Annotated in this window: 81 protein-coding genes; 26 read left to right on the top strand and 55 right to left on the bottom strand. The window is 71.6% G+C overall.

What is annotated here, in order from left to right:
- Window positions 1-284: 284 nt before the first annotated feature.
- The gene (locus tag ACZ5PB_RS16080; RefSeq protein ID WP_468691529.1) at window positions 285-1,073 is read right to left on the bottom strand and encodes a S1 family peptidase; all 789 of its coding nucleotides are present in this window, start codon (window positions 1,071-1,073) and stop codon (window positions 285-287) included.
- 219 nt (window positions 1,074-1,292) lie between these two features.
- On the opposite strand from ACZ5PB_RS16080, the gene ACZ5PB_RS16075 reads away from it, so the two are divergent.
- Both ACZ5PB_RS16075 and ACZ5PB_RS16070 read left to right on the top strand, forming a co-directional pair.
- Window positions 1,293-2,228, top strand: a complete 936-nt coding sequence (locus ACZ5PB_RS16075; protein WP_468691528.1) for a hypothetical protein — start codon at window positions 1,293-1,295, stop codon at window positions 2,226-2,228.
- A 95-nt stretch (window positions 2,229-2,323) separates the two neighbouring features.
- Window positions 2,324-4,159, top strand: a complete 1,836-nt coding sequence (locus tag ACZ5PB_RS16070; RefSeq protein WP_468691527.1) for an ankyrin repeat domain-containing protein — start codon at window positions 2,324-2,326, stop codon at window positions 4,157-4,159.
- On the opposite strand, the gene ACZ5PB_RS16065 is transcribed toward ACZ5PB_RS16070, so the two are convergent.
- The 5 genes from ACZ5PB_RS16065 to hsaA all read right to left on the bottom strand — a co-directional run bounded on the left by ACZ5PB_RS16065 (window position 4,119) and on the right by hsaA (window position 9,328).
- Window positions 4,119-5,843, bottom strand: coding sequence for an FAD-dependent oxidoreductase (locus ACZ5PB_RS16065; protein ID WP_468691525.1), 1,725 nt, complete (start codon window positions 5,841-5,843; stop codon window positions 4,119-4,121). The genes ACZ5PB_RS16070 and ACZ5PB_RS16065 overlap by 41 nt on opposite strands.
- On the bottom strand, window positions 5,840-6,328 hold the full coding sequence (locus ACZ5PB_RS16060; RefSeq protein ID WP_468691523.1) for a flavin reductase family protein: 489 nt from the start codon (window positions 6,326-6,328) through the stop codon (window positions 5,840-5,842). The genes ACZ5PB_RS16065 and ACZ5PB_RS16060 overlap by 4 nt, the downstream gene beginning before the upstream one ends.
- Window positions 6,316-7,224 carry a VOC family protein gene (locus ACZ5PB_RS16055; protein ID WP_468691521.1) on the bottom strand — a complete coding sequence of 303 codons (909 nt, stop codon included), beginning with the start codon at window positions 7,222-7,224 and terminating at the stop codon, window positions 6,316-6,318. The genes ACZ5PB_RS16060 and ACZ5PB_RS16055 overlap by 13 nt, the downstream gene beginning before the upstream one ends.
- A gap of 68 nt (window positions 7,225-7,292) precedes the next feature.
- Window positions 7,293-8,150: a 4,5:9,10-diseco-3-hydroxy-5,9,17-trioxoandrosta-1(10),2-diene-4-oate hydrolase gene (gene hsaD, locus ACZ5PB_RS16050; protein ID WP_468691519.1), complete on the bottom strand. Its 858-nt coding sequence runs from the start codon at window positions 8,148-8,150 to the stop codon at window positions 7,293-7,295.
- Entirely contained in the window at window positions 8,147-9,328 is a 1,182-nt protein-coding gene (gene hsaA, locus ACZ5PB_RS16045) for a 3-hydroxy-9,10-secoandrosta-1,3,5(10)-triene-9,17-dione monooxygenase oxygenase subunit (RefSeq protein ID WP_468691518.1), read from the bottom strand. Before hsaA ends, hsaD begins: the two co-directional genes overlap by 4 nt.
- Window positions 9,329-9,625: 297 nt before the next feature.
- Here hsaA and ACZ5PB_RS16040 point away from each other — a divergent pair, with 297 nt between their 5' ends.
- Window positions 9,626-10,570, top strand: coding sequence for an IclR family transcriptional regulator (locus tag ACZ5PB_RS16040; protein WP_468691516.1), 945 nt, complete (start codon window positions 9,626-9,628; stop codon window positions 10,568-10,570).
- 36 nt (window positions 10,571-10,606) lie between these two features.
- On the opposite strand, the gene ACZ5PB_RS16035 is transcribed toward ACZ5PB_RS16040, so the two are convergent.
- The 7 genes from ACZ5PB_RS16035 to ACZ5PB_RS16005 all read right to left on the bottom strand — a co-directional run bounded on the left by ACZ5PB_RS16035 (window position 10,607) and on the right by ACZ5PB_RS16005 (window position 16,273).
- Window positions 10,607-11,047 (bottom strand): ribonuclease domain-containing protein, encoded by a 441-nt coding sequence (locus ACZ5PB_RS16035; RefSeq protein WP_468691515.1) that lies wholly within the window; start codon window positions 11,045-11,047, stop codon window positions 10,607-10,609.
- A 78-nt stretch (window positions 11,048-11,125) separates the two neighbouring features.
- The gene (locus ACZ5PB_RS16030; RefSeq protein ID WP_468691512.1) at window positions 11,126-12,124 is read right to left on the bottom strand and encodes a 2Fe-2S iron-sulfur cluster-binding protein; all 999 of its coding nucleotides are present in this window, start codon (window positions 12,122-12,124) and stop codon (window positions 11,126-11,128) included.
- Window positions 12,121-12,363 (bottom strand): hypothetical protein, encoded by a 243-nt coding sequence (locus tag ACZ5PB_RS16025; RefSeq protein WP_468691510.1) that lies wholly within the window; start codon window positions 12,361-12,363, stop codon window positions 12,121-12,123. Before ACZ5PB_RS16025 ends, ACZ5PB_RS16030 begins: the two co-directional genes overlap by 4 nt.
- Entirely contained in the window at window positions 12,360-13,511 is a 1,152-nt protein-coding gene (locus ACZ5PB_RS16020) for a Rieske 2Fe-2S domain-containing protein (protein WP_468691508.1), read from the bottom strand. The genes ACZ5PB_RS16025 and ACZ5PB_RS16020 overlap by 4 nt, the downstream gene beginning before the upstream one ends.
- Before the next feature lie 17 nt (window positions 13,512-13,528).
- Entirely contained in the window at window positions 13,529-14,587 is a 1,059-nt protein-coding gene (gene dmpG / locus ACZ5PB_RS16015) for a 4-hydroxy-2-oxovalerate aldolase (RefSeq protein WP_468691505.1), read from the bottom strand.
- A complete protein-coding gene (locus ACZ5PB_RS16010) occupies window positions 14,584-15,483 on the bottom strand; it encodes an acetaldehyde dehydrogenase (acetylating) (RefSeq protein ID WP_468691503.1) in 900 nt (299 codons plus the stop codon). The genes dmpG and ACZ5PB_RS16010 overlap by 4 nt, the downstream gene beginning before the upstream one ends.
- 7 nt (window positions 15,484-15,490) lie before the next feature.
- Window positions 15,491-16,273 carry a 2-keto-4-pentenoate hydratase gene (locus tag ACZ5PB_RS16005; protein ID WP_468691502.1) on the bottom strand — a complete coding sequence of 261 codons (783 nt, stop codon included), beginning with the start codon at window positions 16,271-16,273 and terminating at the stop codon, window positions 15,491-15,493.
- 226 nt (window positions 16,274-16,499) lie between these two features.
- Between ACZ5PB_RS16005 and ACZ5PB_RS16000 the strand changes: the two genes are divergently transcribed.
- Window positions 16,500-17,201, top strand: coding sequence for a DUF6585 family protein (locus ACZ5PB_RS16000; RefSeq protein WP_468691500.1), 702 nt, complete (start codon window positions 16,500-16,502; stop codon window positions 17,199-17,201).
- A gap of 103 nt (window positions 17,202-17,304) precedes the next feature.
- Here the strand turns inward: ACZ5PB_RS16000 and ACZ5PB_RS15995 are convergent, their stop codons facing one another.
- Both ACZ5PB_RS15995 and ACZ5PB_RS15990 read right to left on the bottom strand, forming a co-directional pair.
- A complete protein-coding gene (locus ACZ5PB_RS15995; protein ID WP_468691498.1) occupies window positions 17,305-18,213 on the bottom strand; it encodes an SDR family oxidoreductase in 909 nt (302 codons plus the stop codon).
- A gap of 1 nt (window position 18,214) precedes the next feature.
- Complete coding sequence (locus ACZ5PB_RS15990; protein ID WP_468691497.1) at window positions 18,215-18,985, bottom strand: SDR family oxidoreductase; 771 nt, start codon at window positions 18,983-18,985, stop codon at window positions 18,215-18,217.
- A gap of 67 nt (window positions 18,986-19,052) precedes the next feature.
- On the opposite strand from ACZ5PB_RS15990, the gene ACZ5PB_RS15985 reads away from it, so the two are divergent.
- Genes ACZ5PB_RS15985 through ACZ5PB_RS15965 form a run of 5 tightly spaced genes read left to right on the top strand, consistent with a single transcriptional unit; the run spans window position 19,053 to window position 23,537 of the window.
- The gene (locus ACZ5PB_RS15985; RefSeq protein ID WP_468691495.1) at window positions 19,053-19,844 is read left to right on the top strand and encodes an enoyl-CoA hydratase family protein; all 792 of its coding nucleotides are present in this window, start codon (window positions 19,053-19,055) and stop codon (window positions 19,842-19,844) included.
- Window positions 19,841-20,692: a CoA transferase subunit A gene (locus ACZ5PB_RS15980; protein ID WP_468691494.1), complete on the top strand. Its 852-nt coding sequence runs from the start codon at window positions 19,841-19,843 to the stop codon at window positions 20,690-20,692. The genes ACZ5PB_RS15985 and ACZ5PB_RS15980 overlap by 4 nt, the downstream gene beginning before the upstream one ends.
- On the top strand, window positions 20,689-21,438 hold the full coding sequence (locus tag ACZ5PB_RS15975) for a CoA-transferase subunit beta (protein WP_468691493.1): 750 nt from the start codon (window positions 20,689-20,691) through the stop codon (window positions 21,436-21,438). The genes ACZ5PB_RS15980 and ACZ5PB_RS15975 overlap by 4 nt, the downstream gene beginning before the upstream one ends.
- A gap of 26 nt (window positions 21,439-21,464) precedes the next feature.
- On the top strand, window positions 21,465-22,535 hold the full coding sequence (locus tag ACZ5PB_RS15970; protein WP_468691576.1) for an NAD(P)H-dependent flavin oxidoreductase: 1,071 nt from the start codon (window positions 21,465-21,467) through the stop codon (window positions 22,533-22,535).
- 57 nt (window positions 22,536-22,592) lie between these two features.
- On the top strand, window positions 22,593-23,537 hold the full coding sequence (locus tag ACZ5PB_RS15965; protein WP_468691492.1) for a tyrosine-protein phosphatase: 945 nt from the start codon (window positions 22,593-22,595) through the stop codon (window positions 23,535-23,537).
- A gap of 82 nt (window positions 23,538-23,619) precedes the next feature.
- Here the strand turns inward: ACZ5PB_RS15965 and ACZ5PB_RS15960 are convergent, their stop codons facing one another.
- The 6 genes from ACZ5PB_RS15960 to ACZ5PB_RS15935 form a co-directional block, all read right to left on the bottom strand.
- On the bottom strand, window positions 23,620-25,347 hold the full coding sequence (locus ACZ5PB_RS15960; protein WP_468691490.1) for a DEAD/DEAH box helicase: 1,728 nt from the start codon (window positions 25,345-25,347) through the stop codon (window positions 23,620-23,622).
- 128 nt (window positions 25,348-25,475) lie between these two features.
- Window positions 25,476-25,679 (bottom strand): cold-shock protein, encoded by a 204-nt coding sequence (locus ACZ5PB_RS15955; RefSeq protein WP_003969786.1) that lies wholly within the window; start codon window positions 25,677-25,679, stop codon window positions 25,476-25,478.
- Window positions 25,680-25,940: 261 nt separating this feature from the next.
- Entirely contained in the window at window positions 25,941-27,098 is a 1,158-nt protein-coding gene (locus ACZ5PB_RS15950; RefSeq protein WP_468691489.1) for an acetyl-CoA C-acetyltransferase, read from the bottom strand.
- Between the two features lie 35 nt (window positions 27,099-27,133).
- Window positions 27,134-27,748 (bottom strand): TetR/AcrR family transcriptional regulator, encoded by a 615-nt coding sequence (locus ACZ5PB_RS15945; protein WP_468691488.1) that lies wholly within the window; start codon window positions 27,746-27,748, stop codon window positions 27,134-27,136.
- 21 nt (window positions 27,749-27,769) lie between these two features.
- Window positions 27,770-28,561, bottom strand: a complete 792-nt coding sequence (locus ACZ5PB_RS15940; RefSeq protein WP_468691486.1) for an SDR family oxidoreductase — start codon at window positions 28,559-28,561, stop codon at window positions 27,770-27,772.
- Window positions 28,558-29,721, bottom strand: coding sequence for an acyl-CoA dehydrogenase family protein (locus ACZ5PB_RS15935; protein ID WP_468691484.1), 1,164 nt, complete (start codon window positions 29,719-29,721; stop codon window positions 28,558-28,560). The genes ACZ5PB_RS15940 and ACZ5PB_RS15935 overlap by 4 nt, the downstream gene beginning before the upstream one ends.
- Before the next feature lie 49 nt (window positions 29,722-29,770).
- On the opposite strand from ACZ5PB_RS15935, the gene ACZ5PB_RS15930 reads away from it, so the two are divergent.
- From ACZ5PB_RS15930 to ACZ5PB_RS15915, 4 genes are all read left to right on the top strand, one after another.
- On the top strand, window positions 29,771-30,649 hold the full coding sequence (locus ACZ5PB_RS15930) for an enoyl-CoA hydratase (protein ID WP_468691482.1): 879 nt from the start codon (window positions 29,771-29,773) through the stop codon (window positions 30,647-30,649).
- Between the two features lie 5 nt (window positions 30,650-30,654).
- Window positions 30,655-31,800: an acyl-CoA dehydrogenase family protein gene (locus tag ACZ5PB_RS15925; protein WP_468691480.1), complete on the top strand. Its 1,146-nt coding sequence runs from the start codon at window positions 30,655-30,657 to the stop codon at window positions 31,798-31,800.
- Entirely contained in the window at window positions 31,800-32,741 is a 942-nt protein-coding gene (locus ACZ5PB_RS15920) for an acyl-CoA dehydrogenase family protein (RefSeq protein WP_468691478.1), read from the top strand. The genes ACZ5PB_RS15925 and ACZ5PB_RS15920 overlap by 1 nt, the downstream gene beginning before the upstream one ends.
- A 259-nt stretch (window positions 32,742-33,000) precedes the next feature.
- The gene (locus ACZ5PB_RS15915) at window positions 33,001-33,231 is read left to right on the top strand and encodes a hypothetical protein (RefSeq protein ID WP_468691476.1); all 231 of its coding nucleotides are present in this window, start codon (window positions 33,001-33,003) and stop codon (window positions 33,229-33,231) included.
- Between the two features lie 33 nt (window positions 33,232-33,264).
- Here ACZ5PB_RS15915 and ACZ5PB_RS15910 read toward each other — a convergent pair whose 3' ends face one another.
- From ACZ5PB_RS15910 to ACZ5PB_RS15895, 4 genes are all read right to left on the bottom strand, one after another.
- On the bottom strand, window positions 33,265-33,831 hold the full coding sequence (locus tag ACZ5PB_RS15910; RefSeq protein ID WP_468691475.1) for a HutD/Ves family protein: 567 nt from the start codon (window positions 33,829-33,831) through the stop codon (window positions 33,265-33,267).
- Window positions 33,828-34,544, bottom strand: a complete 717-nt coding sequence (locus tag ACZ5PB_RS15905) for a vWA domain-containing protein (RefSeq protein WP_468691473.1) — start codon at window positions 34,542-34,544, stop codon at window positions 33,828-33,830. The genes ACZ5PB_RS15910 and ACZ5PB_RS15905 overlap by 4 nt, the downstream gene beginning before the upstream one ends.
- Window positions 34,545-34,605: 61 nt before the next feature.
- Window positions 34,606-35,721, bottom strand: a complete 1,116-nt coding sequence (locus tag ACZ5PB_RS15900; RefSeq protein ID WP_468691470.1) for an acyl-CoA dehydrogenase family protein — start codon at window positions 35,719-35,721, stop codon at window positions 34,606-34,608.
- Window positions 35,718-37,364 carry a FadD3 family acyl-CoA ligase gene (locus ACZ5PB_RS15895; protein ID WP_468691469.1) on the bottom strand — a complete coding sequence of 549 codons (1,647 nt, stop codon included), beginning with the start codon at window positions 37,362-37,364 and terminating at the stop codon, window positions 35,718-35,720. The genes ACZ5PB_RS15900 and ACZ5PB_RS15895 overlap by 4 nt, the downstream gene beginning before the upstream one ends.
- Before the next feature lie 139 nt (window positions 37,365-37,503).
- Here ACZ5PB_RS15895 and ACZ5PB_RS15890 point away from each other — a divergent pair, with 139 nt between their 5' ends.
- Window positions 37,504-38,022, top strand: coding sequence for a flavin reductase family protein (locus ACZ5PB_RS15890; RefSeq protein WP_468691467.1), 519 nt, complete (start codon window positions 37,504-37,506; stop codon window positions 38,020-38,022).
- Between the two features lie 84 nt (window positions 38,023-38,106).
- Here ACZ5PB_RS15890 and ACZ5PB_RS15885 read toward each other — a convergent pair whose 3' ends face one another.
- Window positions 38,107-38,706, bottom strand: a complete 600-nt coding sequence (locus tag ACZ5PB_RS15885) for a helix-turn-helix transcriptional regulator (RefSeq protein ID WP_468691575.1) — start codon at window positions 38,704-38,706, stop codon at window positions 38,107-38,109.
- A 154-nt stretch (window positions 38,707-38,860) separates the two neighbouring features.
- Between ACZ5PB_RS15885 and ACZ5PB_RS15880 the strand changes: the two genes are divergently transcribed.
- From ACZ5PB_RS15880 to ACZ5PB_RS15865, 4 genes are all read left to right on the top strand, one after another.
- Window positions 38,861-39,994 carry an LLM class flavin-dependent oxidoreductase gene (locus ACZ5PB_RS15880; protein WP_468691465.1) on the top strand — a complete coding sequence of 378 codons (1,134 nt, stop codon included), beginning with the start codon at window positions 38,861-38,863 and terminating at the stop codon, window positions 39,992-39,994.
- A gap of 5 nt (window positions 39,995-39,999) precedes the next feature.
- Window positions 40,000-40,719: a glucose 1-dehydrogenase gene (locus tag ACZ5PB_RS15875; RefSeq protein ID WP_468691574.1), complete on the top strand. Its 720-nt coding sequence runs from the start codon at window positions 40,000-40,002 to the stop codon at window positions 40,717-40,719.
- Complete coding sequence (locus ACZ5PB_RS15870) at window positions 40,716-41,642, top strand: alpha/beta hydrolase (protein ID WP_468691463.1); 927 nt, start codon at window positions 40,716-40,718, stop codon at window positions 41,640-41,642. Before ACZ5PB_RS15875 ends, ACZ5PB_RS15870 begins: the two co-directional genes overlap by 4 nt.
- A 144-nt stretch (window positions 41,643-41,786) precedes the next feature.
- Entirely contained in the window at window positions 41,787-43,400 is a 1,614-nt protein-coding gene (locus ACZ5PB_RS15865) for an MFS transporter (protein ID WP_468691461.1), read from the top strand.
- Here ACZ5PB_RS15865 and ACZ5PB_RS15860 read toward each other — a convergent pair.
- Window positions 43,333-49,197 (bottom strand): WD40 domain-containing protein, encoded by a 5,865-nt coding sequence (locus tag ACZ5PB_RS15860; protein WP_468691459.1) that lies wholly within the window; start codon window positions 49,195-49,197, stop codon window positions 43,333-43,335. The two genes, ACZ5PB_RS15865 and ACZ5PB_RS15860, sit on opposite strands and share 68 nt — an antisense overlap.
- A gap of 79 nt (window positions 49,198-49,276) precedes the next feature.
- On the opposite strand from ACZ5PB_RS15860, the gene ACZ5PB_RS15855 reads away from it, so the two are divergent.
- Complete coding sequence (locus tag ACZ5PB_RS15855; protein WP_468691457.1) at window positions 49,277-50,476, top strand: SLC13 family permease; 1,200 nt, start codon at window positions 49,277-49,279, stop codon at window positions 50,474-50,476.
- A gap of 13 nt (window positions 50,477-50,489) precedes the next feature.
- On the opposite strand, the gene ACZ5PB_RS15850 is transcribed toward ACZ5PB_RS15855, so the two are convergent.
- The 6 genes from ACZ5PB_RS15850 to ACZ5PB_RS15825 form a co-directional block, all read right to left on the bottom strand.
- Entirely contained in the window at window positions 50,490-51,314 is an 825-nt protein-coding gene (locus ACZ5PB_RS15850) for an inositol monophosphatase family protein (protein ID WP_468691455.1), read from the bottom strand.
- Window positions 51,307-52,002, bottom strand: coding sequence for a hypothetical protein (locus ACZ5PB_RS15845; protein ID WP_468691453.1), 696 nt, complete (start codon window positions 52,000-52,002; stop codon window positions 51,307-51,309). Before ACZ5PB_RS15845 ends, ACZ5PB_RS15850 begins: the two co-directional genes overlap by 8 nt.
- A gap of 4 nt (window positions 52,003-52,006) precedes the next feature.
- Window positions 52,007-52,960: a hypothetical protein gene (locus ACZ5PB_RS15840; RefSeq protein ID WP_468691451.1), complete on the bottom strand. Its 954-nt coding sequence runs from the start codon at window positions 52,958-52,960 to the stop codon at window positions 52,007-52,009.
- A 380-nt stretch (window positions 52,961-53,340) separates the two neighbouring features.
- Window positions 53,341-54,801: a glutamate synthase subunit beta gene (locus ACZ5PB_RS15835; RefSeq protein ID WP_468691450.1), complete on the bottom strand. Its 1,461-nt coding sequence runs from the start codon at window positions 54,799-54,801 to the stop codon at window positions 53,341-53,343.
- On the bottom strand, window positions 54,794-59,362 hold the full coding sequence (gltB, locus tag ACZ5PB_RS15830) for a glutamate synthase large subunit (protein WP_468691447.1): 4,569 nt from the start codon (window positions 59,360-59,362) through the stop codon (window positions 54,794-54,796). Before gltB ends, ACZ5PB_RS15835 begins: the two co-directional genes overlap by 8 nt.
- A gap of 504 nt (window positions 59,363-59,866) precedes the next feature.
- The gene (locus ACZ5PB_RS15825) at window positions 59,867-60,598 is read right to left on the bottom strand and encodes a VIT1/CCC1 transporter family protein (protein WP_468691445.1); all 732 of its coding nucleotides are present in this window, start codon (window positions 60,596-60,598) and stop codon (window positions 59,867-59,869) included.
- A gap of 268 nt (window positions 60,599-60,866) precedes the next feature.
- On the opposite strand from ACZ5PB_RS15825, the gene rbsK reads away from it, so the two are divergent.
- Complete coding sequence (gene rbsK, locus ACZ5PB_RS15820; protein WP_468691443.1) at window positions 60,867-61,760, top strand: ribokinase; 894 nt, start codon at window positions 60,867-60,869, stop codon at window positions 61,758-61,760.
- A gap of 66 nt (window positions 61,761-61,826) precedes the next feature.
- Here rbsK and lgt read toward each other — a convergent pair whose 3' ends face one another.
- From lgt to hisI, 11 genes are all read right to left on the bottom strand, one after another.
- Complete coding sequence (lgt, locus tag ACZ5PB_RS15815; RefSeq protein ID WP_468691440.1) at window positions 61,827-62,783, bottom strand: prolipoprotein diacylglyceryl transferase; 957 nt, start codon at window positions 62,781-62,783, stop codon at window positions 61,827-61,829.
- Window positions 62,784-63,324: 541 nt separating this feature from the next.
- Window positions 63,325-64,197: a DsbA family protein gene (locus ACZ5PB_RS15810; RefSeq protein ID WP_468691439.1), complete on the bottom strand. Its 873-nt coding sequence runs from the start codon at window positions 64,195-64,197 to the stop codon at window positions 63,325-63,327.
- Window positions 64,198-64,323: 126 nt separating this feature from the next.
- Window positions 64,324-65,139, bottom strand: coding sequence for a tryptophan synthase subunit alpha (gene trpA, locus ACZ5PB_RS15805; RefSeq protein WP_468691437.1), 816 nt, complete (start codon window positions 65,137-65,139; stop codon window positions 64,324-64,326).
- Window positions 65,136-66,380: a tryptophan synthase subunit beta gene (gene trpB, locus ACZ5PB_RS15800; protein WP_468691436.1), complete on the bottom strand. Its 1,245-nt coding sequence runs from the start codon at window positions 66,378-66,380 to the stop codon at window positions 65,136-65,138. The genes trpA and trpB overlap by 4 nt, the downstream gene beginning before the upstream one ends.
- A 111-nt stretch (window positions 66,381-66,491) precedes the next feature.
- Window positions 66,492-66,632 (bottom strand): tryptophan biosynthesis modulator TrpM, encoded by a 141-nt coding sequence (gene trpM, locus ACZ5PB_RS15795; protein ID WP_398415682.1) that lies wholly within the window; start codon window positions 66,630-66,632, stop codon window positions 66,492-66,494.
- Between the two features lie 9 nt (window positions 66,633-66,641).
- On the bottom strand, window positions 66,642-67,451 hold the full coding sequence (gene trpC, locus ACZ5PB_RS15790) for an indole-3-glycerol phosphate synthase TrpC (protein ID WP_468691433.1): 810 nt from the start codon (window positions 67,449-67,451) through the stop codon (window positions 66,642-66,644).
- Window positions 67,452-67,567: 116 nt separating this feature from the next.
- On the bottom strand, window positions 67,568-68,050 hold the full coding sequence (locus ACZ5PB_RS15785) for a DUF2752 domain-containing protein (protein WP_468691430.1): 483 nt from the start codon (window positions 68,048-68,050) through the stop codon (window positions 67,568-67,570).
- 119 nt (window positions 68,051-68,169) lie between these two features.
- Window positions 68,170-68,427, bottom strand: a complete 258-nt coding sequence (locus ACZ5PB_RS15780) for an HGxxPAAW family protein (RefSeq protein ID WP_468691427.1) — start codon at window positions 68,425-68,427, stop codon at window positions 68,170-68,172.
- Between the two features lie 86 nt (window positions 68,428-68,513).
- The gene (locus ACZ5PB_RS15775) at window positions 68,514-69,263 is read right to left on the bottom strand and encodes a TIGR02234 family membrane protein (protein ID WP_468691425.1); all 750 of its coding nucleotides are present in this window, start codon (window positions 69,261-69,263) and stop codon (window positions 68,514-68,516) included.
- 14 nt (window positions 69,264-69,277) lie between these two features.
- Window positions 69,278-70,774, bottom strand: coding sequence for an anthranilate synthase component I (locus tag ACZ5PB_RS15770; protein WP_468691424.1), 1,497 nt, complete (start codon window positions 70,772-70,774; stop codon window positions 69,278-69,280).
- A gap of 11 nt (window positions 70,775-70,785) precedes the next feature.
- Complete coding sequence (gene hisI / locus ACZ5PB_RS15765; protein WP_468691422.1) at window positions 70,786-71,166, bottom strand: phosphoribosyl-AMP cyclohydrolase; 381 nt, start codon at window positions 71,164-71,166, stop codon at window positions 70,786-70,788.
- Between the two features lie 83 nt (window positions 71,167-71,249).
- Here hisI and ACZ5PB_RS15760 point away from each other — a divergent pair, with 83 nt between their 5' ends.
- Entirely contained in the window at window positions 71,250-71,882 is a 633-nt protein-coding gene (locus ACZ5PB_RS15760) for a TIGR03085 family metal-binding protein (RefSeq protein WP_468691421.1), read from the top strand.
- A 189-nt stretch (window positions 71,883-72,071) separates the two neighbouring features.
- Here the strand turns inward: ACZ5PB_RS15760 and ACZ5PB_RS15755 are convergent, their stop codons facing one another.
- From ACZ5PB_RS15755 to hisD, 11 genes are all read right to left on the bottom strand, one after another.
- Window positions 72,072-73,391 (bottom strand): MFS transporter, encoded by a 1,320-nt coding sequence (locus tag ACZ5PB_RS15755; protein ID WP_468691419.1) that lies wholly within the window; start codon window positions 73,389-73,391, stop codon window positions 72,072-72,074.
- 74 nt (window positions 73,392-73,465) lie between these two features.
- Window positions 73,466-74,071: a helix-turn-helix domain-containing protein gene (locus ACZ5PB_RS15750; RefSeq protein ID WP_468691416.1), complete on the bottom strand. Its 606-nt coding sequence runs from the start codon at window positions 74,069-74,071 to the stop codon at window positions 73,466-73,468.
- Window positions 74,072-74,193: 122 nt separating this feature from the next.
- Entirely contained in the window at window positions 74,194-75,438 is a 1,245-nt protein-coding gene (locus ACZ5PB_RS15745; protein ID WP_468691414.1) for a cytochrome P450 family protein, read from the bottom strand.
- Between the two features lie 120 nt (window positions 75,439-75,558).
- Window positions 75,559-76,314, bottom strand: a complete 756-nt coding sequence (gene hisF / locus ACZ5PB_RS15740) for an imidazole glycerol phosphate synthase subunit HisF (RefSeq protein ID WP_468691413.1) — start codon at window positions 76,312-76,314, stop codon at window positions 75,559-75,561.
- The gene (locus tag ACZ5PB_RS15735) at window positions 76,311-76,712 is read right to left on the bottom strand and encodes a RidA family protein (RefSeq protein ID WP_468691412.1); all 402 of its coding nucleotides are present in this window, start codon (window positions 76,710-76,712) and stop codon (window positions 76,311-76,313) included. The genes hisF and ACZ5PB_RS15735 overlap by 4 nt, the downstream gene beginning before the upstream one ends.
- A complete protein-coding gene (priA, locus tag ACZ5PB_RS15730) occupies window positions 76,709-77,434 on the bottom strand; it encodes a bifunctional 1-(5-phosphoribosyl)-5-((5-phosphoribosylamino)methylideneamino)imidazole-4-carboxamide isomerase/phosphoribosylanthranilate isomerase PriA (protein ID WP_468691410.1) in 726 nt (241 codons plus the stop codon). The genes ACZ5PB_RS15735 and priA overlap by 4 nt, the downstream gene beginning before the upstream one ends.
- Entirely contained in the window at window positions 77,434-78,075 is a 642-nt protein-coding gene (gene hisH / locus ACZ5PB_RS15725) for an imidazole glycerol phosphate synthase subunit HisH (protein ID WP_468691409.1), read from the bottom strand. The genes priA and hisH overlap by 1 nt, the downstream gene beginning before the upstream one ends.
- Complete coding sequence (locus ACZ5PB_RS15720) at window positions 78,072-78,239, bottom strand: hypothetical protein (protein ID WP_399442023.1); 168 nt, start codon at window positions 78,237-78,239, stop codon at window positions 78,072-78,074. The genes hisH and ACZ5PB_RS15720 overlap by 4 nt, the downstream gene beginning before the upstream one ends.
- 4 nt (window positions 78,240-78,243) lie before the next feature.
- Window positions 78,244-78,837 carry an imidazoleglycerol-phosphate dehydratase HisB gene (hisB, locus tag ACZ5PB_RS15715; protein WP_401748250.1) on the bottom strand — a complete coding sequence of 198 codons (594 nt, stop codon included), beginning with the start codon at window positions 78,835-78,837 and terminating at the stop codon, window positions 78,244-78,246.
- A complete protein-coding gene (locus tag ACZ5PB_RS15710; protein ID WP_468691408.1) occupies window positions 78,834-79,940 on the bottom strand; it encodes a histidinol-phosphate transaminase in 1,107 nt (368 codons plus the stop codon). Before ACZ5PB_RS15710 ends, hisB begins: the two co-directional genes overlap by 4 nt.
- Window positions 79,937-81,259: a histidinol dehydrogenase gene (gene hisD, locus ACZ5PB_RS15705; RefSeq protein WP_468691407.1), complete on the bottom strand. Its 1,323-nt coding sequence runs from the start codon at window positions 81,257-81,259 to the stop codon at window positions 79,937-79,939. Before hisD ends, ACZ5PB_RS15710 begins: the two co-directional genes overlap by 4 nt.
- Window positions 81,260-81,405: 146 nt before the next feature.
- On the opposite strand from hisD, the gene ACZ5PB_RS15700 reads away from it, so the two are divergent.
- From ACZ5PB_RS15700 to ACZ5PB_RS15680, 5 genes are all read left to right on the top strand, one after another.
- Window positions 81,406-83,013, top strand: coding sequence for an oxidoreductase (locus tag ACZ5PB_RS15700; protein ID WP_468691406.1), 1,608 nt, complete (start codon window positions 81,406-81,408; stop codon window positions 83,011-83,013).
- A gap of 177 nt (window positions 83,014-83,190) precedes the next feature.
- Window positions 83,191-84,255: a hypothetical protein gene (locus ACZ5PB_RS15695; protein WP_468691405.1), complete on the top strand. Its 1,065-nt coding sequence runs from the start codon at window positions 83,191-83,193 to the stop codon at window positions 84,253-84,255.
- A gap of 5 nt (window positions 84,256-84,260) precedes the next feature.
- On the top strand, window positions 84,261-85,073 hold the full coding sequence (locus tag ACZ5PB_RS15690; RefSeq protein WP_468691404.1) for an LON peptidase substrate-binding domain-containing protein: 813 nt from the start codon (window positions 84,261-84,263) through the stop codon (window positions 85,071-85,073).
- 17 nt (window positions 85,074-85,090) lie between these two features.
- Window positions 85,091-85,591 (top strand): Cys-tRNA(Pro) deacylase, encoded by a 501-nt coding sequence (gene ybaK / locus ACZ5PB_RS15685; RefSeq protein WP_468691403.1) that lies wholly within the window; start codon window positions 85,091-85,093, stop codon window positions 85,589-85,591.
- A gap of 65 nt (window positions 85,592-85,656) precedes the next feature.
- On the top strand, window positions 85,657-85,731 hold the full coding sequence (locus tag ACZ5PB_RS15680) for a hypothetical protein (protein WP_468691572.1): 75 nt from the start codon (window positions 85,657-85,659) through the stop codon (window positions 85,729-85,731).
- Window positions 85,732-85,908: the final 177 nt, after the last annotated feature.

The raw sequence follows: 85,908 nt of genomic DNA, 5'->3' as shown, positions 1-85,908 counted from the left end.
GGGGCGCGGGGAACTGCGCGAGCAACCACACTCGACCCGCACGTACAAACCCCTGGCCCCGCGGAGCGGTTTAGGGAAGGGGCGGGGAGGGGCACTGGCCCGCCGCAGGCGCGACACCGCCCGACGCCTCGGGTGCCACGCGGCGGCAGCCGCAAATTGAGCACAGCGGGGAGGGGCACAGCCCACCGCTTCGAGCGCCACACGGCCGCAGCCGCAAATCCGGCGCAGCAGGAAGGGGCGGGAAGGGGAGTCCGCCCTTCCCGCCCCTCACAAAAGCCTTGGTGTTACAGCCCCGCCGCCGCCTGCGCAATCGCCGAAGCGAAGGTCGAGACCTCGGTGTACACGCCCGGGTAGTTCGGCCTGGCGCAGCCGTTGCCCCAGCTCACGATGCCGACCTGGATCCACGCGCCCGCATTGTCCTTGCGGAACATCGGGCCGCCCGAGTCACCCTGGCAGGTGTCCACCCCGCCCTGCGGGAGTCCGGCGCAGATCTCCTCGCCGGGGATGAGGTCGGAGTACGACGCCTTGCACGAGGCGTCGGAGACGAACGGCACCTGCGCCTTGAGGAGGTAGCGCTGCTGGGGGCCGCCCTCCCTCGCCGCGCCCCAGCCGGCCACGGTGAAGGTGCCGGAGTTGTACTGGGTGCCGGTGGCGATCTTCAGCGTGGGCAGGTTGATCGGCTTGGCAAGCTTGATGAGGGCCCAGTCCTTGCCGCTGCCGTTGTAGCCGGGGGCCTGGAGAACCTTGGTGGACTTGACCTTGATGGCGCTGGAGCTCTGGAGGTCCACGACACCCGCGGTGGCGGTGATGCTGGTGTTGTTGCCGGAGCCGTCCACGCAGTGCGCGGCGGTCAGCACGATGTCCTTGGCGTAGAGCGCGCCGCCACAGCCCATGGAGAGGCGGACCATGAACGGGAACTCGCCCTGGGCGGCGCGCGTTCCTCCTACGACGGGTGCGGTGCCCGAGGGGGCGGGGGTGTTCGCGGTGGCCCCGCCGGGCTGGAGGCTGACGGCGGCGAGAGCGACGGCGCCTATGACGGCGCATCTCTTGATGGCACGGAGTACGTTCTTCAACGGAGTGCCTTTCGTGGGGGGTGGAAAGGGTCGCGCGCCGGACACGAGCACACACAGCAGGACCACAGAACGCACACCGGCACCACGCTGGCATGAGCCCGTCAACGCGCTGTTGGATTATGTGGAGTTGATCGTCCGGCCGACAAGGGCTCCTTTTCGGCCAGCTCCGCACGAGGTTTGAGAGGGGGGTACGCGCATGAAGCGGGTACACGCACGGGCGTGAGCAGTGGGAGTGGAAGTGGAAGTGGAAGTGGAAGTGGAAGCGCCATTGAGCACGGCTTCCCGCACCTGGCCACGGTCCGTTCGGCACTGACCGCGCTCTACCGGCGGATCGGCGAGGACGGGGTGCGCGGCTACGCGCCCAGCGTCTTCCCCGTCGACGTGGCGTTCTCCGACCAGGACGACCCGCACCTGGGCGCGCAGTACGTGGCGCGGGCGCTGGTCTCGCACCTCCGGCTGCCCGATGCCCGGATGATCGTCAGCTACCGCGAGATGGAGCACGCGGCCGGTGTCGAGCTGACGGCGGGCCCCGAGTACTTCATCGAGCTGAACGAGCGCTTCCTGCACCACCGCAAGGACATCGGTGCCGCCCTGGCCCACGAGATCACCCACGTCCTGCTGCACCGCCTCGGCCTCTCCTTCCCCGGCACCCGCGACAACGAGATCCTGACCGACACGGTGACCACCTATCTCGGCGCGGGCTGGCTGCTGCTCGACGCGTACCGGGAGGACCGGTCGTCGAGCCAGAAGCTGGGCTACCTCACCCCGGAGGAGTTCGGGTACGTGCTGGCCAAGCGCGCGCTGCTGCTCGGCGAGGACCCGTCCCCCTGGTTCACCAGCGCGGAGGCGTACACCGCGTACACGAAGGGGCTGGCGCAGGCCCGCCGCGACGAGCAGCAGCCCCCGCTGGCGGCGGCCGGCCGGCTCGCCAGGCACCGCTACGGCAAGGACCGCAGGAACGCGCTGGAGCACGGGGGTTCGGGGGTGGCGGGCCCGTTGGCCTCGTACGCCTTCGAGGGGCGGGTGGGCCAAGGGCCGGGGCTGCGGGTCTCGTTCCCGTGCCCGACCTGTCACCAGCGGATCCGGGTGCCGGTGCGCGGGGAGCTGCGGGCGCGCTGCGGGCTGTGCCGGACGGTGCTGGAGTGCGATGCCTGAGCGGCACCTGAACGGCACCTGAGCAACACCCGTCCGTCTGGCCCGTGTAGCCCCTGACCTGTGGTGATGTCAGTCGGTCCGCGTAGGGTCGAAGGATGGACCACAAGCCGACAGCGGGCCTGCGGGACCTGTTCGAGGCTGTGCACGGTGACGAGGACGACGCTGTTGTACGGCTGCTTCGGGCGGGCGCCCCTGCCGAGGCCACCGATGAGGAAGGCACCACCGTGCTGTACGCGGCGGTGCTGGGCGCCCGGGCGGGCGCGGTCCGTCTGCTGCTCGCGGCGGGCGCCGACCCGGACCGCCCGAGCGGACCCGGCGACGGCGGCGCGGGCGGCGGCGCGGGGGGTGCGGGCGGGGATCTGCCGCTCTGTGCGGCAGCCGTCGGCGGGCACACCGAGGTGGCGCGGGCGCTGCTCGCGGCCGGTGCCCGGCCGGACCTCCGGGAGGCGTACGGGTTCACGGCCCTGGTGTGGGCTGCCGGGCGCGGGCACGCCGGGGTGGCCGAGGCGCTGCTGGAGCACGGCGCGGATCCGGACCTGCCGGGTCCGTCCGGCGAGCCGCCGCTGGTGCTGGCCGCACGGCGGGGCTCCCCCGCGACCGTACGGGTGCTGCTGCGGCATCGGGCGTCGGCCCGGGAGGCGGCGCTGGCGGAGGCCCGACAGTGGCTGGAAAGCGATACCGAGCAGTCGTTGCGCGAGGGTCTGAAACACACGTACGGGGTGCGTCCCGGGGACGAGTTCGCGGTGCGCCGAATAGCCGAGGAGGGCGGTACGACGGTGGTCGCCGAACTGCTGCGCGACGGCGTCGCGGCGGCCGCGGCCGAGCAGCAGACGGGGCATGCGGCCGTGGTCACACGCCTGGAGTGCGTGCTCGGCATCGAGACGAGCGTCGCCGAACTGGCCGCCCGCGCGGTGCGGTCGGGGTCACCGGTGAGCAACGACTGGCGGGAGTCGGTGGCGGTGCTCTGGCAGCGGAGCGAGGGGGACGCCGGGGCGCGGCGGGCGGTTGAGGCGGGGTGCGAGGCGTGGTGTGCGGATAGCTCCACGGCTCTGCACCAAACCTTCGCAGCGGATGTGATGGCCCGGGCGGTGCCGTCCCGCGTCGCGGTGCCGCTGCTGCGGGAGTTGGCGGCCCTGCCGGGCCCCGCGCACCTGACGCGTTCCGCGGTACGGGCGCTGGGAAGGCACGCGGACCCGGTGGCGCTGCCGGAGGTGCTGGCTCAGGTGGCGCACGAGGACGCGGGGGTACGGGAGCGGGTGGCAGAGGCACTGGGACGGCTGGCCGCTACCGCCACCACACGCACACCGGAGACGGAAGCCCCGACAGCCAACCCACAACCACCCGCCACTCAGCTCACTCACACCACACCCTCCGACACCGCCCCCTTCGGCTCCACACCCCCCGACGCCTCACCCCTCGGCTCCGTATCCTCCGACACTGCCCCCTTCGACGCCTCGCCCTCCGACGCCGCACCCCTCAACGCCTCACCTCCCGACGCTGCACCCTTCGGCCCCACGCCCCCCGACGCCTCACCCCCCACCCCCGCCCGCGTCGACGCCGCCCTCATCGCGCTCGTCCGCGACACCGACCCCTCCGTCCGTCACGCCGCCGTCGTCGCGCTCGCGCGCTCCGGCAGTGACACCCGTTCCGTGCGTGACGTGCTGGCCGGGCAGTGCGGGGCCGGCCCCGCGAGCCCCACCAACCCCGCGGACCCCGCCAATGCCACGACCCCCGCCTCCCCCGCCTACGCCGAAGCGGCCCGGGGGCTGGCTGTGCGCCAGGATCCCCGGGCTGCCGGGGCGCTGCTGCGGGTGCTGGCCGACGGGCCTCCCGAGGGGCCCGGCCGGGCCGTCGCCGTACAGGCACTCGCCTATCTGGCCGACGACGGGGTCAGGCGCCGGCTGGAGTCGACCTTGCCGCGATGTCGTTGACCGCCGCCCAGCTGAACGCCATCGCGGGGCCGATGGTGGCGCCCGGTCCCGGGTAGGTATCGCCCATCACCGCGGCCGAGCAGTTCCCGGAGGCGTACAGGCCCTCGATGGCCGTGCCGTCCTCGCGCAGGACGCGCGCGTCGGCGTCCGTGACCAGGCCGCCCTTGGTGCCGATGTCGCCGGGGTGGACGGGGATCGCGTAGTACGGGCCCTTCTCCAGGGGGGCGAGGTTGGGGTTGGGGAGGGTGGGGTCGCCGTAGTAGCGGTCGTAGACGCTGTCGCCCCGGCCGAAGTCCTCATCCTTGCCGTTGTCGGCCATCTTGTTGAAGCGGCGTACGGCGGCGGGCAGTTCGGGTGCCTTGATCAGGGTGGCGAGCTGCTCGATGGTGGCGGCCTGCTTCAGGAAGCCGGTCTCGGTCCAGGACTTGGGGAAGGGCTGGCCCGGGAAGAGCCCCGCGAAGAGGTAGCGGGACTTGGAGCGGGCGTCGAGGATCAGCCAGGACGGGACGGTGGTGGCGTCGTCACGGTCGGCCTCGTACATGGCGTCGACGAACTGGTGGTACGGAGCCGCCTCGTTGGCGTACCGCTCCCCCGCCGCGTTGACGATCACCATGCCGGGGATGCCCCGGTCGGCGACCAGGAAGAAGCCCTTCTCGCCGGGCGGGCAGACCGAAGGCGCGCCCCACACCTTGTCGAGCAGGTCGGTGGCCGCGCCCAGTTCCTCGCCGAGCAGCAGCGCGTCGCCGGTCTGGCCCTCTGAGGCGTGCGTCCAGGCGGTGGAGGTGGGGGCGGGGAGGTGCTTCTCACGGAGTTCCTGGTGGTGCGAGAAGCCGCCGGAGCCCAGCACGACCCCGCCCTTGGCGCGGACGGTGACCTCCTTGCCGTTCCGGGTGACGCGGATGCCGGTGACCCTGCCCCCGCCGGGTTCCTGGACGAATCCGGTGAGCGGCGCCGACAGCCACAGCTCGGCGCCCTGCTTCTCCAGCGACAGCCGCAGCCTGGCGATCAGCGCCTCGCCGAGCGAGAGCAGCTTCTTGCCGGTGACCAGGGCCTTCACCGCGCGTGCGCCGACCCGTAGCGAGGCCTTCCGGCCGGCCCAGGTGCGGCCGATCATGTTCACGTAACGGAAGTCGTACGAGGTGATGGTGAGGCCGTACGTGGGCAGGCCCGCGCGGCGCATGTCCCCGGCGAGCGGGCCGAGGGCCTTGAGGTCGGCGATGCACGGTTCGATGGAGCGGCCCTGTGCCATGCCGCCCATGGCCTCGGGGAAGTAGTCCGAGTAGCCGGGGGTGTACATGAAGCGGACGTCGGTGCGCTCGTGGAACTCCTTGACCATGGCGGGCCCGTGGTCGAGGTAGGCCTCCTTGCGGGCTGCCGGGACGCGGTCGCCGACGGTGGCGTCCAGGTAGGCGCGGGCCTTGTCGCGGGTGTCGCCGAGCGAGGCGTCGTCGAGGTGGAAGTTGGTGGGCACCCATATCGCGCCGCCGGACAGGGCTGTGGAGCCGCCGTACTTGTCCGTCTTCTCCACCACGAGTGCGCTCAGGCCACGCAGCCGGGCGGTGAGGGCCGCTGCCATGCCCGCAGCGCCGGAGCCGACCACGACGACGTCGTAGGTGTGGTCCCAGACCGGGGACGAGTCCGGGGACACGTCCGGGGTGGCGTCCGGGGATTGTGGTGCCGTCATGTGAACACTCCGGTGGCGTAGTCGCTGCGGAAGTAGAGCAGGGGTGATCCGTCCTCGCGCGCGGCCAGGTCCAGTACGCGGGCGGTGATCACGTAATGATCACCTGCCTCGTGCACGGCGTACAGCTCACAATCGACCGTGGCCAGCGCGTTGTTGATCAGTACCGCGTCGTTTTCGGTGCGCTTCCAGTCCACTTCTGCGAATTTGTCCGCGCCCTTGCGGCCGAGTGCGGCGCAGGTGTCCGCCTGGTCGTCGGCGAGGATGCTGACGCCGAAGCGGCCCGCCCGCTCCACCTCGGGCCAGCTGCTGGAGCTCCTGCCGACGCAGAGCAGGACCAGCGGCGGGTCCAGGGAGAGCGAGGCGAAGGACTGGCAGGCCAGTCCGACCGGGCCGCCGTCCTGGTCGAGGGCGGCGACGACGGTGATGCCGCTGGCGAAGCGGCCCAGGACGTCCCGGAACTTCTCCGGGCCGCTCAGCCGTTCCACTGGTGGCCCCAGAAGCTGTCCGAGGTCATTTCCTTGGCGACCCAGTCGGCGGGCTCGACGATCAGGCCGTCCCAGCCGTACTCGACCTGGAAGCCGCCGGGCGCCTGGGCGTAGAAGGACACCATGTGGTCGTTGGAGTGGCGGCCGAGGGTGGAGGCGATCGGCACGCCCGCCTTCTGCATGCGGTCCAGGCAGTAGCCGACGTCGTCGAGGGTCTCCAGCTCGACCATGAAGTGCACGATGCCGGGCGGCAGCGCGCCGGGGTACAGGCCGAGGCTGTGGTGGCGGCGGTTGGGGCTGAGGAAGTGCATCGTGTAGAAGTCCTCGCCCGGCTTGCCGGTCGGGACGGCCACGGGCGGCAGCTTCATCGAGTCGCGCAGCTGGAAGCCGAGTACGTTCTCGTAGAAGTCGAGGGTCTCCTCGGTGTCCGGTGCGGGGACGACGACGTGGCCCAGGCCCAGGTTGCCCGCGGCGGGGGTCGAGGTGACGAACCGGTTGCCGTACGGGGTGCCCAGCGGGCTGTGGTCCTGGGCCTGGCCCCAGAAGATCTCCAGCGGGTTGCCGCTGGGGTCCTGGAGGTGGATGAGGCCCTGGACGCGGCGCTCGGCGAGGGTGGCGGCGTCGGCCTGCTTGACGACGACGCCGGCCGCTTCGAGTGCGGCGGTGGTGTCGGCCAGGGCGGCCCTGCCCGCGACCTCGAAGCCGGCGGCGAGGAGCCGGTCGGACTCTCCTGCGACGATCTGGATGCGGTACGCCCGGTCGTCGATCCGCAGGTTCAGCTGCTGCTCGGTGGAGCCTTCGGCCTGGACCATGCCGAGGATGTCCAGGGTGTAGGTGCGCCACTCGTCCAGCTTGGTGGTTTCGAGGCGCAGGTAGCCAAGTGCACGGATGTCCATGGGAGTTCGCGGCCCTTCGAGGCGTCGGTGTGAGGGAGGGGCGAGGGGCGGGGCGTGGGGGTGGGGCGTTACTGCGAGAAGAAGTCGATCGCCAGGCGGTTGAACTCGTCCGCCTTCTCCCGCTGTGCCCAGTGCCCGCAGTGCGGGAAGACGTGCAGCCGGGCGTCCGGGATCGCCTTGAGGGCGACGAACGCCCCGTCGAGCGGGTTGACCCGGTCCTCGCGGCCCCAGGTGAGCAGCGTCGGCTGGGTGATCCGGTGGGCCTCGCGCCAGAGCATGGTGTCCTCGGGCCACTTGGCGAACGAGGCGCCCATCCGGGCGTTGCCGAGGGCCGCTTCGGGGTCGGTGGCCCGGGCGAAGCGTTCGTCGATCAGCTCGTCGGTGACGATCGCCGGGTCGTACGCGAGCGTGGTGAGGAAGGTCTTCATCTGCTCGCGGGTGGGCGCCGTGGCGGAGCTGAACTCGAAGAGCCGCTTGATGCCCTCGGTGGGGTCGGCGTGGAAGAGGTTGAACGAGACCCCGCCGGGGCCCATCAGGAGCAGCTTGGCGACCTTCTCCGGGTGGTCGAGCGCCATCCGGGTGGAGGTGCCGCCGCCGAGCGAGTTGCCGATGAAGTGGGCGCGGGCGATGCCGAGTTCGTCCATCAGCGCGGCCACGGCGTCGGCCGCGTACGAGAAGAAGTCCTTGTCGAGCTCCGGCTTGCCGGACCTGCCGTAGCAGGGCTGGTCGACGAGGAGGGTACGGAAGTGCCCGGCGAAGACGGGCAGGTTGGCGCCGAAGTTGGACCATCCACAGGCGCCGGGGCCGCCGCCGTGCAGCATGATCACGACGGGGGCTTCCGCCGGGCCCGCCTCGTGGTAGTGGAGGGTGAGGCCGGCGGCCTCGGCGGTACGTGAAGTGCTCTCGTACGTCATCGGGTTGCTCACAGCATCGTGTCCTGGATGTCGAGGCCGAGGGCGCCCTGGCCGAAGAGGACGAGTGCCCGCTCGGGGTCGTTGGCGGCGTGGCCCCGGCCGGTGTGGGCGTCGCGCCAGGCGCGCTGGACGACGTTGGCCGCCTTGTTGCGCATGGCGGAGCCGCCCGCGTTCTCCATCAGGAGGTCGACGGCGGCCACGGCGCGCTCGGTGGCGAGGACCTGGTCGCGGCGGGCCCGGGTGCGCAGGGCGGTGGGGAGTTCCTCGCCGCGCTCGGCGAGCTCGTACAACTCGGTGATGTTGCGCACCAGTTGGAGCCAGGCGGCGTCGATGTCGCTGGCGGCGCGGGCGATCCGCACCTGGGCGAAGGGGTCCTCGGAGACCTGCTGGCCGTAGGACATCCGGAAGCGCTCGCGGGTGGCGGCGACGTAGGCCTCGTAGGCGCCCTCGGCGATGCCGACGATGGGGGTGGAGATGGTGGTGGTGAAGACCGAGGCGTACGGGAGCCGGTAGAGCGGCTCCGGGTTGACCTCCTGGCCGGGGGTCCTGAGGGCGGTGACCGGGCCGAAGCTCAGCGCGCGGTGCTCGGGGACGAACACGTCCTCGCAGACGATGTCGTTGGAGCCCGAGCCGCGCAGACCGACGGTGTCCCAGACGTCGTTGACGGTGAACTCGGTGCGCGGCACCAGGAAGGTGCGCATGTCGAGCGGCCGGCCGTCGGCGTCGGTGATCATGCCGCCGAGCAGGGCCCAGTCGGCGTGGTCGCAGCCGGAGGAGAAGTGCCAGGTGCCGGTGATCCGGAAGCCGCCGTCGACGGGGGTGACCTTGCAGGTCGGGGCGTACGAGGAACAGATGCGGGTGCTCGGGTCCTCGCCCCACACCTCGTCCTGGGCGCGTACGTCGTAGAGGGCGACGTGCCAGGGGTGGACGCCGACGACGGAGGAGACCCAGCCGGTGGAGCCGCATGCCTTGGCGATCTCCTTGACGGCGGTGTAGAAGGCGGCGGGGTGCGCGGCGAGACCGCCGTACCGCTTGGGCTGGAGGAGCCGGAAGAAGCCGGTGGCCTCCAGTTCCTTGATGCTGGCCTCGGGGACCTTCCGCTGAGCCTCGGCCTCGGCGGCGCGCTCGCGCAGCGCGGGGGCCAGGGCGCGGACCGCTGCGAGGACTTCGAGGACTTCTTCGTCACCCATGCGTGTCGCCTCTCGGGATGTACGGCTGTAGGTACGGCTGTGTGATGCGCGGCTCTGCGTGTGGTGGCAGGAAGGTACGCCCGGGCCGTTCGGGCACGAAATGCTGGATTCCCACTGAGCGGGAAGGGCCGCCCGCGTTCGTCTCGCTATGCCGAAACGAAATACCTCAGTACGACCCCTTCCCCCCGTACCGACCCCCGTGACAAGGTCACCCCAAGGCCGCCAGCACGTCCGCAATGTCGCGGATGCGCACCCGCACACAGGGGTTCCTCCATGACTGATCTCATGCCTGATCCCATGCCTGGGCAGACCGCGCTCGCGGAGATGATTACACGTGACAGTTCAGGGCCTGCCGAGAGCGGTCCCGGTCCTGATCCGGCTCCGCTCTCGCTCCTCGAAAAGGCCGCCGAGGTGCTGGGCGCCTTCGACGGCCCCGAGCCCCGCCTGTCCCTGACCGAGGTGGTCCGCCGCTCGGGCATCCCCCGCTCCTCCGCGCACCGCATCCTCGACCAACTGGTCGGCCTGCGCTGGCTGGACCGCGAGGGCCGGGACTACCGGATGGGCATGCGGATGCTGGAGCTGGGCGCGCTCGCGTCGCACCACAACCGGCTGCGCCGCGCCGCCCTCCCGCTGCTGCACGCGCTGCACGAGCAGACCGGCCACCTGGTGCACCTCGCCGTCCCTGACGGCACCGAGGTGGTCTACCTGGAGCGGATCGGCGGCCTCGACGACCGCAGCGTGCCGTCCCGGGTGGGCGGCAGGATGCCCGCGTACTGCACGGGGGCCGGCAAGGCGCTCCTCGCGTTCGGCGAACCGGACGCCGCCGAGCGGGTCATCGCGGCCGGTCTGCGCCCGCGCACCCCCTCCACCCTGGTCCGCCCGGTGTCGCTGCGCTCGGAACTGGCCGCCGTCCGCGACCGGGGCATCGCCTTCGACCGCGAGGAGAGCTTCCGGGGCGTGGTCTGCGTGGCGGCACCGCTGCGCGGCGCGGGCCGCGCCATCGGCGCGATCTCCCTGTCCTGCAAGGGCGGTGGCACCGCCCGGCGCGAACTGGAACGCCTCGCACCCGCCGTTCTCGCCTGCTCGCGCGCGGTCTGGCGCGAGCTGTACGGCGTGGGCCGCGCCGCCCGCACCCGTAACGCGGCAGCCACCCCACCTGCGCCCGTCGCGCAGCAGCCCCGGATGTCGGAGCAGGCGATGGACAACATGATGGGGTGGCTGGGCCGCAGCGAGTGGATGTGAGCGTGGGGCCGACCGCGGGGACCCCGGACTACCCGCTCAGCAGCCGTACTTGACCAGGTCGAACGACTTGTAGTGGTCGGCGGTGTAGTAGTCCTCCTGCGCCTTTTCGCCGGTCACGATCCGCTTGGCGCCGCGCGTGGGCGCACCCGGGGTGACGACGGTGTACTCGTGGTAGTAGCCGTTGGTCTGGCTCGGCAGGATGCCCTCGCGGTTCTTGAAGACGGTCCCGTCCTGTTCGTACGGGTAGGGGCCGCCCTTCTCGATGAGGTCCAGGGTGTCGTGCGCCTGGGCCGACAGCTTGGAGTAGCAGATCTCACCGACGGCGGCGAGCTGCGCGCCGAGCTGCCCGGCGGACAGGGTTACGGGCGCGTACGAGGCGGGGGCGGCGGCCGGTGCGGCCACCGCTCCACCGGCCAGCAGCGCGGACGAGAGAGCGACGACGGAGCCGAGTACGGCGATTCGTGGGGGGATTCGCATGGCCCCATTGATGCGCGTAGAACGGACCGGGGTCAACGCCAACTACCGCGAATTCCCCGGACGTTCACCTCCTCCACCTCACTCGTAGGTGATCTTCACCCGCTCGCTGAGCGGCACCGTCTGACAGGCCAGCACGTACCCGTCGGCGAGGTCCTCCTCGTCGAGGACGTCGTTGCGCAGCATCTTCACCTCACCCGAGACCACCCGGCAGCAGCAGGCGCTGCACGCGCCCTCCCGGCAGGAGTACGGCGCGTCGACCCCGGCCGCGAGGAGGGTGTCGAGCAGCGGTGTCCCCGCCGCCCAGCCGACCTCGTGGGACTCCCCGTCGAGTTCGACCACGGCGGTGTGCGCGGTGCCGGCGCCCGGGGCCGGGGCGGTGGCCGCCGGTGCGCGGTCGAAGACGTCGTCGGCGAGCGAGAAGTACTTCTCGCGGGTGACCGTCCGCGCCCCGGCCGCCCGCAGGGCCTCTTCCGCCGAGTCCATCAGCGGTTTCGGCCCGCACAGATAGGCGTCCCGGCCCGCGTACGGGGCGAGTGCCGCGCCGAGCATCCGCGCGGTGGGCAGCCCCTGGAGGGACTCCAGCCAGTGCACGACGGCGAGCCGGCCGGGGTGGGCCTCGGCCAGCCCCCACAGTTCGTCGCGGAAGATGACCGCGCTCTGCTCGCGGTTGGCGTAGAGCAGCACGACCCGTCCCTGCCCGGCCGCGAGCACCGACTTGAGGATCGACAGCACCGGGGTGATGCCGCTGCCGCCTGCCACCAGGACCACGTCGCGGTCCAGGTCGCGCGGGGTGAAGGTACCGGCCGGGACGAGCACCTCCAGTTCGTCACCGGCCGCCACCTCGTCGCAGACCCAGCCGGAGCCGCGTCCGCCGGCCACCCTCTTGACGGTGATCTTCATGGGCTCCCCGGTGTGCGGGGAGCTGGCGAGGGAGTAGCACCGGGCAGCCCCGCCGGGTATGCGCAGGGTGAGGAACTGCCCTGGCTTGTAAGGGAGTTCGGCGTCGAGCACCAGTGAGACGGCGTCGTCCGTCTCCCGTACGACCTCGGCGACCCGCACCTTCACGGACGCACTCACGGGCCACCCGCCCCGGAACCCACCTCAAGGAGCCCGTCCGCGACCGCCGCGTCGATGCTGGCCCGCAGTTCGGCGCAGGACCGCACCCGGGCGCTGAGCTCCCCGGCCGCGACCTTCTCGCCGATCCGGGGGCACACGTCGGCGGCCTCGCCGGTCCACTGGATCTGGGTGTGGGCGGGGCTGAACTTCTCGCACAGGACCTGGTTGCCGCAGGCCCGGCACTCGACGGCCCGCATCACGAACCGGACCGGCGGGCGGCGATGTTCGCCTCAGCCTCGGCCCGCCAGGCCTCGTTCGCCCGGGTGGTGTCGATCTCGAACTCGAAGCGCCGCACCATCTCGTCCTTGACGTCGGCGATGTCGACGTAGAACTGCTCGTACCAGCGCCGCAGTTGGTAGACCGGGCCGTCCTCCTCGGTCAGCAGCGGGTTGTCGATCCGGGTCTTGTTCTTCCAGATCTCGACGTCCTGCTCGAAGCCGACGGCGAGCCCCTCGGAGGTCGCCTGCGCGGCCTGGGCCGCCTGCTCGTCGGTCATGCCGGGAAGCTTCCTGACGATCGCCCCGTACATCAGCATGAAGCTGTTCTCGTCGATCGGGTAGTGGCAGTTGATCAGGACGGACTCCATTTCGAGCCCGCCGCCGACGTCCGCCCACAGCTTGTCGATCATGTACGAGGGGCCGTAGTACGAGGCGTCTGAGCGCAGTCCGCCGGAGGCCGACAGGGTGCCCAGGTCGATGTCGGGGCGCGGCGAGGACTCCATGTACTGGGTGGCCACGTGCCCGTCGAAGACGTTCTTGAAGTACTCGGGGAACGCGTAGTGCACGTAGTAGAAGTGCGCCATGTCGACGACGTTGTCCACGATCTCGCGGCAGTTGGAGTTGTCGACGCGCAGGAAGTTCCAGGACCAGTCGCTCCACTCGCCCGCTTCGGGGCCGTGGACGCCCTCGATCTCGGGGATGGTGACGTCGGCGGGCGGCCTGTTGCCCTCCGGGTCGTTCCAGACGTAGAGCTGCTTGTTGCGCTCCAGGGTGGTCCAGGCGCGGGTCTTGGCGCGCGGGGGGACGCGGCGGGCGTACGGGATGCCCGCGCACTTGCCGTCGCCGGCCCAGCGCCAGTCGTGGAAGGGGCAGGCGACGGCGTCGCCCTTGACGGTGCCGTGGGCCAGGTTGCCGCCCATGTGCGGGCAGTAGGCGTTGAGCACGTGGAGCTGCTGGTCGTCCTCGCCCTGGAAGACGACCAGTTTGGTGCCGAAGGCCTGGATCTCGTGCGGCTTGCCGTCCTTGAAGCTCTCGGCGAGTCCGAGGCAGTGCCAGCCCCGGGCGAACCGGGTGGGCGGTGCGGCGGCCCGGATGACGCGGACGTCCTCGTCCACCTGCTGAACAGACATGATTCTTCCCCCTGTTGCTACTTGGCGCGCGTGCGGGGACGCGTCGGGTCGGATTCTGCGGCAAGCTCCACCGCGATGTCGATCAGTTGGTCCTCCTGGCCGCCGACGAGTCGCCGCTCCCCCGCGCGCAGCAGGATCTCGGCGCCGGAGACGCCGTAGCGCCCGGCCTGCCGGTAGGCGTGCTTGAGGAAGCTGGAGTAGACCCCGGCGTGGCCCATCAGCAGGCTCATCCGGTCGAGCAGGCACTCGTCGTCCATGACGGGCCGCAGCACGTCCTCGGCCGCGTCGATGATCTTCAGTACGTCGATGCCGGTACGGATGCCCATCTTCTGGCAGACGGCGGCGAACGCCTCGACGGGGGTGTTCCCCGCGCCGGCGCCGAGCCGCCGCGTGGACCCGTCGATCTGGAGGGCCCCGGCGCACACGGCGGCGACCGAATTGCCCACGCCTAGCCCGAGGTTCTCGTGGCCGTGGAACCCGACCTGGGCGTCCGCCCCGAGCTCGGCGACCAGTGCGGCCACCCGGTCGGTCACGTCGTCCATGACCATGGCGCCCGCCGAGTCGACGACGTACACGCACTGGCAGCCCGCATCGGCCATGATCCGGGCCTGCTCGGCCAGATTCTCGGGGCTCGTCGAGTGGGCCATCATCAGGAAGCCCACGGTCTCCAGGCCCCTCTCCCGTGCCAGCCCGAAGTGCTGGACGGAGATGTCGGCCTCGGTGCAGTGGGTGGCGATGCGGCAGATGTCGGCGCCGTTGCCGTGGGCGGCCCGGATGTCGTCCTTGACGCCGAGCCCCGGCAGCATCAGGAAGGCGATCCTCGCCTGCCGCGCGGTGTCGACGGCGATCTTGATGAGCTCCTGCTCGGGGGTCCTGGAGAACCCGTAGTTGAACGAGGACCCGCCGAGCCCGTCGCCGTGGGTGACCTCGATGACGGGCACCCCGGCGCCGTCCAGCGCGCCGACGATGTTCCGTACGTCCTCACCGGTGAACTGGTGGCGCTTGGCGTGCGAGCCGTCGCGCAGCGAGGAGTCGGTGACGCGGATGTCGAGCGTCCCGGAGTACGTCGTGCTCATGCGCGCATTCCCTTCGCGAACTCCTCGCCGACCTTGGTGGCGGCGGCGGTCATGATGTCGAGGTTTCCGGCGTACGGCGGCAGGAAGTCGCCCGCGCCCTCCACCTCCAGGAAGATCGCCACCCGGGCCATCCCCCCGTTCATCGCGGACGGTTCGTCGAACTGCGGTTCCGTGCGCAGCCGGTAGCCGGGGACGTACGTCGCGACGTCCTGGGCCACCTGCTTGACGGAGGCGATGACCGCCTCCCGGTCGGCGTCCTCGGGGATCGCGCAGAACACGGTGTCGCGCATGATGACCGGAGGCTCGGCCGGGTTGAGGATGATGATCGCCTTGCCGCGCCCGGCTCCGCCGATCTCCTCGATGCCCCGCGAGGTGGTCCGGGTGAACTCGTCGATGTTGGCGCGGGTGCCCGGCCCCGCGGACACCGACGCGACGGACGCCACGATCTCCGCGTACGGCACGGGCACGACCCGGGAGACGGCGTACACCATCGGGATCGTCGCCTGGCCACCGCAGGTGATCATGTTGACGTTGTCCTGGTCGAGATGGGCGGTGAGGTTGGCGGGCGGCACGACGGCGGGCCCGACAGCCGCCGGTGTGAGGTCGACGGCCTTGATGCCCAGTTCCCGGTAGCGCGGGGCGTTGGCCCGGTGGACCTGGGCGGAGGTCGCCTCGAAGACGATGTCCGGCTTCTCGCGGAGCCCGAGCAGCCAGTCCACCCCCTCGTGGCTGGCCTCGACGCCCAGCTTCCGTGCCCTGGCGAGGCCTTCGCTGGCCGGGTCGACACCGATCATCCAGCGCGGCTCGATGTGGGCGGAGCGCTGGAGCTTGTGGAGGAGGTCGGTTCCGATGTTGCCGGAGCCGACGATGGCGGCGGTCGCCTTCGTGACAGTCATGGGTACCTCAGCAGAAGGAGAGAGAGACGGAGCCGAGCCCGGCGAAGTCGGCGGTGTACGTGTGCCCGGCGGCCACGTCGATGGCCCGGGTGCAGGATCCGGGCAGCACCAGGTGCCCCTTCTTCAGGGGCACCCCGAAACGTGCGACGGTCCGCGCGAGCCAGGCGACGGCCTCGGCGGGGTCGCCGAGAACGGCGTCCCCCCGCCCCTCGGCGAGCAGTGCGCCGCCACTGGACAACCGGGCCTCGACGGCGCGCAGGTCGAGGTCCTTGGGGTCGCGCCCTTCCCCCGTCACATATCCGGCGGAGGAGGCGTTGTCGGCGATGGTGTCGGCGATGCCGATCCGCCAGTCCCGTACCCGGCTGTCGATCAACTCCAGTGCGGGTACGACGAGTTCGGTGGCGGCCAGCACGTCGGCGACCGTGCACCCCTCCCCCGGCAGGTCGTCGCCGAGCACGAACCCGATCTCGACCTCGACGCGGGGCGCGCAGTACTTCGCTGCGGACACGGGACGGTCGGCGGGCAGCGCCATGTCGTCGAGCAGGTGCCCGTAGTCGGGCTCGTCGACTCCCATCATGCGCTGCATGACGAGCGAGGAGAGCCCGACCTTGTGCCCGGTGACGACGGCACCGGCGGCGGTGCGGTGGGCGATGTTGAGGAGCTGGATCTCGTACGCGTCCTCGGCGTCGATACCGGGAAACGTCTCGCTCAGCGGCGACACGGGCTGCCGCCCGTACTCGGCGGAGCGCAGCAGCTCCGCGGCCTCCAGCCTCCGGCGGTCGTCGAGCATGGGGGCGGTCCTCCAGGGCGGTGGGGCGGTGCGTTCCGGCGAGGCTAAGGGCAACCGGCGACCGCCCGGGAGGGCCAGTTCCCACTGACCGGGAAAGCCCCGGCCGCCTCCCCGCCGCGGGACCTTCGCCGAATCGACGCCCCGCGCACGGCCGCTGAATTACCTTTCCGTGTACATGAGTGGGAGGTGCACCGGGACCTCCACCACCCCAGGGGGAACCGACCGCATGGCACAGCAGCCCGATCTCACCGAACCGCCGACCGCTTCGGCCGCCGCCCTCGCCGCACAGGAGGGCCTGGGCCAGTGGGCGGGCTGGACGTTCGTCCCGTACGGGGGACTGAGGTACCGGAAGTGGAAGGACTGCCGCCTCTACCTCTACGCGGGCGGGGTCGTCATCACCGACACCCGGGCCGGCTCCGAGCTGACGCGCAACTGGGCGGACACCCGTGTCCTGGTGTACCGCCGTACGCTCAACGGCGGCCTGACGGACTCCAGTTACACCCTGATAGACCCGGCGGGCGTGGGGGTCAGCATAGGTCCCGGCGGCCGCACCTTCCACGGGGGCGACAAGCGGATGCACGGCATCACCGAGGTGGTGAACGGGCCCCCGTTCCTCTACCCGGGAGACTGGGGCAACTACATCCAGGACGGCATCACGAAGACGCAGCTTCCGTCCGTCCTGGCGCGGATCGAACGCGGCGAGAGCGTGCGGTTCGGGGCGTACACGGTGGACCGGCACGGCGTGACGGGCAAGAAGCGCACAGCCGCGTGGACGGAGATCGCCAACTACGAGACGGACGAGGCCAGGCTGCATCTCCACAACGCGCGGAACCGCTCGGTCGGCGACGCGGCGAACACGTACGACATCACCAACCTCCACCTGTTCCTGAACGTGGTGCAGCGGCTCAAGCGGGGGCTCGCGCAGTAGTGGCCGCCTGAATCGCGGCCACTACTGCGGGACGGGACCGCCGCCCGCCGACGGCTCGGCGTGCACGGCTCGGCGTGCTCCGTCGCCGTCGTCCCGAGAGGCTCTACCGCGCCCCGTACACCGGCTGCGGCCGTTCCGCCTCGGCGAGCAGCTTCGACGCCGTCTCCCCCGCCTCCGCCGGAGTCCACCGTGCGCCCTTGTCCGCCGTCGGGCCCGGGCGCCAGCCCTCCATCACGGTGATCCGGCCCGCCTCGGCCTCGAAGACCCGGCCCGAGACCCCCTCCGATGCGTCCGACCCCAGCCACACCACGAGGGGCGAGACGTTCTCCGGGGCCATCGCGTCCCACCGCCCCTCCCCCGGCACCGCCATCGTCTCCGCGAACGTCTCCTCCGTCATACGGGTGCGCGCCGCCGGCGCGAGCGCGTTCACCTGGACTCCGTACCGGCCCATCTCGGCGGAGGCCACCAGTGTCAGACCGACGATCCCGGCCTTGGCGGCGGAGTAGTTCCCCTGCCCGACACTGCCCAACAGACCTGCTCCGGAACTGGTGTTGACGACCCGGGCCGCCCGCTGCCGCCCGGCCTTCGCCTCCGCCCGCCACCACTGTGCGGCGTGCTTCAGGGGGAGGAAGTGGCCCTTGAGGTGGACGCGCATGACCGCGTCCCAGTCGTCCTCGTCCAGGTTCACCAGCATCCGGTCGCGCAGGAATCCCGCGTTGTTGACCAGGGTGTCGATCCCGCCGAAGGTCTCCACGGCGGTGGCGATCAGCGAGGCCGCACCCTCCGAAGTGGCGATGTCGCCGCCGTGTGCGACCGCTTCCCCGCCTCCCGCGCGGATCTCCGCGACGACCTCGTCGGCGGGGCTCCGCGAGGCCCCCGCCCCGTCCGCGCCCACCCCCAGGTCGTTGACGACGACCTTGGCACCCTCGGCGGCGAAGGCGAGCGCGTGCGCACGGCCCAGCCCCCGTCCCGCACCGGTCACGACCACCACACGTCCCTCAGCGATACCCATGTCAGCTCTCCTCGGATTTGTTCACCGTTGCGGCGTCCAGAAAGGCGGGGCGTTCGCCGCCCCCGTGCACGAGCAGCGACGCCCCGTTGACGTACGCCGCCTTCGGCGAGGCCAGGAAGACCGCCGCGTCACCGATGTCGGAGGGTTCGGCCAGCCGGCCCGCCGGAATGGTCCGGGCGACCGCCGCGATGCCGTCCTCGTCGCCGTAGTGCAGATGCGACAGCTCGGTCCGCACCATCCCGAGGATCAACGTGTTGACCCTCACCTCGGGCGCCCACTCCACCGCCATCGACCGCGTCAGGTTCTCCAGTCCCGCCTTCGCCGCCCCGTACGCGGCCGTCCCCGGCGAGGGGCGCGTACCGCTCACGCTGCCGATCATCACGATCGACCCGCGCGCCTGCTTCAGGTGCGGATACGCGGCCAGTGAGGCGTTCATCGGCGCGACGAGGTTCAGTTCGACCACGCGCGCGTGGCGGTCGGGACCGCCCTCCTCCAGGAGCCGGTACGGAGTGCCTCCGGCGTTGTTGACCAGGACGTCCAGGCGTCCGTACGACTCCACCACGCCCGCGAGGAGCGCCTCGACCGCATCCGCCGCGCGCAGGTCGACGGGCCGGAACTCGGCCTTGCGGCCCGCCGCTTCGACCGGCTCCTCCGGTGGGCGCCGCGCGCACACCACGACCTCCGCCCCCGCCGACAGAAACGCCCGCGCGATACCCGCGCCGACCCCCCGGGTGCCACCTGTGACGACGGCAACCCTCCCGTCGAGTTCCATTCGCTGCTACCTTCCTGACACAACACGCACCTAACAAATGTTTGGTGGAAAGGTAGCTGATCCGCTGATGGGTGTCTCCACCTCAGCCCTCGACCCCTCTGATTCCCACTGGGGCATCGCCGTCGTCACCGTCGACTTCCCGCCGGTCAACGCACTGCCCGTCCAGGGCTGGTACGACCTGGCCGACGCGGTCCGCGCCGCGGGACGCGACCCCGACGTACGCTGCGTCGTCCTCACCACACCGCCCGGCTCCCGGGGCTTCAACGCGGGCGTCGACATCAAGGAGATGCAGCGCGAGACCGACTCCGGTGGCGGCCACCAGGCCCTGATCGGGGCAAACAGCGGCTGCGCGGAGGCCTTCGCCGCCGTGTACGAGTGCGAGGTGCCGGTGATCGCGGCGGTCGCCGGGTTCTGCCTGGGCGGCGGCATCGGCCTGGTCGGCAACGCGGACGCCATCGTCGCCTCCGACGACGCCACCTTCGGCCTGCCCGAGCTGGACCGGGGTGCCCTGGGCGCCGCCACCCACCTTTCGCGCCTCGTCCCGCAGCACCTGATGCGCGCCCTGTACTACACCTCGCGCACCGCCACCGCGCAGGAGCTGCACCACCACGGGTCGGTGTGGAGGGTCGTACCGCGCGATCAACTCCACGACACCGCCCTTGAGTTGGCCCGGGAGATCGCCCTCAAGGACGGCTATCTCATCCGCCTCGCGAAGGCCGCCATCAACGGCATCGACCCCGTGGACGTACGCCGCAGCTACCGCTTCGAGCAGGGCTTCACCTTCGAGGCCAACCTCAACGGCACCGCCGACCGGGTCCGCGACACCTTCGGCAAGGACAGCAAGGAGTCCCCGCAGTGACCGACAAGACGATGACCCCCGACGAGGTCGTCTCCCGCCTCCGCAGCGGCATGACGATCGGCATCGGCGGCTGGGGGTCGCGCCGCAAACCGATGGCCCTGGTGCGCGCGATCCTGCGCAGCGACCTCACCGACCTCACCGTCGTCTCGTACGGCGGCCCCGACGTCGGCCTCCTCGCCGCCGCCGGGAAGCTCCGCAAGCTGGTCACGGCGTTCGTCACGCTCGACTCGATCGCCCTGGAGCCGCACTTCCGCACCGCCCGCCAGAACGGCGCCCTCGAACTGACGGAGGTCGACGAGGCGATGTTCATGTGGGGCCTGCACGCCGCCGCGAACCGGCTGCCGTTCCTGCCGGTGCGGGCCGGCATCGGCTCCGACGTCATGCGGGTCAACCCCGAGCTGCGTACGGTCACTTCGCCGTACGAGGACGGCGAGACCTTCGTCGCGATGCCCGCCCTGCGGCTGGACGCCGCCCTGGTCCACATGAACCGCGCCGACCGCCTCGGCAACGGCCAGTACCTGGGCCCCGACCCCTACTTCGACGACCTCTTCTGCGAGGCCGCCGACGACGCCTACGTCTCCTGCGAGCGGATCGTCGACACGGCGGACCTGACGAAGGAGGCCGCCCCGCAGTCCCTCCTCCTCAAGCGGACCTCCGTGACCGGGGTCGTCGAGACGCCGAACGGGGCCCACTTCACCACCTGCGCCCCCGACTACGGCCGCGACGAACCGTTCCAGAAGCTGTACGCGACCACCCCCTGGCCCGAGTTCGCCGCCCGCTTCCTCTCCGGCGAGGACGAGTCGGCGTACCAGACCGCGGTGAAGACCTGGCACGAGGAGCAGAAGTGAGTACGCAAACCCCGACCGACGTCTCCCGCGCCGAGTACTGCGTCATCGCCTGCGCCGAGGCCTGGCGCGACAACGGCGAGGTACTGGCCAGCCCGATGGGCCTGATCCCCGGCATCGGCGCCCGCCTCGCCAAGCGCACCTTCGCCCCCGACCTGCTCCTCACCGACGGCGAGGCGATGATCGTCGGCCTCGACGGCACCCCCGAGGGCTGGCTCCCCTACCGCCGGCACCTCACCATGGTCACCGGCGGCAAGCGGCACGTGATGATGGGCGCCAGCCAGATCGACCGGTACGGCAACCAGAACATCTCCTGCATCGGCGACTGGCAGCAGCCCGCCCGCCAGCTCCTGGGCGTGCGCGGCGCACCGGTCAACTCCCTCAACAACCCGACCAGTTACTGGGTCCCCAAGCACTCCGCCCGGGTCTTCGTCGACAAGGTCGACCTGATCTGCGGCGTCGGGTACGACAGCGCCGCCGCGGCGGGTCCCGCCGCCACCCGCTACCACCGGCTGCCCCGCGTGGTCAGCAACCTCGGGGTCTTCGACTTCGAGACCCCCGGCCACTCGATGCGCCTCGCCTCCCTGCACCCGGGCGTCACCGTCGACGAAGTCCGCGGGGCGACCGGCTTCGCGCTGGAGATCGCCGACGACGTCCCGTACACCCGCGAGCCCACCGCCGAGGAACTGCGGCTGATCCGTGAGGTCATCGACCCGAAGAACACCCGCGACCGCGAGGTGAAGCCGTGACGGAGCCCGCCGGGCAGGTGCCCCGGATGGAGACCGCCCTCACCCGGCTCGTGGGTGTCCGCCACCCGATCGTCCAGACCGGGATGGGCTGGGTGGCCGGGCCCCGGCTGGTGTCCGCCACCGCCGAGGCGGGCGCGCTGGGCATCCTCGCCTCCGCGACGATGACCGTCGAGCAGCTGCGGCACGCGGTGCGCGAGGTGAAGTCCCGTACCGGCGAGCCCTTCGGGGTCAATCTGCGTGCGGACGCCGGGGACGCCCGCGAGCGGGTTCGGATCATCATCGACGAGGGCGTGAAGGTGGCGTCGTTCGCGCTGGCCCCTTCCCGCGAGCTGATCGCCGAGCTCAAGGACGCGGGCGTGGTCGTGGTCCCGTCCATCGGGGCGCGGCGGCACGCCGAGAAGGTGGCGGCCTGGGGTGCGGACGCGGTGATCGTGCAGGGCGGTGAGGGCGGCGGGCACACCGGGGACGTGGCGACCACCGTGCTGCTGCCGCAGGTGGTGGACGCCGTGGACATCCCCGTCGTCGCGGCGGGCGGCTTCCACGACGGGCGCGGGCTGATCGCCGCCCTGGCGTACGGGGCCGCCGGTGTCGCCATGGGCACCCGCTTCCTGCTCACCTCCGACTCGACGGTGCCGGACGCGGTGAAGGCGAAGTACGTGGCGGCGACGGTCAAGGACATCACCGTCACCACCGCCGTCGACGGGCTGCCGCACCGGATGCTGCGCTCGGAACTCGTCGCCTCCCTTGAGCGGGCCGGCCGTACGAGGGCGCTGGCGCAGGCGGTCGTGCGCGCGGCCGGGTTCAGGAAGATCTCTGGGCTGTCCTGGTCACGGATGATCCGCGACGGCCTCGCCATGAAGCACGGCAAGGACCTGACCTGGAGTCAGGTCCTGCTGGCCGCCAACACCCCGATGCTGCTGAAGGCCTCCATGGTCGACGGCCGCACGGATCTTGGAGTGATGGCGTCGGGGCAGGTGGCAGGGGTGATCGAGGACCTTCCCAGCTGCGCCGAACTGGTAGCACGTGTCATGTCCGAGGCGGACGTGGCACTGAAGGAACTGCAGACGCTCCACACCGGCCTGTCGACCGCAGGTTGAGTGCCGTTTCCCGGGGCCCTCTTGGCTGGGACCCCTTTCCTTCCTCAGGAGTTGACCATGAGCAGTCACCGAGTCCGGCTGGCCGCGGGGGCGGTCGTGTCCGCACTGGCCCTCGGCGCCCTGCCCGCCGCGGCCGTGGCCGCGCCCGCCGCACAAGGCTCCACCTCGTACAGCCAGCACCACAAGCCCCACCAGCACCAGAAGAACCAGGTGCGGCAGATAGTCGTCCAGGGCGCCACCAACATCCGTGACCTGGGCGGCTACCGCACCTACGGCGGTGACACCGTCCGCTACGGCGTCGCCTACCGCGCGGACGCCCTCGGCAAGCTCACGGACGCCGATGTGAGCACCCTGGCCGGGCTGCGGCTCGGCAAGGTGATCGACTACCGGGTCCCGCTGGAGATCCAGTACGACGGCCAGGACCGCCTCCCGGCCGGGCTGACGGCCACGGCACGCCCGGTCAACGACAGTGGCCTGTACGGGCAGATGATGGCGGCCATCGCCACCAAGGACCCGGTGAAGCAGGAGGCGGCGCTCGGCAACGGCAAGGGCGCGGCCCTGATGCAGCAGGTGTACCGCACGATGATCACGGACCCGGGGAACACCGCCCAGTTCGCCGCCACCCTCCGCGACCTGGCCGACAGCTCGTCCCGCAGCCCGCTGCTCTTCCACTGCACCTCGGGCAAGGACCGTACGGGCTGGACGAGTTACGTGCTGCTGCGCACGCTCGGCGTTCCGGAGAAGACCGCCAGGGGCGACTACCTCGCGTCGAACACGTTCCGCGCGGCGTACGACGCCAAGGTCCGCGAGGGCCTCAAGCAGTCCGGCATGATGCAGAACCCGGATCTGCTGATCCCTCTCCAGGAGGTCCGCGACTCCTACCTGGACTCCGCCCTCAAGGAGGCCGAGGCCCGCTACGGCAGCCTGTACGGCTATCTGACCAAGGGCCTGGGCCTGGACCACCGCACCCTGGCCAAGCTCCAGGAGCGCCTGGTCGGCTGAGCCCCACCGGAACAGCGAACAGCGGCCGGACCCGATCTCCTCGGGCCCGGCCGCTGCTCGTCGGCTATCCGTCGTTCACCGCTCAGGCAGCCGTACGGCGGCCTCCCTGGCCACCGCCCTGGCGCCGCTGCGACTGCCCCTGCCCCGCACGGGACTGGCCGCCGCCACCGGCACGGGACTGCCCGCCACCGGCACGGGACTGCCCGCCACCACGCGACTGACCCTGCCCGCCACCGGTCCCGGCGCCGCCACCGGCACGCGCGGGACGCGAAGGACGCCCGCCCGTACCCGTACCGGAACCAGCGGCCGAGGGAGCCCCGCCGCCGCTGCCGCCACGACGGCCGCGCGTCCGGCTGCGGCCGTCGGCGGAGGAACCGCCACGGCTGCCGCTCGACGGACGGCGCTTCGCGGGCTGCTGCTGCACGGGCTGCGGCACCTCGACGACGACGGCCACACCGGACGGCTCGCGGGCGCCGGTGATGGTCGCCAGCTCCTCGTCCGTCGACTTCACCCGGGCGGTGCGCGGCTGGATGCCGGCATCGCTCATCAGCCGGGTCATCTCGCGCTTCTCCTCGGGGAGCACGAGCGTGACGACGCTGCCGGACTCACCGGCGCGCGCGGTACGGCCGCCCCGGTGCAGGTAGTCCTTGTGGTCGGTCGGCGGGTCCACGTTGACGACCAGGTCGAGGTCGTCGACGTGGATGCCACGGGCCGCCACGTTGGTCGCCACCAGTGCGGTGACCTGGCCGGTCTTGAACTGCTCAAGGGTGCGGTTGCGCTGCGGCTGGGAACGCCCGCCGTGCAGCGCCGCCGCGTACACCCCGGCGGCCAGCAGCCGCTTGGCGAAGCGGTCGGCCGCGCGCTTGGTGTCCACGAACATGATCACGCGGCCCTCGCGGGCGGCGATGCGCGCGGCGACGGCCTTCTTGTCGGTCTCGTCCATGACGTAGAGCACGTGGTGCTCCATCGTCGTGACGGCACCGGCGGACGGGTCCACCGAGTGCACGACGGGGTCGGTCAGGAACATCTTCACGAGCTTGTCGATGTTCTTGTCCAGCGTCGCCGAGAACAGCATCCGCTGGCCGCCCGGCTCGACCTGCTTGAGCAGCCCGACGACCTGCGGCATGAAGCCCATGTCGGCCATCTGGTCGGCCTCGTCGAGGACGGTGATGGCGACCTGGTCGAGCCGGGCGTCGCCCCGCTCGATGAGGTCCTTCAGCCGGCCCGGCGTGGCGACGAGCACCTCGGCGCCGCGGCGCAGCGCGTTGGACTGCTTGGTGATCGACATGCCGCCGACGACCGTGGTCAGCCGCAGGTTGACGGCAGTGGCGTACGGCGTCAGCGCGTCGGTGACCTGCTGCGCGAGTTCACGCGTCGGTACGAGGACCAGCGCGAGCGGCGCGTGCGGCTCGGAGCGGCGGCCCGCGGTACGGGCGAGCAGCGCCAGGCCGAAGGCCAGCGTCTTGCCGGAGCCCGTACGTCCGCGGCCCAGGATGTCCCGGCCGGCGAGCGAGTTCGGGAGGGTCGCCCCCTGGATCGGGAACGGCTCCGTCACCCCCTGCGCGGCGAGCGTCTTCAGGAGGGCGGCGGGCATGTCCAGCGCTTCGAAAGCCTCGACCGACGGCAGCGCGGGGGTGATGGTCTCCGGCAGTGCGAATTCACCCTGGGGCGGCGTGGACCGGCGGGCGGGGCCCTTGCCGGAATTCTTCGTCGAAGCCTTGCCGCGGCCCCTGGACGGGGCGGCACTCGACGGTCGGTTGCGCGCCGGACGGCCGGTGCGCTCGGTGGAGGATCGTTCGAAACGGGTCATGCAGTAATTGCCTTCTTCCTAAAGGGAGGGGCTATTGCGGCCCCGGCACAGCTTTGCGAACACAACAACAAGCCGGGGCCCGCACCTTCACGGTGCGGGCCCCGGCTAGGAGGTTCGCGTCCGGGCGATTAGGCCGGGACGATGTTCTCCGCCTGCGGGCCCTTCTGGCCCTGCGTGACGTCGAAGGAAACCTTCTGGCCTTCCTGGAGCTCACGGAAGCCCGAGGTGGCGATGTTGGAGTAGTGGGCGAAGACGTCGGCGCCGCCGCCGTCCTGCTCAATGAAGCCGAAGCCCTTTTCCGAGTTGAACCACTTCACGGTGCCAGTAGCCATTTTTATCTCCTAAAACAGGGGCAGAGCCGGAAATCCGCACTTTACGAATTCCTCGTCGCCGCAATGACCCCATCCGGAGAGCCGGGAACCGGCAATGACCGGAAAAAACAAATGTGCACCTGTCGAAGCGTTCTCGTCAGGCGCACATAAAGTTCATGGGTACCAAAACTGCAACACGGCTACCGTAGCACGGCCTCGCGGGAGGCGCGCGGTGAAACAGACCACCTCATGTGGCACCCGGGCCGTCGGCCGCCGCGTGCCTCACAGGCGCTCGATGATGGTGACGTTGGCCTGGCCGCCGCCCTCGCACATGGTCTGGAGGCCGTAGCGGCCGCCCGTGCGCTCCAGTTCGTGCAGGAGCGTCGTCATCAGCTTGACGCCGGTGGCGCCCAGCGGGTGGCCGAGCGCGATGGCGCCGCCGTTGACGTTGACCCGGGCGGGGTCGGCGCCGGTTTCCTTCAGCCAGGCCAGGGCGACCGGGGCGAACGCCTCGTTGATCTCGACCAGGTCGATGTCGTGGATGGACATGCCGGTCTTCTTCAGGGCGTACGCGGTGGCCGGGATCGGCGCGGACAGCATGCGGATGGGGTCCTCGCCGCGTACCGAGAGGTGGTGGATGCGGGCGCGTGGGGTCAGCCCGTGTTCCCGTACCGCCCGCTCGGAGGCGATGAGCATCGCCGCCGCGCCGTCCGAGACCTGGGAGGAGCAGGCGGCCGTGATGGTGCCGCCCTCCATCACCGGCTTCAGGCCCGCCATCTTCTCCAGGGTGGTGTCGCGGCGCGGCCCCTCGTCGACGGTGACGTCCCCGTAGGCCACCGTCTCGCGGGCGAAGCGGCCCTCGTCGATGGCGTGCAGGGCGCGCCGGTGCGAGCGGAGGGCGTACTCCTCCATGTCGAGCCGCGAGATGCCCCACTTCTCGGCGATGAGCTGGGCGCCGTGGAACTGGTTGACGGGGGCGTCGCCGTAGCGGGCCCGCCAGCCCTGGGAACCGGCGTACGGGCCCTGGTCAAGGCCCAGCGGTTCGGCGGCCTGGCGGGAGGCGAAGGCGATGGGGATCTGCGTCATGTTCTGGGTGCCGCCCGCGACGACCAGGTCCTGGGTGCCGGACAGGACGCCCTGGGCGGCGAAGTGGACGGCCTGCTGGGAGGAGCCGCACTGGCGGTCGATGGTCACGCCGGGCACCTCCTCGGGGAGCCCGGCCGCCAGCCAGGACGTACGGGCGATGTCGCCGGCCTGCGGCCCGACCGTGTCCAGGCAGCCGAAGACGACGTCCTCGACGGCGGACGGGTCGACGCCGGAGCGCTCGACGAGCGCCTTCAGGACGTGGGCGCCGAGGTCGGCGGGGTGGACGTGCGCGAGCCCGCCCTTCCGCCGCCCGACCGGGGTGCGTACCGCTTCGACTATGTAGGCCTCGGCCATGACGGGCTCCTCGTGTGCATGGGTGATGACAGCGATTACTCGGTGCGTACGGCGATGCCGTCCAGCACCATCGACAGGTACTGACGGGCGATCTCTTCCGGGCTGTGCTGCCCGCCGGGCCGGTACCAGGACGCCGCGACCCACACGGTGTCGCGCACGAAGCGGTAGGTCAGGCGGATGTCGAGGTCGTCCCGGAAGACCCCGTCGGCGACTCCGCGCTCCAGCGTTCCCAGCCAGGCCTTCTCGAACTTGGTCTGCGAGTCGGCGAGGTAGTGGAAGCGGGGCTGCGCGGACAGGTGGCGGGACTCCTTCTGGTAGATGGCGACGGCGGCGCGGTGCCGGTCGATCTCCCGGAAGGACTCGGTGACGAGGGCCTCGATGGTCTCCCTGGGTCCGAGCGAGGAGGCGAGCACGGCGTCGTACCCCTCCCAGAGTTCGGTCAGGAAGGTGGAGAGGATCTCGTCGAGCATCGATTCCTTGGAATCGAAGTGGTAGTAGAGGCTGCCGGCGAGCATGCCGGCCGCGTCGGCGATCTTGCGGACGGTGGTGGCGTTGTAGCCCTGGGCGGCGAACACCTCGGCCGCGGTGTCGAGGAGTTCGCGACGTCGCTGGGGTGAGGCGGTCACCTGGGGCTTCTTCTTGGTAGGCACCCGCTCATTGTGGTCGAGGGCTCACGCATGCCGGCTGCTGACCGAGACCGTCTCCCCGGTCATGTAGGACGAGTACCCGCTGGCCAGGAAGACGATGACGTTGGCGATCTCCCACGGCTCGGCGTACCGGCCGAAGGCTTCCTTCTCAGTGAGCTCCGCGAGCAGTTCGGGCGTGGTGACCTTCACCAGGTGCGGGTGCATGGCGAGGCTGGGGGCGACGGCGTTGACACGTACGCCGAACTCGGCGGCCTCAACGGCGGCGCACCGGGTGAGCGCCATGACACCGGCCTTGGCGGCGGCGTAGTGGGCCTGCCCGGCCTGGGCGCGCCAGCCGATGACGGAGGAGTTGTTGACGATGACGCCCTGGCCGCGGCCTGCCGCCTTCATCGAGCGCAGGGCGGCGCGGGTGCAGCGGAAGGTGCCGTTCAGGGTGACGTCGAGGACCTTCGTCCACTGTTCGTCGGTCATGTCGACGAGGTCGGCGGTGCCGCCGAGTCCGGCGTTGTTGACGACGACGTCCAGGCCGCCGTGGGTCTCTTCGGCGAGCGCGAAGAGCGCCTGGACCTGGCTCTCCTCGGTGACGTCGCAGGGCAGCGAGACGACGCGGTCCGCCCCGAACTCCTCGGCGAGTGCGGCCTCGGACTCCTTGAGGCGGCGGGCGTGCGCGTCGCTGATGACGATGCGCGCGCCCTCCTCCAGGAAGCGGCGGGCGGTGGCTCCGCCGATGCCCGCTCCGGCCGCCGCGGTGATGACGGCGGTGCGCCCGGCCAGCAGGCCGTGCCCCGCCACGTACTGAGGTGATGACGTGCTCACACCCGACCTCTTTCCACTTCTCCGGTCTTCGGTTCCCTGGGCAGGCCGAGCACGCGCTCGGCGATGATGTTGCGCTGGATCTCGTCGGAGCCGGCGTAGATGGTGTCGGCGCGGGAGAAGAGGAACAGCCGTTGCCAGTCGTCGAGTTCGTACGGTGGCGCTTCGGCGAGCAGGGCGGCGGCGCCGCGCACCTCCATGGCGAGCTCGCCGAGGTCGCGGTGCCAGGTCGCCCAGTAGATCTTGGCGACCGAGGGTTCGACGTCGCCGCGCCGGAAGTGGGCGCGCATGGCCTCAAGACCGCTCCAGGCGCGGACCAGACGGTCCCGGACCAGCGGGTCGGCGAGGGCGCCGTTGCGCCGGGCGGCCTCGACCAGTGACTCCAGCTCCCTGGTGAATCCGACCTGCTGACCGAGGGTGGAGACGCCGCGCTCGAAGCCGAGGGTGGCCATCGCGATGCGCCAGCCGTCACCGGGGTCACCCACCACATGGGCGGCGTCGGTGCGGGCGTCGTCGAAGAAGACCTCGTTGAACTCGGCCGTCCCGGTCAGCTGGACGATCGGCCGGACCTCGACGCCCGGCTGGTCCATGGGGACCAGGAGGCAGGAGAGTCCGGCGTGGCGGCTGCTGCCGGGTTCGGTGCGGGCGACGACGAAGCACCACTGGGACTCGTGGGCGAGCGAGGTCCAGATCTTCTGGCCGTTCACCACCCAGGCGTCGCCGTCGATCACTGCTTTCGTACGGACGTTGGCCAGGTCAGAGCCCGCGTCGGGCTCGCTGTAGCCCTGGCACCACAGTTCTTCGACCGCGACGATCGGGGGCAGGAAGCGGGCCTTCTGCTCCTGGGTCCCGTACGCGATGAGGGTCGGGCCGAGCAGCTGCTCGCCGATGTGGTTGACCCGGGCGGGGGCGTCGGCGAGGGCGTACTCCTCGTGGAAGGCGAGCTGCTCCTCGATGCTCGCGCCCCGGCCGCCGTACTCCTTCGGCCAGCCGACGCAGGTCCAGCCGTGGGCGGCCATGTGCCGTTCCCAGGCGAGGCGTTCGGCGAACGCCTCGTGCTCTCTGCCCGGTCCGCCCCGGCCCACCAGGTCCGCGAACCCACCACGGAGGTTGGCCTGCAACCAGGTCCGGACCTCGGTGCGGAACTCCTCGACGCTGCTCATGGCCGTACGTTAACCTACCAAACACTTGTTAGGGAAGGATGGTTCCGCCATGACGGCCGACACAGCCCAGACGCCCGAGACCGCTGCCGCCGCCGAGCCCGTTCTGTACGAACGCCGGGGTCCGGTCGCCCACATCACCCTCAACCGCCCGCGCTACCGCAACGCCCAGAACTCCGCGATGACGTACGCCCTGGACGCCGCCTTCTACCGGGCGTCGGAGGACAACGAGGTCAAGGTCGTCGTCCTGTCCGGTGCGGGCGAGCACTTCTCCGCCGGGCACGACATCGGCACCCCCGAGCGCGACGCCCACCTCCCCTTCGAGCGGAAGGCGGGGCTGTGGTGGGACCACTCGGACAAGGCGGGCGCGGAGAGCCGGTTCGCCCGGGAGTCCGAGGTGTACCTGGGGATGTGCCGGCGCTGGCGCGAGCTGCCGAAGCCGGTGGTGGCGTCGGTGCAGGGGGCGTGTGTGGCGGGCGGGCTGATGCTCGCGTGGATCTGCGACCTGATCGTGGCCTCCGAGGACGCGTTCTTCGCGGACCCGGTGGTGCGGATGGGGATACCGGGGGTGGAGTACTTCGCGCACCCGTGGGTCATGCCGCCCCGGATCGCCAAGGAGTTCCTGTTCACCGGCGACCGGATGACCGCCCGCCGGGCGTACGAGGTCGGGATGGTCAACCGGGTCGTGGAGCGCTCCGAACTGCCCGACCGCACGCAGGAGTTGGCGGAGCGCATCGCCGAGATGCCGCGCCTGGGGCTGGCCCTCACCAAGCGTGCGGTCAATCAGGCGGAGGACCTCCAGGGCCTGCACACCGGCATGGACTCCGTCTTCGGCCTGCACCACCTGGCGCACGCGCACAACGCGGAGACCGCGAAGGACTCGCTGGGCGGCATGGACGTGGCGGCCATGAAGAAGAAGGCGGAGAACTGAGCCCCATGGACCTCGACTTCAGCGCCGAGCAGGACGCCTTCCGGGCCGAGGCCCGCGCCTGGCTCGCCGCCCACGTGCCGGCGTCCCCACTGCCCTCCCTGGAGACCGAGGAGGGTTTCGCCGCCCACCGCGAGTGGGAGGCGCGGCTCGCGGCCGACCGCTGGTCGGTGGTCTCCTGGCCCGAGGAGTACGGCGGCCGGGGCGCGGACATCTTCCGGTGGCTGATCTTCGAGGAGGAGTACTTCGCGGCGGGCGCGCCAGGACGGGTCTCGCAGAACGGCATCAACCTCCTCGCCCCCACCCTCTTCGACCACGGGACGCCCGAGCAGCGGGCCCGGGTGCTGCCGTCGATGGCGACCGGCGAGGTCGTCTGGGCGCAGGCCTGGTCCGAGCCGGAGAGCGGTTCCGATCTGGCTTCGCTGCGCTCGACCGCCGTACGGACGGAGGGCGGTTGGCTGCTCTCCGGGCAGAAGACCTGGTCCTCGCGGGCGGCTTTCGCCGATCGCGCCTTCGGCATCTTCCGCACCGACCCGGACGCGGACCGGCCGCACCGGGGACTGACGTACCTGATGTTCGACCTCCGCGCCCCCGGCGTCACGGTCCGCCCGATCGGCCGCCTCGACGGGAAGCCCGCCTTCGCGGAACTCTTCCTCGACGAGGTCTTCGTGCCGGACGCGGACGTGATCGGCGAGGTGGGCCAGGGCTGGCGGATCGCGATGTCCACCACCGGCAACGAGCGCGGGCTGATGCTCCGCTCCCCCGGCCGCTTCCTGGCCGCCGCCGACCGGCTGGCCGCCGACTGGCGTGCGCACGGCGACCCGGCCGACACCGCGATCCGGGACCGGGTCGCGGACGCGCTGATCGGCGCACGCGCGTACCAGCTCTTCACCTGGGCGAACGCCTCGCGCTTCGCCGCCGGGGAGACCATCGGCGCCGAGTCCAGCCTCAACAAGGTCTTCTGGTCCGAGTACGACATCGCCCTGCACGAGACGGCTCTGGAACTCCTGCGCGCGGACGGGGAGTTGGCGGAGGGTGAGTGGGCGGAGGGGTACGTCTTCTCGCTCGCCGGGCCCCTCTACGCCGGTACCAACGAGATCCAGCGCGACATCATCGCCGAGCGGCTGCTCGGCCTCCCGAAGGGCCGCCGCTGATGCGCTTCCTGCTCACCCGTGAACAGCAGGACTTCGCCCGCTCGCTGCGCGCGATGCTCGCCGCCGCCGACACACCTTCGGTGGTACGGGCCTGGGAGTCCGGCGACCACGCCCCCGGGCGGGCACTGTGGGCACGCCTCGCGGAGGCGGGCGTCTTCGCACTTGCGGTCCCGGAGGAGCACGAGGGGATGGGGCTCCTGCCGGTCGAACTGGCCGTCGCCTTTGGTGAGTTGGGGCGGTATGCCGTTCCTGGTCCGTACGTGGAGACGGCGGCGGTGGCGGTGCTGCTCGCGGGCGGTCCGGCGGCTAAGGAGTGGCTGCCGAGGATCGCGGCGGGCGAGGCGATGGTGACGCTGTCGGACGGGGGTTACGCGCTGGACGCGGACGCCGCTGAGGCCACTTTCGTACTGGCGCCGGAGGTGGCGGTGGCGCCGCCGGGCGGCGAGCCGTACGTGTCGGTGGACACGGCACGCCGGCTGTACCGGCCGTTGCCGGGTGAGCCGCTTTCCTCTGTCACCGCCGAATCGGTCGCACGGGCTAGGGAGTTGGCCCGTTTTCTGACGGCCGCGCAGTCGCTGGGCGTCGGGGACGCGCTGCTCGCGCAGACGGTCGAGTACACCAAGCAGCGCACCCAGTTCGGCACCCCGATCGGCTCCTTCCAGGCGGTCAAGCACCGCCTGGCGGACACTCTGGTCGGCCTGGAGTTCGCCCGCCCGCTGCTGTACGGGGCGGCGCTGGGCATGGCTCCGGCGCGGATCGCGGCGGCGAAGGTGGCGGCGGGCGAGGCGGCGTATGCGGCGGCGCGCGCCGCGCTCCAGTTGCACGGGGCGGTTGGCTACACGCAGGAGCTGGACCTGTCCCTTTGGCTGCGTAAGGCGAGGCCGCTGCGGGATGCGTGGGGGGCGCCGGCGGAGTGCAGGGCGGGGGTGGTGGCGGGGTAGTGGGGGCGGCGGTGGGGGTGGGGGCCATGGCGGAGGTGGGGCGGGGGCGGGGGGTCCGGCTCCGCCGGGGGCCGCCCCCTTGCCCGCCCGTTCCGCCCCCCGGGGGGCGGCCCCGCCGCCCAAGGGGGCTCGGGGGTGGGGGCAGGGGCGGCTTCGCCGCCCAAGGGGGCTCGGCGGGGGTACGCCGCCCAAGTGGGCGGGGGATGAGGCGTGACCTGAGGGCGGTGGGCGCGTTGGGCAGGGCATGAAGAAACGAAGCATGGCCGCCGCAGCCTCCCTCGCCGCCGGATTCCTCGCCGCCCTCGTCACCCCCGCCCCCGGTGCTCACGCCGCCGAACCGACCGACCAGCTCGGTTCGCTGCCCGTCTCGGGCGAGCTCCTCGACGAGGTGACCGGCACCGCCACACAGACCGTCACGGAGGGCGCCGCCCAGGCCGCGCAGTCCGCTCCGGGCTCGCTGGCCGCACCGGCCGCCGACGCCGGGAAGTAGCAGCCGGAGAAGTGCCTCAGGTGCCCCGCCCCCTCAACCGGGGTGCGGGGCACCGCCGTGCCGTCCCCGTACGGTGATCAGCGCGGTCCGCCCCGCCGAACGCACCACTCCGCCTTCCCCGCCGCACACCACCGCGTCGTACCGGTCGAGTCCTGAGGCTTCCTCGTCCAGCACCACCGCGATCCGTGTGCCGTGCGCGACGGGGTCGAGCGTCACATCGCCGTCCATGACCACGACCTCCGCGGTCGTACCCCCGCCCCTGCGGTACATGACGTTGAGGTTGACCACCGGGCCCGACAGCAGCCGGCAGTCGGTCGGGACGTCGCCGGGGAAGTGCTGGGGGACGTGGCGGGTGTCGACCAGCCGGGGTCCGATCCCCGCCAGGTCGAGTGCCATCCCCGACCCCTCGACCATCGTCAGTACCCGGTCGACGCCGGGGAACGCCGAGAACGGGCCGCTCGCCGCCACGTCCGCCAGGCTGATCCGCCACTCGAAGTCGCCCGTCCCCGCGCCCTCGGGGCCGCCGGTGATCTCGCGGGTGAGGCCGCCGCCGTTCTTCCACGGCACCGCCGTACGCCCGTCGGCGCGCAGGATCCTCATCGCACGATCCCCTTCGCCCTGGCCGCCGCCAGCCATGCCGGGAACTCGCCGACCAGGTGGTCGTAGAGCTCCGCGTCGGGCACCTTGCGCGGGTCCTCACCGGCGTGGAAGTAGCCCGCGTTGTCGACCAACCGCTTTGCCGGTACGGCGAGTTCGTCCAGCTTGCGCAGGAAGTCGAACTGGGTGCTGCGGGTGTTGCCGAAGCCGACGAACTGCCAGAAGAGGGGCAGCCGGGCCGCCTTGCAGACGTACCGTTCCGCGGCGAGTTTGTTGATCGGGCCGCCGTCGGTCTGGAAGACCACCAGGGCGGGGGCGGTCGAGCCGCTGTCCAGGTAGTGGTCGATGACCGCGTCCATGGCCAGGTGGTAGCTGGTCTTTCCCATGTGGCCGAGCGACGCGGCGATCTTCTCGATGCGGCCCTGGTGGTCGGCGAGGCGGATGTCGGTGACCGCGTCGACGTCCGTGGAGAAGAAGACGACGGGGACGGTGCCGTCGTCGTCGAGGTGGGCGGACAGGCCGAGGACCCGGTCGGCCAGGGCCTGCACGCTGCCGTCCTTGTAGTACGGCTTCATCGAGCCCGAGTAGTCGACGACGAGGTAGACGGCCGCGCGCTGCCCGTGCAGTCCGTGCTTGGTGAGCGAGACGCCCGCGCTCTTGTACAGGCTGACGAGAGCGGGGGCGCTCTCCTCCACCTTGCGGAGGTCGATGGGCATGCGCGGTCCCGCTTCCGTCGAGTGTTCCTGTGCCGTTTCCCCGGCCGCCGGGGTGCCGAGGTTACGCGATCGCCGCCGACCGGTCCCGGTCCTCGTACCCCAGCAGCCTGGCCAGCCGGGCGCGGTGCGAGCCAGGTGAGCCGAGGAAGTGGGCGGTGCCGTGGGCGCGCTTGAAGAAGTCGTGGGCGGGGTGCTCCCAGGTGATGCCGATGCCGCCGTGCAGTTGGATCATCTCGCCCGCGGTCTTCTCGTACGCCTCCGAGCAGGCGGCCTTGGCTGCGGCTGCCGCCGCGGGGGCGGCGTCCGAGCCCGCGGCGGCGAGGGCGAGCGAGCGGGCGCCCTCGACGAGGACGTGCAGATCGGCGAGCCGGTGCTTGACCGCCTGGAAGGAGCCGATGGGGCGGCCGAACTGGACGCGGTCCTTGGCGTACTGGACGGTGATCTCCAGCGCCCGTGCGGCGGCCCCCACCTGCTCGGCGGCGATCGCGGTGAGGGCCAGGTCCCGGACCCGGGCGAGCACCCGCGCCCCCTCGGTGGTGATCAGCCTGGCGGGGGTACGGTCCAGGGTCACGCGGCCCAGCGGCCGGGTGCGGTCCATGGCGGGCAGCCCCTCGAACTCCCAGGAGCCGGGCGTCACTTCGAAGAGGGCGAGCCCGGCGGGCGTACGGGCGAGGGCGAGCAGGACGTCGGGCGCGCTGCTGCCGCCATCGCCAGGTACGTACTCCTTGGTCCCGGTCAGCAGCCAGTCGCCGCTGGTCGGTGACTCCTCGGCCCGCGCGGTGAGTTCGGCGGCCTCCCAGGTGCCGCGCCCGCCGGAGCCCCCGCCCGCCGGAGCACCCGCCTCCGCCCAGCCGAGGGCGGCGAGTGAGCTGCCCTCGGCGAGGGGCGGCAGCAGCCGGGCGCAGACCTCCTCGTTGGCGGCGGCGATGAGCGCCTCGGTGGCGAGGACTGCCGAGCCCAGGTAGGGGACGGGGCTCAGTGCGCGGCCCAGCTCCTCCATGACGACGTGCACTTCGCCCCGGCCCCGGCAGCCCTCGCCGCCGTACTCCTCGGGGACGGTGAGGGCGGCGATGCCGATGTCCCGGGCGAGGGGGCGCCAGGCGGCCGCGCCCTCGTGCCGGGAGAGCACCGACCGTACGGCCACTCTCAGTTCTTCCTGCTCCTCGGTGGGGTTCATGCTCCCTGTGCTTCCTCTCCTCTTGCCGCGCGCCGGAGTTCGCCCTTGAGGAGCTTGCCGCCGGCGTTGCGCGGCAGGGACTCGACGGGGACGAAGCGGCGCGGAACCTTGAAGTTGGCGAGGCGCTCGCGCGTCCAGGCGGTGAGTTCTTCGGGGGACGGCCGGCCGGGGCCGCCGGGGCTGTTGGGGCCGTCCTTGCCGTCGGGGACGTAGAAGGCGACGCCGACCTCGCCCAGGCGGTCGTCCGGTGCGCCGACCACCGCGACGTCGGCGATCGCCTCGTGGCCGAGGAGGACGTTCTCCACCTCCGCCGGGTAGGCGTTGAAGCCGCCCACGACGTACATGTCCTTCAACCGGTCGGTGAGGGTGAGGAATCCGCGCGCGTCGAGGACCCCGATGTCGCCCGTACGCAGCCAGCCGTCGGGCAGCACCGCTTCCGCCGTGGCCGCCGGGTCGTCCAGATAGCCGTGCATGACGTGGTAGCCGCGGACCTGCACCTCGCCGGGCTCGCCCGGGGGCAGCGCATCGCCCAGGGGGTCGGCGATGCGCACCTCCGTGCCGGGCAGCGGGAGCCCGACGGTGTGGGCCACGGTCCAGGCGTCGGCGTCCGTGGGGCAGACCGAGACGACGCCGCCCGACTCCGTGAGTCCGTACGCAGTGAAAACGTCCGGTGCGCCGAGCGAGTTCCTGATCTGCTCGACGAGTTCGGTGGGCACGGACGCGGCTCCGGTCCCGGCGAGCCGGAGCGCGGAGAGGTCGTGGGCGGCGCGCTCGGGGTGGTGGAGCAGTCCGTGGAAGACGGTCGGCGGGCCCATCAGACAGGTGACCTGTTCGGCGGCCATCCGGTGCAGGATGCGGTCGGCGTCGTACACGGTCTCGGGGAGCATCGTGGCGCCGCGCAGCAGACAGGCAAGGACGCCCGCCTTGTAGCCGAAGGTGTGGAAGAACGGGTTGACCAGCAGATAGCGGTCGCCCTCGCGGAGGGTGACCAGCCGGGACCAGTCGCCGTACAGCCGGACCGTCTGGGCGTGGGTGGTGGTGACTCCCTTGGGGCGGCCGGTGGTTCCCGAGGTGTAGAGGATGTCGGAGAGGTCGTCGGGGCGTACCTCGGCGATACGGGCGAGCCGCTCGGCGTCGTCGATCCGCGTCCCCGCCGCGAGGTAGGCGTCCCAGCCGGTGACGCCCGGGTGCGTGCCCGGCTCGCCGCGCAGGACGACGGTGGAGCGCAGGGCGCCCAGGCCCTCGCCGGAGTCGTGCAGGGCGGCCACGTAGTCGGTGCCGAGGAAGCCGCGTTCGGTGAGCAGGACAGTGGCGCCGCTGCGGCGGACGATGTCGGCAGCTTCGGCCGCCTTGTAGCGGGTGTTGACGGGCACCAGGACGCCGCCCGCGCAGACCGCGCCGAGTGCGGCGGTGATCCACCGGCGGCTGTTCGGGGCCCAGATCGCGATCCGGTCGCCGCGCCGGACGCCGTGTGCGAGGGCGGCCCTGGTGGCGGCGGCGATGTCCTCGTTCAGCCGGGCGAAGGTACGCCGGACCTCGCCGTCCGCGAGCGCCTCGCGCGTCCCGTACGCGTCGGCCGCGTACTGCGGGAGTGCGGCGAGGGTCGCGGGGGGCGGGGGTGGCTGGTGCGGGGAGCTGCTCAAGGAACCCTCCTACATGCCTACTTGACGTGCGGGCGTGGCCGGTATCCAATCACAGGTGTTTCGGTTAGGCATATACCTAGTAGAAATAAACTGGGCCGGAACGGAACGGACGCCGGACAGACTCCGAGAGGACCAGGCCATGACCACCACCGCCGCACCCAGCCTCGCCGACCCGCACGGCGAGGTCGAGGGGATCGACATGCGGACCGCGATGAGTTCCTTCTGCACGGGGGTCGCGCTGATCACCACCCTGGGCCCGGACGGCCGGCCGACGGGCATGGCGGTGCAGTCGTTCTCGTCGGTGTCGCTGGACCCGCCGCTGGTCTGCTTCTGCCCGGCGCACACCTCGTCGACCTGGCCCCGGATCCGGGAGGCGGGACGCTTCGCGGTGAACATCCTGGGCGCCGACCAGCAGGACCTCTGCCGCCGGTTCGCGGTCACGGGGGCAGACAAGTTCGCCGGGGTGGACTGGACGCCGGGGACGTACGGGGCGCCGCTGATCGACGGGGTCCTGGCCACGATCGAGTGCGACCTTCAGGACGTGCTCGACGGCGGGGACCACGCCATCGCACTGGGCCGGGTCACCAACCTGGCGGTCCACCGCGAGGGCGAACCGCTGGTGTACTTCCGGCGGAGCTACGGCCGGGTGGCCGCCTGAGCGGCACCCCGCACGCCCCGCACGCCCCGCGCCACTCGCCGCACACCCCGAGACCGCGACCCGCGACCCGCGACCCGCACCCCGTTACGAGCGGGAGTCGCGCTCCACTTCCTCGATGTCGGCGAGCATGCCGTCCGCCAGATCGCGCTCCGAGGCGTAGTAGCGCTCGGCCCACTTGAGCGTCAGGGTCGGATAGGCCCAGGCGGCCTCGTCCTTGGCGCCTTCCACGTCGGCGACCGCGCGCCGCCGCATCTTCTCCGCGAACTCCCGGTGCTGCACGAGGACTTCGCGCATCTGCTCGGGCTCCAGGAGATGCCCGAGCCACAGCCGCAGCATCGGCCCGTGCTTCAGCACCGGCGGGTCGACGGGTGCCTCGCGGGCCCATCGGCGTACGGCGGTCATGCCCGGCTCGGTGATCCGGTAGACCCGCTTGTCACGCGTTCCGGTTTCCTGTGCGACCAGGCGCGAGGTGGCGAAACCGGCCTTCTCCAGCCGCTTCAGCTCGCTGTAGATCTGGCTGAACGACGGGCTCCAGTAGAAGAAGCGCAGCGACCAGTCGGACCACTTCTTCAGGTCGTACCCGGACAGCTCCTCCCCGAAGGAGAGCAGTCCCAGCACCGCCCAGCTCGTCGCCGGAAGCCCCGGGAGCGCCTCGCCGGCCTCCCCCGTACCGCCGCCGCGCACCCCGTCGCCCGCTGCTTCCTTCGCTGCTTCCTTCTTCGCCACGCCGCGAAGTCTAAGGGCGAACCGCCCTCACCCCCTTCCCCCACCCACGTATGCCTGCTAGAAGTATTCCTATTAGGAATAACTCAAGGGACAATCCCGGGAGGACCGCCCCATGAAGTTCTCGATGATCTTCGAGGCCCAGCTCGCCGACCCGACCCCGGAACGCGAGCGGCAGGTCATCAACGACTGCGTCGACCAGGCCGTGTTCGCCGAGGAGATGGGGTTCGACCGGATCTGGGCGGTCGAACACCACTCGCTCACCCAGTACGCGCACATGAGCGCCTCGGAGATCTTCCTGACCTGGGTCGCGGCCCGTACGAAGAAGATCCGGATCGGCCACGGCGTCGTCACCATGCCCTTCGGCTACCAGCACCCGGTGCGGGTGGCCGAGCGCGCGGCGATGCTCGACGTCCTGTCCGGCGGCCGGGTCGACATCGGCTCGGGCCGGGGCGCCACACGCCAGGAGATGTCCATGTACGGGGTGAAGCCCGAGGACACCTACCCGCAGATGGAGGAAGCGCTGCGGATCTTCTCGGGCGCCTGGCGCGAGGAGCAGTTCGAGTGGCACGGCTCGATCGACATCGGGCCTGGCGCGATCCTCCCCCGCCCCGTCCAGGACCCGCACCCGCCGCTCTTCATGGCCTGCTCGAAGCACGACACCCTCAAGCTGGCGGCCGAACTCGGCATCGGGGCACTGGTGATGGGCTTCGCGGGCGCCGACGACGTGCGCGAGATGCGCAAGGTGTACGACGAGGCCATCGCCACCCGCAGCGGGGACCGCTTCGTCTCCACCGAGGTCAACAACCACCTCTCCGCGCTCTGCCCGACGATCGTCCTCGACGACGCCGAGCAGGCGCTGCGCATCGGCACGCGCGGCCAGCGCTTCTTCGCCGAGTCGATCGCCCACTGGTACGGCAACGCTCCCGCGCCCACCGGTTACGACGACGCGGACTCGGCCGAGGACCACGTCGCCGCCCTGGCCAAGGACCGCGACCAGCTGGTCGCCAAGCTGCACGACGCCAACATCCCGGCCCGCCCGGTCGACACCGGCACGTACAACGCCGAGCACGCGTACGGCGACGCGCAGACCGCGATCTCGTACGTGGAGCAGCTGCGCGAGATCGGCGTCGACGAGGTGATGTGCCTGATCCAGATGGGCACGGTGCCGCAGGAGGCGTGCATGGAGACCATCCGCCAGTGGGGCGAGACGGTCATTCCCCACTTCAGGGCTCTGGAGGGCAAGTGAGCGGCATGTCGCTGGACGGCAAGGTCGTCGTCGTCACGGGTGCGGCCCGTGGCCAGGGCGCGGCGGAGGCGGCGCTCTTCGCCGAGGCCGGCGCCCGGGTGGTGGTGACGGACATCGCGCAGGACGCGGGCCACGAGATCGCCAAGTCACTTGTCGAGCAAGGGCTGTTCGTACGTCATGACGTGAGCGACGCGGCGAGCTGGGCGGAGGTGACGAAGGCGGCGCTGTCCGCGTTCGGCCGCATCGACGCCCTGGTCAACAACGCGGCACTGTGGCGCACCGCCTCCGTGGAGAAGGAGACCCGGGAGAACTTCGAGGCCCTCTTCCGGGTCAACCTCCTGGGCCCCTTCCTCGGCATCCAGGCCGTGGTGCCCGCCCTCAAGGAGGCGGGCGGCGGGTCGGTCGTCAACATCTCCTCGACGGCCGGACTGAAGGGCATCCCCGGCCATGCGGCGTACGGCTCGACGAAGTTCGGGCTGCGCGGTCTGACCAGGTCGTCGGCGCTGGACCTCGCCAAGTACGGGATCCGGGTCAACTCCGTGCACCCCGGGGCGATCGACACCCCGATGATCGCGAGCACGGCGGGCCGCGACTGGTCGCACCTGCCGCTGGGCCGGATGGGCCGCCCCCAGGAGGTCGGCGAACTGGTCCGCTTCCTGGTCTCGGACGCGTCGTCGTACGTCACGGGTACGGAGTTCACGGTCGACGGGGGGTCGACGGCTTGACGAGGGACGGCGCGCCGGATCCGCTGACGGATCCGCTGACGGGGCGGGCGCGGAAGCTGTGCGATGCGATGTCGGCGGCGTTCCCGGGCCCCGGGGACGCGGCGGCGCTGCGGGCGGCGTCGAAGGCGGGCGGGAACGCACCGACGCGCGAACTCGCATACGTAGAAGATGACTTGGTGGGAACTACACCGGTCCGGGTGTACTCGCCCGACCCCGGCCAGGAGACGCCCCCCGCTGTCGTCGTGTTCGCGCACGGTGGGGGCTGGGTGATGTGTGACCTGGACACCCACGACGGGCTCTGCCGGGAGCTGGCGGCGCGATCCGGTGCGACGGTGGTCTCGGTGGACTACCGCCGGGCCCCCGAGCACCGCTTCCCGGCTGCGGCCGACGACTTCTGGGCGGCCTTGGCATGGGCGTACGAGAAGTGGGGCCGGCCGGTCGTGGTGGCGGGCGACTCCAGCGGCGGCAACCTGGCCGCGTCGGCCGCACTGCGGGCCCGCGACGAGCAACTCCCCCTGATATCCGCCCAGTTGCTGTTCTACCCCGGACTGGACCACCGGCTGGAAGGCGCCTCGGCGAAGGACTTCGCGGAGGGCTTCTTCCACACCACCGCGCACATGCGCTGGTACTGGGAGCAGTACCTGGGCCCGGCCGGTGACCCTTGTGTGCCGTACGCGTCGCCGGGGCTCGCCCCCGACCTCTCGGGGCTGCCCCCTGCCCTGCTCGTCCTGGCGGACTGCGATCCGCTGCGGGACGAAGGGCTGGCGTACGCGCGCGGTCTTGCCCGCGCGGGCACGCAGGCGGAGGTCCACCTCTCCCCCGGGATGTTCCACGGCTTCCTGGGCGGCATCGGTCATCTCCCGGAGGCGACAGCGGCGGTGGAGGCCGCCGCCCGGTGGCTCAGCCGGTCGACGGCGCCTTGAAGTTGAAGGCGGTGAGCGCGAAGAGCCGTTTCCCGGCCCCTTCGTCCGTCAGCTCGATGATCCTGCCGAGGTCTGCGCACCGGCGGCACCGGGCCGCCAACACCCCTTGACCTCAAGTCCGCTTCAGGTCCGAGGATCGTGGCCATGAAGCCGATACGCGTCTCCCGCCCCGCGATCACCTTGCTGGTCGTCCTGCTCGGATACCTCACCCTCCCCATGAGCATGTCCGGCACCACCATCGCCCTCCCCGAGATCGGGCGCGATCTCGACACCTCGGGCCCCGCCCTCCAGTGGGTGGTCACCGGTTACTTCCTGACCGCGTCCGCCGTGATGCTGGTCGCGGGGTCGCTCGGTGACCTCTTCGGGCGGCGGAAGGTGTTCGCGGCGGGGGCCGCCCTCTACACGGCGGGGACCTTCGTCGCGGCCTCCTCGCAGGACATCCTGCTCCTGGACGTGGCCCGCACCCTGGCGGGCATCGGGGCGGCAGGCGTGATGGCGAGCGGTGGCGCGATCCTGGCCTCCACCTTCGAAGGGGCCGCCAGGACACGGGTGTTCGCGGCCGTCGGTACGGTCGCGGGCATCGGCATCGCGGTCGGGCCCTCGCTGGCCGGGCTGCTGGTCGGTGCCTTCGGGTGGCGTACGACGTTCCTGGCGTTCGGGGTCGCCGGGGTGCTGATCGTGTCCACGACGTTCCTGATGCAGGACTCTCGTGCGGCCCGGCGACCGAAGGTGGACGTGCCGGGGGCCGTCACCTTCATCGCGGGGCTCGGGCTCGTGATGTTCTCGATCACGCAGGGCGGGGCGATGCGCTGGGCGGGGCTCGCGGCCGGGGCGGTGTTCCTCGTGCTGTTCGTACGGGTGGAGCGGCGCAGCAGCCATCCGATGCTGGACCTCGGGCTCATCGGCAACCGGGGCTTCATGGGGTGGATCGTCGGCGGTACGGCGGTGGCGATCGGCTCGTCCGGCGTCATGATCTTCTTCCCCACCTACCTCCAGGGCGCGGGCGGCCTCTCCGCGAGCGGTGCGGGGCTCGTCATGCTGCTGATGACCGGGCCCGTCCTCGTGGTCCCGCAGGTGACCGCCCGGCTGATCAACCGGGGCGTCCGCCCGCGCGATCTGGTCGTCACCGCCCTGGCCCTCTCCGCCGCCGGCAACGCCCTGCTGGTGCTCCTCCTCCACCCGGGCATCGGCGCTGCCCATCTGGTGGCCCCGCTCGCCCTGATCGGCACTGCCAACGGGCTCGTCATGGGGCTCGTCGACGGACAGGCGATGGCCATGGTCGATCCGTCCCGGGTGGGCATGGCATCGGGGCTGCTGAACACCGTCCGGGCGGGCTCCAACTCCCTGATGCTGGCGGTCTTCGGGGCCGCGCTGATCGGCCTGCTCCAGGCACGGCTGGGCGACCCCGCGCTGGCGGAGAACGTCGCGGCCGGGAAGCTGGCGGGACCCCGGCACGACGTACTGGCCGGTGAGTTCACGGACGTCTGGCGGATCGCGGTGGGAGTGGTGGCGGTCGTCATGGTCGGGGCCACGCTGCTGGTCCACCGGATGCTGCGCCCGACGGCGGACGCCCCGGCGGCTGCGGCAGACCGGGCTCCCGCGGCCGACGCCACCCCCGCAACCAAGCCCACTCCCGCAGCCAACGCCACCTCCGTAACAGAGCCCACTCCCGTACCCGAGGCGCCGACCGCTACAACTCCTCGCCCAGCGGCAGCCGGTGCACCCCTGGCAGGAACTCGTCCAGCTCCCCGGGCGTGAACCGCGACATCCCGACGACGTGCCAGAACTCGCCGTCCACGTCGCCGTCGCTCTTGTACCCGCCGCCGGGTGTCAGCGCCGCCCACCCGTCCGGTACGCCGATCAGCGTGGCCCGCAGCACCGGCGGCCCGTCCGGGAACAGGGTCCACAGCCGGACCGTGCCGTCCTCGCCGCCACTGGCCAGCGTCCTGCCGTCCGGGGAGAACGCCACCGAGAGGATCCGGCCGGTGTGTCCGGCCAGGTCGGCGAGCAGGGTTCCGGTGTCGGTGTCCCACAGGAGGATGCGGCGGTCGTCCCCGGCGGCGGCCGCGAGCGGGCGGGTGGGGTGTGCGGCCACCGTCCACAGCCGGCCGCCGAGCCCGCGCATCCGGCGGACGGCGGTGCCGTCCCGCCAGAGGATCGCGGTGCCGTCCCAGCCCGCGCTGACCAGCCACTCCCCCTCGGCGCCGGAGCCGAAGGCGACCCCGTACACCCGGTCGGTGTGACCGTCCTCGCCCGCCAGGTCGGCCAGCAGTTCGCCGGTGCGGCCGTCGCAGATCCGTACGTGGCTGTCGTCGCAGCCGGTGGCGAGGATCTCGCTGCCGGGGCGGAAGGCGATGGAGCGCACCCGGCCCCGGTGTTCGTGGAGTTCGGACACGTGGGCGCCGGTGGAGCGGTACCAGAGGCGGACCGAGTCGTCGTCGTTGGCGGTGGCGAGCAGGACGCCGTCGCTGCTGAAGGCGGCCGCCCAGATGTGTTCGGTCTCGGCGTCGAACTCGCGCAGGTACTCGCCGCCGGAGGGGTTCCACAGGTACATGTCGCCGTCGTTGCTCGCGGTGGCGAGGACGGATTCGGCGGGGCTGAAGACGGCGGAGACCAGCCGGTCCCCCCGGCCGACGAGTTCGTGGGTGCGCTGGCCGGTGCGGGTGTCCCAGAGGCGGACCACGCCGTCGTTGCCCGCGGCGGCGAGCTGGCTGCCGTCCGCGTTGAAGACGACGCCCGCGATGCGGCGGCCGTGGCCGCGCAGGATGCGCTTGCCGAGGCCGGTGGCGGCGTCCCAGATGCGGGCGCCGCCGTCGTTGCCGACGGTCAGCAGCTGGCTGTCGCCGGGGCGGAAGGCGCAGGCCCAGGCGGAGCCCCGGTGCTCGGAGGGCTGGCGGGGGCGCAGGGTGACGGTGTGGCCGCCGGTGCGGCGTTCGGCGACGCTCCACACGCGGACCGCGCCGTCGCTGTCGCAGGCGGCGAGGAGCCTTCCCTCGTCGCCGAACAGGACCTGGTAGACGGCTCCGGTGAAGGTCTCCAGGGTGCCTGCGGGGGTGCCGACCACGGGGTCCCAGAGGCGGACCCGGCCCTCGGTGTCGCCGCTGGCCAGGAGGGTGCCCGAGGGGTGGAAGTCGAGGGTGTAGACGCGGCCGGTGTGGCCGGTGAGTTCGTGCAGGAGGCGGTTGTCCAAGGTGCGCCAGACGCGGACGGTGCCGTGTTCGTCCTCGCCCATGTCGGCGGTGGCGTAGCTGCTGCCGTCGGGGCTGAACCTGGCCCGGTAGACCGCCCCCCGGTGCCCTTCGGCCTCGCCCGTGCAGCGGCCGGTCGCCAGGTCCCAGACCCGGACGCGGGCGGCGGCGTCGCCGGTGACCAGGATGCGCCCGTCGGGGCTGAAGACGGTGGTGTAGACGGGTGCGGTGTGGCCGGGCAGCCGGTGCAGGGCGCGCCCCGACGCGGTGTCCCACACCGTCACCAGGCCCTCCCGGTCGCCGGTGGCCAGCCGGTCGCCCGCCGTGTCGAGGGAGAGCGGCCACACCCCGTCGGGATGGATGTCGAGCCGGTGCCTGCACTGCCCGGAGACCGGGTCCCAGAGGCGTACGGTGCCGTCGGAACCGCCCGTGGCGATGATGTCGGGGCGGCACTTCACCGCGTACACCCGGCCCATGTGCCCCTGGAGGGTGCGCAGGGCGAGCCCGTTGTCGGTGCCGCAGAGCAGGACGCCGCCGTCCTCGCTGCCGACCGCGAGGAGTTCGCCGTCGGGGCTGTAGGCGATCGGTTCGGGCAGCCGGCTGGTGCGCATGTCGAAGCCGTACGGGACCCCCACCGCCGACGGCCTGAACCCGGCCTCCACCGGCATCCCCGGGGCCAGTGAGGCCCGGGTCAGCTCGGGTGCCTCGCGTCCGGCGTCGTCGAGGGTGACGTCGATGAGGGCGGCGCGCGGCCAGCGGCTGCCGGACAGTTCGACGCCGCGCAGATTGGCGCGGGTGAGGCGGGCCCGGCTGAGGTTGGCGCCGGTGAGATTGGCACCGGTGAGGTCCGCGCGGTCCAGGCGGGCGCCGGTGAGGTCGGCGTCGGTGAGGTTGGCGCGGGTGAGGTTGGCGCCGATCAGCCGGGTGTCCGTCAGGTCGGCGCCGGTGAGGTCGACGCCGGAGAAGTCGCGGTAGGAGAGGTCCTCGGCGGCGAGCCGGGCGCCGCGCAGATCGGCGTGCGAGGGGACCTTGAGGCGGTTGCTGACGCGTACGGCGTTGGCGCGGGCGGCGTCGTTGACGCCGTGGCCCGGTGAGTCGAGGACGTTGCGGACCCAGGTGACGCACTTCTCGTGGTCGGCCAGGTCGCAGAGGAACTCCACGGAGAGCTGGCTGAGCAGTCCGGTGGAGAGCAGCCCGTGCTGTCCCCGGCCGAGCTGGGCGGCGGCCTCCCTGGCGACCAGCCATTCGACGACCGAGCCGTGGATGAACTGGAACACGCCGTCGTCGCTGCGCACCAGCAGGGTGCCCGCGCCGACCGCCTGCGCGGATTCGTCGACGGTCATCGGGGACTCGGTGAGCCCGGTGAGGGTGTGGGCGGAGACGTCGGTGAGCTCGTCCAGGCGCAGTGCGGTGCGGCCGGACTCCCACAGCCGCAGGGCGAGTGCGGTGACCGCCTTCCAGAGGGCGTCGATGCCGAGTCCGGGCGGGGCTCCCGGGCCGCCCTGTCCGCGCTGTTCCTCGTACCGCAGCCAGGAGGTGAAGACGTCCTCGTACAGCTTCGCCGGGCTGAGTGCGCGGCCCGCGCCCGCGACGGTGCGCAGCTGGTCGGCGGAGAGGTCGGCGACGAAGGAGAGCAGCCGGGGGTTGCGGCAGAGGGCGAGCAGGTCGGGGATGCCCTGGAGGAGGTGGAAGCGCTGTTCGGCGATGTGCTCGTCGCCGTAGGTGTTCCGGAGGTAGGCGTGGATCTGGTGCGGGGTGAATCCGGCGACGGTGAGCACCCGGCGCTGCGGGAGGAGGCCGACCTGTTCGCCGAGTGCGGTCAGGACCTGCTGCTGGTTCTTGAAGTGCTGGGTGCGGCTGCTGACGATGATCTTGGTGTTGCCCACGCAGGCGTCGATGAGGACCTTGAGGTGTTCGGCGGCGCTGTCGTAGCTGACCCGGTTGACCAGTTCGTCGAAGCCGTCGAAGAGGAGCACGACGCGGCCCTGGGCGAGCATGTAGCGCAGGGCGCGCAGGTCGATGGTGTCGACGTGGTGGCCCGCCAGGTGGGCGGCGACCAGACCTTCCAGGCTCTGTGCCCGGTCGAGGGTGTTGAGCGGGATCAGCAGCGGGATCAGGTGCGGGAGCTGCTCGGGGATCCGGCGGGCCAGCTCGCGCAGGGCGAAGGTCTTGCCGTGGCCGAAGTCGCCGAGGAGCAGGACGAAGCGGCCGTGGTCGGAGTCCAGGAGCTCCATCATCGCGTCGAGCAGCCCCTCGCGTTCCTCGCCCGCCCGGGCGTCCTGGCGGGAGGTGTCGCGGTAGCGCTGCGGGAGGTAGAGGTCGGGGGCGTACTGGCCGCCCTCGTGCAGGGCCGCGGTCTGCGCGGCGACGTGTCCGCGCAGGTCAAGGAGTCCCTGGAACTGGAGGAAGCTGCGCAGCAGTACCCGTACGCCGTGCCGGGCGGCCCGCTCGCGCAGGCTCGGCGGCGGGGCCGCTCCCGCGTACACCAGGACCGCTTCGGCGTCGGTGCCGGTGGCGTGCACCTGGGCGGTGAACCGGTCGAGTTCCTCCTCGGTGGGGGTGCCGGGGTGGACGGCGATGCGCTGCTGGCGCACGACGCCCTCCTCCTGCCAGGTCGCCAGGATCTGCGCCATGTCGGCGGGCGACCTGCGGGCCGCGTCGCGCAGGCTGACCCCTTCGCGGCGGACCCGGCAGATCTCCTTGACCCGCTCCGCCAGGGAGTCCACCGGGTGCTCGGCGCCCTCGGGGTCGGCGTTCTGCCCGGCCGGTGCCTGCGGGAAGTCGACGTCCGGCAGATCGGGTACGGGAAAGACCCGCGCGGTCCGCCGCCAGTTCGCGGCGAACGTCTCCGGCTCCCCGGCGGGCCGGTCCGCCCAGCGGGTGGCCCCGGCGGCGGTGACCTTCAGGAGCTGGAAGCGGGCGGGTGCGGCGGCCCCGAAGAGCTGGAGCGGCACGGCGCTCTTGCGGTCGCCGGGTGCGGCGAGCTCGGCCCTGCTGGGTTTGCCGGTGGTGGTACGGGGACCTCCGGTCGGGCCGTGCAGCAGCAGGTTGAGGCGGGGGGCGGCGAGCCGGGCGAAGGTGTCCGCGTCGCGCAGCGCGCCGGGACCGCCGGGGGCGTCGCCGGGCCGGGGTGCGGCGGTCAGCGGGTGGCGCAGGGCGCCGACGCGGAGCCAGCCCTCGGACTCGTACCGGCGCAGCGCCTCGGCGAACCAGGCGGCCTGGTCGCGGCCGATCAGCCCGTACTGCTCCTCGGGGCGGTGGCTGTAGGCGAACGAGGAGTTGAACCCGGCGACGACGGTGTTCAGTTCGGGCACCGGGAACAGGGTCCAGGGCTGGTCGCTGTCGAAGACGGTGTCCAGGCCCTGGTAGAGGCTGCGGAAGAGGCGGGTGTAGTGCCGCCACTTGGGCCAGTACGGGGGCAGCGGGGCCACCTCGTCGGCCTCGCAGGTGTGGAAGTAGCCGAGGCAGGCGGCCTGGCTGACGTCCTGGGCGCCGGGCACCACCACGACGCGCTGCGGCGGCAGTTCCAGGTGCGAGCGCAGTGCGGTGAGGAAGCCGAGGGCCTGGTCGCACTCGCGGGGGCTGCCGGACGCGGTGAGGTCGCCGGTGACGACCAGGAGGTCGGGGTCGGGGGCGCCCGCGTCGCGCAGCTCGATCAGGTCGCCGCGCACCTCGCGGGCGAGGGTCTCCGGTTCCCGGCCGCGCCCGAAGTCGGGGCCCGCCAGGTGCAGGACGGTCACCTCGCCCTGGCCGCCGCGCCCGCCGTCGGAGAGCGGGTAGGCGGGCGCCTTGGCGGGGCGGCGGCGGCCGGCCCAGCCGGGGCCGCCGAGTCTGCTGGGACCCGGGAGGTCGGGGAGGTCCGTGGGGGCGGTGTCGCGGGGGGCTCCGCTGCCGGGGAAGCCGGGGCGGCGGGCGGGCCTGGCGTTGCCTTCGAGGGCCTGCCCGATGCGGGTCATCAGCATGCCGCGCGCGGTCTCGGGGTCGGTGACCCCGACGAGGTCGACGTACGTGAGGGTGGCGAGCAGTCCCTCGATGGGGGTGTCCTCCACCCGTACGGTGAGCAGCTTGCGCTCCGGCGACTCGGGCGAGGCCCGCAGCGCCGCCTGCCACTCCATACGGCCGTAGGTGGAGCGGGCGTAGTGCCGGGAGAGGATGGCGATGACGGCCGCGGACTGGCTGACGCCGCGGTCCATGAAGTCGATGAAGTTGGTCCCGGCGACGAAGTCCCAGGCCTGCACCAGGGTGCTGTACCCGGCGTCCTCCAGGGTGCGCGCTATCCAGGCGGCCCATTTCTCGTCGGCCGGGGAGTAACTGATGAAGAAGTCCAACTCGCCTGTTCTGCTGCCGAGTTCACCGCTCGTCGCCATGTGCCTCATGGTAGGGGGGAGGGCCCCTGAAGAGCATGGTCCCGTTCAGCTTTGGCCAACGCGCCTCTAGCATTGCTCCGTGCCCCTCCTCAGCCGTCTCAGACATCTTCATCCGCTGGACTGGGTGGCCGTCGGGCTGCTCGCGCTCGGGCTGCTCGCCGTGGCGACGGGGCTGCTCCCGACCGGTCCCGCCTCGGACGTGATGGCGCGCATCGTGCCGCTGCTGGCGTTCCTCGGCTCGGTGATCGTGCTCGGTGAGCTCACCGGGAAGGCCGGGGTGTTCGACGTGGTGGCCGCCTGGGTGGCCCGCACCGCGCGCGGGAATTACCTTGCCCTGTTCCTGCTGTGCGTGGCCTTCGCGTCCGTCACCACCATCGCCCTCAACCTGGACACCACGGCGGTCCTGCTGACCCCGGTGATGCTGGCGCTGGCGGCGCGGGTGGGGATCGCGGCGCTGCCGATGGCGATGACCACGGTGTGGCTCGCGAACACCGCCAGCCTCCTGCTCCCCGCCTCCAACCTGACCAACCTGCTGGCCGCCGACCGCATCGCGCTCTCCGCGTCCGGTCTGGCGGCGACCCTGTGGGCGGCCCAGCTGGCGTCGATCGCCGTGACGATGGCCTGCCTGTGGGGCTTCTACTGGCGGCGCGGCAAGCGGGGTGCCGACCGGTACACCCCGCCGACCGCCCCGGTGCCGGCCGACCCGGTGCTGTTCCGGGTGAGCGCGGTGGCCTGCGGCGGGTTCCTGCTGGCCATCCTGGTCGCGGACGTACCGCTGTGGACGGCCTCGGGGGCGGCGGCGCTGGTCGTGGTGGTGGTGTTCGCGCTGCGCCGCCGGGGCGAGCTGAAGTGGTCGCTGGTGCCGTGGCGGCTGCTGGTCCTGGTGCCCGGGATGTTCCTGGTGGTGGAGACCGTCAACTCCAACGGTCTGCACCATCTGCTCACTTCGGCGCTCGGCGCGGACGACGGCCTCGGCGGGATGCTGCGCGCGGCGGGCGTCGGCGCGGGCGTGTCCAACGTACTGAACAACCTTCCGGCGTACGTGGCGGGCGAGGCGGCCATTCCTGGCGGCAACCACCACCAGCTCCTCGGCCTGCTCGTCGGCGTCAACGTCGGCCCCGTGGTCACCCCGTGGGCGTCGCTCGCCACGCTGCTGTGGTTCGAGCGGTGCCGCTGGCACGGTACGGAGATCAGGCTCGGCCGGTTCCTGGGGACGGGCCTGGTGCTGGCGGTGTCGGCGACCCTGGCGGCGACGCTGGCGCTGGCGGCGACCACCTGAAGGCCGGGGCGCGTCAGGGGCCGGCCTTCGCCACTTCCTCCAGCAGCCACGCCAGCGTCCCTCCCCTGGCCGCCACGAAGCTCCGCCCGCTGCCCGGCCCGCTGAACCCGGGGTGGAAGTCGGCACCCTCCGGCGTGCGCAGCTCCACCCCCGCCTCGGCGGCCAGCAGCGCCCCGGCGGGCAGGTCGACGCCCTCCGCCCGGTAGCCGACGAAGCCGTCGATGGCGCCGCGCGCGAGCAGGCTCCAGCCGACCAGCGGCGCCCACAGCTGGAACACCCGCCGGCAGCGCTGTTCGAGCCTGCCGCGCAGGGCCGCCGCCCGGGGGTCCGTGCGGTCGACCCCGTATCCCTGGGTCCAGGCGACGAGGGGGCCCCGCGCGGGCAGTTCGGGGGCGGGTCCCGGCAGGGGTCCGTCAGGGCCGTGGGCGCCCCGGCCGGTGACCGCGTGCCAGGTGGAGCCGCTGGTGGGGTCGTGCACGACGCCGACGACGGGGCGCTCGCCGAGGCAGAGCCCGACGCCGACGACGTACACGCTCAGGCCGATCGCGACGTTGTTGCTGCCGTCCAGCGGGTCGACCAGCCAGGTGCGTTCGCCCTTACCGGCGAGGATCCCGGCCTCCTCGGAGAAGATCCGGTCGGCCGGGAAGTGCTGCTGGAGGTGGCGCAGGACGATCTTCTCGGAGGCCAGGTCGAGGTCGGTGACCACGTCGCCCGTCGTCCCCTTCTCGCGTACGGTCCGCAGGCCGGGGAAGCGGGCGCGCAGCAGCTCGCCCGCCTCCTCGGCGGCGGCGACGGCGACGCGCCGCTCGCTCTCGTACGGGGTCTCCGGCTCACGCATCTGCCATCCTCCCGAGCGCCGTCCGCACCCTCTTGACCGTCTGTCCCTGGTCGCACAGCCGCCGCACCGTCCGGCCGGCCCGCCCGTCCAGCGGCCCCAGCGAGAGGTCCATCCGGCCCGGTCTGGCCAGGCCGAGGACGAGGGTGGCCGTCGGGTGGTGCGGGGTGATGACGGTGGCGTGGAACTCCCCCGCGGGCAGGGTGTAGCTCTCGCCGCCGGAGCTGGTCCGGCGCTCCCCGGGCCTGCTGCGCACCAGGAGGTTGGTGGGGCGGATCTCGTCGATGCCGTGGGGGTCGCTGCGTACCTCGAAGACCCGGTGGGTGGGGTGGGCGCCGCCGCCCGTGGTGCGTACGAGGAGATTGGTGACCTGCCCGTAGAGGACGTGACTGCTCAGGTCCCAGCTGTGGGCGTGCATGGGGGCGGCGTCCGGTTCGGGATCGAGGCCGGTCTCGAAGAGGTGCACGCAGACGCCCCGGTCACCGGCCCGCAGCAGCGGCAGACAGAGGAAGCCGAGCGGATGCCGCACGGCGGGCAACTCCCGTACTCCCGTAGCTATTTGATCCAGGGCGGCGCGGGCGCGCTCCCGGAGCAGGGCGGTCCGCTCCGTCTGCAGGGCCTGGTGGAGCGCGTCGTAGTCGAGTACGCGGTCGGGGGCGGTGCCTCGTGCGTCGTCCGGTACTCGGTCCATGGCCTCACCTCCGGTAGGGGTCCTCCGCGTGCAGCGCTTTCATGGTGATCTCGCCTATGTCGCTGTCGGTGAAGGTGCGCGGGAGCGGCAGCCGCAACTCGTCGAAGAGCGCGCGCACTTCGTCGACGGTGGGTTCGGGCGAGAGCGGCGGAGCCAGTCGCAGATCGAGTTCGGTGGCCTGCTCGCGGCTCTGGTGGAGTTCGGTGACGTAGTAGTCGTACAGCGGTTGTCCGCGTCTCACCAGGAGGTTCATCCGGGACCTGTCGTCCTGGGTGATGACCAGGCAGGTCTCGGAGAGGTCGAAGCGGAGGGTGGAGACCACGGCGGAGAGGTGGACGGCGATCTCCAGGGTGGCGAGCTGCTGGCGGTAGCAGCAGGCGGCCAGGACGGTCGCGTACGCCTCCTTGCGCACCCGGTCCTTGGTCCACTCGGCGGCTTCGGCGGCGTTGTGCTGTCCGGCGAACATCTGCCGGAAGCGGGCGTAGGACGCGCAGGCGTGCTCGTCCCCCGGGTTGACGATGTCTATCTTGATGGTGAGCTGGGAGCGCTGGACCTTGGCGGCGCTGACGCAGCGCGGCAGGGTGACGGCCCTGAGGTAGGTGCCGGTGCCGCCCTTGAAGTACCAGAGGTTGGTGTTCTGCCGGGCGTCGCGCAGCGCCTCGCCCACCTCGGCCCCGATCAGCGAACTGACCATCGCCTGGTCGTCGAGGGCCCGCCGGGTCCCGGCGAGTGCCTCCTGGATGCTGGCGGGCTGGCGCACCCGCTCGACGATCGACCCGATGGCGAGCGCGCCGAGGACGAGCAGCGTCGCGCCGGAGACGACGTCGTCGGTGAGTACGTCGCCGAAGATGTCGAGCAGTCCGATGGTCAGCGCGATCGCGGCCGCGACGACGACGTCGATGTTCTTGAAGGCCCAGGTGACGGCCCTCTCCAGCCTCCTCGCGGGCACCTCTGCCATGAGCACACCTCCCCCGTGCTTACCCGATGGTAGGGAAGGGGGGACGGGGCCGCCAGGGTGCGCGATCGTCGGACACGCGGGGCCGCCCGTGCCGCCGGCCCAGCACGCACCGCATGAGCAGCCGGTCGGCACCGGGTCCGAAGCAGTCCGCCCGGAACCTGCCCCCGTCGAATCCGGCGGAGCGGTGGAGCCCGGGCCGGAGATCGACATGCCGGGGCACAGAGCAAGGGAGCCGGGACGCGCCGCGGCGCCCGCCCCTTGTCCGGTCGGGGACGAGGTGGGGCAGGCGCCGCGTTCAGTTCCGTACGACGCTGTACGGGACATCTGTGGGAGTTGTTCTCAGAACGTGCGGAACAACGTAAGGGCCACCGTACGCCAGGTCACACGGTCAGTGCACGGTCGGTCGGCTTTACGGGGGCCGGGAGCGCGCTGACGCCGGTCAGGTAGCGGTCCACGCCCCGGGCTGCGGAGCGGCCCTCGGCGATGGCCCAGACGATCAGGGACTGGCCGCGGCCCGCGTCACCGGCGACGAAGACGCCGTCGACGTTGGTCGCGTAGTCCTTGTCGCGGGCGATGTTGCCGCGCTCGTCGAGGTCCAGGCCGAACTGCTGGACCAGACCGTTGGCCTGGTCGGTGCCGGTGAAGCCCATGGCGAGGGTGACCAGCTGGGCGGGGATGACGCGCTCGGTGCCCGCCTTCTGCTCCAGCTTGCCGCCCTTGAACTCGACCTCGACGAGGTGCAGCGACTGGACGTTGCCGTCCTCGTCGCCCTCGAAGTGGGTGGTGGAGACGGAGTAGACCCGCTCGCCGCCCTCCTCGTGCGCGGAGGTGACCTTGTAGAGCATGGGGAAGGTCGGCCAGGGCTGGCCCGGGTTCCGCTCCTCGCCCGGCTTGGGCATGATCTCCAGCTGGGTGACGGAGGCGGCGCCCTGGCGGTGGGCGGTGCCCACGCAGTCGGCGCCGGTGTCGCCGCCGCCGATGACGACGACGTGCTTGCCCTCGGCGGTGATGGGGGCCACCGTCAGGTCGCCCTCCTGCACCTTGTTGGCGAGCGGGAGGTACTCCATCGCGAAGTGGATGCCCTTGAGGTCCCGGCCGGGGACCGGCAGGTCGCGGGAGACGGTCGCCCCGGCGGCCACGACCACCGCGTCGTAGCGGCGGCGCAGCTTGGCCGCGTCGATGTCGCGGCCGATCTCCACCTCCGTACGGAACTTGGTGCCCTCGGCGCGCATCTGCTCGATGCGCCGGTTGATGTGCGACTTCTCCATCTTGAACTCGGGGATGCCGTAGCGCAGCAGTCCGCCGATGCGGTCGGCGCGCTCGTACACGGCGACCGTGTGCCCGGCCCGGGTGAGCTGCTGGGCGGCGGCCAGGCCCGCCGGGCCCGAGCCGATCACGGCGACGGTCTTGCCGGACAGCCGCTCCGGGGGCTGCGGGGTGACGTCGCCGCTGTCCCACGCCTTGTCGATGATGGTGACTTCGACGTTCTTGATGGTGACGGCGGGCTGATTGATGCCGAGCACGCACGCCGACTCACAGGGGGCCGGGCACAGCCGCCCGGTGAACTCCGGGAAGTTGTTGGTGGCGTGCAGCCGCTCGGAGGCGGCGGTCCAGTCCTCGCGGTAGGCGTAGTCGTTCCACTCGGGGATGAGGTTCCCGAGCGGGCAGCCGTTGTGGCAGAACGGGATGCCGCAGTCCATGCAGCGGCCGGCCTGCTTGCTGATGATCGGGAGGAGGGACTTGGGAACGTAGACCTCGTTCCAGTCCTTCACACGGTCGGCGACCGGGCGGGTCTGCGCGACTTCGCGCCCGGTGGTCAGAAAGCCCTTGGGGTCAGCCATTGGTCGCCGCCTCCATCATCTTCTCGGTGGTCTCCTGCTCGGAGAGCCCGGCCAGCTCAGCGGCGTCCTTGGCGGCGAGCACTGCCTTGTACGTGGACGGGATGATCCTGCTGAACCGTGCGGCGGCGGCGGGCCAGTCGGCCAGCAGCTTGGCCGCGACGGTCGATCCGGTCTCCTCCTGGTGGCGGCGCACCACGTCGTGCAGCCACTGCTGTTCGGAGGTGGACAGGGACTCGACGGCGTCCAGGTTGCCCGGGTTGACGTTGTCCCGGTCGAGGTCGATGACGTACGCGATGCCGCCGGACATGCCGGCCGCGAAGTTGCGTCCGGTCTCGCCGAGGACGACGGCGTGGCCGCCGGTCATGTACTCGCAGCCGTGGTCGCCCACGCCCTCGGAGACCACGGTGGCACCGGAGTTGCGGACGCAGAAGCGTTCGCCGGTACGGCCCCGGAGGAAGATCTCGCCGCCGGTCGCGCCGTAGCCGATGGTGTTTCCGGCGATGGTCGAGTACTCGGCGAGGTGGTCGGCGCCCCGGTCCGGGCGGACGATGACGCGGCCGCCGGAGAGGCCCTTGCCGACGTAGTCGTTGGCGTCGCCCTCCAGGCGGAGCGTGACACCGCTGGGCACGAAGGCGCCGAAGGACTGGCCGGCCGAGCCGGTGAAGGTGATGTCGATGGTGTCGTCGGGCAGTCCCGCCCCGCCGAACTTCTTGGTCACCTCGTGGCCGAGCATCGTGCCGACGGTGCGGTTGATGTTGCGGATGGCGACCTGGGCGCGGACCGGCCGGGCGTCCTCGGCGCTGTCGGCGGTGAGGGCGTCGGCGGAGAGCTTGATCAGCTCGTTGTCGAGCGCCTTCTCCAGGGCGTGGTCCTGGGTGGCGATCTGGTGGCGGACCGCACCTTCGGGCAGCTCGGGCACGTAGAAGAGCGGCTCCAGGTCGAGGCCCTGCGCCTTCCAGTGGGTGACCGCGCGCTCGGTGTCGAGGAGTTCGGCGTGGCCGACCGCCTCACGAATCGTACGGAAGCCCAGCTCGGCGAGGATCTCGCGGACCTCTTCGGCGATGAAGCGGAAGAAGTTGACGATGTGCTCGGCCTTGCCGGAGAACCGGTCCCGGAGCACCGGGTTCTGGGTGGCGATGCCGACCGGGCAGGTGTCCAGGTGGCAGACGCGCATCATGACGCAGCCGGAGACGACGAGCGGCGCGGTCGCGAAACCGAACTCCTCGGCGCCGAGCAGCGCGGCGATGACGACGTCGCGGCCGGTCTTGAGCTGGCCGTCGGTCTGCACGACGATGCGGTCGCGCAGGCCGTTGAGCAGCAGCGTCTGCTGGGTCTCGGCGAGACCGAGCTCCCAGGGGCCGCCCGCGTGCTTCAGCGACGTCAGCGGGGAAGCACCGGTTCCACCGTCGTGGCCCGAGATCAGCACGACGTCCGCGTGTGCCTTGGAGACACCGGCGGCGACCGTGCCGACACCGACCTCGGAGACCAGCTTCACGTGGATGCGGGCCGCCGGGTTGGCGTTCTTGAGGTCGTGGATCAGCTGAGCCAGGTCCTCGATGGAGTAGATGTCGTGGTGCGGGGGCGGCGAGATCAGGCCGACACCGGGGGTGGAGTGGCGGGTCTTGGCGACCCACGGGTACACCTTGTGTCCGGGCAGCTGGCCGCCCTCGCCGGGCTTGGCACCCTGCGCCATCTTGATCTGGATGTCGTCCGCGTTGACCAGGTACTCGCTGGTCACACCGAAGCGGCCGGAGGCGACCTGCTTGATGGAGGACCTGCGGGCCGGATCGTAGAGCCGCTCCGGGTCCTCGCCGCCCTCACCGGTGTTGGACTTGCCGCCCAGCTGGTTCATGGCGATGGCGAGGGTCTCGTGCGCCTCCTGGGAGATGGAGCCGTACGACATGGCGCCGGTGGAGAAGCGCTTGACGATCTCGTCGACCGACTCGACCTCGTCGAGCGGGATCGGTGCCCGGTCCTGGGACTTGAAGCCGAAGAGGCCGCGCAGCGTCATCAGCCGCTCGGACTGCTCGTTGACCCGGTCCGTGTACTTCTTGAAGGTGTCGTACTGCCCGGTGCGCGTGGCGTGCTGGAGGCGGAAGACCGTCTCCGGGTCGAACAGGTGCGGCTCGCCCTCGCGGCGCCACTGGTACTCGCCGCCGATCTCCAGGCGGCGGTGCGAGGCGGCGATGCCGGAGGCCGGGTAGCCCTTGGCGTGCCGGGCGGCGACCTCCTTGGCGATGACGTCCAGACCGGCGCCGCCGATCTTGGTCGCCGTACCGTTGAAGTACGTGGCGACGAAGGCCTCGTCGAGGCCGACGGCCTCGAAGACCTGGGCGCCCCGGTAGGAGGCGACGGTGGAGATGCCCATCTTGGACATGACCTTCAGGACGCCCTTGCCCAGCGCGTGGATCAGGTTGCGGATGGCCTGCTCGGGGTCGTCCGTCTCGATGAAGGTGCCGGCCCGGACCAGGTCCTCGACCGATTCCATCGCGAGGTACGGGTTGACGGCCGCGGCCCCGTAACCGATGAGCAGCGCGACGTGGTGCACCTCGCGGACGTCACCGGCCTCGACCAGCAGGCCCACCTGGGTGCGCTGCTTGGTGGCGATGAGGTGGTGGTGCACGGCGGAGGTGAGCAGCAGCGAGGGGATCGGCGCGTGCTCGGCGTCGGAGTGCCGGTCGGAGAGCACGATCAGCCGGGCGCCGGCCTCGATCGCGGCGTCGGCCTCGGCGCGGATCTCCTCGATCCGGGCGGCCAGCGCGTCGCCGCCGCCGGAGACCCGGTAGAGGCCGGAGAGCGTCGCCGCCTTCATGCCGGGCATGTCGCCGTCGGCGTTGATGTGGATGAGCTTGGCGAGCTCGTCGTTGTCGATCACCGGGAAGGGCAGGGTGACCGAGCGGCAGGCGGCCGCGGTCGGCTCCAGGATGTTGCCCTGCGGGCCCAGCGAGGAGCGCAGCGAGGTGACCAGCTCTTCGCGGATGGCGTCCAGCGGCGGGTTGGTGACCTGAGCGAACAGCTGGGTGAAGTAGTCGAAGAGGAGCCGGGGACGCTCGGAGAGCGCGGCGATCGGCGAGTCGGTGCCCATCGAGCCGAGCGGCTCGCCGCCGGTGCGCGCCATCGGCGCGAGGATGACGCGGAGCTCTTCCTCGGTGTAGCCGAAGGTCTGCTGGCGGCGGGTGACCGATGCGTGGGTGTGCACGATGTGCTCGCGCTCGGGGAGGTCCTCCAGCTCGATCTCGCCGGTCTCCAGCCACTGCTGGTACGGGTTCTCCGCGGCCAGGCCCGCCTTGATCTCGTCGTCCTCGACGATGCGGTGCTCGGCGGTGTCGACCAGGAACATCTTGCCGGGCTGGAGGCGGCCCTTGCGGATCACCTTGGCGGGGTCGATGTCCAGGACGCCGACCTCGGAGGAGAGCACGACGAGGCCGTCGTCGGTGACCCAGTAGCGGCCGGGGCGCAGTCCGTTGCGGTCGAGGACCGCGCCGACCTGGACGCCGTCGGTGAAGGTGACACAGGCCGGGCCGTCCCAGGGCTCCATCATCGTGGAGTGGTACTGGTAGAAGGCGCGGCGGGCCGGGTCCATGGAGTCGTGGTTCTCCCACGCCTCGGGGACCATCATCAGCACCGAGTGCGGCAGCGAGCGCCCGCCCAGGTGCAGGAGTTCCAGCACCTCGTCGAAGGACGCGGAGTCGGAGGCGTCCGGCGTGCAGACGGGGAAGATCCGGTCCAGCTTCTCCGGACCGAAGAGCTCGGAGGCGAGCTGGGACTCGCGGGCCTTCATCCAGTTCCGGTTGCCCTTGACGGTGTTGATCTCACCGTTGTGCGCGACGAAGCGGTACGGGTGGGCCAGCGGCCAGGACGGGAAGGTGTTCGTCGAGAACCGGGAGTGCACGAGTGCGACGGCGGTGGCGAGCCGCCGGTCGGACAGGTCCGGGAAGAACGGCTCCAACTGCCCGGTGGTGAGCATGCCCTTGTAGACCAGGGTGCGCGCGGAGAGCGACGGGAAGTAGACACCGGCCTCGCGCTCGGCGCGCTTGCGCAGGACGAAGGCCTTGCGGTCCAGCGCGATGCCGGTGCTGGCGCCGTCGGCGACGAAGAGCTGCCGGAAGGCGGGCATCGTGGCGCGTGCGCCGTTGCCCAGCAGGCCCGGGGTGACGGGGACCTCGCGCCAGCCGAGGACGGTGAGGCCCTCTTCAGCGGCGAGCGTCTCGATCCGTGAGACGGCTTCGGTGCCCGCGCTCTCGTCGGCGGGCAGGAAGGCGATGCCGACGGCGTAGGCCCCGGCCTCGGGAAGTTCGAATTCCGCGACCTCGCGGAAGAAGGCGTCCGGGACCTGGAGCAGGATGCCGGCGCCGTCGCCGGAGTCGGGCTCGGAGCCGGTGGCGCCGCGGTGTTCCAGGTTGCGCAGTACCGTCAGGGCCTGCTCGACCATGTCATGGCTGGCCACACCGGTGAGGGTGGCCACAAAGCCGACGCCGCAGGCGTCGTGCTCGTTACGGGGGTCGTACATCCCCTGCTGGGCGGGGCGACCGTCCATGGGCGACCAGGCGTGGGTACGCATCGGCACTCCCGTCGTCGTCGTGGCATATGCAAAATACCGAGGGACGACATTGGCCCTCCGCGAAATTTCGTGCAGGTTACATGATGGCTGGCTTCTCAGGAAGCGGAATATCCATTCCACCATGCGGACACCCCGTGCATGTGGATGGATGCAGCGCGGTAGGTGTGGTGCTGCGGCGGACAGATCGATATCCGCCGGTCCGCAGCGGCGCAAGCATCGTTGCCTGCGGCGCTTACGGCTCATGCCCTGTCGTCAACTAGACGAAACCGATGAGTAACGGCTACTTATGCGACACCTTGCATATAGCCACATCCTACGGCGAGTGTGCCGGATCCGCGCCGGGGCGTACGTCACACCCTTCGGGGGCCCGAGGTCTCGGCCGCGCCGGCCCTTCGAAGGGCTTCAAACGACCTTTGGCGCGGCCTGGAAGGCCGCGCCAAAGGGGGTGTAAGCCGGGGTACCGGCCGGGCTGTCTGCCGAGGTATCAGCAGGTATCGGCAGGTGTCAGCCGGCGATCGTGCCGAACACCGTGCCGAGACCGTAGGTGAGGGCCGCGGCTGCGCCACCCAGGGCCAGCTGGCGCAGCCCGCTGAACCACCACGAACGCGCGGTCACCTTCGCGACCACCGCACCGCAGGCGAACAGTCCGGCCAGCGCGAACAGCACGGCGGGCCACAGCGCGGAGGCCCCGAGCAGGTACGGCAGCAACGGCAGCAGCGCGCCCAGTGCGAACGCCCCGAACGACGAGACGGCGGCCACCAGCGGCGACGGCAGGTCGTCGGGGTCGATCCCGAGCTCCTCGCGCGCATGGATCTCCAGCGCCTGCTCGGGGTCGCGCGAAAGCTGCTCGGCGACCTCCCTGGCGAGGTGCGGGTCGACGCCCCGGGACTCGTAGAGCGCCGCGAGCTCCTTCATCTCGTCCTGCGGGTGCTTCTTCAACTCGCGCCGCTCGACGTCGAGTTCGGCCTCGACCAGCTCCCGCTGGGAGGCCACGGAGGTGTACTCCCCCGCCGCCATCGAGAAGGCACCGGCGGCCAGCCCCGCCAGTCCGGTGATGACGATGGTCTGCTGGGACACCGCGCCACCGGCCACACCGGTCATCAGGGCCAGGTTCGACACCAGGCCGTCCATCGCCCCGAACACGGCCGGCCGGAGCCAACCGCCGTTGACGTCACGGTGGGTGTGGTTGTCGCGGTGCGCCTCGTGGAGCGTCGCCTCGGTCTCGATGATGGCCATAACAGAAATCCCCGCACCCCTCGTACAAACCAGCGGCCGGGGAATGCCCCGACACCCCCGAAAGTACGCACGATTCGAAGCCTGCGCTAGCAAGGAAGGCCGTACTTACCTGATCAGAACGCCTGTTGACCAAGTAATCAAAGCCTCACCTTCCTTTCCTCCTAGGCTCCCCAGCCACCTCCCGACGGCCCCTCCGGCCACCTGCCCGACCGGGTGACTCCGGCGTTCGTACGGGTCGTCACGGGGCGCCCAGTGGCACAGATCCCCCATGGAACCGATCCCCCTCACCGTCATCGGCAGCACCAACATGGATCTCGTCGCGTACGCCGCCAAGGCCCCGGCGAGCGGCGAGACCGTCACCGGCCGGGCCTTCCGCACCGTTCCGGGCGGCAAGGGCGCCAACCAGGCCGTCGCCGCGGCCCGCGCGGGCGGTGCCGTGACGATGATCGGCGCGGTCGGCACGGACGAATTCGGCCCCCGGCTGCGCAGGGCGCTCGAACACTCCGACGTCGGCACCGATTTCCTGCGCACCTCCGAGGGCCCCTCCGGCACCGCGCACATCGTCGTGGACGACAACGGCGGCAACTCCATCGTCGTCATCCCCGGCGCGAACGGCACCGTCACCGCGCTGACCCCCGGCGACGAGGCCGCCATCAAGGGCTCGTACGCCCTGCTCCTCCAGCTCGAACTGCCGGTGACCGCCGTCACGGCGAGCGCGCTCGCCGCCCACCGGCACGGCGTACGGACGATCCTCACCCCGGCGCCCGCCGCCGCCATGCCGCCGGAACTCCTCGCCGTCACCGACCTGTTGGTGCCCAACGAGCACGAGGCCGCCGCCCTCACCGGCCTGCACGACCCCCTGCTCGCCGCCCGCACCCTCCTCGACCAGGTCCCGGAGGTCGTCGTCACCCTGGGCGCGGCGGGCTCCGCCTACGTCTGCCGGAGCGCCCCGGACCCGGTGTTCGTCCCTGCGGTACCGGCGGAGCCGGTGGACACCACGGCGGCAGGGGACACCTTCGTGGGAGCCCTGGCCGTGGCCCTGGGCGAGGGCAAGCCGATGCCGGAGGCGCTGCGGTGGGCGTCGGTCGCCGCCGCACTGTCGGTCCAGCGGCCCGGGGCGTCGACGTCGATGCCCTACCGCCAGGAAATCGACGCCCCCTGACGGAACACAACGGAACACAAAGGGGAGGACCGCGAACGCGGCCCTCCCCTCACACCCACCAAGAACTCAGCCCTTCTTGGCATCGTCCTTCTTGACCGCGTCCTTCGTGGCCGCGTCCTTCTTGGCATCGTCCGACGCGACGCCGTCCTTCTTCGTCAGATCCGCCTTCCCGGAAGCCTTACCGCTCCCGGACGCCCCGGCATCTCCCTCTCCGTCCCTCTCCGGCTCCACGATCTCCTCGCGGCCGGGGCGCAGTCGCGCGGACAGCACCAGGTAGATGACGGCCAGGATGAACCCGAAGATCGCGGTCCACACGTTGAGGCGCAGGCCCAGGATGTGGTGGGCGTCGTCGACGCGCAGGTACTCGACCCAGCCGCGCCCGACGCAGTACAGCGCGACGTACAGCCCGAAGACCCGGCCGTGGCCGAGCTTGAAGCGGCGGTCGGCCCAGATGAGGACGGCGGCGACACCGAGGCACCACAGCGACTCGTAGAGGAAGGTCGGGTGGTAGAGCCCCGGCTCGTCGCCCTTGGTGATCTTCAGCGCCCAGGGGAGGTCGGTGGCCCGCCCGTACAGCTCCTGGTTGAACCAGTTGCCCCAGCGGCCGATGGCCTGGGCGATGACGAGCGCGGGGGCCATGGCATCGGCCCAGGCCGGCAGCGGAATGCCACGCCGCCGACACCCGATCCAGGCACCGACGGCGCCGAGGGCGACGGCACCCCAGATGCCGAGGCCGCCTTCCCAGATCTTGAAGGCGTCGACCCAGTTCTTGCCTTCGCTGAAGTAGAGCTGGTAGTCGGTGATGACGTGGTAGAGCCGTCCGCCGACGAGGCCGAAGGGCACTGCCCAGACGGCGATGTCGGCGACCGTTCCCGGCTTACCGCCGCGGGCGATCCAACGCTTGTTGCCGTACCAGACGGCTACGAAGACGCCGATGATGATGCAGAGCGCGTAGCCGCGCAGCGGGAGGGGTCCGAGATGGATCTCGCCGGCTGCCGGGCTGGGGATGTAGGCAAGGTTCATGGCGGGGTCGACGCTACCTTGCCGGGCCACACGGGTGACAACCCACCCGACAACGTCTCCGTAACAAGCCCCCCCCCCGCAAATGTCTCGCGCCTGCGGCGGGCGATGCCCCTCCCCACCCCTTCACCTAAACCGCTCCGCGGGGCCAGGGGTTCGGACCTGCGGGCCGGTGGTGGGTTGCTCGCGCAGTTCCCCGCGCCCCCAAAAACAACCACTCGTGCCCAACTACGAGTACTCAGGGGCGCGGGGAACTGCGCGACCAGCCACGAACAACCCGCACTGTGACCACCGACCGTGGCCGGGCCCGCCACCTCCCCACCCACCCACCCACTCGCCCGCACGGGCCGGGGCCTGGGGCAGCGCCCCAGTTTCGGGAAGGGGCGGGGAGGGGAAAGGCCCCGCGCAGCGGACCCCCACCCCACGTACCGCCCACGCCCGAGGCAGCGCCCCCACGCGGCGGCAGCCGCAAATGTCCCTGCCGGGAAGGGGCGGGGGAAGAAGGGCCCGCGGCGGAACCCGCCCCGGTGCCGCCGCCGGGCGGCTAGTGGCCCGGCCCCCCGGCCCCGCCCCCGACCGGCGCACCCGCCCCCGGCGCCACCGGTTCCTTCGTCCCCAGCCGCTTCCCCTTGTTCGCCTCGTCCACCCACTTCATCAGGTTCGCCGGCGAGATCTGCTCACTCCCCTTCTGCGGGAAGATCGACTCCCCGTTCAGCAGCACCGTCGGCGTCGCCTTGTACTCCGACCCGTCGAAGGCCTTCTGCACCTTGGTGACCCACCCCCCGTACGTCTCCTTCTCCACGCACGCGTCGAACGTCTTCCCCCGCAGCTGCGGCACCTTCCCCGCCAGCTCCAGCAAGTGGCTCTTCTTGCCGAAGGCGTCGTCCTTCTCCTGAGGCTGGTTCTGGAAGAGGACGTCGTGGTACGCGTGGAACTTGCCCGCATCCTGCGCGCAACCCAGCGCGTTCGCCGCGTACTTGGAGCCGTTGCCCGGCATGGCGTTGTCGATGAAGGACACCAGGTGGTACTCCGCCCGGATCTTGCCCTCCTGCTCCAGCTTGTTGACGGTGGCGCGCATCGTCTGCTCGAACGCCCCGCACGCCGGGCAGCGCATGTCCTCGTAGACCGTCAGCAGCGACGGGGCGTCCGTCCTGCCCACCGGGATGGCGACCTTGCCCTCCCCGACGGCCCCGGCGGGCGTCGCCACCGGACCGGCGTCCGAGGCCTTGTCGCCCTTGTCCTTGTCGCCGCTGTTCGCGGCGACCACGCCGGCCACCGCGGCGAGGCCGAGGACACCGACCACCGCCGAGGCGACGATCAGCATGCGCCGTCGTTTGTCGCGCGACTTCTGTGCTTCGCGCTCCTGGATGAGCCGCTCTCGCGCGGTTCGCTTGCCTTCAGTGTTCTTCTCGCTCACACCCGCAGCAACGAACCGGGGCGGCACCGATGTGCCACCCCGGCCGTGAATCCACTCAAATGGACTACGGAACCTTAAAGTTACGCGTCCATAGGAAGGTCGCCGGACAGTCCGCCGACCGGCCCGTCAGCCGTCCCGCCGGACCCCCGCCGCCAGTTCCGCCGCCAGCTCGCGCACCGCGCGCAGCCCGGCCGCCTCATCCTCGGCATCCAGCATCCGCTTGACGAACGCCGAACCGACGATGACCCCGTCCGCGAAGACCGCGACCTCCTTGGCCTGCGCGGCGTTCGAGACGCCGAGCCCGACGCACACCGGAAGCTCCGTCGTCGCCTTCGTCCGCCGTACGAGGTCCTGCGCCTGCTCGCCCACGGACTCGCGCGTCCCGGTCACACCCATCAGCGACGCCGCGTACACGAAGCCCGAACCCGCCGCCGTGATCGTCGCGAGCCGCGCGTCCTGGCTGCTGGGCGCGACCACGAACACCGTGGCCAGGCCGTGCTTCTCGGCGTGCTCGCGCCACAGCGCGGACTCCTGGACCGGCAGGTCGGGCAGGATGCAGCCCGCGCCGCCCGCCTCGGCCAGTTCGGCGGTGAACCGCTCGACGCCGTAGCGGTCGATGGGGTTCCAGTACGTCATCACCAGCACCGGCACCCCGGTCGCCGCATGCGCCTCGCGCACCGTGCGCATCACGTCCGCGATCTTGACGCCGCCGCGCAGGGCGATGTCGTCGGCGGTCTGGATGACCGGACCGTCCAGTACCGGGTCACTGTGCGGCAGCCCGACCTCGACCACGTCCGCACCGCCCGCGACGACCGCCTTGACGGCCTCGATGCCACCGTCGACGGTGGGGAAACCGGCGGGCAGGTACGCGATCAGCGCGGCCCGGTCCTCGGCATTCGCGGCGGCGAGGGTCTCGTCCAACAGCCTTACGTTCCCGCTCACTTCGCGTCCCCCTCGCTGCCGTCGTACAGCCCGAAGTAACGGGCCGCCGTGTCCATGTCCTTGTCGCCGCGCCCGGACAGGTTGACCAGGATCAGCCCGTCCTTGCCCAGCTCCTTGCCGAGGTCCAGCGCGCCCGCGAGCGCGTGGGCGCTCTCGATGGCCGGGATGATGCCCTCGGTGCGGGAGAGGAGCCGCAGTGCCTGCATGGCCGCGTCGTCGGTGACCGCGCGGTACTCGCCCCGGCCGATGTCCTTGAGGTACGAGTGCTCGGGGCCGATGCCCGGGTAGTCCAGGCCCGCCGAGATCGAGTAGGGCTCGGTGATCTGGCCCTCCTCGTCCTGGAGGACGTACGACCGGGAGCCGTGCAGGATGCCCGGCTCACCGGCGCTCAGGGTGGCCGCGTGCTCGCCGGTCTCGATGCCGTGCCCGGCGGGCTCGCAGCCGACCAGACGGACGTCCGTGTCGGGGATGAAGGCGTGGAACAGGCCGATGGCGTTGGAGCCGCCGCCCACGCACGCCACCGCCGCGTCGGGGAGGCGGCCCGTCCGCTCCAGGATCTGGCGGCGCGCCTCGACGCCGATCACCCGGTGGAAGTCGCGGACCATCGCCGGGAAGGGGTGCGGTCCTGCCACCGTGCCGAAGAGGTAGTGGGTGCGGTCGACGTTGGCGACCCAGTCGCGGAACGCCTCGTTGATGGCGTCCTTGAGGGTGCGCGAACCGGACTTCACGGCGATGACCTCGGCGCCGAGCATCCGCATCCGGGCCACGTTCAGCGCCTGGCGCTCGGTGTCGATCTCGCCCATGTAGATGGTGCATTCGAGGCCGAAGAGCGCGCACGCGGTCGCGGTGGCGACGCCGTGCTGGCCCGCGCCGGTCTCGGCGATGACCCGGGTCTTGCCCATCCGCTTGGTCAGCAGCGCCTGGCCGAGCACGTTGTTGATCTTGTGCGAGCCGGTGTGGTTGAGGTCCTCGCGCTTGAGGAACACCCGGGCGCCGCCCGCGTGTCCGGCGAAGCGCGGTACCTCGGTGAGCGAGCTGGGACGGCCGGTGTAGTTGACCATCAGGTCGTCGAGCTCGGCGGCGAACGCCGGGTCGGCCTTGGCCTTGTCGTACTCGACGGCCACCTCGTCGACCGCGGCGACCAGTGCCTCGGGGATGAACTTGCCGCCGAAGTCACCGAAGTAGCCCTCGGTGGTGGGGACTTGACCCTGGGGGTCGGGAATGAAGAACTCGCTGGGCATGCCGAAACTCCTCGTAACGTAATGCGTGAATCGAGGGGAATTGCCAGGTGTCACCCGGAATCGGGGCCACCCGGAAATGGTGTCACTGTGCGAAACGTCGGGAACGACGTTTCAGCGACGCCATCGCATGCCGTTGATCTGACCCGGCTCGGAGCCGATGTGGTACCGCACCCGCCTGCCCCGCACCCGTCGCGCGGGCGCGCGGCAGCCGCGAGGGCGGCAGCCGCGGGCGAGACGGGCGTGGGGAGTCATGGCGGTGGGTCAGCCCCGTCCGTGCCGGAGCGCGGGGTGGGCGCCGGCGGCGACCAGGTCGGCGACCGCCGACTTGGGGTCGCGTCCGGTGACCAGCGATTCGCCCACCAGCACGGCGTCCGCACCGGCGTTGGCGTACGCGATCAGGTCGTGCGGTCCGCGCACGCCCGACTCGGCGATCTTCACGATGTGGCCGGGGATCTCCGGCGCGACGCGCTCGAAGGTGCCCCGGTCGACCTTGAGGGTCTTGAGGTTGCGCGCGTTCACACCGATGATCTTCGCTCCGGCGGCGACGGCGCGGTCCACCTCGTCCTCGTCGTGCACCTCGACCAGCGGGGTGAGACCGATGGACTCGGCACGCTCGATGAGCGAGACCAGCGCGTCCTGCTCCAGCGCGGCGACGATCAGCAGCACCAGGTCGGCACCGTACGCACGGGCCTCCCAGAGCTGGTACGCGGTGACGATGAAGTCCTTGCGCAGCACCGGGATGTCGACCTTGGCCCGGACGGCCTCCAGGTCGGCCAGCGAACCGCCGAAGCGGCGCTCCTCGGTGAGCACGGAGATGACGGCGGCGCCGCCCGCCTCGTAGTCGGCGGCGAGGGCGGCCGGGTCCGCGATGGCCGCGAGCGCGCCCTTGGAGGGGCTGGACCGCTTGACCTCGCAGATGACCTTGACGCTGTCGCCGCGCAGGGCCGCGACACCGTCCTTGGCGGCGGGCGCCTTGGCAGCCCGCTCCTTGAGCTCCTCCAGGCTGACACGTGCCTGCCGCTCTGCGAGGTCGGCGCGTACGCCTTCGATGATCTCGTCGAGCACACTCACGCGAGCTGCCCCCTTCCGGGACGGTGATGGAGGGCCAGGATCGGCCACAAGCGATGGTATCCGTACGAGGGCGAAGGACCCGCATCCGGTTGACGGCAATCCCACTACCTGGGCATTCAGGGTGCGAGCGCGGACCCGAACGGCAGATTCCGGACAACACTGAAGAGCGCGAAGACCCCGCCCAGGACCCACCACTGCACGGGGGTGAGCGCGAACCTCATGGTCCGCCCCCGTACCGCCCGGGTGATCCACACCACCATGAACACGGCGAAGGCCGCATACCCGACGACGGCCATCGCGTTGGCCCCGAGCGCCCCGGCCAGGTCCCCGTGCGCCACCGCGTGGGCACTGCGCAGCCCGCCGCAGCCGGGGCAGAAGATCCCGGTGGTGGCCAGCAGCGGACAGGTCGGATAGTGCCCGGCCTCATTGGGGTCGACCGCCCCCACGTAGACGAAGGCGGCCACCACCCCGGCGAGCGTGCCGAGGGGCGCGAGCAGCCGCCGCCCGAGGGAGGGCGCGGGCCTGCGGGCGAGGTCGGGCCGGACGTCCGGCTGGGCGGGCGGCTGAGCAGACGGCTGAACCGATGGGGTGGCATCCACTCCCCGAGTATCCCGCAATCCCCTGGAGCCGCCCTATAGCGGCGCCCCGCCGGGTCACGGACGCGCAGAGGCGCGGCCCCCGGAGGGACCGCGCCTCGTGCCCGCGCCGTACGGCGTGACTACTGCTGCTGCAGTTGGACGCGCCCGGCCGCCGCACGCGCCTCGGTGAGCGCCGCCGACTCCTTGGGCATGCCCAGCCCGGCACCGCGCATCGCCAGCCCCACCAGACCGCCGACCAGCGAGACGCCGATGCCGATCCAGAAGCCGACCGAGTTGGCCATCACCATGTACGCGCTGGAGACGCAGATGCCGATGAAGGCGATGACTACGCCGGTCCAGGCGGCCGGGGTGTGTCCGTGGTGTCCGCGGCTGGCCATGAGGTGCTCCTTGTTGTCTTCAACTCTTCAGCTACGAGATGCTCGCACTCATTGTTCCCCACCCGGGCACCGCGCGTGACTTGGGGTCACCCTTCGCGCGTCGGGGCGTCCGTGGCTCCGCGGGCCTCCGCGCCCTCGCGGGCGGTCGGGTCCTCGCCCCGGTCCAGTGCCTTCCAGAGTTCCTCGGGGCGCTCCGGGTCGACGGGCTTGCGGGCCTGCGTACGGGTACGGGGCCCGCCGTCGCGCTCGTAGCGGCCGCCCATCCCCGGCCACGTACCGCCGAAGCGCAGTGCCAGCAGGCCGGCCGCCAGGAGCAGCAGCCCGCCGAACGCGGTGACGTAGGGCCAGCCCGTTCGGGTGACCGCGTCGACGGTGGCGGCCAGGTCGCCGGAGAGTCTGGCGGCCTGTTCGTCGAGTGCCTTGTGGTCGCCCGCGCCGATGAGCGCGGCGGCCACGGTGCCCGCGCCGCTCAGCGCCAGCAGTGCGGAGACCAGTACGCGGCCCGCCCGGCGGACGGCGAAGACGGCGACCAGTGCGGCCAGGCCGACGATCGCGAGGGCGGCGGGGGCACCGGTGATGGTCTGGCCGTCCGCTTCGAGCGTCTTGCTGCCGAAGCCGGCGACGGTCGCGGAGGCGGTGCCGGAGGTCCAGATCTGCCCGGAGGAGATCAGGACGACGGTCGCACCGAGCGCGCCGAGCAGCAGCGCGGCGGCAAGACTGCGCCTGCCGCCCCGCCTGCCCGGCGCGGGCCCGGCTGCCGGGGTGCCGGCTCCGGGTTCCTCGGGTGCGGGGGTCTGGGAGGTGGGGGTCTGGGGTGCGGGGGGTACGGCGCTCACACCCCCACTATCCCTCACACCCTCCGCTCGCCCCCGAGCCGGTTGGCCGTGTGCACCGCGCGCAGCACCGCGGCGGCCTTGTTGCGGCACTCGGTGTCCTCGGACACCGGGTCGGAGTCGGCGACGACACCCGCTCCGGCCTGCACGTATGCGGTTCCGTCGCGCAGCAGGGCGGTGCGGATGGCGATGGCCGTGTCGGAGTCGCCGGCGAAGTCGAGATAGCCGACGCAGCCTCCGTACAGTCCGCGCCTGCTCGGCTCCAGCTCCTCGATGATCTGCATCGCGCGCGGCTTGGGGGCCCCGGAGAGCGTCCCGGCCGGGAAGCAGGCCGTCAGGACGTCGAAGGCCGTACGCCCCTCGGCGACCTTTCCGGTGACCGTCGAGACGATGTGCATGACGTGCGAGTAGCGCTCGACGGACATGAAGTCGACGACCTCCACCGAGCCCGGCTCGCAGACCCGGCCCAGGTCGTTGCGGCCGAGGTCGACGAGCATCAGGTGCTCGGCGCGCTCCTTGGGGTCGGCCATCAGCTCGTCGGCGAGCGCCTGGTCCTCCTGCGGGGTGGCGCCCCGGTGCCGCGTACCGGCGATGGGGTGGACCATCGCGTGCCCGTCCTCGACCTTGACGAGGGCTTCCGGGCTGGAGCCGACGACATCGAAACCGTCGAAGCGGAAGAGGTACATGTACGGGGAGGGATTGGTCGCCCGCAGCACCCGGTAGACGTCCAACGCGCTTGCGTGGCAAGGGGTTTCGAAGCGCTGCGAGGGGACGACCTGGAAGGCCTCGCCCGCCCGGATGCGCTCCTTGATGTCCTCGACGGCGGCCTGGTACTGCTCGCCGCCCCAGCCCTCGGTGTACGTGGGGACCTCGGACGGCGGCAGTACGGCGGGGGCGGTCGGCACGGCCCGCGAGAGGTCGGCCTCCATCGCGTCGAGGCGGGCCACGGCGTCCGCGTACGCCTCGTCGATGCCGGTGTCGAGGTCGTTGTGGTTGATCGCGTTGGCGATCAGCAGGACGGTGCCGTGCCGGTGGTCGAGGACCGCGAGGTCGGAGGTGAGCAGCATGGTCAGCTCGGGGAGCTTCAGGTCGTCGCTGCCGTGCTCGCCGATCTTCTCCAGCCTGCGCACGATGTCGTAGCCGAGGTAGCCGACCATGCCGCCGGTGAACGGCGGCAGGTCCCCGGCCAGGTCGCGGGGGGTGTGCAGGGTCTCGACGGTGGTGCGCAGCGCGGACAGGGGGTCGCCGCCGGTGGGTACGCCGACGGGGGGCGTGCCCAGCCAGTGGGCCTCGCCGTCCCTGGCGGTGAGGGTGGCGGAGCTGCGGACGCCGACGAAGGAGTAGCGGGACCAGGAGCGGCCGTTCTCGGCGGACTCCAGGAGGAAGGTGCCGGGGCGTTCGGCCGCCAGTTTGCGGTAGAGCCCCACGGGGGTGTCGCCGTCCGCGAGGAGGCGGCGGCTGACGGGGATGACGCGGCGGTCGGACGCCAGCTTGCGGAAGGTCTCCAGATCCATGGCCGCTGACCCTACTTGGCGCCGGTGACCGGCAGGACGTCGGCGTCGAAGCAGGTGCGGTCGCCGGTGTGGCAGGCGGCGCCGGTCTGGTCGACCTTGACGAGGAGGGTGTCGCCGTCGCAGTCCAGCGCGACGGACTTCACGTGCTGGACGTGCCCGGAGGTGTCGCCCTTGACCCAGTACTCCTGGCGGCTGCGCGACCAGTAGGTGCAGCGTCCCGTGGTGAGGGTGCGGTGCAGGGCCTCGTCGTCCATCCAGCCGAGCATCAGCACCTCGCCCGTGTCGTACTGCTGGGCGACGGCGGGGACGAGGCCGTCGGGGGTGCGCTTGAGGCGGGCGGCGACGGCCGGGTCGAGGCTGCTGCGGGCCGGCTGGGGCATGGGCGTACTCATAGGGCAATTGTGCCGCTTCGGCCGGCGGAATCGGCCGGACGTCCACTGTGCGGACGGCCCCGCACGGTCGTACGCTGGCCGTCATGTCGACCCATGCGAAGCGTGAACGGCTCCTCCTCGCCGACCTGTTGGAGGCCGCGGGCCCCGACGCGCCGACCCTGTGCGAGGGGTGGCGAACCCGTGATCTCGCGGCCCATGTGGTGGTGCGCGAGCGACGCCCGGACGCGGCGGCCGGGCTCCTCCTGTCCCCGCTGAAGAACCGGCTGGAGCGGGTGCAGGCAGAATTCACCGCGAAGCCGTACGAGGAGCTGGTGCAGCTCATCAGGACCGGCCCGCCGCGGCGCTCCCCGTACGCGCTGAAGCAGGTGGACGAGGCGGCGAACACGGTGGAGTTCTACATCCACGCCGAGGACGTGCGGCGGGCGCAGCCGCAGTGGACGCCGAGGGAGCTGGACCCGGTGTTCGCGGACGCGCTGTGGTCGCGGGTGGAGAGGACGGCCCGGGTCACCGGGCGGCGGTCCCCGGTGGGGCTGGTGCTGCGGCGCCCTGACGGGCAGACGGCGGTGGCCCACCGGGGTACTCCGGTGGTGACGGTCACCGGCGAACCGGCCGAGCTCCTGCTCTTCGCCTTCGGCCGCCAGGACGCGGCCCGCGTCGAACTCGAAGGCGACAAAGAAGCCGTAACCCGAGCCCACGAAGCCAAACTCGGCCTCTAACCCCGCCTCCGCAGGCGCAGGGCTGCGCCCCCGCCCCCTTGGCCGGCGGAGCCGCTACGCCGCCCGCCCCCTTGGGCGGCGGGGCCGCCCCCGGGGGCGGAACGGGCGGGCAAGGGGGCGGCCCCCGGCGGAGCCGAACCCCCCGTCCCCGCCCCACCTCCGCCATGGCCCCACACCCACACCACGGCCCTACTTCCTGACCTCCGGAAGCTCCGCCCCCCGAACCTCCTTGGAGCTGACCCCGATCAACGCCGCCAACATGCACACCACCGAGCACCCCACAAACACCGCAGACACCCCCCACACCCCCACCGCCAACCCCACCACCGGATAAGCCAACGGCGCGATGCCCAGACTCACCAGCGACGTCACCGAAGTGACCCGCCCCAGATACCCCGGGTCGGACGCCGTCTGGACCAGACCCGCCGTAAGCCCCCCGCTGAGCGCCACCAGCATGCCCATGGGCGCCGCGACCAGCACGGCCCAGCCCAGCCCTGGCACCGCCCCCAGCACCCCCACCAGCGCCGATCCGCCGGTAAGGGCAAGGAGCCGCACCCGCCCGGCCCGCGGCAGCCGCCCCCGTACGGTCAGCAGCATCGCGCTGCCCGCCGCCCCCACACCGAACGCACCGACCACCCACGCCACCCCCGGCGCCCCCCACCCCCGGTCCGCGGAGAGCAGGACGATGCCGACGTTGATGAGCGGGATGCCGCCCAGCTCGAACAGGACGTTGGAGAGGACGAGCGGCCCGATGAGCCGGTGGCGGCGGATATAGCCGAGACCGCCGGTCAGATCCCGCCACACGGACCGCGCCGGCGGCTTCTCCCCCGCCGCCTCCCCGGACGCCGCCCCCTTCTCCCCCGCCGACTCCTCCGGCAACGGCGCCACCCGCAACGCCACCAACAGCACCAACGACACCGCGAACAGCGCCCCCGCCACCGCGAACGCCGCCGCCGGCCCGCCCAGTCCCATCGCCAGTCCGGCGACCGGCGCACCCGCGATGCTGCCGAAGCGGTTGGTGAGGGCCTTCATGCCCTGCACCCGTACGAGCTGGTCGGCGCCGGTGATGCGCGGCGGCAGCGCACCCACCGCGGGCAGGAACAGGGCGTCCACCGTGCCGAAGACCAGCGCCACCACCACCAGCAGCCACACCTGCGGCCCGGTCAGCATCAGGGCGACGGCGATGCCGATGATCACCACGCAGCGCACCGTGTCCGCGCCGATGACGATCCTGCGGGGGCCGATCCGGTCGGCGACCACTCCCCCGGCGAGCATCAGCACCGCCCGGGGTATCGCCCCGACCGCCATGATCATGCCGACCTCGGCGGGCCCGCCCGCCTGTGCGGCCGCCCAGCCGAGCGCGAGGAAGTAGATGGTGTCGCCGACGATCGAGGCGGTGTACGCGCCGAGCCAGCGCAGTACGTTGCCGTCCCGGTGGGCGGGCTTGACCGCCTCGGAGGGCTGCGGCGGCTCCGACGTGTCCGCCGGTTCCACGCGTGGTTCAGTCATCGCTGTGCTGCCCTCTCAGGGACGGAACTCTCAAGGACGGACTCTCAAGGACGGACTCTCAGGGGACGGAACTCTCAGGGACGGAAGGGAAAGCCGAACATCTGGACGGAGGTGCGCTCCCGGCCCTCCGTGTCACCGGCCGCCTCGGCCGCCCGCCCGCGCTCCCGCCAGGCAATGATCAACTCCCGTATCTCCTCGGACATCTGCTGCAGTTCCGGCGCGGTGAGCCGGGGCATGTACTCCCAGTTGAACGCCGCGTCCACCCACTCCCTGCCCCAGCTGCCGCTCTCGTCGAGGTAGGTGGAGTACCGCTCCTGACGGGCCTGGAGGAGCTGCCGGGTCACCTGGCCGATGACGGCCACGGCCTCGGGCCCGTCGCCGAAGTCCGAGTGACGGAAGGTGAATCCCTGCGCGGAGGCCACCTTCCACCAGCGCTCCCGGCCGTCCGTGCCCTCTTCGGGGGCCTCGACGATGAAGCCGTGGGCGGCCATCTTGCGCAGGTGGTAACTGACCAGGGAGACGGCCTCGCCGACCTGCCCGGCCAGGTGCGAGGCGGTGGCGGCACCCCCCGTGAACAGGGCGCGGTAGAGGTCGATCCGCAGGGGATGTGCGAACACCTTGAGGGCATCGAGATCCGTGATGCGCCGGGGTTCGGGCGGATGTTCGGATTCCGGTGCCATGAGCGCACCCTAGGGAAGGAAGGGAAAGTTGCGCAATATTCTTTGCGCAACTTCCCCCTCGCAACTCAAGCTCCACACAAGCGAGTTCACCGGACCACCGGTGGAGCCCGCCCGGCGGGCTGCTACCAGCGCACCGCCAGCTTCCGTACGCCCCTGATCAGTTCGCCGGGGATCCACGGCCCCGCGTCCGGCGAGCCGTCGGCCGCCAGCTCGGGGAAGCGCTCCAGCAGCGTCCGCAGGGCGATCCGGCCCTCCAGCCGGGCCAGCGGCGCGCCCAGGCAGAAGTGGATGCCGTGGCCGAACGCGATGTGGCCCCGGGCGTCGCGGCGGATGTCGAAGCGGGCCGGGTCCTCGAAGCGCGCCTCGTCCCGGTCGGCGTCGGCCATGACGATCACCACCGAGGAGCCCGCCGGGATGTGCGCCCCGCCGAACTCGATGTCCTCGCGGGCGATCCTGGGCGTCGAGCCCTCCACGGGACCGTCGTACCGCAGGACCTCCTCGACCGCCCCGTCGATCAGTCCGGGCAGGTCGCTGCGGAGGAGTGCGAGCTGGTCGGGGTGGTGGAAGAGCGCGCGCAGCCCGTTGCCGATCAGGTTGACCGTGGTCTCGTGGCCGGCGACGACCAGCAGGAAGGCCATGGAGAGGAGTTCGTCCGCGCTGAGCCGGTCGCCGTCCTCGTCGGCGGTGTGGATCATCGCGCTCATCAGGTCCTCGCCCGGCGCCTTGCGCTTGGCCTCGATGAGTCCCGTCAGATACGGCATCGCCGCCGCGTACGCGGCCTGCTCCGCCTCCGGACTCGTGGGCGCCACCACCTCGTTGGACCAGCCCCTGAAGGCGTCGCGGTCCAGGTCGGGCACCCCGAGCAGGTCACAGATGACGGTCATCGGCAGCGGGAAGGCCAGCTTGTCGATGACATCGGCGCTCCGTGCGCCGTCCGCCTCCATCGCGTCGATCAGCTCGTCGGTCACCTGCTGCACACGCGGCGCGAGCGCCTCGATGCGGCGTGGCGTGAATTCGCGGGCCACCAGTCGGCGCATCCGGGTGTGGTCCGGCGGGTCGCTCAGCAGGACGTGCGCGTTGCCGGGTCCGTAGGCGTACGCGGGCAGTTGCGGGGCCAGGTGTCCGTACGTACGCCAGTCGCGGCTGAACCGGGGGTCGACGTACGCGGCCCGGCACGCGTCGTGGCCGACGACGAGCCACAGGTCCTCGCCGTACGGGGTCAGCACCCGGTGCACCGGCCCCTGCTCGCGGAGCCGGGCGTAGACGGGGTAGGGATCGGCGACGAAATCGGGGCTGAGGTCCAGCAGCTTCACGGGCGGCGGGCCGCCCGCGGGTCCTGACGCGGGTTTCGTGGTGGACGACGACATGACTGTTCCCCCTCGGATGAGTTCTTCCGAGGGGGAACGCTAGTCACCGGCGATCTTCGACTACAGCCAGTTTTACGACAGTTGTACGGGGACGAAGGCCGGACGCAGGGTGCGGGGAGCTCAGCGCACCGGGTGTCCGGCCTCGCCCAGTGCCGCCTTGACCTCGGAGATCCGCAGATCGCCGAAGTGGAAGACGGACGCGGCGAGGACGGCGTCCGCGCCCGCCGCGACGGCCGGAGCGAAATGATCCAGCCGTCCCGCGCCGCCGGAGGCGATGACCGGCACCGTGACGTGCTTGCGCACGGCGGCGATCATCTCGGTGTCGTAGCCGTCCTTCGTGCCGTCGGCGTCCATCGAGTTGAGCAGGATCTCGCCCGCGCCCAGCTCGGCGGCCCGGTGCGCCCATTCGACGGCGTCGACGCCCGCCGAGCGGCGGCCGCCGTGCGTGGTGACCTCGAAGGAGCCCGACCCGGTGCGGCGGGCGTCGACCGACAGGACGAGGACCTGCCGCCCGAAGCGTTCGGCGATCTCGCGGATCAGTTCGGGGCGGGCGAGGGCGGCGGTGTTGACGCCGACCTTGTCCGCACCGGCCCGCAGCAGCTTGTCGACGTCGTCGGCGGTGCGTACGCCGCCGCCGACGGTGAGCGGGATGAAGACCTGCTCGGCGGTGCGGCGCACCACGTCGTAGGTGGTCTCCCGGTCGCCGGAGGAGGCGGTGATGTCGAGGAAGGTCAGCTCGTCGGCGCCCTCGGCGTCGTACAGCTTCGCCATCTCGACGGGGTCACCGGCGTCCCGCAGGTTCTGGAAGTTGACGCCCTTGACGACCCGGCCGTTGTCGACGTCCAGGCAGGGGATGACGCGTACGGCGAGGGTCATGCCGAGGCCTTCCGGTACGCCTCGACCTCGACCTCGACGACCAGCGAAGGGTCGACGAAGCCGGAGACGATCAGCATGGTCGCGACCGGGCGGACCGCGTCGAAGAGCTCCTTGTGGGCGCGGCCGACCTCGTCGACGTCCCGGGCGTGCGTGAGGTACATCCGGGTGCGGACGACGTCGGCGGGGCCCAGGCCCAGCTCCTTCAGCGCCTTGAGGGCGACGCCGAAGGCGGTCGTCGTCTGCTCGTACGGGGTGCCCGCGTCGATGACGCCGTCCACCACGGACGTGCAGCCGGCCACCAGGACCAGGCCGCCCGGCAGCTCGACGGCGCGCGCGTAGCCGAACCGCTCCTCCCAGGGGGCGCCGGTCTGCAGGCGGCGTACAGCACCGTCAGTCATCGGGAGACCGCCTCCAGTGCCTCTTCGAGGGTGAACGCCTTCGCGTACAGCGCCTTGCCCACGATCGCACCCTCGACGCCGTCGGGCACCAGGGCGGCGATGGCACGCAGGTCGTCGAGCGAGGAGACGCCGCCGGAGGCGACGACGGGCTTGTCGGTGGCGGCGCAGACGTTGCGCAGGAGTTCCAGGTTGGGGCCCTGGAGGGTGCCGTCCTTGGCGATGTCGGTGACGACGTAGCGGGCGCAGCCCTCGGCGTCGAGGCGGGCGAGCGTCTCGTAGAGGTCGCCGCCGTCGCGGGTCCAGCCCCGGCCGCGCAGGGTGGTGCCGCGCACGTCGAGGCCGACCGCGATCTTGTCGCCGTACTGCGAGATGACCTTGGCGACCCACTCGGGGGTCTCCAGGGCGGCGGTGCCGAGGTTGACGCGCTTGCAGCCGGTGGCGAGGGCGGCCTCCAGGGAGGCGTCGTCGCGGATGCCGCCGGAGAGTTCGACCTTGATGTCCATGGCGGCGGCGACCTCGGCGATCAGCTTCCGGTTGTCGCCGGTGCCGAACGCGGCGTCCAGGTCGACCAGGTGCAGCCACTCGGCGCCGGACTTCTGCCAGGCGAGGGCGGCCTCCAGCGGGGAGCCGTAGGAGGTCTCGGAGCCGGACTCGCCGTGCACCAGTCGGACTGCCTGTCCGTCGCGGACGTCGACGGCGGGGAGAAGCTCAAGGAGGGGCATCAGAGGGTTCCGATCCAGTTGGTGAGCAGCTGGGCTCCGGCGTCGCCGGACTTCTCGGGGTGGAACTGGGTCGCCCACAGCGCCCGGTTCTCCACGGCGGCGACGAACGGCTCACCGTGGGTGGCCCAGGTGACGCGCGGGGAGGCGATCCTGGCGTTGGTGACTTCGAGCGTCCAGTCGTGGACGGCGTAGGAGTGCACGAAGTAGAAGCGGGCGTCGGCGTCCAGGCCGGCAAACAGCTGCGAGTCGTCGGGGGCCTCGACCGTGTTCCAGCCCATGTGGGGGACGATGTCCGCCTTGAGCGGCCCGACCTCGCCCGGCCACTCGTCCAGGCCCTCGGTCTCCACGCCGTGCTCGATGCCGCGCTCGAAGAGGATCTGCATGCCGACGCAGATGCCCATCACGGGGCGCCCGCCGGACAGCCGCCGTCCGATGATCCAGTCGCCGCGCGCCTCGCGCAGCCCCTGCATGCAGGCGGAGAACGCGCCGACGCCGGGGACGAGCAGCCCGTCCGCGTTCATCGCGGTGTCGTAGTCGCGGGTGATCTCGACGTCCGCGCCGACGTGTGCGAGGGCCCGCTCGGCGGACCGGACGTTGCCGAAGCCGTAGTCGAAGACGACGACCTTCTTCTGATCTGTCATTCCCAGATTCCCTGAATGCGCATGATGCCGGCGGCCAGGCACATCACCGCGGCGAGTCCGAGCAGCACGATGACGCCCTTGGGCATCTTCTGCTTGGAGAAGGAGATGACGCCGCCGATCAGGAAGAGACCGACGACGATGAGGATGGTGTTGAGACCGTTCATGGGTTTACAGCGCGCCCTTGGTCGACGGGAGGATTCCGGCCGCGCGCGGGTCGCGCTCGGCGGCGTACCGCAGGGCCCTGGCGAGAGCCTTGAACTGGCACTCCACGATGTGGTGCGCGTTGCGCCCGTACGGCACGTGGATGTGCAGCGCGATCTGGGCCTGTGCGACGAAGGACTCGAAGATGTGGCGGGTCATCGTCGTGTCGTACGAGCCGATCATGGGCGCCATGTTCTCGGGCTCGGTGTGCACCAGGTACGGGCGGCCCGAGAGGTCGACGGTCACCTGGGCGAGGGACTCGTCGAGCGGCACGGTGCAGTTGCCGAAGCGGTAGATGCCGACCTTGTCGCCGAGGGCCTGCTTGAAGGCGGCGCCCAGGGCGAGGGCGGTGTCCTCGATGGTGTGGTGGGTGTCGATGTGCAGGTCGCCGTCGGTCTTGACGGTGAGGTCGAAGAGGCCGTGCCGACCGAGCTGGTCGAGCATGTGGTCGTAGAAGCCCACGCCCGTGGCGACATCGACCTTGCCGGTGCCGTCGAGATCGATCTCGACGACGACCGAGGTCTCCTTGGTGGTGCGTTCGACGCGTCCTACGCGGCTCATGCGCTTCTCTCCTTCTTGAGGTCGCGTACCGCTCGCAGGAACGCGTCGTTCTCGTCGGGGGTGCCGGCCGTCACCCGCAGCCAGCCGGGCACGCCGTTGTCCCGGACCAGGACGCCCCGGTCGAGGATCTGCTGCCATACGGCGTGCGAGTCGTCGAAGTGCCCGAACTGGACGAAGTTGGCGTCGGATTCGGTCACTTCGTATCCGGCCGCGCGCAGCTCGGCGACCAGCCGGTCGCGCTCCGTCTTCAGCTGCTCGACGTAGCCGAGCAGCGTGTCCGTGTGCTCCAGCGCGGCCAGCGCGGTCGCCTGGGTGATCGACGACAGGTGGTACGGCAGCCGCACCAGTTGTACGGCGTCCACGACGGCGGGGTCGGCGGCGAGGTAGCCGAGCCGCAGTCCCGCCGCGCCGAAGGCCTTGGACATGGTGCGCGAGAGCACCAGGTTCGGGCGGCCCTCGATGAGCGGCAGCAGCGACGCGTGGTGGCTGAACTCGCCGTACGCCTCGTCGACGACGACCAGCGAGGGCTTGGCCTGCTGGGCCGCCTCGTACAGGGCGAGGACGGCGTCGGCCTCGACGGCGGTGCCGGTGGGGTTGTTGGGGGACGTGATGAAGACGACGTCGGGGCGGTGCTCGGCGATCGTCCTGCGGGCGGCCTCGACGTCGATGGTGAAGTCGTCGTTGCGGGGTCCGGAGAGCCAGCCCGTGCCGGTGCCGCGCGAGATGAGCGCGTGCATGGAGTAGGAGGGCTCGAAGCCGAGTGCGGTGCGGCCGGGGCCGCCGAAGGTCTGCAGGAGCTGCTGGAGCACCTCGTTGGACCCGTTGGCCGCCCAGACGTGGGCGCACGAGACGGGGTGTCCGGCGGTCTTCGTCAGATACGCGGCCAGCTCGGTGCGCAGCTCGACGGCGTCCCGGTCGGGGTAGCGGTTGAGGTCGCGGGCGGCCTCGCGGACCCGCTCGGCGATCCGCTCGACCAGGGCCTCCGGCAGCGGGTACGGGTTCTCGTTGGTGTTGAGGCGTACGGGCACGTCCAGCTGGGGTGCGCCGTAAGGGGACTTGCCCTTCAGCTCCTCGCGGATGGGGAGGTCGTCGATCTTCGTCATGCCGTCGGGACCTTCCAGCCGAACCTCGCCTTGATCGCCGCACCGTGCGCCGGGAGGTCCTCCGCCTCGGCGAGCGTCACCACGTGGTGCGCGACGTCGGCCAGTGCCTGGCGGTCGTAGTCGACGATGTGGATGCCGCGCAGGAAGGACTGCACGGACAGGCCCGAGGAGTGGCAGGCGCAGCCGCCGGTGGGCAGGACGTGGTTGGAGCCCGCGCAGTAGTCGCCCAGCGAGACCGGGGCGTACGCGCCGACGAAGATCGCGCCCGCGTTGCGGACCCGGTCGGCGAGGGCGGCGGCGTCGGCGGTCTGGATCTCCAGGTGCTCGGCGCCGTACGCGTTGACCACCTTGAGCCCGTCCTCCAGGGACTCCACCAGCACGATCGCGGACTGGCGTCCGGCGAGCGCCGGGATGATCCGGTCGTCGCTGTGCTTGCTGGCCTGGACCTGCGGGGCCAGCTCCTTCTCGACCGCGTCGGCGAGCTCCGCCGAGTCGGTGACCAGGACGGCGGCGGCGAGCGGGTCGTGCTCGGCCTGGGAGATCAGGTCGGCGGCGACGTGCGCCGGGTCGGCGGTGTCGTCGGCGAGGATCGCGATCTCGGTCGGCCCGGCCTCGGCGTCGATGCCGATCCGGCCCGCGAAGTAGCGCTTGGCGGCGGCGACCCAGATGTTGCCGGGCCCGGTGACCATGTCGGCGCTCGGGCAGGACTGAGTGCCGTACGCGAACATCGCGACGGCGGTGGCGCCGCCGGCCGCGTACACCTCGTCGATCCCGAGCAGCGCGCACGCGGCGAGGATCGTCGGGTGCGGCAGTCCGCCGAACTCGGACTGGGCCGGGGAGGCCAGCGCGATCGACTCGACGCCCGCCTCCTGCGCCGGGACCACGTTCATGATCACGGAGGACGGGTAGACGGACCGGCCGCCGGGCGCGTACAGCCCGACCCGGTCGACCGGCAGCCACTTCTCGGTGACCGAGCCGCCGGGGACGACCTGGGTGGTGTGGGTGGAGCGGCGCTGGGCGCGGTGGACGAGGCGGGCGCGCCGGATGGACTCCTCCAGGGCGGCCCTGACCTCGGGGTCGAGCGCGGCCAGTGCGTCGGCGAGTGCCTGGACGGGCACCCGAACCTCTGCCAGCTTCACGCCGTCGAACTTCTCCGCGTACTCGACCAGCGCCGCGTCGCCACGATGATGCACGTCCTCGCAGATCGGCCGCACCTTCTCCAGGGCGGCCGTGACGTCGAAGTCGGCACGGGGCAGCAGGTCGCGCAGGGCTCCACCCTCGGGGAGGGCATTGCCGCGCAGATCGATTCGTGAGATCACACGGTCAATTCTCTCAGACCGCTTCCGGCCAACGGTCGCCCGTATCAATGGCTGATACAGGCCACAGGCGGAGACAGCCGTCCCGCTTGTCACTGGTGACCACTAGCGTGCACTCCGTTACGTAGCGGATCCAAGGGGAGGTCACAGTGACCGAGGCGCACGGGGGCCCGGAGGCACCGGAATGGCTCACCGCCGCGGAGCTGGGAATGTGGCAGGCGTTCCGCAACGGCAGCGTCTACGACCTGCGGGCGCACGACCCGCTGGCCGACGACCCGATGGTGGACCGCCCGTGGGGGCCGCAGCGCACCGTGCGGGCCAGGGTGGTGGCGCTGCTGCTGCTGAGCGGGCCCGACGCGCTGCCGGGGCGGGTCGCGGCGCTGAAGATGCGCGGGGCGCAGATCGTGGGGGCGCTCGATCTGTCCGGCGGGACGGTGGCGCCGTACGTCGAACTGACCGGGTGCCGCTTCGAGGCGGAGCTCCTGCTTCCGGAATGCCGGTTCACCACGCTGCGGCTGGTCGGGTGCGCCATCCCGCGCCTGGAGGCGGCGCGGCTGCACACCGAGGGCGATCTGCACCTGCCGCGCTGCCGGATCGAGAACGGGGTGCGGCTGACCGACGCCCAGATCGGCACCGACCTCCTGATCAACCAGATCGTCGTCCACCGGGACCGCAACAACCGCTCGATCGCCGCCGACGGCCTGTCCGTCGGCCAGGACCTCCAGGCCGAGCTGATCGAGTCGTACGGGGAGATCAGCCTGCGCGGCGCCAAGGTCGGCGTCTCGCTGAGCCTGCGCGGCAGCCGGCTGCGCAACCCGTACGGCAAGCGGGCACTGAACGCCCCGCAGCTCACGGTGGAACGAACGCTCTATCTGACCCCGGCGGGCCTGTCCTCGTCCACGTACGGCAATACGACCCCGCCGTACGGCATCGGCCGGGGACTGGGCCACACCCCGGTGCGCGGCCAGCGGATACAGCGCTTCGAGTGCGAGGGCGGGCTGCGGCTGGACGACGGCCGGTTCGGCGACGCCGTCGACCTCCAGGACGCCCGCTTCACCATGGAGAACGACCAGGAGCTCTCCCTGCGCCGCATCCAGACCCCCGAGCTGCGCTTCCTGGCCGAGCGGCCGGAGCGCGGCCGGGTGGTGCTGTCCGGGGCGCGGATCATCACCCTCGTCGACAAGTCCACCAGCTGGCCCGGGCCCGGGATGCTGTCGATGGGCGGCTTCGTGTACGAGAACCTGGTCCCGCTCGGCCACTTCCCGCTCGCCCGCCGCCTGGAGTGGGTGACGGCGGCGACCCCGGAGTACGCGCCGGAACCGTACGAGCGGCTGGCCGCGGTGAAGCGGGCGGGCGGCGAGGACTCCGAGGCCCGCGAGGTGCTGCTCGCCAAGCAGCGCCGCCGCCGCGAGACGCTCCCGCTCGCCGGGAAGGTGTGGGGCGTGATCCAGGACTGGGTGGTCGCGTACGGCTACCGGCCGGGCCGGGCCGCGCTGTGGATGGCGGTGCTGTGGGCGGCGGGCACCCTGGCCTTCTCCCGCTACGACCCGGACCCGATCAAGTCCGAGGAGCATCCGCAGTGGAACGCGCCGCTGTACGCCCTCGACCTGCTGGTCCCGGTGATCAACCTCGGCCAGGACGGTTACTGGCGTCTGGAGGGCGGCTGGCAGTGGGCGGCCGCGGGCCTGATCCTGCTCGGCTGGATCCTCGCCACCACGGTCGCCGCGGGCGCCTCGCGACTGCTCCGCCGGGGCTGACCGGGGGGCGTTCACCCCACCCGCCCACCAGCCCCACACCGCCTCCCCTCCGCCTCCCCCTCCACGCCCTTTCTTTACCGTCCCTTGACCTCGATCAGTACAACCTTCCGGCCGCTACCAAAGTTTCACAGACAGCCCCTGGCACCCCGCTCACCTGCGGTTTTCAATAGTTCAACCATGTCATTCCTTCGCGCGCTGATGAGCTCCGCCCGACTGGTCCGCCGCCCCGCGCCGCGCTCCACCGCCGGGCCGGCGCCGGACGACGACCTGCTGCTCGACGCCCCCGACGAACGCATCGCTCCGGCCCTGGTCGCCGCCGCCCAGGGCGGCTTCGCCCCGGCCGCCGAGCTGCTCGCCGCGACCCGCGAGCGGGCCGAATGGGAGAACCGCGACCGGTACACGCTGCGGCTCGCCGCGTTCGCCCGGCACCGCCAGGACTGGCTGACCGACTGGCTGCTGGACTCCCCGCACGATCCGGACGCGCTGCTGGTCAAGGCGGAGCTGGAGGTCCGCAGGGCCCTGGAGTCGCCGGCCCCGGCGGACCAGCTGCGGCCGGCGGGCGCGCTGATCGACGCGGCGGCGGCCGGCGCCCCGTACGACCCGGTGCCCTGGCGCATCGCACTGGACCACGCGCGCGGCACGATGGCCGCGCACGACACCTTCGAGGCCCTGTGGGGCCAGGCGATCCGCCGCTCCTCGCACCACTACGGCTGCCATGTGGCGGCCCTGCGCTATCTGGCCGCGCAGGGGTCCACGTACCGCGAGTGCTTCGACTTCGCGGAGCAGGCCGCCGAGGACGCGCTCCCCGGCTCCCTGATCCAGGCGCTCCCGGTCCGCGCGGCCTTCATCCTCCTCGCCGACCCCCCGGACCCCGCCACCCCGCCCGCCCACGACCTCGTCACCCGCATCGACAGGGCGGCGGACCTGGCGATCGCCCTCTCCGCGGAGTACGAGAGCGCCGACCCGTGGGCCGCCGAGGTGCGCAACCTCCTGGCGTACGTGCTGGTCAGCAGGGAGCGCTGGCCCCAGGCACTGGAACAGTTCCAGCTGATCGGCCCCTACGCGACGTCCTTCCCCTGGGCCTCCCTCACCGAGGATCCGCTCGGCCGCTTCCTCGAAGTGCGGAACGCGACCCGCTCCCGGGCGGCCTCCCAGGCACCGCTCGTGGTGGACCGGACGGGAGCCCAGGGATCCCGCAGGTGGACTACCGGACGTAGTCGGTCGAACGGCCATTACGCTTGACCGCTGTGACCACCGTTCGTCTTCCGCTCTTTCCGCTGAACTCGGTGCTGTTCCCCGGCCTCGTACTGCCGCTGAACGTCTTCGAGGAGCGCTACCGCGCCATGATGCGCGACCTGCTGAAGTCGGCTCCCGAGACCGAGGGACCCGACGACGGCTCCGCTTCCGACGCGCTCACCGACGTCCCCGGGGACCCGTCCGACGACGGCTCGCGCCGTTTCGCGGTCGTCGCGATCCGCGACGGCCGGGAGACCGCCAGGACGGCCACGGGAATGCCCGACGACCCGACGGTGATGTCCGCGCGCGGCCCCGCGGCGGGCTTCGGCAAGGACCCGATCCAGGCGTTCCACCGGGTGGGCTGCATCGCGGACGCCGCGACCATCCGCGAACGCGAGGACGGCAGCTTCGAGGTGCTCGCCACCGGTACGAGGCGGGTCAGGCTCCTCTCCGTGGATGCGAGCGGCCCGTACCTCACGGCCGAGCTGGAGGAACTGGAGGAGGACCCCGGCGACGAGGCGGGCGCCCTCGCCGAGGGCGTCCTGCGCGCCTTCCGCCAGTACCAGAAGCGCCTCGCCGGCGCCCGAGAGGCGACCCTCACCACCTCCGCCGACCTCCCCGACGAGCCGTCGGTCGTCTCCTACCTGGTGGCGGCGGCCACCATGCTGGACACCCCGACCCGCCAGCGCCTCCTCCAGGCCCCGGACACGGCCACCCGGCTGCGCGAGGAACTGACCATCCTCCGCTCGGAAACAGCCCTGATCCGCCACCTCCCCTCGATCCCCGCGGAAGCCCTGACCCGCGCCCCCACCTGCCCCAACTGACCTCCGGAGTACGTACGTTGGCGAAGAAGAAGCAGTCGCAGGCAGGCGGCGGAACCCCGGCGACGGTGGCCCTGACGGCAGCCGGCACGCCCTACACCCTCCACTCGTACGCCCATGACCCCGCCACCCCCTCCTACGGCGAGGAGGCCGCCGAAGCGCTGGGCGTCACCCCGGACCGCGTCTTCAAGACCCTGGTCGCGGACGTCGACGGCACGCTCACGGTCGCGGTGGTCCCGGTGGCCGGCTCCCTCGACCTGAAGGCACTGGCCTCGGCGGTGGGCGGCAAACGCGCCACGATGGCGGACCCGACCGCCGCCGAACGCACCACCGGCTACGTCCGCGGCGGCATCTCCCCCCTGGGCCAGCGCAAGAAGCTCCGCACCGTCCTGGACGACTCGGCCCTGACCCACCCCACGATCTGCATCTCGGCGGGCCGCCGCGGCCTGGAGGTCGAACTCTCCCCGGCGGACCTGACGTCCCTGACGTCGGCGGTCCTGGCCCCGATCGGCCGCGCGTAGGGTCTCGACGTCCGCCCCGACCGCCGCTAGTTTCCACGGTCCATCGACCGTGAGGGGTGCGACGCATGTCCAAGAAGACCCGCAAGCGGAAGTGGCGTGTCAAAAAATCCAAATCCAACCACGGCAAACGCCCGGCGTAATCGCTCCGCTGGGGGCGGGGGGCAGGTGGCGAGCCCGGCCACGGCCGCTGGTCATGTGCGGGTGTGTTCGTGGCTGGCCGCGGAGGTTCCCCCCCCCCCCCGCGCCCCCGGGGGGGGGGAAAGGCGCAGGGCTTGGAACGAGCGGTTGTCTTTTTGGGTTCGGGGGACCTCTTGAGC

The sequence above is a fragment of the Streptomyces sp. NPDC032721 genome (assembly GCF_055579625.1).
Note: the sequence above shows the minus strand (reverse complement) of the source record. Positions and strands in the feature narration are given on the sequence as shown.

Bases quoted from the DNA above. Each gene is read 5' to 3' on its own strand.
- ACZ5PB_RS16070 (WP_468691527.1), top strand. From the start codon at position 2,324: ATGGACCACAAGCCGACAGCGGGCCTGCGGGACCTGTTCGAGGCTGTG.
- ACZ5PB_RS16065 (WP_468691525.1), bottom strand. From the start codon at position 5,843: ATGACGGCACCACAATCCCCGGACGCCACCCCGGACGTGTCCCCGGAC.
- ACZ5PB_RS16055 (WP_468691521.1), bottom strand. From the start codon at position 7,224: ATGGACATCCGTGCACTTGGCTACCTGCGCCTCGAAACCACCAAGCTG.
- hsaA (WP_468691518.1), bottom strand. From the start codon at position 9,328: ATGGGTGACGAAGAAGTCCTCGAAGTCCTCGCAGCGGTCCGCGCCCTG.
- ACZ5PB_RS16040 (WP_468691516.1), top strand. From the start codon at position 9,626: ATGCCTGGGCAGACCGCGCTCGCGGAGATGATTACACGTGACAGTTCA.
- ACZ5PB_RS16035 (WP_468691515.1), bottom strand. From the start codon at position 11,047: ATGCGAATCCCCCCACGAATCGCCGTACTCGGCTCCGTCGTCGCTCTC.
- ACZ5PB_RS16020 (WP_468691508.1), bottom strand. From the start codon at position 13,511: ATGTCTGTTCAGCAGGTGGACGAGGACGTCCGCGTCATCCGGGCCGCC.
- dmpG (WP_468691505.1), bottom strand. From the start codon at position 14,587: ATGAGCACGACGTACTCCGGGACGCTCGACATCCGCGTCACCGACTCC.
- ACZ5PB_RS16010 (WP_468691503.1), bottom strand. From the start codon at position 15,483: ATGACTGTCACGAAGGCGACCGCCGCCATCGTCGGCTCCGGCAACATC.
- ACZ5PB_RS16005 (WP_468691502.1), bottom strand. From the start codon at position 16,273: ATGCTCGACGACCGCCGGAGGCTGGAGGCCGCGGAGCTGCTGCGCTCC.
- ACZ5PB_RS16000 (WP_468691500.1), top strand. From the start codon at position 16,500: ATGGCACAGCAGCCCGATCTCACCGAACCGCCGACCGCTTCGGCCGCC.
- ACZ5PB_RS15995 (WP_468691498.1), bottom strand. From the start codon at position 18,213: ATGGGTATCGCTGAGGGACGTGTGGTGGTCGTGACCGGTGCGGGACGG.
- ACZ5PB_RS15990 (WP_468691497.1), bottom strand. From the start codon at position 18,985: ATGGAACTCGACGGGAGGGTTGCCGTCGTCACAGGTGGCACCCGGGGG.
- ACZ5PB_RS15985 (WP_468691495.1), top strand. From the start codon at position 19,053: ATGGGTGTCTCCACCTCAGCCCTCGACCCCTCTGATTCCCACTGGGGC.
- ACZ5PB_RS15970 (WP_468691576.1), top strand. From the start codon at position 21,465: ATGGAGACCGCCCTCACCCGGCTCGTGGGTGTCCGCCACCCGATCGTC.
- ACZ5PB_RS15965 (WP_468691492.1), top strand. From the start codon at position 22,593: ATGAGCAGTCACCGAGTCCGGCTGGCCGCGGGGGCGGTCGTGTCCGCA.
- ACZ5PB_RS15960 (WP_468691490.1), bottom strand. From the start codon at position 25,347: ATGACCCGTTTCGAACGATCCTCCACCGAGCGCACCGGCCGTCCGGCG.
- ACZ5PB_RS15955 (WP_003969786.1), bottom strand. From the start codon at position 25,679: ATGGCTACTGGCACCGTGAAGTGGTTCAACTCGGAAAAGGGCTTCGGC.
- ACZ5PB_RS15950 (WP_468691489.1), bottom strand. From the start codon at position 27,098: ATGGCCGAGGCCTACATAGTCGAAGCGGTACGCACCCCGGTCGGGCGG.
- ACZ5PB_RS15935 (WP_468691484.1), bottom strand. From the start codon at position 29,721: ATGAGCAGCGTCGAGGAGTTCCGCACCGAGGTCCGGACCTGGTTGCAG.
- ACZ5PB_RS15930 (WP_468691482.1), top strand. From the start codon at position 29,771: ATGACGGCCGACACAGCCCAGACGCCCGAGACCGCTGCCGCCGCCGAG.
- ACZ5PB_RS15925 (WP_468691480.1), top strand. From the start codon at position 30,655: ATGGACCTCGACTTCAGCGCCGAGCAGGACGCCTTCCGGGCCGAGGCC.
- ACZ5PB_RS15920 (WP_468691478.1), top strand. From the start codon at position 31,800: ATGCGCTTCCTGCTCACCCGTGAACAGCAGGACTTCGCCCGCTCGCTG.
- ACZ5PB_RS15915 (WP_468691476.1), top strand. From the start codon at position 33,001: ATGGCCGCCGCAGCCTCCCTCGCCGCCGGATTCCTCGCCGCCCTCGTC.
- ACZ5PB_RS15910 (WP_468691475.1), bottom strand. From the start codon at position 33,831: ATGAGGATCCTGCGCGCCGACGGGCGTACGGCGGTGCCGTGGAAGAAC.
- ACZ5PB_RS15905 (WP_468691473.1), bottom strand. From the start codon at position 34,544: ATGCCCATCGACCTCCGCAAGGTGGAGGAGAGCGCCCCCGCTCTCGTC.
- ACZ5PB_RS15900 (WP_468691470.1), bottom strand. From the start codon at position 35,721: ATGAACCCCACCGAGGAGCAGGAAGAACTGAGAGTGGCCGTACGGTCG.
- ACZ5PB_RS15890 (WP_468691467.1), top strand. From the start codon at position 37,504: ATGACCACCACCGCCGCACCCAGCCTCGCCGACCCGCACGGCGAGGTC.
- ACZ5PB_RS15880 (WP_468691465.1), top strand. From the start codon at position 38,861: ATGAAGTTCTCGATGATCTTCGAGGCCCAGCTCGCCGACCCGACCCCG.
- ACZ5PB_RS15875 (WP_468691574.1), top strand. From the start codon at position 40,000: ATGTCGCTGGACGGCAAGGTCGTCGTCGTCACGGGTGCGGCCCGTGGC.
- ACZ5PB_RS15865 (WP_468691461.1), top strand. From the start codon at position 41,787: ATGAAGCCGATACGCGTCTCCCGCCCCGCGATCACCTTGCTGGTCGTC.
- ACZ5PB_RS15860 (WP_468691459.1), bottom strand. From the start codon at position 49,197: ATGGCGACGAGCGGTGAACTCGGCAGCAGAACAGGCGAGTTGGACTTC.
- ACZ5PB_RS15850 (WP_468691455.1), bottom strand. From the start codon at position 51,314: ATGCGTGAGCCGGAGACCCCGTACGAGAGCGAGCGGCGCGTCGCCGTC.
- ACZ5PB_RS15845 (WP_468691453.1), bottom strand. From the start codon at position 52,002: ATGGACCGAGTACCGGACGACGCACGAGGCACCGCCCCCGACCGCGTA.
- ACZ5PB_RS15840 (WP_468691451.1), bottom strand. From the start codon at position 52,960: ATGGCAGAGGTGCCCGCGAGGAGGCTGGAGAGGGCCGTCACCTGGGCC.
- ACZ5PB_RS15835 (WP_468691450.1), bottom strand. From the start codon at position 54,801: ATGGCTGACCCCAAGGGCTTTCTGACCACCGGGCGCGAAGTCGCGCAG.
- gltB (WP_468691447.1), bottom strand. From the start codon at position 59,362: ATGCGTACCCACGCCTGGTCGCCCATGGACGGTCGCCCCGCCCAGCAG.
- ACZ5PB_RS15825 (WP_468691445.1), bottom strand. From the start codon at position 60,598: ATGGCCATCATCGAGACCGAGGCGACGCTCCACGAGGCGCACCGCGAC.
- rbsK (WP_468691443.1), top strand. From the start codon at position 60,867: ATGGAACCGATCCCCCTCACCGTCATCGGCAGCACCAACATGGATCTC.
- lgt (WP_468691440.1), bottom strand. From the start codon at position 62,783: ATGAACCTTGCCTACATCCCCAGCCCGGCAGCCGGCGAGATCCATCTC.
- trpB (WP_468691436.1), bottom strand. From the start codon at position 66,380: ATGCCCAGCGAGTTCTTCATTCCCGACCCCCAGGGTCAAGTCCCCACC.
- trpM (WP_398415682.1), bottom strand. From the start codon at position 66,632: ATGACTCCCCACGCCCGTCTCGCCCGCGGCTGCCGCCCTCGCGGCTGC.
- ACZ5PB_RS15780 (WP_468691427.1), bottom strand. From the start codon at position 68,427: ATGGCCAGCCGCGGACACCACGGACACACCCCGGCCGCCTGGACCGGC.
- ACZ5PB_RS15770 (WP_468691424.1), bottom strand. From the start codon at position 70,774: ATGGATCTGGAGACCTTCCGCAAGCTGGCGTCCGACCGCCGCGTCATC.
- hisI (WP_468691422.1), bottom strand. From the start codon at position 71,166: ATGAGTACGCCCATGCCCCAGCCGGCCCGCAGCAGCCTCGACCCGGCC.
- ACZ5PB_RS15760 (WP_468691421.1), top strand. From the start codon at position 71,250: ATGTCGACCCATGCGAAGCGTGAACGGCTCCTCCTCGCCGACCTGTTG.
- ACZ5PB_RS15755 (WP_468691419.1), bottom strand. From the start codon at position 73,391: ATGACTGAACCACGCGTGGAACCGGCGGACACGTCGGAGCCGCCGCAG.
- ACZ5PB_RS15750 (WP_468691416.1), bottom strand. From the start codon at position 74,071: ATGGCACCGGAATCCGAACATCCGCCCGAACCCCGGCGCATCACGGAT.
- ACZ5PB_RS15745 (WP_468691414.1), bottom strand. From the start codon at position 75,438: ATGTCGTCGTCCACCACGAAACCCGCGTCAGGACCCGCGGGCGGCCCG.
- hisF (WP_468691413.1), bottom strand. From the start codon at position 76,314: ATGACCCTCGCCGTACGCGTCATCCCCTGCCTGGACGTCGACAACGGC.
- ACZ5PB_RS15735 (WP_468691412.1), bottom strand. From the start codon at position 76,712: ATGACTGACGGTGCTGTACGCCGCCTGCAGACCGGCGCCCCCTGGGAG.
- priA (WP_468691410.1), bottom strand. From the start codon at position 77,434: ATGCCCCTCCTTGAGCTTCTCCCCGCCGTCGACGTCCGCGACGGACAG.
- hisH (WP_468691409.1), bottom strand. From the start codon at position 78,075: ATGACAGATCAGAAGAAGGTCGTCGTCTTCGACTACGGCTTCGGCAAC.
- ACZ5PB_RS15720 (WP_399442023.1), bottom strand. From the start codon at position 78,239: ATGAACGGTCTCAACACCATCCTCATCGTCGTCGGTCTCTTCCTGATC.
- hisB (WP_401748250.1), bottom strand. From the start codon at position 78,837: ATGAGCCGCGTAGGACGCGTCGAACGCACCACCAAGGAGACCTCGGTC.
- ACZ5PB_RS15710 (WP_468691408.1), bottom strand. From the start codon at position 79,940: ATGACGAAGATCGACGACCTCCCCATCCGCGAGGAGCTGAAGGGCAAG.
- ACZ5PB_RS15695 (WP_468691405.1), top strand. From the start codon at position 83,191: ATGTCATTCCTTCGCGCGCTGATGAGCTCCGCCCGACTGGTCCGCCGC.